The 109755-nt window shown below is 60.9% G+C and carries 117 protein-coding genes, 5 tRNA genes, 1 other RNA gene and 1 riboswitch (2 of these 124 only partly in view); of the genes, 69 read left to right on the top strand and 54 right to left on the bottom strand.

All coding sequences use genetic code 11. The features are described from left to right. On the bottom strand, nt 1–63 hold the start of the coding sequence (locus ACQ4WQ_RS23935; protein WP_436500517.1) for a tetratricopeptide repeat protein. Its footprint begins 594 nt before the window's first position; only the first 63 of its 657 coding nucleotides appear in the window; it begins with the start codon at nt 61–63; its stop codon lies beyond the left edge, outside the window. A gap of 72 nt (nt 64–135) precedes the next feature. Between ACQ4WQ_RS23935 and ACQ4WQ_RS23930 the strand changes: the two genes are divergently transcribed. Then, nucleotides 136–876, top strand: a complete 741-nt coding sequence (locus ACQ4WQ_RS23930; protein WP_436500515.1) for an XAC2610-related protein — start codon at nt 136–138, stop codon at nt 874–876. Between the two features lie 33 nt (nt 877–909). Continuing rightward, nucleotides 910–1380 (top strand): GNAT family N-acetyltransferase, encoded by a 471-nt coding sequence (locus tag ACQ4WQ_RS23925; RefSeq protein WP_436500513.1) that lies wholly within the window; start codon nt 910–912, stop codon nt 1378–1380. Here ACQ4WQ_RS23925 and ACQ4WQ_RS23920 read toward each other — a convergent pair. Beyond that, the gene (locus ACQ4WQ_RS23920) at nt 1377–1985 is read right to left on the bottom strand and encodes a TetR/AcrR family transcriptional regulator (RefSeq protein WP_436500511.1); all 609 of its coding nucleotides are present in this window, start codon (nt 1983–1985) and stop codon (nt 1377–1379) included. The two genes, ACQ4WQ_RS23925 and ACQ4WQ_RS23920, sit on opposite strands and share 4 nt — an antisense overlap. Nucleotides 1986–2240: 255 nt before the next feature. On the opposite strand from ACQ4WQ_RS23920, the gene ACQ4WQ_RS23915 reads away from it, so the two are divergent. Further along, nucleotides 2241–3386, top strand: coding sequence for an MFS transporter (locus ACQ4WQ_RS23915; RefSeq protein ID WP_436500761.1), 1146 nt, complete (start codon nt 2241–2243; stop codon nt 3384–3386). A 7-nt stretch (nt 3387–3393) separates the two neighbouring features. Here ACQ4WQ_RS23915 and ACQ4WQ_RS23910 read toward each other — a convergent pair whose 3' ends face one another. The 3 genes from ACQ4WQ_RS23910 to ACQ4WQ_RS23900 all read right to left on the bottom strand — a co-directional run bounded on the left by ACQ4WQ_RS23910 (nt 3394) and on the right by ACQ4WQ_RS23900 (nt 4710). Continuing rightward, nucleotides 3394–3888: a prolyl-tRNA synthetase associated domain-containing protein gene (locus ACQ4WQ_RS23910; protein WP_436500509.1), complete on the bottom strand. Its 495-nt coding sequence runs from the start codon at nt 3886–3888 to the stop codon at nt 3394–3396. A gap of 59 nt (nt 3889–3947) precedes the next feature. Continuing rightward, entirely contained in the window at nt 3948–4145 is a 198-nt protein-coding gene (locus tag ACQ4WQ_RS23905; RefSeq protein WP_230517605.1) for a DUF3079 domain-containing protein, read from the bottom strand. A 100-nt stretch (nt 4146–4245) separates the two neighbouring features. Next, on the bottom strand, nt 4246–4710 hold the full coding sequence (locus tag ACQ4WQ_RS23900) for an immunity protein RhsI2 family protein (RefSeq protein ID WP_436500507.1): 465 nt from the start codon (nt 4708–4710) through the stop codon (nt 4246–4248). A gap of 270 nt (nt 4711–4980) precedes the next feature. Here ACQ4WQ_RS23900 and ACQ4WQ_RS23895 point away from each other — a divergent pair, with 270 nt between their 5' ends. After that, nucleotides 4981–5727 (top strand): hypothetical protein, encoded by a 747-nt coding sequence (locus ACQ4WQ_RS23895; protein WP_436500505.1) that lies wholly within the window; start codon nt 4981–4983, stop codon nt 5725–5727. 78 nt (nt 5728–5805) lie between these two features. Next, on the top strand, nt 5806–6189 hold the full coding sequence (locus ACQ4WQ_RS23890; protein WP_436500503.1) for a hypothetical protein: 384 nt from the start codon (nt 5806–5808) through the stop codon (nt 6187–6189). Between the two features lie 222 nt (nt 6190–6411). Here the strand turns inward: ACQ4WQ_RS23890 and ACQ4WQ_RS23885 are convergent, their stop codons facing one another. Further along, a complete protein-coding gene (locus ACQ4WQ_RS23885; RefSeq protein ID WP_070313008.1) occupies nt 6412–6684 on the bottom strand; it encodes a DUF4242 domain-containing protein in 273 nt (90 codons plus the stop codon). 350 nt (nt 6685–7034) lie between these two features. Between ACQ4WQ_RS23885 and ACQ4WQ_RS23880 the strand changes: the two genes are divergently transcribed. Beyond that, complete coding sequence (locus ACQ4WQ_RS23880) at nt 7035–7784, top strand: type 2 periplasmic-binding domain-containing protein (protein WP_436500501.1); 750 nt, start codon at nt 7035–7037, stop codon at nt 7782–7784. A gap of 780 nt (nt 7785–8564) precedes the next feature. Here ACQ4WQ_RS23880 and ACQ4WQ_RS23875 read toward each other — a convergent pair. Beyond that, entirely contained in the window at nt 8565–8831 is a 267-nt protein-coding gene (locus ACQ4WQ_RS23875; RefSeq protein ID WP_436500499.1) for a hypothetical protein, read from the bottom strand. Between the two features lie 291 nt (nt 8832–9122). Between ACQ4WQ_RS23875 and ACQ4WQ_RS23870 the strand changes: the two genes are divergently transcribed. Continuing rightward, entirely contained in the window at nt 9123–9395 is a 273-nt protein-coding gene (locus ACQ4WQ_RS23870) for a hypothetical protein (RefSeq protein WP_436500497.1), read from the top strand. 104 nt (nt 9396–9499) lie between these two features. Here the strand turns inward: ACQ4WQ_RS23870 and ACQ4WQ_RS23865 are convergent, their stop codons facing one another. The 4 genes from ACQ4WQ_RS23865 to ACQ4WQ_RS23850 form a co-directional block, all read right to left on the bottom strand. Beyond that, nucleotides 9500–11098: a sensor domain-containing diguanylate cyclase gene (locus ACQ4WQ_RS23865; protein ID WP_436500495.1), complete on the bottom strand. Its 1599-nt coding sequence runs from the start codon at nt 11096–11098 to the stop codon at nt 9500–9502. 515 nt (nt 11099–11613) lie between these two features. Further along, the gene (locus ACQ4WQ_RS23860; protein ID WP_436500493.1) at nt 11614–11829 is read right to left on the bottom strand and encodes a hypothetical protein; all 216 of its coding nucleotides are present in this window, start codon (nt 11827–11829) and stop codon (nt 11614–11616) included. Continuing rightward, a complete protein-coding gene (locus ACQ4WQ_RS23855; RefSeq protein WP_436500491.1) occupies nt 11826–12890 on the bottom strand; it encodes a phage portal protein in 1065 nt (354 codons plus the stop codon). Before ACQ4WQ_RS23855 ends, ACQ4WQ_RS23860 begins: the two co-directional genes overlap by 4 nt. Next, nucleotides 12887–14698 (bottom strand): terminase ATPase subunit family protein, encoded by a 1812-nt coding sequence (locus ACQ4WQ_RS23850; protein ID WP_436500489.1) that lies wholly within the window; start codon nt 14696–14698, stop codon nt 12887–12889. The genes ACQ4WQ_RS23855 and ACQ4WQ_RS23850 overlap by 4 nt, the downstream gene beginning before the upstream one ends. 136 nt (nt 14699–14834) lie before the next feature. Between ACQ4WQ_RS23850 and ACQ4WQ_RS23845 the strand changes: the two genes are divergently transcribed. From ACQ4WQ_RS23845 to ACQ4WQ_RS23730, 24 genes are all read left to right on the top strand, one after another. Beyond that, a complete protein-coding gene (locus ACQ4WQ_RS23845) occupies nt 14835–15623 on the top strand; it encodes a GPO family capsid scaffolding protein (RefSeq protein WP_436500487.1) in 789 nt (262 codons plus the stop codon). A 47-nt stretch (nt 15624–15670) separates the two neighbouring features. Further along, nucleotides 15671–16690 carry a phage major capsid protein, P2 family gene (locus ACQ4WQ_RS23840; RefSeq protein WP_436500485.1) on the top strand — a complete coding sequence of 340 codons (1020 nt, stop codon included), beginning with the start codon at nt 15671–15673 and terminating at the stop codon, nt 16688–16690. Further along, a complete protein-coding gene (gpM, locus tag ACQ4WQ_RS23835) occupies nt 16690–17406 on the top strand; it encodes a phage terminase small subunit (protein ID WP_436500483.1) in 717 nt (238 codons plus the stop codon). The genes ACQ4WQ_RS23840 and gpM overlap by 1 nt, the downstream gene beginning before the upstream one ends. 95 nt (nt 17407–17501) lie before the next feature. Beyond that, nucleotides 17502–18005 carry a head completion/stabilization protein gene (locus ACQ4WQ_RS23830; protein WP_436500481.1) on the top strand — a complete coding sequence of 168 codons (504 nt, stop codon included), beginning with the start codon at nt 17502–17504 and terminating at the stop codon, nt 18003–18005. Further along, complete coding sequence (locus ACQ4WQ_RS23825; RefSeq protein ID WP_436500479.1) at nt 18005–18220, top strand: tail protein X; 216 nt, start codon at nt 18005–18007, stop codon at nt 18218–18220. The genes ACQ4WQ_RS23830 and ACQ4WQ_RS23825 overlap by 1 nt, the downstream gene beginning before the upstream one ends. A 64-nt stretch (nt 18221–18284) precedes the next feature. Continuing rightward, nucleotides 18285–18656, top strand: a complete 372-nt coding sequence (locus ACQ4WQ_RS23820) for a hypothetical protein (RefSeq protein WP_436500477.1) — start codon at nt 18285–18287, stop codon at nt 18654–18656. Further along, nucleotides 18656–19216: a glycoside hydrolase family 108 protein gene (locus tag ACQ4WQ_RS23815; RefSeq protein WP_436500475.1), complete on the top strand. Its 561-nt coding sequence runs from the start codon at nt 18656–18658 to the stop codon at nt 19214–19216. Before ACQ4WQ_RS23820 ends, ACQ4WQ_RS23815 begins: the two co-directional genes overlap by 1 nt. Continuing rightward, complete coding sequence (locus tag ACQ4WQ_RS23810) at nt 19213–19725, top strand: lysis system i-spanin subunit Rz (RefSeq protein ID WP_436500473.1); 513 nt, start codon at nt 19213–19215, stop codon at nt 19723–19725. Before ACQ4WQ_RS23815 ends, ACQ4WQ_RS23810 begins: the two co-directional genes overlap by 4 nt. After that, nucleotides 19709–20197, top strand: a complete 489-nt coding sequence (locus ACQ4WQ_RS23805) for a phage tail protein (RefSeq protein ID WP_436500471.1) — start codon at nt 19709–19711, stop codon at nt 20195–20197. Before ACQ4WQ_RS23810 ends, ACQ4WQ_RS23805 begins: the two co-directional genes overlap by 17 nt. Further along, complete coding sequence (locus tag ACQ4WQ_RS23800) at nt 20194–20658, top strand: phage virion morphogenesis protein (RefSeq protein ID WP_436500469.1); 465 nt, start codon at nt 20194–20196, stop codon at nt 20656–20658. Before ACQ4WQ_RS23805 ends, ACQ4WQ_RS23800 begins: the two co-directional genes overlap by 4 nt. Before the next feature lie 184 nt (nt 20659–20842). Continuing rightward, on the top strand, nt 20843–24952 hold the full coding sequence (locus ACQ4WQ_RS23795; RefSeq protein WP_436500467.1) for an RHS repeat-associated core domain-containing protein: 4110 nt from the start codon (nt 20843–20845) through the stop codon (nt 24950–24952). Further along, a complete protein-coding gene (locus tag ACQ4WQ_RS23790) occupies nt 24930–25286 on the top strand; it encodes a DUF1493 family protein (protein ID WP_436500465.1) in 357 nt (118 codons plus the stop codon). Before ACQ4WQ_RS23795 ends, ACQ4WQ_RS23790 begins: the two co-directional genes overlap by 23 nt. A gap of 170 nt (nt 25287–25456) precedes the next feature. Further along, nucleotides 25457–26125, top strand: a complete 669-nt coding sequence (locus ACQ4WQ_RS23785; protein WP_436500463.1) for a phage baseplate assembly protein V — start codon at nt 25457–25459, stop codon at nt 26123–26125. Between the two features lie 8 nt (nt 26126–26133). Continuing rightward, nucleotides 26134–26469: a GPW/gp25 family protein gene (locus ACQ4WQ_RS23780; protein ID WP_338107365.1), complete on the top strand. Its 336-nt coding sequence runs from the start codon at nt 26134–26136 to the stop codon at nt 26467–26469. Continuing rightward, a complete protein-coding gene (locus ACQ4WQ_RS23775) occupies nt 26466–27368 on the top strand; it encodes a baseplate J/gp47 family protein (RefSeq protein ID WP_436500461.1) in 903 nt (300 codons plus the stop codon). The genes ACQ4WQ_RS23780 and ACQ4WQ_RS23775 overlap by 4 nt, the downstream gene beginning before the upstream one ends. Next, the gene (locus tag ACQ4WQ_RS23770; protein WP_436500459.1) at nt 27361–28080 is read left to right on the top strand and encodes a phage tail protein I; all 720 of its coding nucleotides are present in this window, start codon (nt 27361–27363) and stop codon (nt 28078–28080) included. Before ACQ4WQ_RS23775 ends, ACQ4WQ_RS23770 begins: the two co-directional genes overlap by 8 nt. Before the next feature lie 47 nt (nt 28081–28127). Next, a complete protein-coding gene (locus tag ACQ4WQ_RS23765; protein ID WP_436500457.1) occupies nt 28128–30383 on the top strand; it encodes a phage tail-collar fiber domain-containing protein in 2256 nt (751 codons plus the stop codon). A gap of 22 nt (nt 30384–30405) precedes the next feature. Continuing rightward, on the top strand, nt 30406–31581 hold the full coding sequence (locus ACQ4WQ_RS23760; RefSeq protein WP_436500455.1) for a phage tail sheath protein: 1176 nt from the start codon (nt 30406–30408) through the stop codon (nt 31579–31581). A 53-nt stretch (nt 31582–31634) separates the two neighbouring features. Next, nucleotides 31635–32144: a phage major tail tube protein gene (locus ACQ4WQ_RS23755; RefSeq protein ID WP_070289540.1), complete on the top strand. Its 510-nt coding sequence runs from the start codon at nt 31635–31637 to the stop codon at nt 32142–32144. A gap of 39 nt (nt 32145–32183) precedes the next feature. Continuing rightward, nucleotides 32184–32492 carry a phage tail assembly protein gene (locus ACQ4WQ_RS23750; protein WP_436500453.1) on the top strand — a complete coding sequence of 103 codons (309 nt, stop codon included), beginning with the start codon at nt 32184–32186 and terminating at the stop codon, nt 32490–32492. An 8-nt stretch (nt 32493–32500) separates the two neighbouring features. Further along, the gene (locus tag ACQ4WQ_RS23745) at nt 32501–32614 is read left to right on the top strand and encodes a GpE family phage tail protein (RefSeq protein WP_071650284.1); all 114 of its coding nucleotides are present in this window, start codon (nt 32501–32503) and stop codon (nt 32612–32614) included. Nucleotides 32615–32629: 15 nt separating this feature from the next. After that, the gene (locus tag ACQ4WQ_RS23740) at nt 32630–35269 is read left to right on the top strand and encodes a phage tail tape measure protein (RefSeq protein WP_436500451.1); all 2640 of its coding nucleotides are present in this window, start codon (nt 32630–32632) and stop codon (nt 35267–35269) included. Nucleotides 35270–35284: 15 nt separating this feature from the next. Then, nucleotides 35285–35893, top strand: a complete 609-nt coding sequence (locus tag ACQ4WQ_RS23735) for a phage tail protein (protein ID WP_289952040.1) — start codon at nt 35285–35287, stop codon at nt 35891–35893. After that, nucleotides 35890–37167 (top strand): phage late control D family protein, encoded by a 1278-nt coding sequence (locus tag ACQ4WQ_RS23730; protein ID WP_436500449.1) that lies wholly within the window; start codon nt 35890–35892, stop codon nt 37165–37167. The genes ACQ4WQ_RS23735 and ACQ4WQ_RS23730 overlap by 4 nt, the downstream gene beginning before the upstream one ends. Nucleotides 37168–37197: 30 nt before the next feature. Here the strand turns inward: ACQ4WQ_RS23730 and ACQ4WQ_RS28425 are convergent, their stop codons facing one another. The 4 genes from ACQ4WQ_RS28425 to ACQ4WQ_RS23710 are packed head-to-tail and all read right to left on the bottom strand — an operon-like array spanning nt 37198 to nt 39517. Continuing rightward, nucleotides 37198–37506: a YdcA family protein gene (locus ACQ4WQ_RS28425; RefSeq protein WP_495542710.1), complete on the bottom strand. Its 309-nt coding sequence runs from the start codon at nt 37504–37506 to the stop codon at nt 37198–37200. Between the two features lie 9 nt (nt 37507–37515). Further along, nucleotides 37516–38202: a hypothetical protein gene (locus ACQ4WQ_RS23720; RefSeq protein ID WP_436500445.1), complete on the bottom strand. Its 687-nt coding sequence runs from the start codon at nt 38200–38202 to the stop codon at nt 37516–37518. 34 nt (nt 38203–38236) lie between these two features. Next, on the bottom strand, nt 38237–39052 hold the full coding sequence (locus ACQ4WQ_RS23715) for a hypothetical protein (protein WP_436500443.1): 816 nt from the start codon (nt 39050–39052) through the stop codon (nt 38237–38239). Between the two features lie 3 nt (nt 39053–39055). Next, the gene (locus ACQ4WQ_RS23710; protein ID WP_436500441.1) at nt 39056–39517 is read right to left on the bottom strand and encodes a helix-turn-helix domain-containing protein; all 462 of its coding nucleotides are present in this window, start codon (nt 39515–39517) and stop codon (nt 39056–39058) included. Between the two features lie 82 nt (nt 39518–39599). On the opposite strand from ACQ4WQ_RS23710, the gene ACQ4WQ_RS23705 reads away from it, so the two are divergent. From ACQ4WQ_RS23705 to ACQ4WQ_RS23650, 12 genes are all read left to right on the top strand, one after another. Continuing rightward, nucleotides 39600–39803, top strand: coding sequence for a ribbon-helix-helix protein, CopG family (locus ACQ4WQ_RS23705; RefSeq protein WP_436500439.1), 204 nt, complete (start codon nt 39600–39602; stop codon nt 39801–39803). Nucleotides 39804–39813: 10 nt separating this feature from the next. Then, complete coding sequence (locus ACQ4WQ_RS23700) at nt 39814–40017, top strand: hypothetical protein (RefSeq protein WP_035820909.1); 204 nt, start codon at nt 39814–39816, stop codon at nt 40015–40017. Between the two features lie 37 nt (nt 40018–40054). After that, complete coding sequence (locus ACQ4WQ_RS23695; protein ID WP_035820911.1) at nt 40055–40243, top strand: hypothetical protein; 189 nt, start codon at nt 40055–40057, stop codon at nt 40241–40243. Further along, nucleotides 40240–40503, top strand: coding sequence for an Ogr/Delta-like zinc finger protein (locus ACQ4WQ_RS23690; protein WP_071079002.1), 264 nt, complete (start codon nt 40240–40242; stop codon nt 40501–40503). The genes ACQ4WQ_RS23695 and ACQ4WQ_RS23690 overlap by 4 nt, the downstream gene beginning before the upstream one ends. Before the next feature lie 120 nt (nt 40504–40623). After that, nucleotides 40624–41025 (top strand): hypothetical protein, encoded by a 402-nt coding sequence (locus ACQ4WQ_RS23685; protein ID WP_436500436.1) that lies wholly within the window; start codon nt 40624–40626, stop codon nt 41023–41025. A gap of 101 nt (nt 41026–41126) precedes the next feature. Further along, nucleotides 41127–41480 carry a hypothetical protein gene (locus ACQ4WQ_RS23680; protein ID WP_034745810.1) on the top strand — a complete coding sequence of 118 codons (354 nt, stop codon included), beginning with the start codon at nt 41127–41129 and terminating at the stop codon, nt 41478–41480. Beyond that, complete coding sequence (locus ACQ4WQ_RS23675; protein WP_436500434.1) at nt 41470–43380, top strand: replication endonuclease; 1911 nt, start codon at nt 41470–41472, stop codon at nt 43378–43380. The genes ACQ4WQ_RS23680 and ACQ4WQ_RS23675 overlap by 11 nt, the downstream gene beginning before the upstream one ends. Beyond that, on the top strand, nt 43377–43529 hold the full coding sequence (locus ACQ4WQ_RS23670; protein WP_162995787.1) for a hypothetical protein: 153 nt from the start codon (nt 43377–43379) through the stop codon (nt 43527–43529). Before ACQ4WQ_RS23675 ends, ACQ4WQ_RS23670 begins: the two co-directional genes overlap by 4 nt. Then, nucleotides 43523–43762 carry a hypothetical protein gene (locus ACQ4WQ_RS23665; protein ID WP_436500432.1) on the top strand — a complete coding sequence of 80 codons (240 nt, stop codon included), beginning with the start codon at nt 43523–43525 and terminating at the stop codon, nt 43760–43762. Before ACQ4WQ_RS23670 ends, ACQ4WQ_RS23665 begins: the two co-directional genes overlap by 7 nt. Beyond that, a complete protein-coding gene (locus ACQ4WQ_RS23660) occupies nt 43759–43956 on the top strand; it encodes a hypothetical protein (protein WP_436500430.1) in 198 nt (65 codons plus the stop codon). Before ACQ4WQ_RS23665 ends, ACQ4WQ_RS23660 begins: the two co-directional genes overlap by 4 nt. Continuing rightward, a complete protein-coding gene (locus ACQ4WQ_RS23655; protein ID WP_436500428.1) occupies nt 43949–44200 on the top strand; it encodes a DUF4224 domain-containing protein in 252 nt (83 codons plus the stop codon). Before ACQ4WQ_RS23660 ends, ACQ4WQ_RS23655 begins: the two co-directional genes overlap by 8 nt. A 52-nt stretch (nt 44201–44252) precedes the next feature. Then, entirely contained in the window at nt 44253–45272 is a 1020-nt protein-coding gene (locus tag ACQ4WQ_RS23650) for a tyrosine-type recombinase/integrase (protein ID WP_436500426.1), read from the top strand. 9 nt (nt 45273–45281) lie between these two features. Here the strand turns inward: ACQ4WQ_RS23650 and ACQ4WQ_RS23645 are convergent, their stop codons facing one another. From ACQ4WQ_RS23645 to ACQ4WQ_RS23615, 7 genes are all read right to left on the bottom strand, one after another. Beyond that, nucleotides 45282–45656 carry an ASCH domain-containing protein gene (locus tag ACQ4WQ_RS23645; protein ID WP_436500424.1) on the bottom strand — a complete coding sequence of 125 codons (375 nt, stop codon included), beginning with the start codon at nt 45654–45656 and terminating at the stop codon, nt 45282–45284. Beyond that, nucleotides 45634–46683, bottom strand: a complete 1050-nt coding sequence (locus ACQ4WQ_RS23640; protein WP_436500422.1) for an N-acetyltransferase — start codon at nt 46681–46683, stop codon at nt 45634–45636. The genes ACQ4WQ_RS23645 and ACQ4WQ_RS23640 overlap by 23 nt, the downstream gene beginning before the upstream one ends. Before the next feature lie 282 nt (nt 46684–46965). Continuing rightward, nucleotides 46966–47055 (bottom strand) — tRNA-Ser (locus ACQ4WQ_RS23635). 94 nt (nt 47056–47149) lie between these two features. Next, nucleotides 47150–49204, bottom strand: coding sequence for a putative bifunctional diguanylate cyclase/phosphodiesterase (locus ACQ4WQ_RS23630; RefSeq protein WP_326457764.1), 2055 nt, complete (start codon nt 49202–49204; stop codon nt 47150–47152). 1 nt (nt 49205) lies between these two features. Continuing rightward, a complete protein-coding gene (locus tag ACQ4WQ_RS23625) occupies nt 49206–50330 on the bottom strand; it encodes an EAL and HDOD domain-containing protein (RefSeq protein ID WP_436500420.1) in 1125 nt (374 codons plus the stop codon). A 266-nt stretch (nt 50331–50596) separates the two neighbouring features. After that, a complete protein-coding gene (locus ACQ4WQ_RS23620) occupies nt 50597–51226 on the bottom strand; it encodes a response regulator transcription factor (protein ID WP_436500418.1) in 630 nt (209 codons plus the stop codon). Nucleotides 51227–51237: 11 nt separating this feature from the next. Then, nucleotides 51238–52608, bottom strand: a complete 1371-nt coding sequence (locus ACQ4WQ_RS23615; protein WP_436500416.1) for a cache domain-containing protein — start codon at nt 52606–52608, stop codon at nt 51238–51240. Between the two features lie 245 nt (nt 52609–52853). Between ACQ4WQ_RS23615 and ACQ4WQ_RS23610 the strand changes: the two genes are divergently transcribed. From ACQ4WQ_RS23610 to ACQ4WQ_RS23595, 4 genes are all read left to right on the top strand, one after another. Beyond that, nucleotides 52854–54914 carry a carbon starvation CstA family protein gene (locus ACQ4WQ_RS23610; RefSeq protein ID WP_326457768.1) on the top strand — a complete coding sequence of 687 codons (2061 nt, stop codon included), beginning with the start codon at nt 52854–52856 and terminating at the stop codon, nt 54912–54914. Continuing rightward, nucleotides 54914–55114, top strand: a complete 201-nt coding sequence (locus ACQ4WQ_RS23605) for a YbdD/YjiX family protein (RefSeq protein ID WP_010396213.1) — start codon at nt 54914–54916, stop codon at nt 55112–55114. Before ACQ4WQ_RS23610 ends, ACQ4WQ_RS23605 begins: the two co-directional genes overlap by 1 nt. Nucleotides 55115–55418: 304 nt before the next feature. Continuing rightward, entirely contained in the window at nt 55419–58280 is a 2862-nt protein-coding gene (locus tag ACQ4WQ_RS23600) for a hybrid sensor histidine kinase/response regulator (protein ID WP_436500413.1), read from the top strand. A 1-nt stretch (nt 58281) separates the two neighbouring features. Continuing rightward, entirely contained in the window at nt 58282–60441 is a 2160-nt protein-coding gene (locus ACQ4WQ_RS23595) for a putative bifunctional diguanylate cyclase/phosphodiesterase (protein ID WP_436500411.1), read from the top strand. Here the strand turns inward: ACQ4WQ_RS23595 and ACQ4WQ_RS23590 are convergent. From ACQ4WQ_RS23590 to ubiD, 7 genes are all read right to left on the bottom strand, one after another. Next, nucleotides 60410–61558 carry an esterase-like activity of phytase family protein gene (locus ACQ4WQ_RS23590; protein ID WP_436500409.1) on the bottom strand — a complete coding sequence of 383 codons (1149 nt, stop codon included), beginning with the start codon at nt 61556–61558 and terminating at the stop codon, nt 60410–60412. The two genes, ACQ4WQ_RS23595 and ACQ4WQ_RS23590, sit on opposite strands and share 32 nt — an antisense overlap. 80 nt (nt 61559–61638) lie before the next feature. Next, nucleotides 61639–62856, bottom strand: coding sequence for a CaiB/BaiF CoA transferase family protein (locus ACQ4WQ_RS23585; protein WP_436500407.1), 1218 nt, complete (start codon nt 62854–62856; stop codon nt 61639–61641). A gap of 3 nt (nt 62857–62859) precedes the next feature. After that, nucleotides 62860–63450, bottom strand: a complete 591-nt coding sequence (recR, locus tag ACQ4WQ_RS23580; protein ID WP_086138528.1) for a recombination mediator RecR — start codon at nt 63448–63450, stop codon at nt 62860–62862. Nucleotides 63451–63497: 47 nt separating this feature from the next. After that, entirely contained in the window at nt 63498–63824 is a 327-nt protein-coding gene (locus ACQ4WQ_RS23575; protein WP_034759121.1) for a YbaB/EbfC family nucleoid-associated protein, read from the bottom strand. 40 nt (nt 63825–63864) lie between these two features. Beyond that, on the bottom strand, nt 63865–66180 hold the full coding sequence (gene dnaX / locus ACQ4WQ_RS23570) for a DNA polymerase III subunit gamma/tau (protein WP_436500404.1): 2316 nt from the start codon (nt 66178–66180) through the stop codon (nt 63865–63867). Between the two features lie 238 nt (nt 66181–66418). Then, an RNA gene (ffs, locus tag ACQ4WQ_RS23565) (signal recognition particle sRNA small type) lies at nt 66419–66517 on the bottom strand. 185 nt (nt 66518–66702) lie between these two features. Next, nucleotides 66703–68187, bottom strand: a complete 1485-nt coding sequence (gene ubiD / locus ACQ4WQ_RS23560; protein WP_071650179.1) for a 4-hydroxy-3-polyprenylbenzoate decarboxylase — start codon at nt 68185–68187, stop codon at nt 66703–66705. A gap of 478 nt (nt 68188–68665) precedes the next feature. Here ubiD and ACQ4WQ_RS23555 point away from each other — a divergent pair, with 478 nt between their 5' ends. Next, the gene (locus ACQ4WQ_RS23555; RefSeq protein WP_414654742.1) at nt 68666–69583 is read left to right on the top strand and encodes a transglycosylase SLT domain-containing protein; all 918 of its coding nucleotides are present in this window, start codon (nt 68666–68668) and stop codon (nt 69581–69583) included. Between the two features lie 121 nt (nt 69584–69704). Here the strand turns inward: ACQ4WQ_RS23555 and nusB are convergent, their stop codons facing one another. The 3 genes from nusB to ribBA all read right to left on the bottom strand — a co-directional run bounded on the left by nusB (nt 69705) and on the right by ribBA (nt 72146). Next, on the bottom strand, nt 69705–70175 hold the full coding sequence (gene nusB, locus ACQ4WQ_RS23550) for a transcription antitermination factor NusB (protein ID WP_070219581.1): 471 nt from the start codon (nt 70173–70175) through the stop codon (nt 69705–69707). Nucleotides 70176–70366: 191 nt separating this feature from the next. Further along, nucleotides 70367–70849 (bottom strand): 6,7-dimethyl-8-ribityllumazine synthase, encoded by a 483-nt coding sequence (gene ribH / locus ACQ4WQ_RS23545; RefSeq protein ID WP_099664961.1) that lies wholly within the window; start codon nt 70847–70849, stop codon nt 70367–70369. Nucleotides 70850–71027: 178 nt separating this feature from the next. Beyond that, nucleotides 71028–72146, bottom strand: coding sequence for a bifunctional 3,4-dihydroxy-2-butanone-4-phosphate synthase/GTP cyclohydrolase II (gene ribBA / locus ACQ4WQ_RS23540; protein WP_070311568.1), 1119 nt, complete (start codon nt 72144–72146; stop codon nt 71028–71030). A gap of 296 nt (nt 72147–72442) precedes the next feature. Here ribBA and ACQ4WQ_RS23535 point away from each other — a divergent pair, with 296 nt between their 5' ends. Further along, nucleotides 72443–72868 (top strand): OsmC family protein, encoded by a 426-nt coding sequence (locus ACQ4WQ_RS23535; protein WP_326457775.1) that lies wholly within the window; start codon nt 72443–72445, stop codon nt 72866–72868. Here the strand turns inward: ACQ4WQ_RS23535 and ACQ4WQ_RS23530 are convergent. The 11 genes from ACQ4WQ_RS23530 to glyA all read right to left on the bottom strand — a co-directional run bounded on the left by ACQ4WQ_RS23530 (nt 72865) and on the right by glyA (nt 85519). Continuing rightward, nucleotides 72865–74238, bottom strand: a complete 1374-nt coding sequence (locus tag ACQ4WQ_RS23530; RefSeq protein ID WP_436500401.1) for a hypothetical protein — start codon at nt 74236–74238, stop codon at nt 72865–72867. The genes ACQ4WQ_RS23535 and ACQ4WQ_RS23530 overlap by 4 nt on opposite strands. Nucleotides 74239–74334: 96 nt before the next feature. After that, complete coding sequence (locus tag ACQ4WQ_RS23525) at nt 74335–74970, bottom strand: riboflavin synthase (RefSeq protein ID WP_230522560.1); 636 nt, start codon at nt 74968–74970, stop codon at nt 74335–74337. A gap of 30 nt (nt 74971–75000) precedes the next feature. Beyond that, entirely contained in the window at nt 75001–76074 is a 1074-nt protein-coding gene (gene ribD, locus ACQ4WQ_RS23520; RefSeq protein ID WP_436500758.1) for a bifunctional diaminohydroxyphosphoribosylaminopyrimidine deaminase/5-amino-6-(5-phosphoribosylamino)uracil reductase RibD, read from the bottom strand. A 62-nt stretch (nt 76075–76136) separates the two neighbouring features. Further along, a complete protein-coding gene (locus ACQ4WQ_RS23515; RefSeq protein WP_436500399.1) occupies nt 76137–76718 on the bottom strand; it encodes a GspH/FimT family pseudopilin in 582 nt (193 codons plus the stop codon). Nucleotides 76719–76721: 3 nt separating this feature from the next. Then, nucleotides 76722–77222 carry a type IV pilin protein gene (locus tag ACQ4WQ_RS23510; protein ID WP_436500397.1) on the bottom strand — a complete coding sequence of 167 codons (501 nt, stop codon included), beginning with the start codon at nt 77220–77222 and terminating at the stop codon, nt 76722–76724. A 90-nt stretch (nt 77223–77312) separates the two neighbouring features. After that, nucleotides 77313–81212: a pilus assembly protein gene (locus tag ACQ4WQ_RS23505; protein WP_436500395.1), complete on the bottom strand. Its 3900-nt coding sequence runs from the start codon at nt 81210–81212 to the stop codon at nt 77313–77315. After that, on the bottom strand, nt 81209–81871 hold the full coding sequence (locus tag ACQ4WQ_RS23500; RefSeq protein ID WP_436500393.1) for a pilus assembly PilX family protein: 663 nt from the start codon (nt 81869–81871) through the stop codon (nt 81209–81211). The genes ACQ4WQ_RS23505 and ACQ4WQ_RS23500 overlap by 4 nt, the downstream gene beginning before the upstream one ends. A gap of 12 nt (nt 81872–81883) precedes the next feature. After that, nucleotides 81884–82861: a PilW family protein gene (locus tag ACQ4WQ_RS23495; protein ID WP_436500391.1), complete on the bottom strand. Its 978-nt coding sequence runs from the start codon at nt 82859–82861 to the stop codon at nt 81884–81886. Continuing rightward, nucleotides 82858–83445 carry a type IV pilus modification protein PilV gene (gene pilV / locus ACQ4WQ_RS23490; protein WP_436500389.1) on the bottom strand — a complete coding sequence of 196 codons (588 nt, stop codon included), beginning with the start codon at nt 83443–83445 and terminating at the stop codon, nt 82858–82860. The genes ACQ4WQ_RS23495 and pilV overlap by 4 nt, the downstream gene beginning before the upstream one ends. Nucleotides 83446–83666: 221 nt before the next feature. After that, nucleotides 83667–84128, bottom strand: a complete 462-nt coding sequence (nrdR, locus tag ACQ4WQ_RS23485; protein WP_034759169.1) for a transcriptional regulator NrdR — start codon at nt 84126–84128, stop codon at nt 83667–83669. Between the two features lie 143 nt (nt 84129–84271). Continuing rightward, nucleotides 84272–85519, bottom strand: coding sequence for a serine hydroxymethyltransferase (gene glyA, locus ACQ4WQ_RS23480; RefSeq protein ID WP_436500387.1), 1248 nt, complete (start codon nt 85517–85519; stop codon nt 84272–84274). Between the two features lie 111 nt (nt 85520–85630). Further along, nucleotides 85631–85755: riboswitch (ZMP/ZTP riboswitch) on the bottom strand. Between the two features lie 292 nt (nt 85756–86047). On the opposite strand from glyA, the gene ybgC reads away from it, so the two are divergent. The 11 genes from ybgC (at nt 86048) to ACQ4WQ_RS23425 (ending at nt 94176) form a co-directional block, all read left to right on the top strand. After that, the gene (gene ybgC / locus ACQ4WQ_RS23475) at nt 86048–86449 is read left to right on the top strand and encodes a tol-pal system-associated acyl-CoA thioesterase (protein WP_326457785.1); all 402 of its coding nucleotides are present in this window, start codon (nt 86048–86050) and stop codon (nt 86447–86449) included. Nucleotides 86450–86495: 46 nt separating this feature from the next. Beyond that, nucleotides 86496–87185 (top strand): protein TolQ, encoded by a 690-nt coding sequence (gene tolQ / locus ACQ4WQ_RS23470; protein WP_046682323.1) that lies wholly within the window; start codon nt 86496–86498, stop codon nt 87183–87185. A 15-nt stretch (nt 87186–87200) separates the two neighbouring features. After that, the gene (locus tag ACQ4WQ_RS23465) at nt 87201–87641 is read left to right on the top strand and encodes an ExbD/TolR family protein (RefSeq protein WP_226936199.1); all 441 of its coding nucleotides are present in this window, start codon (nt 87201–87203) and stop codon (nt 87639–87641) included. Between the two features lie 48 nt (nt 87642–87689). Then, entirely contained in the window at nt 87690–88709 is a 1020-nt protein-coding gene (tolA, locus tag ACQ4WQ_RS23460) for a cell envelope integrity protein TolA (protein WP_326457786.1), read from the top strand. Next, complete coding sequence (gene tolB, locus ACQ4WQ_RS23455; protein ID WP_436500756.1) at nt 88709–89983, top strand: Tol-Pal system beta propeller repeat protein TolB; 1275 nt, start codon at nt 88709–88711, stop codon at nt 89981–89983. Before tolA ends, tolB begins: the two co-directional genes overlap by 1 nt. 43 nt (nt 89984–90026) lie before the next feature. After that, nucleotides 90027–90548 (top strand): peptidoglycan-associated lipoprotein Pal, encoded by a 522-nt coding sequence (pal, locus tag ACQ4WQ_RS23450; protein WP_230542412.1) that lies wholly within the window; start codon nt 90027–90029, stop codon nt 90546–90548. Nucleotides 90549–90683: 135 nt separating this feature from the next. Then, on the top strand, nt 90684–91442 hold the full coding sequence (gene ybgF, locus ACQ4WQ_RS23445; protein ID WP_326457788.1) for a tol-pal system protein YbgF: 759 nt from the start codon (nt 90684–90686) through the stop codon (nt 91440–91442). 67 nt (nt 91443–91509) lie between these two features. Further along, a tRNA-Lys gene (locus ACQ4WQ_RS23440) sits at nt 91510–91585 on the top strand. Nucleotides 91586–91674: 89 nt separating this feature from the next. After that, nucleotides 91675–91750: transfer RNA gene (locus ACQ4WQ_RS23435), tRNA-Lys, on the top strand. Between the two features lie 625 nt (nt 91751–92375). After that, nucleotides 92376–93476 (top strand): GmrSD restriction endonuclease domain-containing protein, encoded by a 1101-nt coding sequence (locus ACQ4WQ_RS23430; RefSeq protein WP_436500384.1) that lies wholly within the window; start codon nt 92376–92378, stop codon nt 93474–93476. Between the two features lies 1 nt (nt 93477). Further along, nucleotides 93478–94176, top strand: a complete 699-nt coding sequence (locus ACQ4WQ_RS23425; protein ID WP_436500382.1) for an MAE_28990/MAE_18760 family HEPN-like nuclease — start codon at nt 93478–93480, stop codon at nt 94174–94176. Between the two features lie 253 nt (nt 94177–94429). Here ACQ4WQ_RS23425 and ACQ4WQ_RS23420 read toward each other — a convergent pair whose 3' ends face one another. The 3 genes from ACQ4WQ_RS23420 to ACQ4WQ_RS23410 all read right to left on the bottom strand — a co-directional run bounded on the left by ACQ4WQ_RS23420 (nt 94430) and on the right by ACQ4WQ_RS23410 (nt 97481). Beyond that, complete coding sequence (locus ACQ4WQ_RS23420) at nt 94430–95557, bottom strand: acyltransferase family protein (RefSeq protein WP_436500380.1); 1128 nt, start codon at nt 95555–95557, stop codon at nt 94430–94432. Nucleotides 95558–95686: 129 nt separating this feature from the next. Next, complete coding sequence (locus ACQ4WQ_RS23415) at nt 95687–97075, bottom strand: hypothetical protein (RefSeq protein WP_436500378.1); 1389 nt, start codon at nt 97073–97075, stop codon at nt 95687–95689. A gap of 88 nt (nt 97076–97163) precedes the next feature. Continuing rightward, on the bottom strand, nt 97164–97481 hold the full coding sequence (locus ACQ4WQ_RS23410) for an ArsR/SmtB family transcription factor (protein WP_436500376.1): 318 nt from the start codon (nt 97479–97481) through the stop codon (nt 97164–97166). Nucleotides 97482–97587: 106 nt separating this feature from the next. Between ACQ4WQ_RS23410 and ACQ4WQ_RS23405 the strand changes: the two genes are divergently transcribed. Further along, a complete protein-coding gene (locus tag ACQ4WQ_RS23405; RefSeq protein ID WP_436500374.1) occupies nt 97588–98676 on the top strand; it encodes an NADH:flavin oxidoreductase/NADH oxidase in 1089 nt (362 codons plus the stop codon). Here ACQ4WQ_RS23405 and ACQ4WQ_RS23400 read toward each other — a convergent pair. Both ACQ4WQ_RS23400 and ACQ4WQ_RS23395 read right to left on the bottom strand, forming a co-directional pair. Next, entirely contained in the window at nt 98670–100163 is a 1494-nt protein-coding gene (locus ACQ4WQ_RS23400; RefSeq protein ID WP_436500372.1) for an MDR family MFS transporter, read from the bottom strand. The two genes, ACQ4WQ_RS23405 and ACQ4WQ_RS23400, sit on opposite strands and share 7 nt — an antisense overlap. Further along, nucleotides 100160–100618, bottom strand: a complete 459-nt coding sequence (locus tag ACQ4WQ_RS23395) for a MarR family winged helix-turn-helix transcriptional regulator (protein ID WP_436500370.1) — start codon at nt 100616–100618, stop codon at nt 100160–100162. Before ACQ4WQ_RS23395 ends, ACQ4WQ_RS23400 begins: the two co-directional genes overlap by 4 nt. A 131-nt stretch (nt 100619–100749) precedes the next feature. Here ACQ4WQ_RS23395 and ACQ4WQ_RS23390 point away from each other — a divergent pair. Together ACQ4WQ_RS23390 and ACQ4WQ_RS23385 are read left to right on the top strand one after the other, a co-directional pair. Beyond that, a tRNA-Lys gene (locus ACQ4WQ_RS23390) sits at nt 100750–100825 on the top strand. Nucleotides 100826–100897: 72 nt separating this feature from the next. After that, nucleotides 100898–100973 (top strand) — tRNA-Lys (locus tag ACQ4WQ_RS23385). Nucleotides 100974–101073: 100 nt separating this feature from the next. Here ACQ4WQ_RS23385 and ACQ4WQ_RS23380 read toward each other — a convergent pair. Both ACQ4WQ_RS23380 and ACQ4WQ_RS23375 read right to left on the bottom strand, forming a co-directional pair. Then, on the bottom strand, nt 101074–101757 hold the full coding sequence (locus ACQ4WQ_RS23380) for a PEP-CTERM sorting domain-containing protein (protein ID WP_436500368.1): 684 nt from the start codon (nt 101755–101757) through the stop codon (nt 101074–101076). Nucleotides 101758–102157: 400 nt separating this feature from the next. Beyond that, nucleotides 102158–102928 carry a helix-turn-helix domain-containing protein gene (locus ACQ4WQ_RS23375; protein WP_436500366.1) on the bottom strand — a complete coding sequence of 257 codons (771 nt, stop codon included), beginning with the start codon at nt 102926–102928 and terminating at the stop codon, nt 102158–102160. A 66-nt stretch (nt 102929–102994) separates the two neighbouring features. Between ACQ4WQ_RS23375 and ACQ4WQ_RS23370 the strand changes: the two genes are divergently transcribed. Together ACQ4WQ_RS23370 and ACQ4WQ_RS23365 are read left to right on the top strand one after the other, a co-directional pair. Further along, nucleotides 102995–103252 (top strand): hypothetical protein, encoded by a 258-nt coding sequence (locus tag ACQ4WQ_RS23370; RefSeq protein WP_436500364.1) that lies wholly within the window; start codon nt 102995–102997, stop codon nt 103250–103252. 68 nt (nt 103253–103320) lie between these two features. After that, entirely contained in the window at nt 103321–103929 is a 609-nt protein-coding gene (locus ACQ4WQ_RS23365) for an IMPACT family protein (protein WP_436500362.1), read from the top strand. Here ACQ4WQ_RS23365 and ACQ4WQ_RS23360 read toward each other — a convergent pair whose 3' ends face one another. From ACQ4WQ_RS23360 to ACQ4WQ_RS23345, 4 genes are read right to left on the bottom strand one after another with little or no spacing between them, the layout of a single operon-like run. Continuing rightward, nucleotides 103930–104217 carry a hypothetical protein gene (locus ACQ4WQ_RS23360; protein ID WP_436500360.1) on the bottom strand — a complete coding sequence of 96 codons (288 nt, stop codon included), beginning with the start codon at nt 104215–104217 and terminating at the stop codon, nt 103930–103932. It abuts the gene before it with no gap. Further along, the gene (locus ACQ4WQ_RS23355) at nt 104189–104794 is read right to left on the bottom strand and encodes a hypothetical protein (protein ID WP_436500358.1); all 606 of its coding nucleotides are present in this window, start codon (nt 104792–104794) and stop codon (nt 104189–104191) included. Before ACQ4WQ_RS23355 ends, ACQ4WQ_RS23360 begins: the two co-directional genes overlap by 29 nt. Nucleotides 104795–104827: 33 nt before the next feature. Beyond that, on the bottom strand, nt 104828–105217 hold the full coding sequence (locus tag ACQ4WQ_RS23350; RefSeq protein ID WP_436500356.1) for a hypothetical protein: 390 nt from the start codon (nt 105215–105217) through the stop codon (nt 104828–104830). Between the two features lie 13 nt (nt 105218–105230). Continuing rightward, complete coding sequence (locus ACQ4WQ_RS23345; protein ID WP_326458497.1) at nt 105231–105608, bottom strand: nuclear transport factor 2 family protein; 378 nt, start codon at nt 105606–105608, stop codon at nt 105231–105233. Nucleotides 105609–105865: 257 nt separating this feature from the next. Here ACQ4WQ_RS23345 and ACQ4WQ_RS23340 point away from each other — a divergent pair, with 257 nt between their 5' ends. The 4 genes from ACQ4WQ_RS23340 to ACQ4WQ_RS23325 all read left to right on the top strand — a co-directional run. Continuing rightward, the gene (locus ACQ4WQ_RS23340) at nt 105866–107266 is read left to right on the top strand and encodes an L-cystine transporter (RefSeq protein ID WP_099409972.1); all 1401 of its coding nucleotides are present in this window, start codon (nt 105866–105868) and stop codon (nt 107264–107266) included. A gap of 212 nt (nt 107267–107478) precedes the next feature. Beyond that, complete coding sequence (locus ACQ4WQ_RS23335) at nt 107479–108243, top strand: histidine phosphatase family protein (protein WP_436500353.1); 765 nt, start codon at nt 107479–107481, stop codon at nt 108241–108243. 16 nt (nt 108244–108259) lie between these two features. After that, nucleotides 108260–109138 (top strand): NAD(P)H-hydrate dehydratase, encoded by an 879-nt coding sequence (locus ACQ4WQ_RS23330; RefSeq protein WP_436500351.1) that lies wholly within the window; start codon nt 108260–108262, stop codon nt 109136–109138. Nucleotides 109139–109269: 131 nt separating this feature from the next. After that, nucleotides 109270–109755: the 5' end (the start) of a TonB-dependent receptor plug domain-containing protein gene (locus tag ACQ4WQ_RS23325; protein ID WP_436500349.1), read on the top strand. 2019 nt of this gene lie beyond the right edge of the window; 486 of the gene's 2505 nt are visible here — the first part of the coding sequence; its start codon is at nt 109270–109272; its stop codon lies beyond the right edge, outside the window.

The raw sequence follows: 109755 nt of genomic DNA, 5'->3' as shown, positions 1-109755 counted from the left end.
GTAATTGCCGTCGTTATAAGCGAGGATGCCCGCTTCATTCAAAGTTTCAGGCGAAGATGTCATCAGAATTCCTTATGCGGGGATTTTCTGGCATTTTACACAGCACTGTTCCGCACAGAATGCACGATAGAAACCGTGTGGCGCATTACCCAAATCCTGCGTTATGATCATTCTCCGCCTGATGCAATCGGGGTATTGTGCCCCAAGAATAACGCCATGAAACTGATTGCTTTGCTTTTATCCCTGCTTTCCACCTCCGCTTATGGCGGCACCTTGCATCTGGACAAAGCCACGACAGGCAAAGTGCGGCAAGCCGCCGATATCCGCTATGTCAATCACGATGAAAAACAGACCTACCGGCTAAAAATCGGCAAGCAGTGGATGGCTGGCAGTTGCAGCACCAGCGGCACGGGCAATTTGCACGCGCTGCTGCTGGACATGAATTTCGATGGCCATGCCGACCTGTGGGTGACCGGCTATACGGATAGCCAGGGACGCATCCGCTGTTCCGATGTGTGGCTGTGGGATACGCAAGCAAAACAATACAGTTTCAACAAAGCCTTATCGGCCATTCCGAATCTCGATATCGACATCGCCGGGCAAAGAATCGAAGGCGGCATCGCCAATTGCGGCTGCGCGGCGCAATGCTTTTATGAAGACAGCTATAAGTGGCAGGCCGACAAGTTAATCACCGTCGCCCGGCGCGCACAGGATTGCGAGCGCTACCGGGAATACCGCCTCAATGACAAAAACGCTCTGGTCATCGTCAAGGATGAAATCATCGATAGCGGCAATCCCGGCCAGCAAGCCATCGAACATACCAAAGTCGTTGACTGGCAGAGCCATGCGCAAACCATGCGCAAATCCTGGGAGTAAATCCTTCACTACCATCTAACAATTCACGCACACATGACGACACATCCCGCATCGATTACTTTCCATGCCGCCAGGGCGGAAGATACCCCGGCCTTTATCGCCTTGCGCGGCAAGACGCGGCAAAACGCCATTTCCAAGGAACGCCTGGCGGAAGTGGGCATCACGGCCGACACCTGGGCCGAGATGATGCGCTCGGGCAGCCTGCCCGGCCAGGTCTGCCATCACGACGGCCAGCTGGTCGGCTACTGCTTTGGCGAGCGCGACACGGGCGAAATCATCGTCCTGGCGCTGCTGCCGGAATTCGAAGGCCTGGGCATCGGCAAGACCTTGCTGGAAGGGATCATGGGGCAGCTGCGCGCACAGGGCCACCAGCGGCTGTTCCTCGGCTGCTCCAGCGACCCCGCCTCGCGCTCCTACGGCTTCTACCGCTACCTGGGCTGGACCGCGACGGGCGAGACGGACAAGTATGGCGACGACGTGCTGGAGTTTCGCTGGACGGCCTAGGCTGCAACGCGATTGGCATCCCACACGCGCAGGATCTGCGTAATGGCAGCGTCAAAAACGGCGTAGCTAACGCCATCGCGGGCCTGGATGGCCACGCCCGATAAAAAACTGTCGAACACGGCCGCCAGCGCCGCAGCATCCGTATCAGCCGGCAATTCGCCGCTGTCCCTGCCCCGCTCGACGCAATGCACGAAGCCGGCGCGCGTGCGCGCGCGCGAAGCCGTCAACGGGGCTGCCACGGCCGCGTGTTCGGCCGTCGGCGCACTCATGCAGCCGAGCGCCACCATGCAGCCTGGCGGGTGGCCCGGCTCGGACTGCATGCGGGCCGACTGGCGCAAGGCCAGCTCGATGGCTTCGCGCGGCGCCAGGCCGTCATCCCATAAACACTCCGTCACGCGCGCATACGTGTCCAGATAGCATTGCGCCGCTTCGCGGAACAGCGCTTCCTTCGAACCGAATGCCGCATAAAAGCTGGGCGCGGAAATGCCGCCGCCCAGGCTCGCCTTGAGCTGGTTCAAGGACGTCGATTCATACCCTTGCTGCCAGAATAAAAACATGGCCTGCTCGACGGCTGCCTGCCGGTCGAACGTACGCGGCCGTCCCATTTGCGCCATCCATCACTCCTTCTCGTCTACTTATTTGCTACTTACATACTACTCGATACAGAAGTCATTGACAACGCGGCGCGCCATCGCCTATATTTATACCGATCGATACATATGTTCCGCCACGACGGTCAGGGCACTCCTGCGCCTGATCTCTTTACAAGGATGTTTGCCGTGAATCACGCCACACTCACCACCGGAGCCAGCCCCGCGCTGGCCGACCGCCTTCCCGTTTCGGGTTTACTGGCCCTGGCCATGACCGGTTTTATCTGCATCGTCACGGAAACCTTGCCCGCCGGCTTGCTGCCGCAGATCAGCGCGGGGCTCGGCATCAGCGCCGCGCTGGCCGGACAAATGGTCACGGCCTACGCGCTCGGTTCCCTGCTGGCGGCCATACCGCTGACCATCGCCACGCGCGGCTGGCGCCGCCGCAACGTGCTGCTGCTGACCATCATCGGCTTTCTCGTCTTCAATACCGTCACGGCCCTGTCGTCGCACTACTGGCTGACCCTGGCAGCCCGCTTTTTTGCCGGCATGGCGGCCGGGCTGGCGTGGAGCTTGCTGGCCGGTTATGCGCGGCGCATGGTGGCGCCCCACCAGCAAGGCCGCGCCCTGGCGCTGGCCATGGTGGGCGCGCCCGTGGCCCTGTCCCTGGGTGTGCCGCTGGGCACCTTGCTCGGTTCATTGGTCGGCTGGCGCGCCGCCTTCTGGATCATTTCCGCCCTGACACTCATCCTGATCGCCTGGGTGCTGGCCAAGGTGCCGGACTACCCGGGCCAGCGTGCGCATGAGCGCATGCCGCTGCGCCGCGTCTTCACCACGCCGGGCGTGCGTCCCGTGCTGGCCGTCGTCATCGCCTGGATGCTGGCGCACAATATTCTCTACACCTACATCGCCCCGTTCGTGGCGCCGGCGGGATTGACGGCGCGCATCGACCTGGTGCTGCTCGTCTTCGGCGCCGCGGCCATGGCCGGCATCTGGATCACGGGCAAGCTGGTCGAGCGCCACTTGCGCACCACCGTGCTGGCCAGCCTGGCGACCTTTGCCGCCACAGCCCTGGTGCTGGGCGTCGCATCGCACTTGCCTGCCGTCATTTATGTCGGCATGGCCGTCTGGGGCCTGAGCTTTGGCGGCGCGGCAACGCTGTTGCAGACGGCACTGGCCGACACGGCCGGCAGCGGCGCCGACGTGGCCTTGTCGATGAACGTGGTGGCGTGGAATGGCGCGATTGCGGCCGCGGGCGTGGTGGGCGGCGCCCTGCTGGAAACCTGGGGCGCAGACGCGTTCCCGTGGGCCATGGTGGCTTTGCTCATGCTGGCATTCGTGGTCGCCTGGTCGGCCCGCGCGCACGGTTTCCGGCCGGGACGGCGCAGCGGCGGCGCGCCCGTGGCCGGGCATTGAGATTGTCTTATGGCGTTGCCGGCACCGCCACGATGCGGGGCACGTGTCCCGTATGCGCGAGGAAACGGACCAGGGTGGCATGCGACAGCGCCACCGTGGCCGTATTGCGCAGCGGATGCGCTTGTATATGGCCAGCATCCCACACGGCCTGATCCAGCACCAGCTCCACCGCCTGCGCGTCGTCATGGATCAGCGCAAACAGGCTGACGGCCCCGGGCGTGATGCCCAGGTGCTGCAGCAGGCGCTCGGGCGAAGCCATGCTCAGCTTACTGGCCGGCAATAACCGCCCCAACGCCGCCAGGTCGATGCGCTTGTCGAAAGGCACGATGACGAGAAAATGCCGCCGCCCTTTTTCATCGCGCACGAACAGGTTTTTCACCATCAGGCCGGGCATGGCCGGCACGTGCATCAGCGCTTCATCGATGGTGTGCACGGCCGGGTGTTCAAGCAGTTGGTAATCGCCGGCGCTGCTAGCCAGCCAGCGGGACAGGGTTTCTTGCATGGGTATTTCCTCAGCGCGAGTGCGATAGGAAATTGTAGCGGATCGGGGCGCTGTCACCGCTAAGGTTTTTTCTCCGCCTCTTCTTTATCCGCCGCCGCCAGCCCCCAGTCATTCCAGCCTTCGCCAAACAGCTCGACCGGATGCTGCGTGCGCTCGGAACCGTTTCCGCAGCGCATGGCGTCCGGCGGACAATACTTGTCGCAGCCCCAGCAGATGCGTTCGGGGTTCTTGGGGTTCAAAGGGAAGGGCTTGGCCATGGCGTGGGGATACAGTCGGTTGAGGTCTCTTTGACGACTCTAGACCTGGCGCGGGGGACGGTCAAACGAATTTCGGCGAGGAATTTGTCCGGAATCAATTCTATGCAGATGGCTGGTGTGGCGGCAAGACGCAGTACACTTCCAGCACGGTCCGCGCCACATTGACACCGCCATCAGCGGCTGGCTGTGCCTTGAGTTCGTCCAGCGCATACACCATCGTCACCATGGCGCCGGGCACGAACAGCTTGATGTCGTGCTTGCGGTGCGTGTAGATGCTCTCGTCGACTGTCGAGCCATCGGCCAGGCGCAAAGTGAAACTGTTGACTTGATCGCCGCGCCGGCTATCCTGGCCCGCGAAATACGTGCGTTCGATGCAGCCCGTCAACGTTTGCGTCTGGAGACGGCCAGCTTTGATGCTTTCCCACCACTCGTCGGAGGCGAACAGGCCGTGGCTGCCTTTCAGGCCCATGTACGGCTTACTGGGGTCGAGGGTAAGGGCCTGGGTCTTGGCCGCGCGAGCCGGGTCTTGTGCCAGGGCTTCGGCGAGGGTGTAGACAGGTTTCATGATGGCACAGGATTTTTTGAAAGCAGTCAGCATAGCTTATACGTTGAAAATGGCAGGATTGCAGACACTCTCCTGGGGTGCCTGGCGAAAGGCGGCTGGCGTCGGGAAGGTTGTCGATGCACACGAATCTGCTGGCGGTGCGCTCCTTGCGGCTACATCGCCGGCATGCCCGTTCAGTGATTAAACCACCTCCAATCTGTTAAAATAGTTCAAATTTTAATGCCTCATGAATAACCTGTATTTTTCAGACACAAGGAATGTGTTTAGCAAATGAAAGCCATTATATTCTGCACCAGCTTTATAAAAGATGCACCATCATGGGAAAGCCGGTATCAACGGTGGCTCGATTACTATGAAAACATTCCAATCGATGCAGTAAAGAAGATAATGATTGACGATGGGTCGCCTTTTCTTCCTCCTGCCGAAATCATCAATACGGTTTCCCATAGCGCTGCGCTGGCTGAAAATGGCGATAAAAACCTTATCATTCGCTTCAACAACAATCTGGGACGACAAAGCGGGGCTGACTACCCGGGCTGGTGGCGCAGTTTTCTTCACTCGGTTAATGTGGCCAATGAATTAGGCGTGGATAAAATCATCCATATCGAATCGGACGCCTATATCATGACGCCGCGCCTGGTAAAATTCATCAATGAAATCGAATCAGGCTGGAACGTCCTGTGGTCCCCGCGCTATCGCATGCCAGAAACGGCCATTCAAGTTATCTGCAGAGATCAATTTGCGATTTTTGAGAAATTCAAGGATAACCACCCGGATTATTCTTTCCCGGATATTGCGGAAAAGTTGCTTCCTTTTACAACTGTACATAAACAGTTCAAGGGCGACCGTTACAGCGATTTCACGAAAAACAGATGGATATTTCGTTCGAAAAAATTCAACAAAATCCCCATTTTTAAACATGTTTTTTTCTGGGAAACAATCCCGCCCGATGCGGACTTCGTTACGCAAGGCATTCAGCGTCAACAATTCGTGTTCAGGCGCGATGAAGTGGCTTGATCTTGTGATGGCGGGGGATATCAAACAGACTTGGCAAGGAGTGTAAATATGCGGCTACCGTTACGATGGAATCAACGCATGTGCGCCGCCCTTGCCGGCTCTTTTTTTCTTGCCGCTGGTATCGCTTCGGCACTCGCTGCCACGCTTGACGAAGATAGAACACGCGGTGACATACATGGCTTGTTTGAGATCAGGGAGGCCGCAGTCAAGTTCATGGCAGCGGAAAATGCCAAACACGGAGCACGGTGGCAGGTATTGGAGCCGAACCGGAAGATTCTGGTGGCAAAATGCGCGGTACCTTTGCATGTGACATGGGTGCCGAAGAGCCATGGCCTGTCTGGCCCGAATGTTGCTGTGAGTTGCGCCAGGACCGTAAAGCACGCGCCACAACATAAATGGGACGTGTTTGTGCCGGTCGATAAGAGTCCACAACGCGCGGCAGCCATTCCGGCAAACTCCTGAGAGTCGCAAAAAGACTGCATTGTAGTAAGGTCCCAGGTAGCGCAGACTGTAGGCGAGCCTGGGCAGACGCGTCAGAATCTCGATACGCTGATGATGCGGACTGATGGCGACTTCCACCCCATGTCGCTCGGTCAACCTCTTCCGACACGCGCAAAAATCAAGCCCGCCCCTACCCGAGTCAAGCTCCGCCAGGGACGAGGCGCAAGTACATTGGCGGCGGCACTACTCCGCCGTAGTCGGGTCAATGACCGAGATGACTTCCGACACGCGGTTTGCCGGGAAGCCACCTTGCTGGGCATGTTCGCGAACTTGTGCTTCATTTTCAGCGATGTAAACACAATAGATTTTATCGCCAGTAACATAGCTTTGCAGCCATTGAATTTGTGGCCCCATCTTGTTTAAGACACTGCAGGACTTCTGCGAAATAGCTTGAAGTTCTTGCTCAGACAACTTCCCAGCCCCGGGAATATCACGCTCAATAACGTACTTTGGCATAGCGGTCTCCTTATGAGGTTTCCGGGCGAGCACGACACTCGCCGGCTACGTGCGTCACACATGCAGTGACATGTATTCGTTATATACCATGCTGGTGGGTTGGTGTTGTTGGAATTGCCATGAAATGTACCGGAGTCTGGTCTGCTATTCAGACACGGGCTGATGTGTGGCATGCTGTGAGAGTTGGTTCGGCGAAAAGCTGAAAAGTCTTTATATACCTACACCAATGCGATTTGGCCATGTAAATCAAATGTAGGCTGAAATAGCGCGCAGCCGCATACTCTCGCGCACGCTAGCCGCATGGCCACGCGCATGGCATCATGCGCGCAGAACATTCACTATGGTGACACATGGAGCAATTTCATTTCCTGGTAGGCGAATTCAAAAAGAATAGCCCATTTATTCCTGCCGCCGCCAGCGCGCAACTGTTTGCTTGGTTTGAGCAGGTGGGCGAGCGCGTCGATCGCTACGGCAGCAAGACCGGCAAGGTCGTCAAGTTTTCGCAGAAAAACTACGAGAAAACCCTGTTCGCACCTGATGCCGACAGCATCAGCCTGTATTCGCCTCGGGTCGTACCACCCGACGATATAGACGAGTGGGCGAACTGCGACGTTCTCGCCCTGTATTCAAATAGCTCTTCGCTGATGCTGGCTATCAACGCCAGCAAACTGTCGCTGGCACAGCTGTTTCAATGCGCAGAGGGCATATCTGGCTTGCTCGATCATTGCGATTATGTGTACGGCTACAGCGAAACGCTGGGCTATGGTACGGGTTACGCAGGCGGCTATCGGATAATCGATGAAGCCCATCCGTTTGTACCGGCCAGTTCCGATCCTGGGAATAACTGGGGCGCCATCAAGCGCAACGGGCTGCAGTATGAGCATATACGCGACGTGTATCCCATCAATATTTTCAGCCAGTCCAGGCTCGACGCGCTACCGCCGGACCGTCAACAGGCATTGCGCAAGGCGATGCAGGCATATGGCAGCAGTAATACGCAAGACGGCAGGACGCACTGGATTTTAAGTGGCGAGGAACAGGCGACGGCCCGTAGCGACCTGCAAGCACACGCCATGCTAGGTTCCTTGATCGACCGTTAACCTCATGAGCACGCATCCTCGCGTACGCAACCGATAAGGGCCGCAACCTGTTGCCGCTTGCATTCCGAACCGGTAGCCCGAGACTGGTCCAAAGTGGACTTCGTATGCGGCGGGTTCGATTCCCGCCGTCTCCATCACCGAATTGTTTAGGGCGCGAGGGTCAGGTCCGCCATTCGGACACGAACTGATGCGTTGGCCGTCGTTACAGGCTGGCTCAGTCGAAAAGCTGATTAGAACCACGAACGCGCGCCCACGGCGCGCGGGGGCTGCCGCTCAGCGGCAGCGGTTGGAGGATTCGGGGCGGGCTGGGCCGGTAGGCCCAGCCCTTCGAATCTCACACGCAGAGCGCGAAGGCGCCCTGCTCGCTTCCGCCAGGCAATAAAAAACCGCCCGAAGGCGGTTTCTTTATTTCCTGGCGGAAGCGGTGTAATGCAAATGACTAACTTTTCTGCGGCTTTCCACAAGCCAAATAAGAACCGTACCTACTACGCTACCTACGAACGAACATCGGTACAAAAAATCTTTGCGCACTTACGCCCCACGCTCAATACCTCTAAGCAGGAACACGTACGGTCGCTGTACTTTTTTGGGTGGGAGTACCTGGCAAGGTGAGGGGGGGCGGTTCCAGCCGTCTCCACCACTGAATTGTTTAGAATTAAGTAGTTAGCAAGTAGAAGGCTGTCATTATTTGGGTTGCTTCTAGGCTGTTTTAGTCTAGAAATTATAATAAAATGGCATTTTTTTGTATGCGTGCCACTCACACCATGAGCTTGGACTCGGTTAAAACTCAGCCGATACTTGCTGTTTCGCCTCTTCTAAGCTAAGGGATTTGGTGCGCCCTAGGACACCATCTTCAAAATAAATCCGAAGTTCATCACCTTCCATCATAGCCCAGGCATCGACCACAAGAATGTTGTAAGGGGATGTTAAATTCATAACATTCACCTTGTATTTGATTCCACACTGCAATTTCGGAGACAAGAGAACACTCAGTGTCAGGGCGGTCTTTGAAAGCTTGTAGCCTGCCAATTTTGGAGATAGTTCCATAAATTTCCTTTTTACTCATCAGCATGATTGCTGCATGATTACTTATATCACTGATACGATTTATAGCCAGCATTTTTACCATTTCTCTCACATGCTTGGCGACTTGACCAAGAAATCCTGCGAGCTACAAACTGACGCAGCCATGTACCGAGTGCGATCGGAGGGGTATTTATCGTCGTGCGTGCAACCACTTGAGACCACATTTTATTGATGTAAATCAACCCTACGTCTATCGCCAACCAAGATCAATTTATAAAATGGATTCTCAGTCTGAAGGAAGGAGTCCGTGCTATGCATCTCAACAATAAGCATCAACTCAATGGATATACTTTCATCATCTCCACTGCCCTCTTGGTGGATGGGCGCCATCGGGGACTGATTTGGATTTCGCAGCGAGGCGACAACGGAGTTGTCCTCGAACCAGCATTGTGTATCGAGACGCCTGGGGCACTCAAATCAATCAACGCGATAAGGGTCGAGGCTCTAGCCTATGCTCAGGAGCTGATACAGAGCGGCGCGCTTGAAACATTCCTGGATGCACAGATAGAAGACACTGCCAAATAGCATTCCTACTGAGCAACTGAATTCAGATGCAAGGATTGCTGTCGTTTATCATGATCCGCGAGCGCTTCCGCGCTCCTGTCAAAGTTGGAAAACAAAGTTATCAACTAAAGGACGAGAGTGATTCTCTCGTCGCGATCCCTCCGGCGAGAAGGCGCACAACGAACCTGATTTCTCCCCGATTCCTTCGCTTGATACAATGCTTTGTCGGCGGCCTCGACCAACTCAATAGGCTGGTTTTCCAAATGAATCGGAGAAAAAGCCTCTACGCCGACACTTACCGTCACAACCCCAAGCGGATTTCCAGTATGTGCAATTCCCAGCGATTGAACAGCGCCACGAATGTTCTCGGCAACTGCCAATGTGCCGGCGAGGTCAGTTCCTGGCAGTAAAACGACCATCTCCTCACCGCCATAGCGGGCCGCAAGATCTCCTGGCCTGCGCATCGAATAGGCCACAACCTTGCCAATTTCTCTCAGGCATTCGTCGCCGGCCACGTGGCCATAAATATCGTTGTATTGTTTGAAGAAATCGACATCGATCATGATTAACCCTAGCGCGCTTTCCCCACGTTTCGCACGATTAAACTCCCCCATTAACGATTCGTCAAAATGGCGCCGATTCGCAAGACCGGTCAGTCCGTCCTGGCAGGCAAGCCTGGACAACGTTTCATTAATCAGCTCTAGCTCAATGCCGGCCAGCATTAGTTTTTTTTCAGTTTTTGATCGCAGATTTATTTGTCTCACCATGCGATAGCCAAGATAAGCGATGAGCAGTACCAACATCCCGCCAACTACAAACTGAAGGTAAACATCTCTGCGCCAATTCCCCAATACTTCATCTTGTGACAGTGCAGCAGAGACGGCCAAAGGATATTCCACCACCCTTCTGTAACTATTAATGCGTGTAACACCATCCAATTTCGACTTTATGGATGCCGTACCTACTGGCCCCTTTGAAAGGTAATCCTTAAATAATGGAAACTGGGATATATCTTTACCGAGCATTTTTTCATCAAATGGCCTTCTCAATAACAGTATTCCTTCTCCAGTTGCGATAAAAATCGCCCCTCGCTCCCCAATAGAAAATTTATCATAAAATACTTTGAAATATTTCATATCAATTGTGGCAAGGGCAACACCACCAAAACTACCATCGGGCATATTAATGCGACGCGATACAGTAATAATCCAATCACCCGTCGACTTGCTGCGTACAGGGGGGCCTATGTGAGGACCACGTTCTGCATTTTTTTGATGATACTTAAAATACTCCCGATCAGCGTTGTTCAAATTCGCCAGCAACACTTCCTGAGAATTGACCAGCCAGCTACCATCTTTGGCATAAACGAATATCCCATGCAACTGAGGTAGCTCCTTCACACGCATGGCCAGCAGGGTATGAATACGGGGCAGCTCAAGATCAGAGACTCCATCCTTTTCTATACGCTCTACCAATCCAACCAATGCGGTATCAGCTTCTTTGATCGTGTCATAGGCATGCTGGGCGACCGACTGCGCCAGATTAGCACTTTCCCGGGCGGTCTCGTTTAGCTGTACGTCTCTTGCACGCCATGCCATCCATAGCTGAGTTGCAAGAAGTGACATACAAACCACGATAACAAATGTGATCGCCATCGGCGCCAAGGAAAAGCGCTTGAAGCCTGAGCTCATCAGACGTGCCGGTAAGCTATTTGAATCGGCCATGGAATAACTCCCATTTACATGTGGAAAAGATTGTGCGCCAAATAGCGCTCCAAATACTCACACATCGTAACAAGTAAGATGTAAAAAAGTTAAAAACAACACTACCACGTCACAATCTCGAATGGATGTCGAACGGCCCACATTTCTGTAAAAATTGGGTTACAGGGCAATCCGGCCACAAACGGGGGAACATTCCGCGCACAAACTCAAATTGGCGAAAAATTGCGTCAAAATGCGTCAAATTGCATGCCCCCTCTTTGCCCCGGCGCGCCAGTCCTCATGCGCCTTCGGCCATGGCGCAAATTTGAGTCAAAAGACCCCTATATAGTGGGCAGGTGTGGAGGGGGGACAACTGCGCGCGCCGGGCCGAAATGGGCTTTTTTCTTGCCTTTGGCGCCACATCAATCGTCGGGACGTGAAAAAGCCGCCTCGTGGGCGGCTTGTGCGGTGGCTGGGGCGCGCTGGCGCGGCGAGACTGTCGCGGCCCTGCCCTTCCGGCTATCGCGGCGTGCCGGTCATCCTGCGCGGCCGGCACGGGCCTTGGCCGCCTGCTCTTTCTCGTAATCGTCGCGGCAGTCCACATCGCAGAACAGCAGCGCGGGCGCCAGCGCCTCGTCACAGTAGTGGCAGCAGCCGTGCGCCATCAGACCCGGCCGGCGCCGCACGGCGGCCAGGCCGCGCGCCACCTCGGCGAAGATGATCTTGTCAGTGTTGTCTACGTGGTCGCTCATGCCGCGCCCTCCCCGCCCGTGGCCAGGTCATACGGGGCGAAGCGCACCACTTCCACGCCGGCCCACTCGTTGATCGCTTCGAACTGCGCCTGCAGCGGCACCAGCTCGTTGCGCGCGAAGACGCGCGCGGCCGGTTCCACGGCGCCGAAGCCGCCGGCATTGTTCGGCAGGATGCCCATGAGCTGCGGCGGCACGCGGTGCGCGGCCAGTTGGTCGTCGCGCGTGACGCTCTTGATGTTGAAAAACTCGTCCTTGGCGGCCACGTCCGACACGGGCAGAATCTGGATGCCATCCTTCTTGCCGTTGGGCGCGTACATGAACAGGTTGCGGAAGTTGCCCGGCCCCTTGCTGTCGCGCATGGCCTGGCGCAGGTTGTCCACGTCCTGGGTGTTGGCGGCGGCGTCGGTCATGTAGAACACGAAGCCGGCGTGCGAACCGTTCTTGTAGTACTTGCGGCGGAACAAGGTGGCCGCCTCGTTGAGCCAGGCCGATTGCAGCGCGCTCAGGTACTGCGGCACGCCGTACAGCTCTTGGTTCACGTCCGGTTCCATCAGGTGGAACACGCGGCCCTTGTCGAATTCATGCACAGCCTGGTAGCCGTTGACGAAGAAATATGTGTCCAGGTCAACGCCGCGCCGCATGTACTTGGCCAGGGCGTGCTGGTATGCCAGCGCCTTGCCGCTGCGGCTGGGCCGGTCTTCCAGGTAGGCATTGCCGAACGTCAGAAAGTCCAGTGCCATACGCTTGAAAGCGTCGCGCGACAGGTATTTGCTGGGAATCAGGGTGGACGCCAGCACGTTGGCCTTGAAGTGGATGGCGCTGCTGTGGTGTACGCCAGCGTTAAACGACTTGGCCAGGCCGGCCAGGTTGACGGGCGGCTCGTACCAGTGGCCGTTCTTCCAGCATTCGAAGCAGTCGAGTATATCGGCGTGCTCGAGCACGGGCGTGGGGTCGCCGAAGGAAAACGCCTCGATGCCGGCGGCGGCCGGCGCCGTGGCCGCTGTTGATGGGGCGCCTTGGGCCTGCCGGCCGCGCGCGCGCAAGTGTCGTGCTTTGCTCAAGAATAAATCTCCATGAAAGAGTGGTGGTTGTCGGTGGTGCCTTCGAATGGCTCATGGTCGAGGGCGTGCATACAGGCCCATGCCAGATCGGCGTGGCCGGTTTCGTCGCTGCGGCCGGCGACATAGGTCACGTGCCGCCCGCTGGGGGTGAGGGTCTTGTGGATGGCCATGAACGATTGCGCGATGTCCGTCCAGCCAGCGTCAAACTCCAGCCGCCCCTTGCTGATGATGTTTTTGGCCTTCAAGACCATGCGGGTTTTGACTTCGGGCGAGTAGTTCAGCGGCGTGACGGCCGGGAAGAAGCCGCGCACGATGGGCAGCACGCCGATGCCCATGCCCGTGGTATCGATGCCGATGTATTCGACGTTGTAGCGCTGGGTCATCTGGCGGATGGCGTCGGCGTGATCTTCGAAACTCTGCCCGCGCCACTGGTGGCGCTCCAGAATGCGGAACTTGCCGCCGGCCGTCATGGGCGGCGCCAGCACGACGCAGCCGGCGCTGTCGCCGTTCAACGCCGGGTCGTAGCCAATCCACACGGGCCGGTTGCCGAATGGGCGCAGGCCCAGCAAGGGTTTGTAGTCGTCCCACTCCACCCAGGAATCGACCATGCAGCGCTGCAGCTCGGCCAGCGGGAAGACCGAGGCCGAGTCGTCGATGAAGTTGCACATCAGCAGGTTGTCGAACTGGTCGGGGCTGTATTCGAAGTTGCGCAGCTCGTCAATGTCGAACAAGTTGCAGCCGCCGCGCTCGGCGTCGAGGATGGTGACGATCTGGCGCCAGATTTTGTCCTCGCCCGTGAAACCCGACGAGAGGCGGCCATGGCTCACATCGATATTCACCTGGTCGGCCTTGGCGCGGCGCTTGTTGAACAGCTCGCCCGTCCAGAATGGATAGGCCTGGTGCGTGGTCGACGATGGCGTGGAAAAGTAGGTCTTGCGCCACTTCTTGTGGATGGCCATGCCCGAGGCCACCTTGTTGAGTTCCTGGAAATTCTGTGTCCAGAAAAATTCGTCAAAGTAGAAATTGCCGTGGTAGCCCTGCGCCGTGCGCGCATTGGTGCCCAGGAAATACAGGTGGGCGCCGTTCGGCAGCACGATGGGGTCACCCGTCAGCTCGATGCCGGCCGCTTCGCGGGCGAATTGCACGATGTATTGCTTGAAGACGTGCGCCTGGCTTTTTGAGGCGGACAGGAAAATCTGATTGCGGCCTGTTTCCATCGCATCGGCCAGCGCCTCGCGCGCGAAGTACCAGGTGGCGCCGATCTGGCGGCTTTTGAGGATGGCGCGCGTGCGCTGGTCGCCGTTGCGATACCAGACTTTTTGATAGTCGAAGAGCGAATCCTGGAAGGCGTCGAGCAGCTGGATTTTCTGTTCTTCGCTGAAATCGTTGCGGGTCGGCTTCTTCTTCGGCCCGGCATTGCGGTTCGCCAGCTTGGGGTTGAGGTCCACCTCGTTGCCGCCCGGCTGCTCATAGCGACGCACGCGCGCCATCTGCACGATGGTGCGCGCCAGCAGGTCAATTTCCTTGTAATCGCTGCCGCTCTTGACCTCTTTTTCGATCAGCTTGACCAGGCGCAGCTCGGCCGACGCCTCGACGTGCTCGATGGCCTGGGCCTTGTCCCACTCGTCGCGCTCTTTCCAGCTATTGATCGTGCTGCGCTTGATCCCTAAGTGCCGGGCGATGGACGAAATGCGCCAACCCTTCCAGTACAGGGCGCGCGCGGCGCGGCGTGGCTCGGACTCGGGCACGGCCAGTTCGCCGATGATTCCATCGACGGTTTGTTCGCTTGTTTTCTCGATTGTCAGCATGCCGCCAGCGTAGGCCGCGCGCGCGCGGAGCGGGGGAAGGCAAAAGTCGCTATGGCCCATAGCAACCCGCACCGCATTGAATCGCGGCGCCAAGACGTTGACCATGGCGTTATCCGATCAACCGAGAACGCCCACCATGTCCAAATCGAAATTTTTCCGCGTCGCCACCGAAGGCGCCACCACGGACGGCCGCAATATCGACCGCGCCACCATCGAGCAGATCGCCGCCACCTACAACCCGAAAACCTACGGCGCGCGCATCTGGCTGGAACACATTCGCGGCATCCTGCCCGACAGCCAATTTAAAGCCTACGGCGACGTGATCGCGGTGAAAGCCGAGGAAGTCGACACCGACAGCGGCAAGAAACTGGCCCTGTTCGCGCAGATCGAACCCACGCCGGAACTGGTGGCCATCAACAAGGCGAAACAGAAGCTGTACACCAGCCTGGAAATTCAGCCCGACTTTGCCGACTCGTCGCAGCCCTATCTGGTCGGCCTGGGCGTCACGGACAGCCCGGCCAGCCTGGGCACCGAAGCGCTGCAATTTTCCGCCAGCCGCAAGCTGCAAAGCACCAACCTGTTTACTTCTGCCGTCGAGGTGACGCTGGAATTTGACGAGCCCCAGGGCACCAAGCTGGCCGACGCCGTGAAAAACCTGCTGTCGCGCTTCTCCAATAAATCCGGCACCGACGCGGCGCAGTTCGCCGACATCAGCGAGGCCGTGCAGGCGCTGGCCAGTCACGTCGTCACCGCCAACGACAACTACACGGGCGCCACGGCCCGCCTGGAGAAAACCGAAACGGCCTTGAAGGCGACGCAGGAAGAGCTGGCCGCCTTCAAGGCGCAGATGGACGAAGCGCCCGGCAACGGCCCGCGCCGCCCGGCCGCCACCGGCAACGACGGCGCCGTGCAGACCGAGTTTTAAGCGCGCGCCATCCACCAACACCCCATTCAACAACGGAGCACTGATTCATGAAAAAGCAAACGCGCCAAGTCTTTGGCCAATATGAAACCCGCCTGGGCCAGTTGAACGACACGGACAACGTGGCCAAGACGTTCAGCGTCACGCCCAGCGTGCAGCAGAAGCTGGAAACGAAGATGCAGGAATCGAGCGAGTTTCTGTCGAAGGTGAACATCATCGGCGTGACCGAGCAGGAAGGCGAAAAGCTGGGCCTGGGCGTGTCCGGTCCGATTGCCGGCCGCACCAACACCAAGGACAAGGAACGCAAGACGCGCGACCTGTCCACCCTGGACGGCACCAAATACCGCTGCGAGCAAACCAACTTCGACACGCATTTGAACTATGCCAAGCTGGACGCCTGGGCCAAGTTCCCCGACTTCCAGTCGCGCGTGGCCAATGCCATCCTGACGCGCCAGGCGCTGGACCGCATCGTCATCGGCTTCAATGGCGTCAAGGCCATGGCCGACACCGATCTGGACGCCAATCCGCTGCTGCAGGACGTCAATAAAGGCTGGCTGCAGCACCTGCGCGAACTGGCGCCCGAGCGCGTGCTGGGCCTGGTGGCCAACGGCATGCCGGGCAAGGTCATCATCGGCGACGTGGACGGCGCCGACTATGCCAACCTGGACGCGGCCGTCACGGATGCCGTCAACCTGCTGGACCCCTGGTATCAGGAAGACACCAACCTGGTGGCCATCGTCGGGCGCAAGCTGTTGAACGACAAGTATTTCCCGCTGGTCAACGCAAAGCAGGCGCCCACGGAAACCCTGGCGGCCGACATCATCATCAGCCAGAAACGCATCGGCGGCTTGCCGGCGGCGCGCGTGCCCTACTTCCCTGACAACGCGATCCTCATCACGCGTTTCGACAACCTGTCGATCTATTTTCAGGAAGGCGCGCGCCGCCGCCGCGTCGAGGACGTGCCGAAGCGCGACCGCATCGAAAACTACGAGTCGTCGAATGACGCCTACGTGATTGAAGACCTGGGCCTGGCCGCGCTGGTGGAAAACATCGAGCTGAAAGACAAGTGATGGCGAACCAATCCCCCGCCCTGCGCCACCGCGCGCGCATGCTGGCCGAGCGCACGGCCGGCGCCGCTGCGCCGCAGGGCGTCACCACCGGCACAGCCTACGACCTGATGCTCTACAAGCTGTCCGATGACCGGCGCCGCCTGAAATCCATCCAGTCGGTCGAACGCAAGATCGAGGTCAAGGCCACCTTGCTGCCCGACTATGCGCAATGGATCGACGGCGTGCTGGCCGGCGGCAAGGGTGCGCAGGATGACGTCTTCGCCACCCTGCTGGTGTGGCACATCGACACGGGCGAGTATGCGCGCGCCCTGGTCATGGCCGAATACGCGCTGGCGCACAAATTCACCCTGCCCGAGACCTACAGCCGCGACATCGCCACCCTGATGCTGGACGAGTTTGCCGAAGGCTACTTGCACGGCAAGCTGGCCGCCGATCCGCAGCACGCGGCGCAGGTGCTGGGCGCCGTCGAAGTACTGACGGCCGCCAGCGACGCGCCAGACCAGGCGCGCGCCAAGCTGCATAAGGCCATCGGTCTGGCCATGATCGCCGTGCTCGATCAGGCCGACGATACCGACATCGCCCCGGCGCTGGTCGCGCAAGCGGAAACGGCCATGGCCCAGCTAAAGCGCGCCCGCGCCCTGTCGGAGTCGTGCGGCGTCAAGAAAGATATGGAACGGCTGGAGCGGCGCATCAAGCGCGCGGCAGGTTCCACGTAAAGAGCATCCCCCGCAGCACGGCGGCACGGGGGGATTCTGGCCACACCTTTGGCCTGATGAACCCCGTCCACCGCCCCATTTTGAAAGCGCCCCGTATGTCCTTCATGGCCCTGCCCCCGTCCATCCCGCCCGGCACCGTCCCGGCGTCGCCGGCACCTGCCGCCGGCATCATCGAGAACGACGGCTGGTTTCCCGATATTGCCCTCTCCGATATGCGCGACGCCATGCGCCTGGACGGCACCGTCACCGACGCGCGCCTGGTGCAAGCCGTGGTCGATTCCATCCTGCAGGTCAACCGCGAGCTGGCCGACTGGCAGGGCCAGCAGGTCGCCGCCGGTATTGCCACCCTGGTGGACGTGCCGGCCGCGCGCATCAACCGTGAATCGCGCTTGCTGGCGCAGTACCGGCGCGCCGTCTACAGCACGGCCAAAGCCGACCTGATCGAGCGTTACCGCGATTACGACAGCACGGCCACGTCTGTCAGCGACAAGAAAAGCATGGAATGGCTGGACGAAGCACCCGGCGCGCAGCGGCGCAACGCGCAATGGGCCATCGCCGATATCGTCGGCCGCACGCACCTGACCGTGGAACTGATCTGATGCAGGTGCGCACGCAGCAGCACGACACAGTAGACGCTCTGGTGTGGCGCTACCTGGGCGACGGTGCGGGATACGTCGAGCAAACCCTGGAAATCAATCCCGCGCTGGCGCGCCACGGCGCCGTGCTGCCTGCCGGCCTGACCGTCACCCTGCCCGAGCCGGCGCCCAGCACGGGCCAGGTGGTCGCAGCCGATCTTGTGCAGCTATGGGATTAACCCTGGCATTTACCCTTTATTCATCATGAAAAATCTATCTACCCTCTCACCGGAGAATCAAGCAATGTCCGCAGAATCGTTTGGTGGTTTCGCCACCCTGGTCAAACTGTACGGCTTCAAGGCGGCGCTGGGCATGGTCGGCGCGGCCATGCTGTACGTCGTGCTGCCGCCCTTGAATGCCGACGGCACCTTCAACAAGGGCGAATTCGTCGCCCGCCTGGCCTGCGCCGGCGTGTTCTCGTGCCTGCTGGGCGGCACCGCGTATCAGCTGCTGTGCGCCCAGCTCCCGGCCATCGGCGCCATGGTCAACGCCTCCGCCATCGATCTGATCGTGGGCGCGCCAGGCTGGTGGGTATCGCGCGCCGTGGCCCTGTGGTTCCAGCGCCGCAGCGACAAGGACATCGCCGAGCTGGTCAAAGACGCGAAGGAACATTAATGGCCGCCACCGACAATCCATTGATCGCGCGCGTCATCGACGCCATCCTGCGCGCCGAAGGCGGCTACGTGAACGACCCTCTTGATGCGGGCGGCGAAACCAATTACGGCATCACCGTGGCCGTGGCGCGCGCCAACGGCTACGCGGGGCCGATGCGCGAGCTGCCTGTATCGGTGGCGCGCGCCATCTACACGGCGCGCTACATCACGGAACCGAAGTTCGACCAAGTGCTGGCCCTGCATGCCGGCGTCGGCGCCGAAGTGATCGACACGGGCGTGAACATGGGGCCGCACCGCGCGGCCGAATTCCTGCAGCGCTGGCTGAACGGTTTTAACGACACGGGCGCCCGCTATCCCGCCCTGTTCGTCGACGGCCGCCTGGGCACGCAGTCGCTGGGCGCTCTTGCATCCTTCCTGAAATGGCGTGGCCAGGACGGCGCCGCCGTGCTGCTGCGCGCCCTGAATGGCCTGCAGGCGGCGCGCTACCTGGAAATCACCGAGGCCAACACGACCCAGCGCCGTTTCCTGTTCGGCTGGATCAAGGAACGGGTGGCCATGTGACGGCGACCACCTGGCGCCCGCTGGCCGCGTGCCTGCTGTGCGGCGCCATCGCGGGCTGGACGACGCAGGGCTGGCGCAAGGACGCCAGCATCGCCGAACTACAGCGGGCGGCCGCCACCAGCAAAAGCACCACCGCCACCGAACTGGCCCGGGCCACCGCCCGCGTGCTGACGCTGGAACGCGCCGCCAGCACCGCCCTGGCGCAGCGCGCCGACCACCTCAACCAGGAGCAAACCCATGCGAAAACTGAACGCGACCGTTTCAATGCTGACGTGCGCAGCGGCACTGTGCGCCTGTCAATCCCCGTCGCCAGCGGCCACTGCGCCGCAACTGCAGATTCCCCCGCTGCCGCAAGCGATCGGCACCAAGCGCACGCCGAACTTGACGCAGCGACTGCGGCAGCTCTTGACGCCATTGCCGGCGATGGCGACGACGCCACCCGCCAGCTGAATGCCTGCATCGACGCCTACAACCTAATACAAGACACCTACCATGTACAAGCCGAATAGCCTGCGCCAGCACCTGGCCGCCGCCATCCCCGACCTGCAGCGCGATCCCGACCGCCTGCTGGTCTTCGCCGACGAGGGCAACGTGGTGGCCACCGCCACCGCATCGCTCTCCTTCGAATACCACTTCAAGCTCAACCTGATCGTCACCGATTACGCGGGCGACGCCGACGCCATCATGGTGGCCCTGATCGCCTGGCTCAAAGTCCACCAGCTCGACCTGATGGCCAACGAAGAAACCCGCAAGCACGGCATCGCCTTCGAGGTGGATTTCAACAACCATGAAACGGTCGACATTTCCATCAAGCTGGACCTGACCGAGCGCGTGGCCGTCAAGACCGGCGAAGCGGGCCGCCTGGACATCAAGCACCTGGCCGAGATACAGCACATGCCGGCCTATGCGGACGAGTTCTGGAAGCTGTATGCCGGCGAGAAACTGCTGGCCGAGTGGCGCACGCCCGAGGCGACAGCATGAGCGGCGACCTGCACGCGCTGGAAGCCTGGGCCGGCGCCCTGTTGGCCAAGCTGCAGCCGGCCCAGCGCCGCGCCATCAATCACAAGGTGGCCATCGACCTGCGCCGCAGCCAGGCGCAGCGCATCAAGGCACAGCAGGGGCCGGACGGCACAGCCTACCCGGCCCGCAGGCGGCGCAAGGAATTGAAGGGGAAGAATGGGCGGATCAAGCGTCAGAAGGCGGCGATGTTCGCCAAAATCCGTACCGCAAAACACATGAAGGTGAAGGCGACCGGCGACCAGATCGAAGTCGGGTTCTTTGGCTGGGTGGCGCGCGTGGCGCATGTGCATCAGTTTGGCCGGCAAGAGCGCGTTACAAAGAAAGGGCATTTCTACACGTATCCCAAACGTCAGCTGTTGGGGTTCAGCGAGTCGGACAAATCACTCATTCGTGAAGCTTTCCTTCGCTATGCGCAGTTTTAGGTAACCTTTTTTACCCACGATGTATCGAAGGTCAAGTTGCTGTTCCCCGGCATGTTCTGTGGGCATGACATCGACAAAATATTTACGTTCGCGTCAAATTAAAATAAATAAAAATCAATCCTTATTGACAATCTTTCCCAAAGAAAAGATACTCGTTGAACAATAATTGTATGGGAAAAATTGAATGAAATCACGACAATTTCTGTTTTTGCTGTTGTCTTTAGTCGCACTGACTAGTCATGCTGAAGATGAAGATGAAGATATGCCAAGAGTCTATATCAGAGACGAGCTGCCAAGGCATGATAATAATTTTGGCAATGACTTCTCTTCTGGTTACCCTTCTGGCCCTAGAGACGACTCAATGCCCGCCAGCATTGTGCATGTGAGTGCGCCGCGTCTGAAAAAGATGCGCACGTTTTCTGACAACGATACAGAGATAGATTGCATATCGACAAAAAATCCCGTGGTGATAACGACAGGGGAAAAATTCAAACGTGAAAATGATTTCATGTCCAGCGGCGCCGATGGACTCGGTCTCACGCGGCTTTATCGCAGCAAGAATGCCGTTGGGACACTATTTGGCAAGCATTGGATGTCAAATATAGACTTCCCAAGTTTGGCGTTGAGCGGACGTTTCTATACAAAAAATAATGGATACCTTTACCGCAATGCTACGTTGACCCTTTCGGAAGGGAGCACTTATTCTTATGTGCTTAATTACTACAATGATGAAGACGGAGTAATGATTGGAAGTTATTCAAATACAAAGAATGGATTCGGCAGTATTAGCTATGAATCCTATACTGGCTATTTCACAGTGTCGCTTGACGACAAAATTTATACCTATAACATCGATGGACAGATCCTATCGGTTAAAGACAAAATCAGTGGCAGCTATTTTACATTTAACCCTTGGGATCCAAATGGGTTAAAAATCACCAACAAAGGGGGACAGTGGATACAACTGACGAAAGGTAGCAACGGACTTGTTACCAAGGTGCGCGACCCTGCCGGCAATGAGTGGCGGTATGAATACAATGCCGGCGGCATGCTGAGCAAAGTCACCTCCCCCGGAACATCGCCGGATATTCGCGAATATCACTACGAAAATACCACTGCGGCGAACGCAGGCACATTGTTGACTGGTATATCAATCAATGGGAAACGTTACAGCAGATATCAATACTACAACAATGGCCAAGTCCAGCAAAGCGCATTGGAAGGCGGGGAAGAGGTTGACAATTTCCAGTACGGCCTCAATGAAACGACAATCACGGATGCCCGCGGTCAATCCACAACGTATGGATATCAAGAGGTTCAGGGGCATCGAAAAATAAGCTCGATTTCTCGCGCGGGCACTTCGACTTGTGGGGCCGCCACTGCCCAAACCAACTACGATACGAATGGATATGTTGATTACACGATAGACTGGAATAATAATAAGACAGATTACAATTATGACAATGAAGGTCGATTGTTACAGGTCATAAAAGCGGCACAAACGCAGGATGAATCCACCGTAACGTATGCATGGACCGGGAACCGTGTCACGAAGGCAGATTTGATCGACGCGAGTGGCATTACCTATGCCCGTTCCGAATATCAGTACGATTACTTTGATCATTTGACGGAAGAAAAGCATACTGACCTGCTAACTGGCATACAGAGACAACGTAATTATGCCTATGATTATGGAGCGAACACCAATATCATTAAAAAAACGATTACTGAACAACTAGCTGGCAGTACGGCGATCACCGTTGTCAATTACGATGTCAGTGAAAACATCACGTCGATTACCAATCCTCTCAACCAGACGCAAAGCTGGTCAGGCTACAGTGGCTTGGGATTGCCTGCCACTTATGTCGATCTTAATGGTGTCGCCACCAGCTACACTTACGATGCACGCGGCAGTCTGCTGTCAACGACCACGAACGGCCGCACCACCACTTACACTTACAACCATGATCGCCAGATCAGCACGATCAGCAGTCCGGACGGCAGCGTGGTGCGCTATCAATACAATCAAGCGGGACGCTTGAAGCAGGTGGGGGATGCGCTCAATGAATTCGCAAACTTGACCGTCGACGTTCCCGCCAACAGTGTGCACAGCAGCTCTCCCAGGCACTATGCCGACATCAATAGCACAGTGCCAGTCGCAGTGGGCACGACGGAATTTAGCAGTACCACCGCCCTTGATTCATTGGGCCGCCCATACACGCAGTTGGGCAACAATGGCCAACGGGTCGAAAAACGCTACGACAACAATGGCAACCTGACCAGCAGCACCGATGCGTTGGGCCGTGCTACTTCTTACCAATATGATGCGGTTAATCGTTTAACCAGCAGCACAACGCCCGATGGTGCCGTAACTTTCATGGAATATGATGCGCAGGGCAACTTGGCATCGGTGACCGATCCAAGGCCGCTACAAACGCGATATACCTATAACGGTTTTGGGCAGGTCACCTCGATTGTCAGCCCGGATACGGGCACCACGACGTTTGCTTACGACAGTGCAGGTCGTCTCAGTTCCGAAACCAAAGCGGATGCGAAGACCATTTTTTATCAATGGGATAGCCTGGGTCGCAAGCGGGCACGTATCAGTGGTGGCATCACTGAAACCTTTAACTATGATGAGGGCCAATATGGCAAGGGGCGGCTGACCAGTTTTACGGATGGAACAGGGGAGACGAAGTATGCCTACAATGCCAGTGGCAACCTGCTTAGCCAATCTAACAATATCTGGGGTAATTTGTTTACAACGAGTTGGTCCTACGATGCGGCAGGCCGCTTGACGAGCATGACGTATCCTCGCGGTCTTGTGCTCAATTATAAATACGACGGCATTGGCCGTGTTACTAGCGTAACGAGCAATCTTGGGGCACCATGGAATACGCTGGCCGATACCTTTCTTTACCAGCCGGCAGGTGGGGCACTGTACGCTTGGCGCTTCGGAAACAATGTCCCGCGCTCCATAAGGTTCGACGACGATGGACAGGTCAGCAATGTATCTGGCGGTGCTCAAAATATAGCCTACGTGTACAACAGCACAAACCAGATGAGCGCCATGTACGACTATGCAAACCCGGCAATGACGCAGTCAGTCAGCTACGATGTAGTGGATCGGGTGGCGGCGGTATCGCGCTCCAATGACGTGCAGGCATTTTGGTGGGATACTGCCGGCAACCGAACTGGACATGATCGCTATGGCACCGGATATAGTTTGCTGACGGATTCAGCTAGCAACCGCCTGTCGTCCTGGAGCGGCAATGGCCAGTGGCGCAACTTTGCCTACGATGCGGTCGGCAATCTAACAAGCGAATCACGCCATGACGGCACACGCTCGTATACCTACGATGCCATGAACCGCATGGCGTCAGTGAGCTCCAATGGCACGGCAGTCGGCGCCTACTATTACAATGCACTGAATCAGCGCATGTATAAAAACACTCAGTCAGGCGGCGTACTCAGCGTCCATGGTCCCGATGGCCAATTACTGCTCGAAGAAGGCATGCTAAATACCAGCTATATTTGGCTGGGTAGCGAATTGCTGGGAGTCTTGCGCGGCGGCTGGTTCTACGCCAGCCATAACGACAAGCTGGGCCGGCCAGAAGTGCTGACCAACAGTTCCGGGGGCGTCGCCTGGCGCGCTGCCAACGCGGCATTCGACCGTACCGTCATTGTCGACAATATCGGTGGCATGCACGTCGGTTTCCCGGGACAGTATTACGATACCGAATCTGGTTTGTGGTACAACTGGCATCGCTACTATGATGCGTCACTGGGACGGTATTTACAGAGCGATCCTATTGGACTTAAAGGCGGTATCAATACGTATGCGTACGTTGAAGGAAACCCACTAAGTAATACGGATTCTCTCGGACTCATTTCAAACTATGGAATCCCTAACATTTACAACACAAATCGCTATGCTCCAGTGAGTTCTGACCCATGCAGTTGTGCTGCAAAGGCGCTTGGCCTTGAAAGCGCAGTGGGTATGGGCTTAGGAGTCGGAGGACAGCCAATGACTTCTAAGAGGTTTAATACAGAGGGTGCATCGTCGGGTACATCACCAATTTCAAAGGGTTTGTCGAAAGCACTTCCCCAGAAGTTGCCTATGGCTGTACATGCGCCAACAACGGCGAACCCATTGGCGACGTCAAATGTACTTGGGCGGGTTCTCGGACGTTGGGCGCCACTTGCCGGTTGGGGGCTGCTAGCCAATGATGTTTCTCAATATGCGACTTGTATTATGGAGTGTATCAATAATGAAAACTGTCCCGCCAAATAATACAGCCATCGTAAATGCCGTTAGAGAATTTATTGCCTCTACGCTTTCTACGTCAGTGGAAAAAGTCACGCTAGAGAAAAGTCTTTTTCATGACTTGGGAGTAGATGGGGATGACGCACTCGATTTAATTAATGGCTTTTCTGTCAAATTTAATGTCAGTCTAAAAGGTTTTGACTTTCAAAAATATTTTGGCAACGAAGCTGCAAGCGGTCCTGTTGCATTTTTCGTTGAGCTGTTCAAAAAAGAGAGTTCTGGAAAACTACTGCGACTCGAAGTTGCTGATTTGGTGAGGGCGGCCTCAAATGGTAGCTTTTTAGATGACGCATCAAGTTGATGAGCCTAGAGCCACAGCCACCGACCGTATCGTATCGTATCGTATCGTATCGTATCGTATCGTATAAGTATCACATACTGACTGATCGTATCGATTCCATACCCTATTCTTGAGCACTAAGTCGCTTATCAACCCGCCCCCGCGTGCATCCGCACGCGGACTTCGGCAACATGCACTGCATGAACGCCGACCTGTCCGACCTCCTCCGCTTGCTGCAAAACCTGATCCGCCTGGGCACCATCGCCGAGGTCAAAGGGGCCAAGGCGCGCGTGCGGCTAGGGCCGACACTCACCACCGAATGGCTGAAATGGGCCACACGGCGCGCCGGCAGCACACGCACCTGGTCGGCGCCGACTGTCGGCGAACAGGTGATTGTCTTTTCCCCTGGCGGCGACTTGACGCGCGGCGTCATCCTGCCTGCGCTGTACTCGCAGGAATTTGACGCGCCAGAAACCAGCGACAGCATCCACACCACGCACTACCCGGACGGCGCCGTGGTGCAGTACGACCACGCGGCCCACGCCCTGACGGCCCTACTCCCCGGCGGCACGGCCACCATCACCGCCGACAAGGTCACATCGAACGCCCCCAGCACCATCTGCACGGGCGACCTGACCGTCATGGGCAATCTGCTTGTCGAGCAATCGGCGACCGTGAACGGTGCCACCGCCCTGAACGGCGGCGTGAATGTCACGGCCGGCGCCGCTGGCGGCGTGGCCATGGCCGTGCAAGGGACAGTCAAGGCCAGCGACGACGTGCTGGCCGGCGCCATCAGTCTGGCGAAGCATCCGCACGGCGGCGTCAAGGCCGGCGGCGACCAGTCGGGCGGGCCGCTGTGATGCTGGGCATGCACGCCGCCACCGGCCGCCCGCTGTCCGGGCTGGCGCATATCCGCCAGTCCGTCAGCGATATCCTGACCACGCCCATCGGCTCGCGCCTGATGCGCCGCCGCTATGGCTCGGAAGTGCCCGAGCTGATCGACCAGCCCTTGAACAGCGCCACAGTGCTGCGCATCTACGCCGCCACCGCCTACGCCATCCGCGTGTGGGAACCGCGCCTCAACCTGACCGGCCTGCAGTTTGAGCCAGGCGAGGCAGGCGCGGCCTCCCTGATCCTGGACGGCGTGGCCGATGGCCAATCTGTCCAGCTCGCGGTCGGCATCGGCCAGGAGCGCACACGATGAGCACCATCGACCTGTCCCTGTTGCCCGCGCCCAGCATCGTGGAGGTGCTGAGCTTTGAGGCCATCTATGCCGAGCGCAAGGCGGCGCTCGTCGCGCACTTCCCGGCCAACCAGCAGGAGGCCATTGCCCGTGCGCTGGAGATCGAGTCAGAGCCGATGGCAAAGATTCTGCAGGAAAACGCTTACCGCGAACTGGTGTGGCGCCAGCGCGTCAACGATGGCGCGCGCGCCCTGATGCTGGCCTTTGCCATCGGCACCGATCTGGACCAGCTGGCCGCCAACGTCAATTTGACCCGCCTGGTGAAAGTGCAGCAGCTCGACGCGGACACCACCGTCACCACCGTGGAAACCGACGCTCTGCTGCGCGAGCGCATCCAGTTGGCCTTTGAGGGCTTGTCGGTGGCCGGCCCGCGCAATGCCTATGTGAAGCACGCCAGGGATGCCGACGCGCGCGTGGCCGATATCAGCGCCATTTCCCCGGAACCATGCGAGGTTGTCGTGACGGTGCTGTCCGCCATCGGCGACGGCACCGCCAGCGACGACCTGCTGGACGTCGTGCATGCGGCATTGAGCTACGAAAACGTGCGCCCCTTGGGCGACCGCCTGAGCGTGCAGTCGGCCGACATCGTGCATTACGCGATCCGTGCCACGATTTACCTTGACCCACACCCGGAGGCCGAACCGATCCTGCAGTCGGCCGGCGAACGTGCCGCCGCCTATGCCAACGAGCGCCGCCGCCTGGGCCGCGACGTGAACCGTTCGGCCATCATCGCTGCCCTGCATGCCGAAGGCGTCAAGAAAGTGGTGCTGCACGAGCCGGCCGACGATATCACCGTGGCCGAAGTGCAGGCAGCATTCTGCAACGGCATCGACGTCATCAACGGGGGCGCCCGTGGCTGATCTGCTGCCGCCCAACGCCACAAAGCTGGAGCGCAACCTCGCCCGCGCCGGCGCCCTGATCGAGCGCGTGCCCGTGCCGCTGCGCGACTTGGCCAACCCTGCCGCTTGCCCGGTATCGGCCCTGCCCTTCCTGGCCGCCTCGTTTTCGGTCGACCACTGGGAACCCACGTGGTCCGTCAGCACCAAGCGCGCCGTGATCCAGTCGGCGTTTGCCGTGCACAAGCAAAAGGGCACCATCAGCGCCCTGCGCCACGCGCTGGCCCCCATCAGCGCCGGCATCCGCGTGCGCGAATGGTGGCAGACCATCCCGCCCGGCCCGCGCGGCACCTTTCAGCTCGACTTCGATGTGCTCGATAGCGGCGTGACCAGCGGCATGCACCAGGAAATCGAACGGCTGGTGGACGAGGCCAAGCCGGTCACGCGGCACATGACCGGCCTGGCCATCAACCTGGGCGTGCGCGGCGCGGCGCAAGTGGGCGCCGTCGTGCATCAGGGCGACGAGCTGACGATCTACGCGCGCACGCCCATCGAGGTGCGCGCTGCCGGGCTGTGTGGCACCAGCGGCATGGCGCACACCATCGACACCATGACCATACAGGCGCACCAGCCGATTGAGATCCGCGTGCGCGGCGCGGCGCAGGTAGCGGCCGGCATTCACCAGTGCGATGCGCTGACCATTTATCCCGGCCAGGCCAAAGCGGCGCCGGCCTGACCCGCAATACCACCCGCACCCCCCTTTCATTCTTTTTTGAGGTCCGCATGTCACAGGAATCACCGGAATATTTCGCCATACTCACCGCCATCGGCGAGGCCAAGGACGCCGACGCCAAGGCCGGCGGCGTGCCGCTCAAGCTCACGCACATGGTCGTCGGCGATGGCGCCGGCGCCACGCCCAGCCCCGAACTGGCGCAAACGCAGCTGGTGCGCGAGGTCTACCGCGCCCCGCTCAACCAGTTGAGCCTCGACCCGATCAACACCAGCCAGGTGATCGCCGAATGCGTCATCCCGGAAAAAAGCGGCGGCTGGTGGATTCGCGAAGTCGGCTTGCTCGATGCCGATGGCGATCTGGTGGCGGTGGCCAACTGCCCGCCCAGCTACAAGCCGCAGATGCCCGAGGGTTCGGCCCGCACGCAGGTCATCCGCATGGTGCTGATCGTATCGAGCGCCGAAACGGTGCAACTGTCGATTGATCCCGGCATCGTCATGGCCACGCGCCAGTATGCCGAAGACACGGTACTGCAAAAATTCTCGGACCTGGCCGAACCATCGGGCGCCGCCATGACGGGCTACCAGCAGGCAGGCAACGGCGCGCGCGCCCGCAAGAGCGAAGACAAGCTGCGCGAACTGGTCAGCATCACCGACTTCCGGGGCGCCGATCCGACAGGTACGCATTCCTCTGGCCCGGCCGTGGAGCTGGCGTGCGAAATGTCGCCCGTGGCCTATGTCCCAGGTGGAAAATTCCGTGTTGACGACACCTTCCGCATCAATGGCCTGTGGGGGCCAGGGGAATTGTCGGTCAATGGCCACCGCGTGCGCCTGCCTTCCCAGCCGCGCCGTGAAAGCCTGATTTCGGCCGTCACGGCCAAGCTGGCCGGCTCGTCCTGGACCTCCGGCACCATGCTGCTGGTGGCCGACAGCATCGGCGAAGGCTATGGCGCCTCCGGCGTCGAGCATACGTGGTTCGATATGTTGCAAAAAATGCTCAACGTGTACGTGGGCAATGGCAGCGACCCGGAAATCACCAACCTGAGCGACCCGTGGCGCTATGGCCTGACCTATGCCGGCAATTACGCCATCGGCACAGCCGGACCGGTACAGCGCTCGCTCATCCTGCAGGACGGCGCCTCTGTCGCATTCCATGGCGCCTATCAGTACGTGGACGTGCTGTATGAGCAGGCGCCCGGCCATGGCGTCCTGACCATGCGGCGCAACGGCGTGCCGTATCGCACAATCGATACCGCCGGCGCAGTGCAAAACGATGTCTGCACCTTTCCGTCAGACCTGTCGGGCATCGGCCCTGCCACAGACCTGTACACCCTCACGGCGTCCGGCGGCCCGGTGGAACTGACGGGCATCTGGCGTCTGGTGAATACGGATCAACCGGCCGTGTTCGCCTCACGCTGCGCGCTGTCGGCACAATCGACGCAGCTTTTTTCGCAAGACAAGGTGATCGATTCCGTGGTGCGCCACTCGCGCGCGCTGAACGGCAAAACCGGCAAACCCATCATCTTTGTGGCAATCTGCATCAACAACGCCAACGACAGCAAGCCCGACGCCGGCACCATGCCTGAGGTGTACGAGGCCCAGCTGGGAAAAATGCTGGCCCGCTACCTCAACAGCGATGCTTATGTCATCGCCATCGGCGGCATCACCCCGTCGGCGGAGTGGGGAAGCGTGCGCGCCAACTATCCCGCCATCGCCGCCGCGCAAAAGCGCGTCTGCGAGCACTACGGCGTGCCATTGATTGCCATGGACGCCTTCGACTGGGTACGCGACGGCACCGTGCTGGCGGACGGCTTGCATCCAAACGACAAGGGGCAAGTGCTGATGCTCGACCTGGTGCTGGACTTCCTGGCCTCGCCCGCGTTCGATATCGCCGGCCGCACGCAAGGCAACTGCCTGCACCGCTACACGCCGCAGCTGATCTGGTACGGCTCGGGCAAGCCTGCGGCAAATGTCGGCGTGGCCAATGTGCGCTACTACCGCCAGGGCCCCATGTGCCGCGTCATCGGCAACCTGTCCGCGATTACCCCGAGCGACAACGAACCGTCCGGCCCGCTGACCATCAGCCTGCCCCTGCCATCGAATACCACCGTGCGCAGTAGCGGCACCGTGGGCTATGCGCATGGCGTCAGCGTCGTGGGCAAGGCCTGGTCGCTCCAAACCCTTGCCGGCGGCCTGAATGTGGCCGTGCTGCGCACGATCAATCCGGAAACGGGCGGCTATGAGGATGTCAAAAAAATCGACCCTGACGCCATGCTCGACTTCGATATCACCTACATCGTCCAAGACTGACCCATCAAGAAAGGAATTCACTATGGCAACCGACTACCACCATGGCGTGCGCGTCATTGAAATCAACGAGGGTTCGCGCCCGATCCGCACCGTCTCCACGGCCGTGCTGGGCCTGATCGCCACGGCCGACGATGCCGACCCGGCGGCTTTCCCGCTCGACACGCCCGTGCTCGTCACGAACGTGCTGGCCGCCATGGGCAAGGCCGGCAAGACGGGCACCTTGTATCGCAGCCTGGCGGCCATCGCCGCGCAGACCAAACCGCTGACCATCGTGGTGCGCGTGGCCCAGGGCGAGACGGAAGCGGAAACCACCAGCAATGCCGTGGGCGGCGTGTCGCCCGATGGCAAGTACCTGGGCGCCCAGGCGCTGCTGGCCGCGCAAAGCAAGTTGGGCGTGAAACCGCGCATCCTGGGCGCGCCGGGGCTGGACACCCAGGCCGTCACCAATGCCCTGGCCAGCGTGGCACAACGCCTGCGCGCCTTCGTGTATGCGTCGGCCTATGGCTGCGCCACCGTCACGGCGGCCACCGCCTATCGCGGCCAGTTCGGCCAGCGCGAGGTCATGATGATTTGGCCGGATTTTGTGAACTGGAATACCGCCACCGACGAAGAGGCCAGCATTTCCGCCGTGGCCTACGCCATGGGCCTGCGCGCCAAGATTGACGAGGAAACGGGCTGGCACAAGACGCTGTCCAACGTGGTCGTGAATGGCCCGACCGGCATCACCAAGGACGTATTTTTCGACCTGCAAGACCCGGCCACCGATGCCGGCGTGCTCAACGCCAAGGAAGTGACCACCCTGATTAACATGGGCGGCTACCGCTTCTGGGGTTCGCGCACCTGCGAGGCGCCGGGCGGCTTCTTCTATTTCGAGAGCTACACGCGCACGGCCCAGGTGCTGGCCGACACCATCGCCGAAGCGCATTTCACCTTTGTTGATCTGCCCTTGCATCCGTCCCTGGTGCGCGACCTGCTGGAAAGCATCAACGCCAAGTTCCGCGACTTGAAACTGCAGGGCTACATCATCGACGGCCAGGCCTGGTATGACGAGCAATACAACGACAAGACAGGGCTGAAAGACGGCAAGCTGGCCATCGATTACGACTACACGCCCGTGCCGCCGCTGGAAAACCTGAAATTCCAGCAGCGCATTACCGACCGCTACCTGGCCGACTTCGCCTCGCGCATCACTGGCTAAACGATTTGCTACCGCCCGCCTTGCGCGGGCGCCCCTGACCACTGGAGAAAATTATGGGCATGCCCCACAAACTCAAGCAATTCAACGTATTTCAAAACGGCGTGCTGTTCATGGGCATGGTGCCCGAAATCACCTTGCCCAAGCTGAGCCGCAAGATGGAAGAGTACCGCGCCGGCGGCATGAGCGGCCCCGTGTCCGTGGACTTCGGCAACGAGGCGCTGTCGCTGGAGTGGAGCGCTGGCGGGCTGATCGCCGAAGCCCTGAAGCAGTACGGCGCGCATGCGCACGGCGCCGTGATGCTGCGCTTTGCCGGCGCCTATCAGAATGACGAAGACGGCAACGTCGCCGCCGTCGAGGTTGTCGTGCGCGGCCGTTACAAGGAAATCGACATGGGCGGCGCCAAGATGGGCGACGACACCACCCATAAATACACGATGGCCTGCAGCTATTACAAGCTGATGATCGACGGCGCCACCGTCATCGAACTGGACTTCATGAGCGGCATCGAGAACATCGGCGGCGTCGATACCAATGCCGCCATCCGCAAGGCCAGCGGCCTGTAATCCCCTTATTAATCACTACCCACACACAAGGACAACACCATGAACACCGAAAACAACAATCAAGCCGTCATCGAACTGGACGAACCAATCAAACGCGGCGACACCTTCATCAACTCGCTGACCGTACGCAAGCCCAAAGCCGGAGCCTTGCGCGGCATTTCCCTGATCGAGCTGGCCAACCTGCACGTGTCGGCCCTGCAGATCGTGCTGCCACGCATCACCGAGCCGACCTTGACCGCGCACGACATCGCCAACATGGACCCGGCCGACCTGCTGGCCGTGGGCGCCGAGGTTGCCGGTTTTTTGGCGAGCAAAGCCGATCGCCTTTCGGTATCCCCGGCGAAGTAGAAGACGCCATGGCCGACATTGCCGGCGTCTTCCACTGGACGCCGGCAGCGATGGACGGTTTTACGATTGATGAACTGATGGCCTGGCGCGAGCGCGCCAGACAGCGAAGCGGAGCGGAATAGATGGCTGGTCGGGACTTGAAGTTACAGGTAGTGTTTGCAGCGCTGGACAAGATTACCGGCCCGCTGAAGAAAATCATGGGCGGTTCCAGCGACACGGCCAAGGCCTTGAAGGCGACCAGCGACCGCTTGCGTGACCTGAATGCCCAGCAGAAAAACATCAGCAAGTTCCGCGAACTGCATGGCGGCCTGGACGCCACGCGCACCAAGCTGGAAGCAGCCCAGCAAAAGGTGGCCAGCCTGGCCACCAAGATGAAACAGGCGGAGGCGCCCACGCGCGCCATGACGCGCGAATTTAACGCCGCCGTCAAAGCGGCCGGCGCCTTGAAGACGGCCGGCCAGCAGCAGGCCCTGCAACTGCAGGTCATGCGCGAGCGCCTGGCGGGCGCCGGCATCGGCACCAAAGACCTGGCCAACCACGAGCGCACCTTGCGCCGCGAGATCGAGGCCACCAACAAAACCATGACCTTGCAGCAGCAGAAGCTGGCCAACGCGGCCGCCAAGCAGCAGCGCGTCAGCAACGCCACCCAGCACGCGGACAAGCTGCGCAGCAAGGCGGGCAACATTGCCATGGCGGGCGCTGGCGCGACAGCGGCCGGCGCGGTCATGGCCATGCCTATCGCCAAGGGGCTGCACGAGGCCAAGCATTACCAGCTGGAAAAGGCCCGCGTGAATGCGCTGGGCCTGGGGCCGGAAACCAGCCAGCAGGCAATCGCCTTTGCAAAGAACATGAAGACCTACGGCACCAGCCAGAATGAAAACCTGGAACTGGTGCGCGACGCGATGTCGATCTTTGGCGACCTGCACCACGCGGAAATGGTCGCGCCCACCCTGGCCAAGATGAAGTTTGCCAACAAGGCATTCTTCGGCGCCGAGTCGGGCGAAGAGAACGAGCGCATCTTCATGGACTTGCTGAAAGTCATCGAGCAGCGCGGCGGCACGGCCAGTTCGGAGAAATTCCACGACCAGGCCAACATGATGCAAAAGGTCATCACGGCCACGGGTGGACGCGTGGGGCCGACGGAATGGCTGAACTTCATCAAGACGGGCGGCATTGCCGCCAAAATCATGGACGACAAGCAGTTCTATTACCAGATGGAACCGCTTGTGCAGGAAGTCGGCGGCCACCGTGCCGGCACGGCCCTGATGTCCGGCTATTCGAACCTGTATCAGGGGCGCACCACCAAGCGCGCCGTGACCAATCTGGAAAACCTGGGACTGATCGGTGACCACCGTAAAGTGAAGCACGATAAAGTCGGTCAAATCTCTACGCTTGGCCCTGGCGCCCTGCTGGGCAGTGACATTTTCCGGCGCAGCCAATTTGAGTGGCTGGAGCAAGTGCTGTTGCCACAACTGGAAAAGAAAGGCATCACAGATCCCAAGAAAATTGAGGACACCATCGGCAGCCTGTTTTCGACGCGCACGGCCGGCAATCAGTTTCTGGATATGTTCAAGCAACGCATCCAGATGCACAAGAACGCCAAGCTGAACGCAGGCGCGTATGACATCGAGCAGATTTATGACCTGGGCAAGCAGCAGGCCGGCGGCGCCGAACTGGAAGCGACGGCCAGGCTGGCCAACTTGAAACTCACCATGGGCGAAAAAATCCTGCCGCTGTATGCCCAAGGTCTGGAAATGGCCATCAGCGCCATCACGCGCCTGAACGGCTTCATGGAGCGCAACCCCACCGTGGCCAAGGTGATGATCGCCGGCTTTGCCGTGCTGGCCGGCCTGCTGCTGGTGCTCGGCCCGCTGATGCTGGGCATCGCCGCCCTGATCGGCCCGTATGCCATGCTCCACGTCATGTTCGCCAAGATGGGCGTGACGGGCGGCGTGCTCACACCCATCTTGCGCAACCTGGGCGGCGCCTTCATGTGGGCCGGCCGGGCCGTGCTGTGGCTGGGGCGGGCGTTCATGCTCAACCCGATTGGCCTGGCAGTGACGGCCATTGCCGGCGCCGCTTACCTGATCTACAAAAACTGGGAGCCGATCAAGGCCTTTTTCGTGGATATCTGGTCACAGGTCAAAGTCGCCTTTGCTGGTGGCTTGGTTGGCGTGCATAACCTCATCCTCAACTGGTCGCCGCTGGGCGTGTTTTACCAGGCGTTCGCGGGCGTACTGGGCTGGTTCGGCATCGAGCTGCCGGCCAAGTTCACCGACTTCGGCGCCAACATCCTGCGCGGCCTGGTCAATGGCATCACGGGTTCCATGGGCGCCGTCAAGGATGCCATCAGCAATGCCGGTTCCAGCACCATTGCCTGGTTCAAGGAAAAGCTCGGCATCCACAGCCCGAGCCGCGTGTTTGCCCAGCTCGGCGACTACACCATGCAAGGCCTGGCCGTGGGCCTGGACCGCAGCGAGGGCGCGCCGATTGCCAAGGTATCCGGCCTGGCGCAACGCCTGACGCAACTTGGCGCCGGCATCGCCATCGGAGCGGCCACGGCGTTACCCGCCAGCGCCTTTGACACGCGCGCCCCGCTGTCCCAGGGCACGTTTGGCGCCGGCATGACCATCCAGGGCGACAAGATCGAAATCACTTTCAACGTGCAGGCCGGCACCGATCCCCAGGCCATCGCGCGCGCCGTGAGCGCGGCGCTCGATCAACGCGACCGCGAAAAGGCGGCGCGCATCCGCTCGTCCCTGCGCGACCACGATTAAGAAGGAATAACCACCATGATGATGATTTTAGGAATGTTCGTCTTCAGCCTGCCGACCCTGGCGTATCACGAGCTGCAGCGGCAAACGGAATGGAAGCACGCCAGCACGGCCCGCGTGGGCCTGCGCGACGCGCACCAGTATGTGGGGCCAGGCGACGACACCATCACCCTGTCGGGCTGGGTGGCTCCGGAACTGACCGGCTCCCTGTATTCGCTCGATGCGCTGCGCATGATGGCCGACACCGGTAAATCGTGGATTCTGATCCAGGGCACGGGCCGCATTCTCGGCTCGTACCGCATCACCAGCATGACCGAGGGCCGCACCATTCTGGACGGCAGCGGCGGCGCGCGCCGCGTCGAGTTCTCGATTGCGCTCAAGCGCGATGACGACGGCGTGCTGGCCATGGTCGGCCTGGGCGACATCGGCGACCTGAAAAACATGCTCAGCATCGACGGCATGACCAGCAGCATTGCAGGTGCGGCCAGGAATGCCGTGGGCAGCGTGGTCGGCAATGTGGTCGGCGGCATCACGTCGAAATATGGCGGCGTGGTCAGCGAGATGAAAGACAAGATCGGCGGCAGCATCAGCGGCGCCATCGGCAGCGCGGCGGACAAGTTCAAATGAGTACCAACATCCCCGCCTTCAAGGTCAGCATCGAGGACAAGGATTTGACGGCCATCGTCTCGCCCCGGCTCATCAATCTGACCTTGACACTGTGCCGTGGCGACGAGAGCGACCAGCTCGACATTTCGCTGGACGACAGCGACGGCAAGCTGGCCCTGCCGCCGCGCGGCGCGCAGATCGCCCTGGCGCTGGGCTGGCAAGCCACCGGCCTGGTGGACATGGGCAAGTTCACCGTCGACGAGGTGGAGCACAGCGGCGCGCCCGACACCATCACCCTGCGCGCCAGGTCGGCCAACCTGATCGACACGTTTAAACAGCAGCAGGAGCACAGCTTTCACAAGACCACCCTGGGCGCCATCATCGAGGCGATTGCCTTTCGCAACGAGCTGGCGTCGGGCGTCTCGGCACGCCTGCGCGACACGGCCATCGAGCACATCGACCAGACCCACGAAAGCGATGCGGCCTTCCTGCGCCGGCTGGGCCGGAAATACGATGCGGTGGCCACCGTCAAGAATGACACTTTGCTCTTCATCCCCATCAACCAGAGCCGCACCGCCAGCGGCAAGGCGCTGCCCGTCATCCCCATCACGCGTGCCCTGGGCGACGGCCACCGCTACCACAGCGCCGAAAGCGACGCCTACACGGGCGTGCGCGCCTTCTGGCACGACGAGCGCTACGCGCGCCGCCGCAGTGTGGTGGCTGGCGTACCCGGCAACAGCAAGCGCCTGCGCACCACCTTCGCCAATGAAACCGACGCGCGCGCGGCGGCCGTCGCCGAATGGCAGCGCATCCTGCGCGGCCTGGCCACCTTTGAAATGAGCCTTGCCCTGGGCAACCCGGCCGTGTTCCCGCAATCGCCCGTGACGGTGCAAGGCTTCAAGCCCGAGATCGACGCCACCGAATGGCTATCGGTCAAGGTCACGCACAGCCTGGGCGGCAACGGCTTTACCACGCGTGTGGAGTTTGAAACGAAAACGGAAGCGGTCGAGGCCGAGCGCGAGCACGAGAAAGACCCGGACGAAGGCATCACGGGCGTGGTGGCCAAGTGGAAGGACGTGGCGGCGAAGAAGAAAAAGGCGGGGCAGGAGCAAGCAGGCTCAAAAAGCAAGCTCAAAACCCTGGAGCACCTTTACAAGAGCAAGAGCGCTGCCAAGCGAGCGGCAAAAACTGCATGGAACCACATCAAGGAAGTGCGCGACATCATCAGGGAAAACAGCGACGAGCCATGGAAGCCAGAGCAAGACGATGCCAATTCTGGAGATATGGCGGAGTAAGGGAAAGTTCTAGAGATGTGTGAGTGGGTATCAGCGGCGCCGGTAACTCTTGGCACCGCTGTCACTCAAGCAGTATTCCCCTCCACGCGGCCCGGTGCAGTAGTTGCCGCTGCGGCAGGTACAGCCTGAAGCATCGGCCAACGGCGCCTTTGCAGACCTACCCGTGGAAGAGCAGATTTTTTTCGATGCGCTTATTGAGCCATCATTGCAGACGAATGTCGCGCCATCGCAGTTCGAAATACCACCCTTGCTGCCAGAGCACGGCGTATTGCCAGCGACCGCCGAAACGCACACCAAGAAGTATGCAAAAAAAGATAATTTCTTGATTAAGAATCTCATATTTTTTACCTAGCGTCCACGATTCGCATCCAGCCACATTGCCGGCATATCGCCCATTTGTCCCACACATTCCATGGCTCTACCGCGTGAGCGTTCGACGTGGCCGATAGAGTATGCCTTTCCGGCGATGTAGCATTTTTCGTCTTTTCCCACGCTGGAATCATGATCGGCGGGGGCCTGTATTTTGTAGAGCAGCCAGCCACAAGTGACCAGGCAAGCAATCAGCGCACCAAGTTGAAGGTGTGCGGTGCGTTGCAGCCGTGTAAAACTGATCGTTTTTTCGGCGCACGCCATGCAAGGTAATACAGCGTGAGGATGTGAGGCGGCCATCGGTGCAGCTCCGGGTGCTGCAATCGGGTAAATTGGTTCGGCGGGCGGTTTGCTTGCTTGATCGATCCGCTGTTCTAAAATCGCCTTGACCTCTTGGTATTTACTTCGCGGCAATTCCTTGAATCGATTAAGTCCATAGTCGGTGATAAGTCCCCGATAAATCTTCATGTCTTCATCACCGCTTAACATGGCAAGCTCATCAACAAGTAACTTGATGCTTGAGCGTTGATACGGCGTAATCAGATTGACAGGCTTTTCCTTCTCGCCCACATGAAGGGTGACTACGTTGCTCAACCTTGGCGATTCATTCAAATTACCAAAAATAGCCTGGCCTACATCACCAGAAAATTCATTCTTACTTGACATTCAAACTACACCTTTATTCCACCATCTATATTTATTACTTAATTCGCAACAAAGCGGACTCAAAAAGAAGTGCCGCATCAGGTGGCAAACTGCTATTAAGTTGAGCAACGATCTTTCCATCCTTTGATCGAAACAAGTACGGGCCGGCTAAAGAAGTCAGTAAAGTAAAATAGCCGTGTATCGAGTCGCAAAATTTCTTGGAGGAACAAATAAAAATTTGTCCGCCTCCTGATGCATACCCTTCAAGCGAAAACGATATACGCTCGTCGAAACTTTGCGGTAGTACAGCATCAATTTCGCGTGCTATGGACTTGGCTCCGTAAACTCCAGTGCCCGCATTGACCAGCGACGCCATGATTGCGGATGCCCGAGTGATTTTTCCAGCAAAGGGATATTCCTTGGCAGTTCGCGCAATTGGCGTCAAGCTGTCAAAGCTTATCCAATACCCTTTACCACCTTGAACTGGCTCTACATATGCCAATTCCTCCTTGAAATTCATGATATTGATTTTCACTCGCTGCCGATGCGTTGCCCAACGATAGCTATTGGCGGCATCTTGAAAGTTCGCAAGTCCGGCTCTTCGCATTTTTCGCTCAAGCACCAGCATATTCTGCGGGTCGTTTTCGTTTGCCTCGCCAGCCTTGACCATAGAGTCGACAAGCAAGTAAAAGCTGACGTATGAGCACACGCTGAGATCATCACATGCTATTGCCGGCTCATCAGTCGGCGAATAGACAAGTGCTGTTCCACCTTCGCATTTCGATCTGTTGCAAGTGTCAACATCAGCAAGAACGATTGATGCAGGGCTGAGCAGCGCCAAGGCAAAAAAGCATTGAAACCACATTCTCATAAACTACTTCTTTTTGTCTTTCTTTGGCATATTGACTGTATTCGGAGATGTCACATCTCCGTAAATCGTCTGACCAACATCACCGTGGAACACAGGATTAATTGCGTACTTCGACGGCTCGCTCGAAATGCTCCGACTCGGCGGCGCCCCGCTCTGGGTTGAGGCCATTCCGCCAATCATCCCCAATACTCCCGCTTTTCCGCGACTATCCAGGCCACGAAAGCCCGTGAGCAATTCCTTCTCTTCCATGGTCAGAGCAGAAAGCGTCTTTTCGCCTGTCAGTATGTAATTTACATCAACTCCTATTGCTGCCAGTGCCCGCAAGTAAAGAGCATCTGGCGCCCGCTCATTCTGCTCATAGAGCGTCTGGGCACGCCGCTTTAGTCCGCCCACCGCAGCAAAATCATCCTGATTCATGCCTAGCCGTTGGCGTTCTTCTTTTAGTATTTCACCAATTGGTCTCATTTGTGCTCAAATTTACCTTTACAATGCTCCCATTTGGGAGCTATAGTTACGCCATCCTGTAGCGATTACACATCATAACATTATGAAAAACTTGTCAAAAGTCGGACGCATTACAAAAGGCGTCACCTCCCAGCCGCTTGGCGTTCGTCTGGCTCCTGACGAGGTAAAAGAAATTGAGACTCTTGCCGCCGACCAACAACGATCCCGTGCATGGTTCTTGCGCTTCCTGATCCTACGCGGCCTCGCCGACTACAAGCGCGAACCCGCCCCCAAACACACCCACTAAGGACAACGTCATGTACCCCGATGCAAAACGTATCCGCAGCCACCGCGTCATGCTGCGCCTCGATGACTATGAGCACCAGCTCGTTTCCTCGATCGCCAACTACCAAGGCGAAGAGCTTGCGGTGCTGGTGCGCCAGATCGTGATGCGTGAAGCCCTGGCCGTGATCGCCTTGGATGACGCCACTATCGACAGCGTACAGCGTCGCAGCGTTTAAACCGAGTCACTTTTGAGCAACTCTAAAGTTACAGAAAATGCCAGACCATCAAATTAACCTCAATGACGAAGAGCGCGCGGTGCTGGAACTCGTGCGCCAGCGCCAGGGGCTGGCAAGTATCGATCAGGCGGCCGAATGGCTCGTCAAGTCGCGCTTACGCAAGCAGTCTAAAAACATGACAGGTCGTGGTCGCGCCCTGTACCAAGTGGAAAGAAAGCTGAAATGAGAGTCATCGGCCTGCCCTGCCCGCATTGCGAATACACCGTCCGCGCCGTCAAGAGCCGCACGATGTCCGCCATGTTCAAGGAAATTACCTACATGTGCCAGAACCCCGACTGCGGGCACTCCTTCGTGGCAGGCCTGGAAGTGCTGCGCACCCTCTCGCTGTCCGCCATGCCCAAGCCTGATATCCGCATTCCGATGTCCCAGCATGCGCGCACGGCAGCCACCAGCCAGCTGGCCCTGGACCTGACTGCGGGCTGCTGATGACTATCCCGCTCCTCGCGCCGCCGTAGCCCGGCCGCTGTAACTCCCCTCTTTTGCTGTGCCCTGCAGCGCTCCCTTTTGAGCGTGCGGGATTCGTTCAACCTGAAATAAGGAAAACCGATGGAAAACACGCTGCACGCCACCAGTCATGCCGACAAATCCCCGGCGCCGGCCACACCCCGCCCGGCCCTGCAAAAATGCGTCGTGCCTGTGGCGCCGACCTGCTTCCTTCTGGACGTTAGCGCTGGCGCCAACATCGCCGACCTGTGCGCCTATATCCGCGAGATTGCCAGGACTTATCACGCCTACGGCGCAACCAATCTGACCTTCATCATCAGCGATGCGCAACCGTTGCAGGTTTTCGGCTTTTTCTCACCGGCCAACCAGCGCGCACTGGCTGATAGCTTGCCCATAGAGCTGCGCTACCTGTTCGCCAGTGAATCGGGCGTCGTGCAATGCAGCAGCTCATCGCGCACGCTGACTTACTGGGCCAAATATTTTGCCAAGGCAGGGGCACGCTGATGCTGCGCGTGGCCAAAACCTGCGGCATCTGGCTGCTGACGCTCCTGATTGTCATTGCCCCCGGGGTGCTGCGGGCCATCGGCGCCATCAAGGACTGAACCATGCCGGCGTCCCTTATCGACAATCACCTGTCCTTCCAGCCTGCCGCCGAGATTTTGGCAGCGCGCGACAAGGATATGCCGACGCCGCCGGGCGCCGGGCATGCGCTGGCCGCCATCGCCGAAGCCAAGGCCCAGCTGCGCAGCATCAAGCCGCGCAACCTGGCGCCCTTCATGGCCCAGGCGTGGGGATTGTCGCCGCGAGGCGCGCGCCGTTCCGTGTTGATCGCCGCCGGCATGGACGCTGACCGCTGGGAATCGCCCATCCATTCATTTACCGAGGAAGAGCGCATCGAGCTGCGCGCCGCCACCTCCGCCGCTATCCGTGTGTACGAAAGACTGTTGAATGCAATCTAAACAAATCCTGCTGCCTGCCCCACAACGCCACGAAGCCTTCTTGCGTTCCGCGCAATTCGCGCCAGAGCTGGCCAGCATTCCATACAAATGGCGCAACCGCGTCATCACGGCCGCCCTGGCCAAAATGGCCTGGTCGTCGTGGTACAAAATTTACGAGTCCATCGCCACCGGCTTTGTGCGCGAGTTCGCCGAGCAGTACGTGCCGGCCGGCGTCGACCTGTCGCAAAGCGATGCCGACATCGTGGCCACCGCCGAGCGTGCGGCGGCTGGCGTGGTCAAGGCGCTCTGGTCGGCAACGTCGGAAGCGCACGCCCTGCAGATCATGGCGGACGAATGCACCTCTTACGGCATCAAACTACCCGAGTTCGACGAGCAGGCCGACACCATCGCCCGCCTGGTCGACGCCCGCTGGTGGCGCCGCCAACTGCGCAAGCGCGTCAAGCGCGCCTTCGAAGCTGGCAATATCCGCCTGGGGTACGTGAACTATCGCGGCGAACCCTACGCCAGCAACGACGCCGTGCTGTCGCGCCTGGCGCAGAACCGCCGCAACGCGGCAGCACTGGCGGCCACGCTGGTGCAAAACGAGAACGGCCAGCAATTCAGCATTGCCGAGCTGGCCGAGAAAACGACCGCCAACAAAGCCATCCGGCGCGGCGAACTGATGTTGCGCATCAACGGCTTTGAGCAGATCGCCCGCGAGTGCGGCGACCAGGGCATTTTCATCACCTGGACGTGCCCATCGCGCTTTCACGCCATGCAGCACAGCGGCAAGCCTAACGACAAGTTCGACGGCTCCACGCCGCGCGAGGCCAACGCCTACCTGGGCAAGATGACGTCGCTGTGCCGCTCCGCACTGGCGCGCCGTGGCATCGGCCTGTACGGCTTTCGCATCGCCGAGCCGCACCACGACGGATGCCCGCATTGGCATCTGCTGCTGTTCGTGCGCCCAACCGCGAAATACAAGACCGCCCACCTGCAGGACGTGGCCGGCCGCGCCATCCGCATCATGAAGCGCTACGCCTGGCGTGTGGACCGTGGCGAACCGGGCGCCTTCGCGCGCCGCCTGGACGTGAAGCGCATCGACTGGGCCAAGGGCAGCGCCGCCGGCTACATCGCCAAGTACGTGGCCAAGAACATCGACGGCGTGGCCGAGCACAAGACGAAAGAAGGCTATGTCGTTACGGCCGATACCGAAGGCGATGTCGAGCTGACGCCATCGGCGCGCGTCGAGTCCTGGGCCGCGTGCTGGGGCATCCGTCAATTCCAGCAATGGGGCGGCGCGCCCGTGACCGTGTGGCGCGAACTGCGCCGCATCGAGGAAAGCATGCTCAACGAAGCGCCGGCCGCCATGCGCCGCGCATGGGACGCCGTGCAAAAGATCGACGGCGAGAAACGCGCTTGTTGGGCCGAATACCTGCGCGCCCAAGGCGGCGCCCTGGTGCCGCGCAAGGAACTGGTCGTCACGCTGGCCAAGGACGAAAAGACCGTCATCGGCCGCTACGGCGAAACGCTGCGCACCACACCCTACGGCGTGCGCTGCAGCGATCTGATTGGGGTGGTCTTCAAGTCCGTGCGCCATACGTGGACGCCCGTACGGGCCACAGGCGCTCGCGGGGTGGCTGTTGGGGTTGCCGTTCCTCGGACTCGTGTAAATAACTGTACGCACCCCGTCGACGTAATTCCAGCCGCGCCCATTTCTGCGCCCCCATTCGTCTATAGCGACATCGACCAAAACGCGATTTTATGTTCCTGGGCGCACAACCTGGCCTGTCCGTTCCCGCGAATACACGGCGATGAACAAAAAATCGCGCTGATTCATGAAATGGCGGCGATTGGAGCGTGTCCATTCCCACAAGTGATTGCCACTGACACAACATCCAAGAAAGGAAATGGCACATGAGCACCTATGCCGTGATCGTTCGCACACAAACCGAACGCTTTGAATACGCCGCGATTGCCGCTTCCAGCGGCGACGCGATCCAGGCCGCCCTCGACCACTTCGGCGTGTGCGGCGTTACCGCCAAACTGAAAGGAGCACCGCAATGCTGAACACCCTGACCAATTCGCCGCGGCAAATCGCCCTGGGCGACCGCGTGACATTCGATACCGACGAAGGCTACCAGGCCGGCACCGTCAACGACCTGCGCCGCGATGTGGGCAATGGCGAGCTGCATGCTTGGGTGGAGCTGGATCACCAGTGGCCGGGCATGTTCCGTGCGGTGCCGCTGGCGGCCATCGAGGCGGTCAAGAAGGCAACCGCTCCTGTCGGGTGCCAGACATGACAGCGGAACGCTCATTGCCTGCCGTGGCGGCCTTGATCGAGGATGCTAATTACAAAGAATTTTGCAGACTAAGAGACTTCCGCAAGATCGGCGCCGAAGTTCCCCAATATACCGAAGCAGAAGCGTTCGCCTTGGCAACGAGCAAAAGCAAGGCATGCAATCCCGCAATAACGAAAGCGGCATCCAATGAATAACCTTTTTGACAATTCTATCCAGTCCGAAACCCTGACTGCTGAAGAGCTGGAAACCATTTCAGGCTGCTGCCGGAAAGTGGATCAGATCAAATGGCTGCAGCAAAACGGCTGGACCTTCATCAAGAACCGCGCCGGCGCGCCCATCATCGGGCGCCTGTACGCAAGGCTACGCTTGAGCGGAATCAATCCTGCCAGCCTGGTGAACACGCCGGCCTGGGTGCCGGACCTGTCCAAAGTACGTTAATAGAAAGAAAACAATGCGACCTAAGAGCACTGGCTACAAACTTCCACCGCGCATGCTGCGCCGCGTGCGCAAGCTGAAATCGGGCGAAACATGGACCGGCTATTACTACAATGGCCGGGATGACGCCGGGAACAGGAAGGAATTCCCGCTGGGCACGGATCTGGTCGAGGCCAAGCGCCTGTGGGCAGAATACGAATGCAAGCCCGTGCCAACCGACGCCACGCTGATGGAATACGTGTTTGCGCAGTACGTCCGTGACATCCTGCCGGGCAAGGCGCCAAGCACGCAACGCGAGAACTCCAGCTCGTTGAGCCAGCTGCGCCCGGTCTTCGATAGCGCGCCTATCGACGCCATCACGCCGCAGGACATTGCCCGCTACCGCGACGCGCGCAGCGCCAAGGTGCGCGCCAACCGCGAAATCGCGCTGCTGTCGCATGTGTTCAATATGGCAAGGGAATGGGGCTACACGAAGCGCGAGAACCCATGCAGGGGCGTGCGCAAGAACAAAGAGGTACCACGCGACTTCTATGCCGACAAGGCAGTGTGGGATGCGGTGCGGAACGCCGGCTGTGAAGAGCTGCAGGACGCCATGGACCTGAACTACCTGACCGGCCAGCGGCCTGCGGACGTGCTCAAAATGCGCGACGGCGATTTGAAGGATGGGGCGTTGCAGGTGCGTCAGGGCAAGAGCAACAAGCTGCTGCGCATCGTGCTCGAGCACGAAGGCATCAAGTCCGAACTGGCGAAGGTCATCGAGCGCATCCACGCGCGCCCGCACCGGCCGCGCACCACCTTCATCGTCGCGCTGCCGAATGGTTGCCAGGTGAAGAAGTGGCATTTGCGCCTGCGCTTCGATAGCGCCCGGAAAACTGCAGCGGAACTGGCGCTAAAGGCTGGTGACGAGGAGCTGGCCAGCCGCATCAAGGCCTTCCAGTTCCGCGATATCCGGGCGCGCTCCGCCAGCGACATTGCCGACCTGGGCGCCGCCAGCTCCTTGCTGGGACATAGTGAAAAAGTCATCACGGAAAAAGTCTATCGACGCATCGGCCAAGCCGTTCGACCGACACGTTAAAAAACGATCTTAATTCAGATAACAAAAGGACTGCGGTGCAACACCACTGCGAAGAATGGAGCGCAACTCGACAGGAGAACCATACCGTCGAACTGCCTCCACTTTAAAAGCATGCGCCAACTTACGCCCTTCGAAATACTCATTAAAGAATTTTCGAGTGATTCCAGAAAAATTAGAAGTCTTGGCCCAAAGAACTTTTGGAGTTTCAGAAACAAGTTCCGCAATATCAAATTCACCAACAACCTTCCCAACAGGCATCGTAGCATAAATAACTACGGTCTTTATCCCTGGAACTTTTGGCAAAACTTTGCGAAACTCATAATGTTTCTCTCCGCTCAAAATCTTTTCCGCATATTCGGGCTTAATAGACAATAAGACTTTCATCAATTCCTCCATGTGAAACAATACCACTAAATTGCTGCGGAGAAAGATGCACAAAACCCGCATATGCATCCGCATCAAGTCCAAAATCATCAATCATTTGCTGGCGATTTACTCGCCTTGGCAATGCCATATTATAAGTGAATTTCAATATGTGCGGATATTGTTTTCTAGCCCAGAAACTTCTCAATTCAGCCTCAGTAAATACACTATAAGGCCTACAATAATCCAGAAATTCAATCTCATTTGCAAAAGAATAAATATTTCTATTTTCCTCGATCACACAAATCGATGTGGCGACTGATCGATAGTACGCACGTCCAGGCTGATCGGAGGTACGGTATATCAGAATAACATCCCCCCGCCTGACGTGCTCAACTCCTCGCATCTTTGTGAGATATACTTTATGAATACTATTCGTATGCGAAACATCCTGCACAATAGTATCGGATTCATTTTGCAAAATTGAATCTGGGAGTAATCGAGTATGCCACTCAGGCTTTAGGGCCAGCATATAAATATTTTGCCCCCTTGCAACTACCATTGGATATGTTTGCACTAAGTCTTGGTGAAACATCCGTACAGTTTTCACATATACATTTTCAACGCCATTAGGCGTTGTCTTTGATGCCCGGAGTAAAAATCCATATCTCGACAACAAACCGATAAGAGGAGCATGCTTTGCAAAAACAGTTACGTAAATCTCATTAACACCTGAACTTATCGCATGGTCAAAAATTTTCTTAACAAACCGTTCGCCAAGCTTAGTTCCATGCGCATTAATTTTTAATGTTCCGACTTTTAATCGACGTTGTGGCGGCAATGGTGGTACGGTATCCATCACAGCACCATCTTCTATTTTTACATACAAGAAACCATCAATATTACCTAAATCATCCTGAAACACATAAGCACTATCTTCCGATTTTTTTGCAAACCACTGGGAAAACTCCGCATAATCTGCTTTGAGGGAATCAAAAAAAACATCTGCAAGATTGATATATTTAAACTGTTTGAAAAATAGATTCATTTCACGCCTTAAAAAATAAAATACACATGGAATTCCGATTAGTATAATGTATTATTTTTAAGATATGTTAGTTCCAGGAGGAAATTTTTTGCAAAAAAATCATCAAACAACACAAGGTACGTGGTCACTTGATGCATGACCAGCCGGGTCAATACTTCAAGTTGCGGAAATGGCTTCCGCAACTAGTCCCCGGGGCAAAGGCCAATATCAAATCTATGCATCGTGAAATTTTGAGCAGAAAAAAAATAAGCCCTTGAAAATCAAGGGCTTATTTCATTTTTCTGGCGGAAGCGGTGAGATTCGAACTCACGAACAGTGTAACCCGTCGCTAGTTTTCAAGACTAGTGCCTTCAACCACTCGGCCACGCTTCCAGATGGCAGCATTATACATAAAGGTCACTGGCTTACCAATGGCTAGTACTGTCGTGGCCTTACTCCGCCAGCGGCAAGGGCTGGGGCAGATGCCCTACAGGCCCCAGTTTTGCCGCAGCGCCTTCTCGAACTCCACCGCCGGCAAGGGGCGCGAGAACAGGTAGCCTTGTACTTCGTCGCAGCCGGAACTCTTCAGGAAGGCCAGTTGCTCGGCCGTTTCCACGCCTTCCGCGATCACTTTGTGGTGCAGTTGCTGGGCGATGCTGATGATGGTGCTGGCGATGGCGCAGTCGCTGGCGTCGGTCGGGATGCCGGTGGTGAAGGAGCGGTCGATTTTTAACGTGTCGATGGGGAAGCGTTTCAAATAGGACAGACTCGAATAGCCGGTGCCGAAGTCGTCCAGCGACAGGGCCACGCCCAGCGCCGTGATGCGGTCCATGATGCCGATGACCCTCTCGATGTTGTGCATCAGGGTGCTTTCCGTGATTTCCAGTTCCAGCCAGGCCGCTTCCAGGCCGTAGCGGGCCAGGGTCGCCGCCACCCTGGCGGGCAAGGCTGCCGTGAATTCGCGCGCGGAGACGTTGACGGCCAGGCGGATGGGCGGCAGGCCCGCCAGTTTCCATGCCTGTGCCTGGGCGCAGGCCGCTTCCAAGACCCATTCGCCCACTTGCACCACCAGGCCCGTCGATTCGGCCAGGGGGATGAATTCGGCGGGCGGGATCATGCCGTGCTGCGGGTGATGCCAGCGCACCAGCGCTTCGGCGCCGATGATGCGGCCGCTGCCCAGCGCATATTTCGGCTGGTAGTGCAGCAGCAATTGCTGTTCCGACAGGGCCTGGCGCAAGCCCGTTTCCAGGCGCATGCGTGCCTGCATGCCCAGGTTCATGTCCTGGCTGTAGAAGGCCACGCTTTCCGCTTCGCCGCCGCTGTCCTGCTTGGCGCGGTACATGGCGATGTCGGCCAGGCGCAGCAGGGTTTCCGCATCCTGCCCGTCCTGCGGATACACGCTGATGCCGATGCTGGCGCCCACGCGCAAGTCGTGGCCCTCGATCAGGAACGGCTCCACCAGCGAAGCGAGCAGCTTTTGCGACACCATGCTGGCCTCGAAATGCTGGCCGATGTCGAACAGGCCGACGGCGAACTCGTCGCCGCCCAGGCGCGCCACCAGGTCCTGGTCGCGTAATGCCTGGCGGAAACGCAAGGACACTTGCCGCAGCAGTTCGTCGCCGATGCGCCGGCCCAGTGTGTCGTTGATCAGCTTAAAGCGGTTCAGGTCGATGAACAGCACGCAGCCGAGCATCTTGCTGCGCTGCGCCACGCTGAGGGCCTGGTCGACCAGCTTGGCCAGCAGGGTACGGTTGGGCAGGCTGGTCAGCGGATCGTAATACGCCAGGTGGTGCAGCCGCTCTTCGGCCAGCTTGCGTTCCGTGATGTCCGTCAGGTAGGCGATGAGTCCGATGGGCTTGCCGTCCAGGTCTTGCAGCGGCGACAAGGACAAGCTGGCCCAGAAGATCTCGCCCGACTTCTTTCGGCGGCGCACCTCCATCAGGCGCCCGCCCTGCTCCAGGAAGGCGTCGTGAAAACCCGTGTCTTCGTCGTCGTACAGGAACAGGATGTTGCGCCCCACGGCTTCCACCGAGGTGTAGCCGAACAGGCGTTCGGCGCCCTTGTTCCAGCTGGTGATGTAGCCCGTCAAGTCCATCGTCAGCACGGATTCGTGCAACTGGTCGAGGATTTGCGTCTGCTGCGCCAGCAAGGCTTCCACTTGCGCGTAGGCATGGGTCGAGCGCTGCGCCAGCGAATGCACCTGCAGCACGCCAGCCGTCAGCGAAGCCAGGCTGGCCAGGTGGCGGCGGTCGGCGTCGTTGTAGACAGGACGGCCGGCCACGCTGTAATGGCCGAAGCAATGGCCATCAAAACTGATTTCCTGCAGCAAGGCGGGCGTATCGCGGGGAAACGGCGCGGGCGGCGCAGCGGACGTGGCCGCAGCGGCGCTGGCCGCAGGCAGGAACAGGCCATGCGGGCTGGCCATCACGGCGCTGGCGATACGGCCCAGCTCGGCCACCAGCGCGGAGCCGCGCAAACGCACGACGGCGTCGCACAGGGCGGCGCTGTCACCGAGGTAATCCGACAACGGCAGCAGGGTCATGCTAGAGGTTCCGGCTGACCTGGATGGCCCACTGGTAAGCCTGCAGCAGGCTGCGCCAATAGGTTTCTCCATCAATGCCGGCACGGCGCAAGCCTTCGGGCGGCGGCGTGGCGCTTTCGACCAGCGCCAGCAAGGTGCCCAGTTCGCCATTGCGTTCAAGCAAGGCCGTGCTCACTTCGGGCGCCAGGTTCAGGGTCGCGATGATGTCTGCCATCGGCATGCGCAGCAAGACGTCGAGCAGGGAAAACACGCCCGTCATGAAGGCCAGGTCCTGCGCGTCGCGGTCGCCGCCGCGCAGCTGGCACAGCGCTTCCATCTGCGCCGCGCGCACGGCCGCCAGCGGCAGCAGCGCATGGATCTTGCCGTCATCTTGCTGGCGCGCATACAGCAGCAGTTGCAGCCAGCGCTGCAGCTGGCGCCGGCCCAGCAGGGTGATGGCCTGGCTGAAGCTGGCAATCGGCGCCGTGAAACCGAAGGCGGCCGAATTGACCAGTTTTAATAGATGATAGCTGAGCGATGGGTCTTGCTTGAGCGGCACTTCCAGCTCGTGCGCGTCGGCATCGCGGGCCAGCAAGCCCAGCAGCGCCAGCACGCGGCGGCGCGAGGTGGCGTCTTCCGGCTCGCTTTGCTGGCGCGCCTGGTGCAGCGCGTAATCGCCGGCAAACCAGCTCACGCCAAGTTCTTGCAATTGGGCAATGTGCCCCGCGTCGGCGACGTTGTAGGCCAGGTGCGGCCCCGGCAAGGGCAGCAGTTGATGCAGGGCCGGGCGGGCGCCGGCCGCGTCAAAGCTCAGCGCGCGGGCGTCGACCTGCGCCGCCACCACGGGACCGGCCTCGGCGCCATCGAGCAGGATGCGGTAGCCGGCATCGCGCCATTGCCGGCATTTTTTCTGCAGCGCTTTGTCGCCGGCAAGATGGGCCGGCAAACGGAAGATGGTGCGTTGCGGCGCCAGTTGCGCCAGCACGGCCTCGTCCACGCCATGCGGGTCGGCCAGGGGAATGATGCAGTCGAGCGGCGCCAGGAAGGCATACGCATCGGCGGCGGCCAACGCCGCCAGCAGCGGCGCCGTCGAGGCTTGCGGTACATGCAGGGTGACAGCGACCCACTCGTTATGAGCATTGGCCACTGCTTGTAATCCCACCAACGGAAACAGGTTTGATTCAGACGCTGACATCGGTATCTCAGTGTGGGTAGGGCGCCATAGTAAATAAACTGACCTGCATTGGCAACCCTGGCCCGACAGGGATGCCATTTCGACAGCGAGAATCATTCTATCCGAATCTCACCCACGAAACAGTTTAATTTTGGCAATAAATGTTCAAAAAGAACATTCCCCCGCGAGACCCGCCTGTGATGCGGGTTTAATGAAAGCGTGGCGCCGCGCGCGCTTTCTCAGGCGCCGCCGCCATGCGCGTGCTCGACCGCGTATTTGATCAGTTCAGCCTGCCCTTCGATACCGAGTTTGCGCTTGATGTTCAGCCGGTGCGTCTCCACCGTGCGCACGCTCAGGTCCAGCGCGCGGGCGATCTGCTTGTTCGCCTGGCCCGCCGCGATGTGCTGCAGCACCTGCTGCTCGCGCGTGGTGAGAAAGGAATCGTGCACTTGCGGCCGAGACAGTTGCCGCGCCAGCGCCGCGCTGTAATAAATGCCGCCGGACATCACCGTCTCGATGGCAAACACAATATCTTTACCGGGAGCATCTTTGAGCACGTAGCCGCGCGCGCCGGCGGCAATCGCTTGCGACACATATTCGAGCTTGTCGTGCATGGACAGGATCAGCACGGCAATCTGCGGAAATGCCTGCTTGAACTGCGCCGTCGCTTCGATGCCGTTCGTGCCGCGCATATTGATATCCATCAACACGAGGTCCACCTGGTGCGCGCGCGCCTGGGCCAGCGCTTCGTCGGCGCCGCCCGCCTCGGCCACCACGTCGAAATGCGCCACCGCTTCCAGGCGCGCGCGCAAGCCGTCGCGCACGAGGGGGTGGTCGTCCACCAGCAGGATGTTGATTTTCTCGGTCATGGTTGCGTATCTCAGTGTGTGGATGGAAGGGCGAGCCGCGCCAGCACCACGGTGCCGGCCGCAGACGAGGTGATGTGCAGGCTGCCGCCGATGGCTTCCATGCGTTCCGTCATGTTGCGCAGGCCGATGCCGCGCTGCGGGTGCAGGGCGATGCCGTCGAAATCGAAGCCGCCGCCATTGTCGCCGATGCGCAATTCCACGGCCTTGCCCGTCTCACGCAGGCTCACTTCCACGCCGCGGGCATGGGCATGGCGCTCGCAATTGGTCAGCGCTTCCTGGGCGATGCGGAACAGCACGGTATTGACCATGTCGGGCAAGCCCTCGCCCGCCGCCGCGGGGCTGGCCGTGAAACTGGCTTGCGCGCTACTGCTGTCGTTAAATTCGTGCACGAGATGGTCGAGCGCGGCGGCCAGGCCCAGGTCGTCAAGGATGGCCGGGCGCAGGTTGTGCGAAATGCGCCGCACCTCGCCCAGCACCTTGTTCAGCTGCTCGGCGGCCCGCTCGAACGTGGCCGGCGCCTTTTCTTTCTGTTCCGCATTGCCGGCCAGGCGCGCGATGCCCGCCTCGATCTGCAGCTTGATCGACACCAGCCACTGGCTGATGCCGTCATGCAAATCGCGCGACAGCCGTGCCCGCTCTTCCTCCTGCGATTCGACCACCCGCTGCGCCAGCACTTTCAGCTTGGCATCGGCCACGCGCAGTTCGCGCAGGTTCAGCACGAGGCCGCAGGCAGCCACCAGCAGGGAGCCGAGGATGGCGATGGCGGCGATCAGTTCCATGGTCGAGCGGATATTGCGCGACTGCTGGGCATCGACCTTGGCCAGCGCCTGGTCCACGTCATCCATGTAGATGCCGGTCCCCATCATCCAGCCCCATTCCGGCATCAGGATCACATAGCCGAGCTTGGGCGCGGACTTGTTGGTCGACGGCTTGATCCAGTTGTAGCGCTCGAAGCCGCCGCCGCTCTTCGCCCGCTGCATCAGGCGCTGGATGGTCAGGTTGCCCTCGGCGTCGCGCAGCTCCCACAGATTCTGCCCCACCAGCTCGGGTTGGCGCGGATGCATCAGCGACTTGCCCTGCAAATCATAGATGAAGAAATAGCCATCGTCGCCATAGCTGAGGGCGGACAGGATGCGCTTGGCCTCCTCTTGCGTGGGGGCATCCTTGCGGCCCGAGCCATACAACGAGGCGATAGAATGGCTGGCCAGGGTCACGTAATGCTTGAGTTCGGCTTCCTTGCTGGCCAGATACGCCTGCTGGATGGTGGCGCGCTGCTGCTCGGCCAGGGTAATCGCCTGGTGCCGCACGGCAAACGCGATGGCGCACAGGGCGAGGATGAGCGGCGTGATGGCCAGGAAGATGACTTTCTGTCTGAGTTTCATGGCCTTGCGCGCTCCGGCGGCGTCGATGCTGGTGGGAATGGGTGATTTTACGTCGCGGCGCGGTGATCGGTCTGCGTAGTAATACTGAGCGTTACTGCGTAGTGCTGCGCTTGCCACGATTATACGATTCCTGAATACTCGCCATAAGCTGAAGATACACTAATTCACACCCAAACTGGCGACGACCAGGCTCGGCAGCACACATCATCGCACGGCACAGCGCCCGTCACATCTCTGGAGGAAGCATGAACCGCATTTTCAAACAGCTCGGCTGGGCAGCGCTTGCGCTGGCAGGCGCCGGGTCCCTGGGCGTTGTCGCCCTGCAACGTGGCGAACCGATCAGCGCGATCTGGATCGTCATCGCCGCCGTTTGCGTCTACCTGATCGCCTACCGTTTCTACAGCCTGTTCATCGCCGACAAGGTGCTGGGCCTCGATGCCCGCCGCATGACGCCCGCCTTCAAGCACAACGATGGCCTGGACCACGTGCCGACCAACAAATATGTGCTGTTCGGCCACCATTTCGCGGCGATCGCCGGCGCCGGCCCCCTGGTCGGCCCCGTGCTGGCCGCGCAGATGGGCTATCTGCCCGGCATGCTGTGGATTTTGGCGGGCGTCGTGTTCGCGGGCGCCGTGCAGGATTTCATCGTGCTGTTCATTTCCATGCGCCGCGACGGCCGCTCCTTGGGCGACCTGATCAAGGCTGAACTGGGCGAAATTCCCGGCATGATCGCCTTGCTCGGCTGCTTCATGATCATGGTCATCATCCTGGCAGTGCTGGCATTGATCGTCGTCAAGGCGCTGACGGGCTCGCCTTGGGGCAGCTTCACCGTGATGGCGACGATTCCCATCGCCCTGTTCATGGGCGTGTATTCGCGCTTCATCCGCGTCGGCCGCATCGGCGAGATTTCCGTCATCGGCTTTGTGCTGCTGATGCTGGCCATCATCGGCGGCCAGTACGTGCAGGAATCCGCCGTGCTGGGCCCGATGTTCACGTTCACGGGTACGGAACTGACGTGGATGCTGATCGGCTACGGTTTCATCGCTTCCGTCCTGCCCGTGTGGCTGCTGCTGGCGCCGCGCGACTACCTGTCTACTTTTCTTAAAATCGGCACGATTCTCGGCCTGGCCATCGGCATCATCGTCGTCGCGCCGTACCTGAAAATGCCGGCCATGACCAAGTTCATCGACGGCTCCGGCCCCGTCTGGTCCGGCAACCTGTTCCCCTTCCTGTTCATCACGATCGCCTGCGGCGCCGTCTCCGGCTTCCACGCGCTGATTTCCTCGGGCACCACGCCGAAGATGATCGAAAACGAAAGCCATGCCCGTTTCATCGGCTATGGCGCCATGCTGATGGAATCGTTCGTGGCCATCATGGCCCTGGTGGCCGCCTCGACCATCGAGCCGGGCATCTATTTCGCCATGAACAGCCCGGCCGCCCTGATCGGCACCACGGCCGAGTCCGCCGCCCAGGCGATCTCGCAGTGGGGCTTCTATGTCACGCCGGAAATGCTGACGCAGACGGCCAAGGACGTTGGCGAGCACAGCATCATCTCGCGCGCGGGCGGCGCACCGACCCTGGCCGTGGGCATGGCACAGATCCTGTCCGGCGCCATCGGCGGCAAGGCCATGATGGCTTTCTGGTACCACTTCGCCATCCTGTTCGAAGCGCTGTTCATCCTGACGGCCGTCGATGCGGGCACGCGTGCGGGCCGCTTCATGCTGCAAGACTTGCTGGGCAGCTTCGTGCCAGCGCTGAAACAGACGGAAAACGTCATCGCCAACCTGCTGGCCACGGGCCTGTGCGTGGCGGCCTGGGGCTACTTCCTGTACCAGGGCGTGGTCGATCCATTGGGCGGCATCAATACCCTGTGGCCGTTGTTCGGCATCGCCAACCAGATGCTGGCGGCCATCGCACTGATCCTCGGCACCTGCGTGCTGTTCAAGATGAAACGGGGCCAGTATGCGTGGGTGACGATCTTGCCGACGATCTGGCTGCTGCTGTGCACCTTGACGGCGGGCTGGCAAAAGATTTTCGATGCCAATCCGCGCGTCGGTTTCCTCGCGCATGCGAAGAAATACTCGGCGGCCCTCGATGAAGGCACCCTGCTGGCACCGGCCAAGTCGGTGGCGCAGATGCAGCAGATCATCTTCAACGATTACCTGGACGCCGGCCTGGCCGCTTTCTTCGTGGTGGTCGTCGTCAGCGTGCTGTTCTTCGGCATCCGCACCATCATGAAGGCGCGCGCCGACAGCCGTCCGAGCACCAAGGAAACGCCGTTCCAGGCCATGCCCACGGTGCAATGATGATCGACGAAATCATCAAGGCTGGACGGTATCTGGGGCAAAGCATGCGGCTCATGTGCGGCTTGCCCGAGTACGACACCTATGTGGCCCACCGGGAAGTGACCCATCCCGGCGAGCCGATGATGACGTATGAAGAGTTCTTCCGCGAACGGCAGGAAGCCCGCTACGGCGGGGCGGGAAAACGCGGCGGCTGCTGTTAAGACACCGGACCAAACCTACTGCGCGTCGGTATAGGCGGCTTGCGATGCTCACCGTACTAGAGTACGGTTGCGCTTCTCGGCCGCCTCTCCCTTCCGCTCGCTACGGTTTTGTCCGGCGTCTTGAACTAAAATAAATACGGTGGTGGTTCTTTGGAACTGCCCTCCGTTGTTTCCTCTCGTATAAGTTCCCCTCCCCTTTCTTCCATTAGACCCACATCAATATCGGGGTGTGTCTTCGCGTCTATATTTTTCCAATAGGAAATTAAAAATCAGTCAATAGACCGACGGGAGAAGCGCCGCCACCATGTTCAATTTCCAACGCTCCAGCATCAGCCAGAAGCTGACCATGATTTCGGTGCTGTCGTCGGGCTGCGCGCTGCTGCTGGTGTTCGTGGCGTTTGCGCTGACGTCCGTGCTCAGCCACAAGAACGATGAAGGCAAGCAATTGCTGTCGCTGGCGGGCGTGATCGGCGCGGCCGGCGCGGCGCCATTGCTGGCGGGCAAGCCGGGGCAGGCGCAGGCGGAACAGGTGCTGGCGGCGCTGGCGGCGCGCGACGAGATCGCCCAGGCGGCCCTGTTCGACCGGGGCGGCCGGCTGTTCGCCCTGTACCGCGCGCCGCAGCACGCGGACGGCCGGGCGGCGCCGGAAGACCTGGACCCGGCCCTGCTGGCCGACATGGCCGCAGAGTCCGTCACGCAAGGCTCGGGCACGACCCTGGCACCCGCCATGCGCTTGTACCGGCCCGTCTACCGGCCAGGCGAGCCGCAACAGCTGATCGGCGCCGTGCTGATCGAGGCGGACCTGAACCACATGTGGCGCGACATCGGCCGCCACGTGGGCGCCATCGGCGGCGCCACCGTGCTGTCCTTCCTGATCGCCGTGTTCCTCGCGCGGCGCTTCAAGAGCGTGATCGCCGAACCGATCACCAAGCTCATTGATACAGCGCAAAAAGTGTCGAGCAGCCAGACCTACAGCCACCGCATCGCGCACCAGCGCAGCGACGAGCTGGGCGTGCTGATCGACAGTTTCAATGACATGCTGGCGCAGATCGACAGCCGCGACAGCACGCTGGCAAATTACCGCGACCAGCTCGAGCGCCAGGTGGGCGTGCGCACGGCCCAGCTGGAAAAGGCCAAGGATGCGGCCGAGGCGGCCAGCCAGGCGAAGAGCGCGTTTCTCGCCACCATGAGCCATGAAATCCGCACACCGATGAATGGCGTGCTGGGCATGACGGAATTGCTGCTGGCCAGCCCGTTGACGCCGCAGCAGCGCCACTACACGAGCATGGTGCAGCGCTCGGGGCAAAACTTGCTAGTGATCATCAACGACATCCTCGATTTTTCCAAGATCGAGGCGGGCAAGCTGAGCGTGGAATACATCCGCTTCAATTTCCGCGAATTGCTCGACGACATAGAACACGTGTTCGCGCCGCAGGCGGAAGCAAAGAATATCAGCCTGGAATTCGATATCGCCTACGACATCCCCATCGCCATTTGCGGCGACCCGAACCGTTTGCGCCAGATCATCGTCAATCTGCTGGGCAATGCCATCAAGTTCACGGAAACGGGCAAGGTCACCGTGAAGGTGGCCGTATGCAGCGAAGATGCGCCCAGCGTGGGCTTGCGCTTCGAGGTGCACGACACGGGCATCGGCGTATCGAACGAGGCGCAGAGCCGCATCTTCGAATCGTTCTCGCAGGCGGACGGCTCGACCACGCGCAAGCACGGCGGCACGGGCCTGGGATTGACGATCTCGAAACAGCTGGTGGAGCTGATGGGCGGCACTATCGGCGTTAATAATGCTTTAACGCAAGGATCGATCTTCTGGTTCGAAGTAAATTTCGATAAGCGGAGAGTCGACAGCGACGACCCGTCCTTCAACCTGAAAACCACGCGAGGGTTACGCGCCTTGATCGTCGACCACACACCCGCCACGCGCGCCGTGCTGGAGCGGCAACTGGCCAGCTGGCACATCGTCAGCGACAGCGCCGGCACGGCCGGCGACTGCCTGGCCAAGCTGCGCGCGGCCGCGCAGGCGGGCACGCCGTATGGCGTGGCGCTGCTCGACATGGAATTGCCGCGCACCAGCGGCCTGGCCCTGGCCGCCACCATCAAGAGCGACCCGCTGCTGGCCGACCTCAAATTACTGCTGCTGAGCACGGAACAGGCGGCGGCCGACCCCGTGCAGCGGCGCGAGGCTGGCGTGGCCTTCCAGCTGATCAAGCCGGCCCGCGAATGCGATTTGTTCGACTGCATCGTCACGCCGCCGCGCGCCAGCGAGGGCATGCGCATCCATCCGCCGCATGCGGCGCGGCAGGTGGGCCGGCGCCAGCGCCGCCGCGTGCTGCTGGCCGAAGACAATCCCGTCAACGTGGAAGTGGCGCTGGCCATGCTCGACAGCCTGGGCCTGGACGTGGTCTGCGCGCGCAACGGCGAACAGGCCCTGCAGGCGGCGCAGGCCGAGGATTTCGATCTGATCCTGATGGATTGCCAGATGCCCGTGATGGACGGCTTTGCCGCCACGGCGGAAATCCGCCGCCACGAACAGCAGTGCGGCCACGCGCGCGTGCTGCCCATCGTCGCCATCACGGCCAATGCGCTGCAGGGCGACCGCGAAGCGTGCCTGGCGGCCGGCATGGACGATTACCTGAGTAAACCGTTCACGCAGCAAGACCTGGGCCACACGATCGCGCGCTGGATCACCCTGCCGCGCGCGGCCACCGTGCACCACAGCGAAGCGCCGCAGGCGCAAGCGCCCGTGGAGGCGCCGCCCGAAGCGCCGCCGCCGGCGCCTGCCTCCCCGGCATCCGGGCAGCCGCTGAACCGGCAGGCGCTGGAAAACATCCGCGCCCTGTCCGGCACGGATGGCGATGCGCTGCTTGAACGCGTCATCCTCGCGTTTACCGGCGAGACGCCGCGCCAGTTGATCGCCATGCGCGAAGCCATCGCGAAAACGGATGCGGAAACCCTGCGCAAGGTGGCGCACAGCCTCAAGTCGGGCAGCGCCAACGTGGGCGCCGATGGCCTGGCGCAGCTGTGCAAGGAGATGGAAAAACTGGGCCGCGCCGGCAGCACCGAGGGCGCGGCTCCCCTGCTGCAGCAGATGCAGCAAGCCTTCCTGGCCGTACGCGAATCGCTGAACGCCATCCTCGTGAAGGAACACTGACATGACAGCGCCCCTCTCCCCTCCCCGCGGCCTGGTGCTGGTGGCCGACGACGATCCCGTGATGCGCTTGCTGATGCGGCAGATGCTCACGCAAGTGGGCCTGGACGTGATCGAGGCCGAAGATGGCGTGCAGGCCCTGGCCAGCTACAAGCACAGCGGGCCGGACCTGGTCATGCTCGACGTCGACATGCCGGCCATGGACGGCTTTGCCGTGTGCCGCGAAATCCGCCACCAGGAAGTGGGCGGCACCGTGCCCATCATCATGGTCACGGGCGGCGACGAGCTGGAAGCCGTCACGCGCGCCTACGAAGTGGGCGCCACCGATTTCATTTCCAAGCCCATCAACTGGCCCATCCTCGGACACCGCGTGCTGTACGTGCTGCGCGCCAGCGACGCCATCGCCCGCCTGCGCATCGCCGACGCGCACAACCGCGCCGTGCTGGCTGCCATCCCCGACACCTTCTTTCGTCTCAACCGCGACGGCTTTTATCTCGACTACGAACAGGGCCACGACGCCAGCGCGGGCTTTTCCCTCAGCGACTGCGTGGGCAGCCATATCCGCGACGTGCTGCCTCCCGAAATCGCCGCGCGCCTGCTCGACAAGGCGCACGCCGTGCTGGCCACGCAGCATATCGGCTCGGTCGACTACACGCTCACGCACGAAGACAGCACGCGCCATTTCGAGGCGCGCCTGGTGGCGACGGGGGCCGATGAAGTGCTGGGCCTGGTGCGCGACATCAGCGAGCGCAAGCGCACGGAAGAGCAGATCCGCCGCCTCGCCTATTGCGACAGCCTGACGGGCATCCCCAACCGCCAGGCCTTCCTGGAAACACTGGAACGGGAACTGGTACGCTCGAAGGAGCACGACAAGAAATTCGCCGTGCTGTTCATGGACCTCGACGCCTTCAAGCGCATCAACGACACCCTGGGCCACGACGTGGGCGACCACTTGCTCAAGGTGGTGTCCGAACGCCTGCGCGAAACCATCCGCCCCAGCGACCTGGTGCTGCGCGCCGAGCACGAGTTCGAGGCGTCGTCCGGCGGCAGCAACCTGGCGCGCCTGGGCGGCGACGAATTCACGATATTGATTCCCGACCTGGAGCGGGTGGAAGACGCGCTGAACGTGGCGCACCGGGTCAAGGAAGCCATGCGCCGGCCCTTCATGATCGAGGGGCACGAGATTTTCGTCACGGCCAGCATCGGCATCTCGCTGTATCCGGAAGATGGCGAGGATTGCAACTCGCTGTTGAAATATGCGGACACGGCCATGTACCACGCGAAGAACTGCGGCAAGAACAACGCCAAGCTCTACAGTTCATCGCTGACGATGGAAATCATGAGCCACGTCAAGATGGAAGTGGGCTTGCGCAAGGCATTGCAGAACAACGAACTGTACTTGCTGTACCAGCCGCAGATCGACGTGCCCAGCACGCAGATCGTCGGCGTCGAAGCGCTGGTGCGCTGGCGCCACCCCGAACGGGGCGTCATCTCGCCCACGGAATTCATCCCGCTGGCCGAAGAGACGGGACTGATCGTGCCCATCGGCGAATGGGTGCTACGCACGGCGTGCAACCAGGCCAAGGCGTGGCAAAGCGATGGCGGACGGGCCATCCGCATGGCCGTCAACCTGTCGGCCAAGCAATTCAAGGATGAAAACCTGATGCAGATCGTGCTCTCTGCCCTGGCCGACACGGGCCTCGATGCGCGCCTGCTGGAACTGGAATTGACGGAAGGGACATTGATGGACGATGCGCGCGCCACCATGGTGACGCTGGAGCAATTGCGCGGCATCGGCGTGTACCTGTCGATCGACGACTTCGGCACGGGATATTCGTCGATGAATTATCTGAAACGCTTCGAGGTGCGGGCCCTGAAAATCGACAAGAGTTTTATCGCCGGCTTGCCGCAGGACACGGAAAACGCGGCCATCACGCGCGCCATCATCGCCATGGCGCACGGTTTGAAAATGGTGGTGGTGGCCGAGGGCGTGGAGACGGACGAGCAACTGCTGATGCTGGAAGAATACGGCTGCGACATGGCCCAGGGATACTTTTTAGGCCACCCGTCGCCGCACGACACGATCACGGCCATGCTGGCCAGGCAGGCGGGCCAGCTGGCCAGCCTGGAAACTAGAGCACTTCGAAGGCAAGGATTTGCGTGACTTGCTGCGGATTGAAATTATCGTCGGAAATCATCACCAGGCTGCGGCGGCCATTTTCCAGGCGCGGGCCCCAGCTGATGCCTTCGATATTGTCGACCCGGGGCAGGCCGATCTTTTCCAGGTCCAGCAGCAATCGCTTGCGCGCCGGCACATAAGTCGCACCCGCCAGGGCGGGGATAGCCTGGATATCGGTGGCGCCATCCGTCTCCATTTCGTAGATACGCACGTGATTCGTGTAAAGGCCGTCGGCGTTGGCCACGCCGGCCCGCTCCACCACCAGCACCTGATGGTCGTTGACGGCGAGGATTTCCGATACGCCATTGTCCGCTTCGCGCCCCGGCGCAGGCCGCGACGCCACCGGCTCGATCGGATACGCATACTGGCCCAGCACCTTGCCGGCGCGGTCCAGGCGCGTGATGCGCACGACGGAGCCGTTGTCGGGCGTGGCCAGCGGGCCGTCCTGGTACAGGGCCGCTTCCATGCCCAGCCACAAGCTCTTGCCATCGCTGGCAAACGACAGCGCCTCAAAGCTCATGTTGTTGCGCGAGCCGACCTCGTTCTTCGAGACGTTGAACATGGCGGGCGTGGGCAAGGTGGCCAGGTAATGGCCGCCGCTATCGGCGTGGCGCACGAACGGGTGCAGGCCCACCTTGCGGTTGCCTTCGCTGCCGTACCACAGGCTGCCATCGTGCGGATCGACGCGGATGGTTTCGATGTCGGGCACCTGGTCGCCCTGCTCCAGTTTGGCATGCGCCAGGTTCGGATAGCGGCTGCCATCGGGCTGCGTGAAGAAATGCACGCTTTTCAAGGTCACGCCAGAGAATTTCTCACTGTCGTAATCGAGCGCGGCACGGTAGAAGCGGGCCGGATTGATTTCCGAGCGGTCATCGCTTTCCATCACCCAGCTGTTGTTGGCCGCATCGTAGTCGATGCCGGACAAGCCGCCCACCGTGGTGCCCTCGAACGCGTATTTCAAGGCGATACGCTGTTCGCCGATCAGGCGCAGGCCGCCCACGCCAGGCGCATCGGCGTAATGCGAGGCGGGCGGGATATTACAGGCGGAGACAAGGATGGCGGCGGACGCCAGGGCAAGCGCGGTACGGAAAAATCGATGCATGACAGGTATCAGTGAGTTGCGTAGGTCGGATTAGCGTAGCGTAATCCGACAACATTGTTGGCCCGGTCGGTAGCGTCGGATTACACCACCCCGCCGGCCTTGAGCCGCGCAATGGCGGTCGCGTCAAACCCCAGCGACGCCAGCACCTCGTCGTTGTGCTGGCCCAGGGTGGGCCCCAGCCATTGCGTCTTGCCCGGCGTGGCGGACAGTTTCGGGCTGATGGCGGGCAATTTGACGGGCGTGCCGTCGGCGAAATGGTGCTGTTCGAACATATTCCGGGCGAGAAATTGCGGATCGCTCATCATGTCGCGCACCGAGTAAATCTTCCCGGCCGGCACATCGGCCGCCTTCAGCACGGCCAGCGCGCTGTCTATCGTGTGCGTGGCGCACCAGGCGCCGATGGCGTCGTCGATTTCCTGCGTGCGCGCCACCCTGCCGTCGTTGCGCGCCAGCTGCGGGTCGCCCGCCATGTCGATGCGGCCCATGGCCAGCATCAATCGCTTGAAGATGGCGTCGCCATTGCCCGCGATGACGATGTTTTCGCCGTCGCCCGTCGTGTAGGTATTCGAGGGCACGATGCCGGGCAGGGAGCCGCCCGTGCGCTCGCGCACCACGCCCGCCTGGTCGTACTCGGGCACCAGCGACTCCATCAGGTTGAACACGGATTCGTACAGGGCCACGTCGACCATCTGCCCTTCCCCGTGCTCGCGCCCGCCCGTCACGTCGCGGTGGCGCAGCGCCATCATGGCGCCGATCACGCCATGCAGGGCCGCCACGGAGTCGCCTATCGACACGCCGACACGCACGGGCGGGCGGTCGGCAAAGCCGGACACATAGCGCAGGCCGCCCATCGATTCGCCGATGGCGCCGAAACCGGGCAAATCCTTCATCGGACCCGTCTGGCCAAAGCCGGACAGGCGCACCATGATCAGGGACGGCTTTTCCTTTTTCAGCTGTTCATAGCCGAGGTCCCACTTTTCCAGCACGCCGGGGCGGTAATTCTCGATGATGATGTCCGCTTCCAGGGCCAGCTGGCGCGCGATCGCCCGGCCCTCGGGCGACTTCAGGTTCAGGGTGACGCTTTTCTTGTTGCGCGCCTGCACCGACCACCACAGCGAGGTGCCGTCTTTCAGCACGCGCCAGGTACGGATGGGGTCGCCGCCATCGGGCGACTCGATCTTGATCACGTCGGCGCCGAATTCGGCCAGCATGCGGGCGCAGAACGGCCCCGCGATCAGGGTGCCCAGTTCCAGGACTTTGATGCCCGCCAGGGGACCTGCCGACGTTTTTTCTTGCATGATTTAGGTTGCCCTGCGGTCGAGCATCGCGCGGGCAATCGTGCCCGCGTCGACGTATTCCAGTTCGCCGCCCACGGGCACGCCGCGGGCCAGGCGGCTCACGCGCAAGCCCCGCGCCTTCAGCATTTCGCTGATGTAGTGGGCCGTCGCTTCGCCTTCATTCGTGAAATTGGTGGCCAGCACCACTTCACCGACCACACCATCGTTGGCGCGGCTCAATAATTTTTCGAGGTGGATGTCTTTCGGGCCGATGCCGTCCAGCGGCGACAGCCGCCCCATGAGCACGAAATACAGGCCCTTGTAGGTGAGCGTCTGCTCGATCATCAGCTGGTCGGCGGGCGTTTCCACCACGCACAGCAAGCGCTTGTCGCGCTCTTCGTCGAGACAGGTCTCGCACACTTCATGTTCGGTAAAGGTATTGCACAGGCCGCAGTGATGCACGGCATCGACGGCCTGGAACAGGGCGCGCGACAGCATGGCCGCGCCTTCCCTATCGTGCTGCAACAAATGAAACGCCATCCGCTGCGCCGACTTGGGGCCGACGCCGGGCAGGCGCCGCAGCGCCTCGGTCAAAAATTCAAGCGACTTGGACATGGATCAACCCTGCCCCGTGCCACAGATCGAGCGCATGCGGTGTTGCATCAGAATGGCATTTTGAAGCCGGCTGGCAAGTTCATGCCACCGGTCAAACCTGCCATTTTTTCCGCGGACGTCGCTTCCGCCTTGCGCACGGCGTCGTTGAAGGCGGCGGCCACCAGGTCTTCCAGCATGTCCTTGTCGTCGGCCAGCAGCGATGGGTCGATGGACACGCGCTTGACGTCGTTCTTGCACGTCATGACGATCTTGACCAGGCCGGCGCCGGACTGGCCTTCCACTTCCACCAGCGCCAGTTGTTCCTGGGCCTTTTTCATGTTGTCTTGCATTGCTTGCGCCTGCTTCATCAGGCCAGCCAGTTGATTTTTCATCATGAGAATGCTCCGTTAATTCAGTTTGTAAGTGTGTTAATCATCAATGCAGGGTCGGCGCGGCGGAGCCGGCCGGTGCGGGGGTAATCGTTCCCGGCACGACAAAAGCGTCAAATGCACGCTTCATCTCGAGCACGAAGGGATCGCTGGCGATGGTTTCTTCCGCGGCAAGCTGGCACGCCTCGCGGTGGGCCTGCGCTTCCGCGCTGGCCGTGTACCAGACGGCGCCCAGTTCCGTGTCGACATTGACCTTGCGGCCGAAGCGCTCGGTCAGCGCGGCCGCCAGTTTTTCCACGTTGGCCGGGCTGCGCCACGTGTCGATCGGCACGCGCAGGCGGAACGTGGTGCTGTGGCCATCGTGCAGGCATTCGATCAGCTCGGCTTGCACGGCCAGTTGTTGGGCCACGCCGCGCAAAGGCAGCACGGCGGCCACGGCCGGCCAGTTGCCGTCCCAGTCCAGGCCCGGCACAGGCGTGATCACATACGGCCCGCTGGGCGCGGCTTGCTTGGCGGCACGCTGCGGCATGACGACGGCGGGCTGCTCGCTGCTCTGCGCGGCGGGCGCGGACACGGCGGCCGAGGCGCTGTCGTCGGAAAATTCGGTGACCCACGGCGGCAAGTCGTCATCTGCTTGCTGCTGCGGCGGCGGAGCGGCGGGACGCGCCTGCTGCACGGGCGCGACTGCGGGCGCCTCCATCACGGCCACGGGCGGCGCATCGTCCCACGGCGCCGGCGCTTGCGCGGCCGCCGGTGGCGGCGGTGCAACCTGCACGGGCGCTGCAGGAGCGGGCGCCACTACGGCAGCGGCCGGTGCCGGAGCGGCCGGCTTGGGCGCCGACGTTGGCGCCGACGGCGCGCTGCCCGGACGGCCTTTCGAGGCGGCGCGGGCCGCTTCCAGCGCCGCATTGATGGCGGCGCGGGCCGAACTGATCGGCGCGCCCGAGGCTGCCGGGGCAGCCGCAGCTGGAGGGGCGACGGGCAGCGGTGCCACTGGTGCGGGTGCCGGGGCTGCTGCAGGCGCGGGTGCCGGTGCGGGCGCGGCCGCGCGCGGCGGCGGCGCTTCGCTGCGCGCCATGCTGGCGGCGGCAGCGGCGACAACGGCAGGCGGTGTCACGGCGGCATGGCTGGCCACGCTGTTCGTGGCGGCGCGGGCGGCCGGTGCGGATGCGCCAGCGGCGGCGCGCGCGGCGGCCACGGCGGCGGGACGATTGCCTGGAGCCGACGCAGGTGCGGCAGCCGGCACGCCTTCGGCGCCGCCTATGCCGGGCCGAAAGGCCAGCATGCGCAGCAAGGTCATGGTGAAGCCCGCGTATTCGTCGGGCGCCAGGCCCAGTTCATTGCGGCCATGCACGGCGATCTGGTAAAACAGCTGCACTTCTTCCGCGTCGAAGGAACCGGCCAGACGCACGATGTCCGCGTATTCGGGCAAGTCCTGCGGCAAGGCGGCGGGCACGGTTTGCGCCAGCGCAATGCGGTGCAGCAAGGTGCCCAGGTCCTGCAGCGCGCCGTTATACGACAGGCTGCGCGAGGCCATCTCGTCGGCCACGGCCAGCAAGTCGGCACCATCCTGCTGCGCCAGCGCGTCGAGCAGGCGCACCAGGTACGATTGGTCGAGCGCGCCCAGCATGCCTTGCACGGCATCGAGCGTCACTTCGCCGGCCGCATACGCGATGGCCTGGTCCGTCAGCGACAGCGCATCGCGCATGGAACCGTGGGCGCCCTGGGCCAGCAGGCGCAAGGCCGGCTGTTCGAAGGCGATGCCCTCCTGCCCCAGGATATTGTCCAGGTGGCTGATGATGTGGCCGGGCGGCATCTGCTTGAGGTTGAACTGCAGGCAGCGCGACAGCACGGTCACGGGTATCTTTTGCGGGTCAGTCGTGGCCAGGATGAACTTGACGTGCTCGGGCGGCTCTTCCAGCGTCTTCAGCATGGAATTGAACGCGTGATTGGTCAGCATGTGCACCTCATCGATCATATAGACCTTGAAGCGCGCATTGCTGGGCGCGTAGACCGCCTGTTCCAGCAGCTGCGCCATTTCATCGACGCCGCGGTTCGATGCCGCATCCATCTCTATATAGTCGACAAAGCGTCCCGCGTCGATCGCCGTGCACGCTTCGCACACGCCGCACGGCTGGGCCGTGATGCCGCCCGTGCCGTCGGGGCCGATGCAATTGAGCGATTTGGCCAGGATGCGCGACAGGGTCGTCTTGCCGACGCCGCGCGTACCCGTGAACAGGTAGGCGTGATGCAATCGGCCGCTGTGCAAGGCATGCGTGAGCGCGCGCACGACGTGCTCCTGGCCGACGAGCGTCTCGAAATTCTTGGGGCGGTATTTACGGGCGAGGACTTGATAGGACATGCTGAGATTTTACCATGCGATTTTGCGGGTGATCCTGCGCGGCGGGCGCAAGCCTCATGGCCGGGCCAGGCAAACCTGGCAAACGCGGCAAAGCAGCAATTGTATAACATGGCCAGGTGGAAATATGGAAAACACGGCAAGCCCGGCAATGCTGAGGCGTCGCAGGAAAATGACGCCGCAAAAGCAAAAAAGCTGCCCATGGCAGCTTGATTGTCGATCCTGATAAAACATTCCCGAAGGAGGCGAGCCTGATCTGCGGCACTCATGGTTAATAGCCGTGGCTGCTTCGTTCCCGACCTGACCAGGTTAGCCATGCCACGATGCGCAGGGGCCCGCCGGGGACAATTATAACCGACCTGCGCAAGATTGGGAAATTGCCGTGTCAATGCTGTGTGCGTCGGCGTAGGTCGGCTTAGGCCGCAGGCCGTAAGCCGACACTTCCGAGTACGCAGATCGTGAACATGCAAGCAACGTCGGGTTACGCGCAAGCGCTAACCCGACCTACCCCGACCCACCCAATACCTACAAACCCAGCTCTTGCCAGATCCCATCCACCTTGGCCTTCACTTCCGGCGTCATGGCGATCGTCGTGCCCCACTCGCGCGTCGTTTCGCCCGGCCATTTATTCGTCGCATCGATGCCCATCTTGCTGCCCAGGCCGCTGACGGGCGAGGCGAAGTCCAGGTAATCGATGGGCGTGTTGTCGACCAGGGTGGTGTCGCGAATCGGGTCGACCCGCGTGGTGATGGCCCAGATGACCTCTTTCCAGTCGCGGATATTCACGTCTTCGTCGACCACCACGATGAACTTGGTATACATGAACTGGCGCAGGAAACTCCACACGCCAAACATCACGCGCTTGGCGTGGCCCGCGTACTGTTTCTTGATCTGCACCACGGCCATGCGGTAGCTGCAGCCTTCGGGCGGCAGATAGAAGTCCGTGATTTCGCTGAACTGCTTTTGCAGCAGCGGCACGAACACTTCGTTCAGGGCCAGGCCCAGCACGGCCGGTTCGTCCGGCGGTTTGCCTGTATACGTGGAGTGGTAGATCGGGTCGCGGCGCATCGTGATGCGGTCGATCGTGAACACGGGGAAACTGTCCTGCTCATTATAGTAGCCCGTGTGGTCGCCATACGGCCCTTCCAGCGCGTGCTCGTAGCCGCTCGGATGGTTTTCGTCCGGGTAGATATGACCTTCGAGCACGATTTCGGCCGAGGCGGGCACACGCAGCTCGCTGCCGATGGCTTTCACCAGTTCCGTGCGGCTGCCGCGCAGCAAGCCGGCGAACTGGTATTCGGACAGGCTGTCCGGCACCGGCGTGACGGCCCCTAATATAGTAGCGGGATCGGCGCCGAGCGCGACGGCGATCGGATACGGCTTGCCCTTGCTCTGGATCGCATGCTCGCGGAAGTCCAGCGCCCCGCCCCGGTGCGCCAGCCAGCGCATGATGACCTTGTTACGTCCCAGCACTTGCTGGCGGTAGATGCCCAGATTTTGCCGCTTCTTGTTCGGCCCCTTGGTGATCACCAGGCCCCACGTGATCAGGGGGGCGACGTCGCCGGGCCAGCAATGCTGGATCGGCAGGCGCGCCAGGTCGACGTCATTGCCTTCCCAGACGATTTCCTGGCATTTGGCGCCGCGCAATTCCTTCGGCGACATGTCCCACACGGATTTCACCAGGGAACCCAGGCCCAGCAGATCCTTGAAATCCTTCGGCGGCTCCGGTTCCTTCAGGCGCGCCAGCACATGGCCGATCTTGCGCAATTCGCTGACGTCTTCCGCGCCCATGCCCAGCGCCACGCGGCGCGTGGTGCCGAACAGATTACCCAGCACCGGCATGTCGTATCCCGTCGGATTGTTGAACAGCAAGGCCGGCCCGCCCGCGCGCAAGGTACGGTCGCACACTTCCGTCATCTCCAAAATCGGTGAAATGGGGGTCGAAATGGGCTTAAGTTCACCCATTTGTTGCAGTTGAGAAATAAAATCTCGCAAATCTGAATATTTCATGTGTTTTTAATTTTTTTTGACGTCGGACGCCGTTGCTGAAGGATCTATGCCAAGTAATTGATTTTATTGGCTTTTGGCACAATGCAAGTCAAAAAGTAAGACATAAAAGTAATAAAGAAACGATTCGTTAGTATTGACTTGATATAAAACGGCTTCTACAATTCGCCCAACTTGAAAGAGCACGCCGGCCCAGAGCTTGATTTTAGCGTTTCTCTTTCATTCACGGAGTCGGGGCTCCACATGACATTTTAAGGAGTGTTTTCAAAAGGCGTCTGCCTTACCCCCGGTAAAAGTTGTATTGCGACTGATCCAATACCAGCATGGGACCGATCAGCTCAAGCAAGCAATGACGGCGTTTCTCGCACGCATCCATACGCGGCGGAAACGATGATATTTCTGATGCACGGCATTGGCAGTACCCACAACACCGCGACACCGCGGAGGGACTGCCTGTTGACGCGACATTTCGGGGAACTCTATGACTCATCGTAGCACTGAAGCAGCATTGCCTGCTTCAACCGTGGCTGGCCAGCCAGCGTTGGCGCGTTTGCGCGCCCGCGCACAAGCCATTTCGGCACGTGGTGTTTTGACCACCGCGCAACACACACTGACAGTCTTCGGCATTTCCGCCCTGGCACTGATCGCCCTGCTGATGTTCCGCCCCGACCTGGGCAAGCAACTGACGCACAGCCTGTTCCCGCTGCCGATGACAGAAGCGCAAGCCGTCGAAGCGCCGGCCCTGTCGGCACTGATGGAAGCGCCTGCATCCGTGCAAACGGCCGCCGCCAGCGAAGCACCTTTGACCAAGGAAGAAAAAGCCTTGCTGGGCACGCAAAAGCAGCAGCAATGGGTTACCAACTGGCTTTCCAAACGCTACCGCGTGGCCAACGATGCGACCAATATGCTCGTCTCGACGGCCTACCTGACAGCCCGTGAAATCAAGCTGGACCCGCTGCTGATCCTGGCCGTGATGGCCATCGAATCGGGCTTGAACCCGTTCGCGGAAAGCCCCGTCGGCGCGCAAGGCCTGATGCAAGTCATGTCGAAAGTGCACCATGAGCGCTTCCAGGAAATGGGCGGCGTGCAGGCAGCCCTGAATCCCGTCGCCAACATCCGCGTCGGCTCCCTGATCCTGAAAGACTACGTCACGCGTGGCGGTTCCGTCGAAGCGGGCTTGAAAACCTATGTGGGCGCCGCCAACTTCGCCACCGACTCGGGCTACGGCTCGCGCGTGCTGGCCGAATACCGCCGCCTGAAGCAAGTGTCGGCCGGCCAGCGCGTGCCGACCAGCACGCCAGTGATGGCATCGAACACGCCAGCGCCAGCCAAGGCGCCTGCGCCGGAAAGCGGCATCACCATCAAAGTGCTGCCGCACAACGAGATCGCCGGCCTGTGACCCTTTAAAAGCCCTCACAGGGGCATCCGAAAAGCAGCACCCAGCAAAAAAGCCACCGCACGCAAGTGCCGGTGGCTTTTTTATTGCCCTGCGGCATCAGCCGCAGGAACTACTCACTATATTACTTGCGCTTGTTGGCGTTGACTTCTTCCTCGCGGAATTTCACTGCCAGCTTGTCCAGCACGCCGTTCACATACTTGTGGCCGTCGATGCCGCCAAACGACTTGGCCAGCTCGACCGCTTCGTTGATGACGACGCGGTACGGGATTTCCATGTTGTTCTTCAGCTCGAATGCGCCGATCAGCAGGATGCCGTGTTCGATGGGCGACAGTTCCGCGATATTGCGGTCGATCAAGGGCGCCATGCTGTCGCGCAGCGCCAGCGAATCCTTGATGGCGCCGTACAGCAGCACCGTGAAATGATCGCCATCGGCCTTGTCGAAGCCGTGGGCCGCGCGAATATTGTTCACGACGGTGGTCGCGTCTTCATTGTTCAGCAGCCACTGGTACAAGCCCTGCAGCGCGAACTCGCGCGCGCGGTGACGCGGCGTGCGGTTTTTGCTGGGATTGGCGAGCAAATTTTTCTCAGTCATGATTGTTACCTGTTCTTAAATACGTGTTCACTACAAATTCCGGCGAGACAGCACGGCGCGCTTTTCAACGCGCCGCAGCCAACCGCGTATCAGAACGTTCGAGAAAATGCTCAGAGCAAGGCGCGGGCCCGAATGTACGGCGAGGGCTTGCAACGCAGCTATGGGCGTTTTATCGGACGTTCACTACACGGCTAGTCCTCCTCGGATTCCTGCAACTCTTCCAGCGCTTGCGCCAGATTAGCCATTTCCACTGCCACGCGTGCCGCTTCGGCTCCCTTGACCAGCATGCGCACTTCCGCCTGCTCGTCGTTTTCCGTAGTCAACACTGCGTTGGCGATGGGGATGCCGTAATCGAGACCGACGCGCGTGATGCCCGCGCCCGATTCGTTCGATACCAGCTCGAAGTGGTAGGTTTCACCGCGAATCACGGCGCCCAATGCGATCAGGGCGTCGAATTGCTCGGTTTCTGCCATTTTTTGCAGAATCAGCGGGATTTCCAGGGCGCCCGGCACGGTCACGTGCAGGATATCTTCATCGGCCACGCCCAGCTTGCTCAACTCTTCCAGGCATGCCGACAGCAAGCCACCGCCGACGATTTCATTGAATCGTGCCTGGACGATACCGACGCGCAAACCTTCGCCGGCAAAATTGGTTTCGTATGCTCCTACGGTCATCATATGCCTCTTTAATCTGGTGGTTCAGGGCGGCATGCACATGCCGCCATCGTTTACTCTTACATCGACGCCTGACAAAATCGTAGCGAGCGGCAGCGAGTTGTGGCCAAGAAGCGCAACTGTACGAATAGTACAGTGAGCATCGCAGGCCGCAAATCGCGACGCGCAGTAGATTTGGTTAGGCGTCCTGGCCTGGATGGCACTGAAAACCCGTGACTTCCAGGTCGAAACCGACCATCGACGGCATCTTGCGGGGGCTAGCCAGCAATTGCATCTTGCTCACGCCCAGGTCGCGCAGGATTTGCGCGCCGATGCCATAGCTGCGCAAGTCCATGCTGGCGGCGCGGCCTTTCGGCTTGGCTTGCGGCGTATCGAGCGCGGCGAACTGGGCAAACAGCTCGCTCGACGTCTCGCCGCAGTTCAGCAAAACCATCACGCCCCGCTCGGATTGCTTGATGGCGGCCATCGAGGCGGCCACCGTCCACGAGTGGGTGGTCGCTTCGCTTTCCAGCACGTCCAGCAGGGAAACGGGCTGGTGCACGCGCACCAGCGCTTCCAGGCCGGGTGCCAGGTCGCCATGCACGAGGGCCAGGTGGGCCGACGCGCTGGGCTTGTCGCGGAAAGCGATCAGGCGGAATTCGCCATGCGCCGTGTGCAGGGTACGCTCGGCAACGCGTTCAACCAGGGACTCCGTCTGGCTGCGGTAATGGATCAGGTCGGCAATCGTGCCGATCTTCAGGCCATGCTGCTCGGCAAACACCAGCAAGTCCGGCAGGCGCGCCATGGTGCCGTCGTCCTTCATGATTTCGCAAATCACGGAGGCGGGCGTCAGGCCGGCCATGGCCGTCAAGTCGCAACCGGCTTCCGTATGGCCTGCGCGCATCAGCACGCCGCCTTTTTGCGCTTTCAGCGGGAAGATATGGCCAGGCTGGACGATATCGCTGGGCTGCGTGCCCTTGGCAACAGCTACCTGGATGGTCTTGGCGCGGTCGGCGGCGGAAATGCCCGTCGTCACGCCTTCGGCCGCTTCGATCGACACGGTAAAGTTGGTGCCGTAGGCGGTGCCGTTGCGCGACGTCATCATCGACAGGTTCAGCTCGTCGCAACGCTCTTCCGTCAGGGTCAGGCAAACCAGGCCACGCGCATGCGTGATCATGAAATTGATGGCTTCAGGCGTCACGAAATCGGCGGCAAGCACCAGATCGCCCTCATTTTCCCGGTCTTCTTCATCGACCAGTATCACCATGCGGCCGGCGCGCAATTCGGCGACGATCTCTTCGGTGCTGGATATAGACATCATGGATCCTCTTAGTGAGACTAAAAACTGAAACATCGCGTGCGAATATTCCGCGAATTTCCGGGAATTTTCTTATAACCCGCTATTTTAAAGGATTTAGCGCTTGCAGACCTGAAATAAGACAGCTTTGCGGCATGGGCGCCGCAGCTGGCCCCACAAAGCGCCGACTCCCCGAGCCTGCGCACGGCGGCGGCAAGGCGCGCGCCGCCAGCCTTGCAAAGAGCATAAGATCAGCCAGTCACCGCCACGGCGCTTGACACTCCACTCTCAGCGACACCCTACACAGGAGCGGCAACATGAAAACCAATGGATCGGCCATCTGGTCAGGCGGCATCAAGGACGGCAAGGGCGCCATCAGCACGCGCAGCGGCGCCTTGCAGGAATATCCCTACGGCTTTGCCAGCCGCTTCGAAGGCAAGCCCGGCACGAATCCCGAGGAACTGATCGGCGCCGCCCACGCGGGCTGCTTCACCATGGCCCTGTCGCTGATCCTCGGCGAAGCGGGCCTGACGGCGGAAAAGATGGAAACGACGGCCGAAGTCACCCTGGACAAGGTCGACGACGGTTTTGCCATCACGGCCGTCCACCTGATCCTGAAAGCGAAGATACCGGGTGCCGACCAGGCGAAATTCGCGGAATTGACGGGCAAGGCCAAGGCTGGCTGCCCCGTGTCGAAGCTGCTTAAAGCCAACATCACCCTGGACGCCTCCCTGCTGCCCTAGATTTTCGTCACGGGCTTGACCGGTTCCACAGGGGCCACCGGCGCCACCAGCGGCAGGCGCGAGTCGCTGGCCGGCAATGGCCGGTTCATCAAGCCGGGATTCAGGGCCGCATTGTTCAGGTTATACGCGGCAATGGCCGCCGCCACGGACGGGTCTTGCGACGAGGGCGGCGGCACGGCACGGCCCGCCGCTTGCGCGGCCAGCTCTTGCGCCTGCGCATTTTGCTGGGCCAGCTGGGCTTGCGCCGTCGCCAGGCCCGCATCGGCTTGCCCCTGCGCGGCGCGCGCCAGCGACTGCGCCCGCTCGCTCGCCGCCTGGGCCGCCATTTGCGCGTCGCTGGCGGCCAGCTGCGCCCGCGCCGCATCGTCCGCCGCCGCTTGCGCCTGCTCCTGCAAGCCCTGCTGCTGCACTTGCCCCTGGCGCAACTCGTCCACCCGTGCGGTTTCCTGCTGCTGCGCCTGCTGATCGGCATTCATGCGGTCGCTGTCGAAGCGTTGGGCATCAACGCGCTGGCTGTCCGTGCGCTGCACCTGCGGCAAGTCCGCGGTATTGTCGGCTTGTTGCGCCGACGTCTGGGGCCGCAGCTCCTGCAAGTCCAGGTTCAGCTCTTCCGCTTCCAGCTGCTGTTGCAGTTCCAGTTGTCGCTGTGCAATCGCGGCCGTTTGCGGCGGCGCCTCGTCGATGGCCTGCGGCTGCGCGGCCTGCAGCGCTGCGCCCGTCAAATCCGCTTCGACATTGGTCGCCAGCGGCGCGCCCTGCCGCTGGGCCAGCACGGCGCCCACCTGCGCCAGCACGTCCGTTCCCTGCTGCAAGGCATCCAAGGTGGCATTGCTGTCGGCCGCATACGCGGCCTGTAAAGTTGCGGGGTTGACATCTTCATTGCGCAAATCGATGCCGATGCGGGCCAGGCCCGCCTGCGTGAGCAGGCTGCCGTCCTGCGCCAGTGCGGCGGCCGCATCCGTCGTGCCGTCGCCCGACAACAAATCGTAGCGCTGCGCCAGGCTGCCCGGCGTGTCGCCCGCCGTCGCCAGCTGGCTGGCATCGATGCCGCTCGTTTGCAGCTGGGCGAACGATTCCGTCAGTTGCCGCGCCAGCGCCAGCAAGTCGTCATTGACATTCACGGAGGTATTGGCCGCCATGGCCTCTTCCGTGGCGCCCTGCAAGGCCAGCAATTGCCGGCGCGACAAGGCCACGCCGGACAGGAACTGGCCCAGCGGAGAGATGTCGACCTGGGTCGATGACAAAACGGCAAGGGCCGCCGCCGCGCTCGAAGGCGGCACTGGCAGCGCGGGCGCCAGCGGCGCCGTCTGATCAACACGGGACGTGGCCGGGATGGTGTTGGGCACGGTTGCGCGCGAAATCGGGTCCATGGCTAGCCTCCACTGCGGAAAGCTTCATAGTATGCGCGTCTGCAAGAAAAGCAACACACGCTTGGCAAGGCGAGAATGTGTTGCGGTGTTCTTGTATCAGGCGGCAGCCTTGTCCAGTGACAGCATGCGCTCGACATAGCGGGCGATCAGGTCGATCTCCAGGTTGACCTTGCCATCGACCGTCAAGTGTTTCAGGGTGGTCATGGCGATGGTGTGGGGAATCAAATTGATCGAGAAGCGACAGCCGTTGACGGCGCCCGCGCCCAGGTCTTCCACGCGGTTGACGGTCAGCGATACGCCATTGACGACGACGGAACCCTTGAAAGCGAGGTATTTCGCCAGTTCGTGCGGCGCTTCGATCACCAGTTCCCACGATTCGCCTACGGCTTCGAACTTGCGCACGATGCCCAGGCCGTCGACGTGGCCGGACACCAGATGGCCGCCCAGGCGCTCGGCCAGGGTCAGGGCTTTTTCCAGGTTCACTTCCGTCGTCGTATCGAGGCCCACGGTGCAATTGAGGCTTTCGCGCGAGACATCGACGGCAAAACCCGTGTCCGACTTTTCCACCACCGTCATGCAGGCGCCATTGATGGCGATGGAATCGCCGAGGGCCACGTCGGCCAGCGGCAAGCCGCCCGCGTGGATGTTCAGGCGCACGCCTGCGTCGAGGCCGCCTTCGAGTGCTTGCACGGTTTCAATCTTGCCAATGGCGGCAACAATTCCTGTGAACATGGAGCTAACCTTATAAAAATGATGAAAGTATTAATTGCGCTGGGCGAATCTTGCAAGGATACGCAAATCTTCGCCCACTTGCTGGACTTGGTGAAATTGCAAGGTCCGCTGCTGCTTGATATCCGTCAATGCCGGCAAGGCAAACATGCCTTGCGCGTCGCCCAGCAAGGTGGGCGCCAGGTAGACCAGCAACTCGTCGACGCAGCCTTCGCGGATCAGCGAACCGTTCAGCCTGGAGCCGGCCTCGACGTGGACTTCATTGATTTGCCGGCGTCCCAGCTCCAGCATCAGCGCGGCCAGGTCGACCTTGCCTGCCGCATTCGGCAACATGATGACTTCCGCGCCCAGGGCGCGCAGCTGCGCTTCCTTTTCCGGATTAGCCACGGCCGCCACGATCCACGTGCCGCCGCCCTGCAAGATGCGCGCGTCGAGCCTGATGTCGAGCCGGCTGTCGACGACGATGCGGCGCGGCTGGCGCGGCGTCTCGACGGCGCGCACGTTCAGTTGCGGGTCGTCCGCCTTGACCGTGCCGATGCCCGTCAGGATGGCGCAGGCGCGCGCGCGCCACGCGTGACCATCGGCGCGCGCCTGCGGCCCCGTGATCCACTGGCTCTGGCCATTGTGCAAGGCCGTCATGCCATCCAGGCTGGCCGCCGTTTTCATGCGCACCCACGGCTTGCCGCGCTGCATGCGCGAAAAGAAGCCGATATTCATTTCATACGCCTCGTCGGCCAGCACGCCCGTGGTGACGGCGATGCCGGCCGCTTCCAGCTTGGCCAGCCCCTGCCCCGCCACCAGCGGGTTCGGATCCGTCATGGCGGCCACGACGCGCCCCAAGCCCGCACGCACGAGCGCATCGGAGCAAGGCGGCGTACGGCCATGGTGGTTGCACGGTTCCAGGGTGACATAGGCCGTGGCGCCGCGCACGTCGTTGCCGCGCGCCGCCGCATTGGCCAGCGCCTGCACCTCGGCATGATCCTGCCCGGCCGCCTGCGTCACGCCGGCACCGATCACCTGACCATCCCGGACGATCACGCAGCCGATGCGGGGATTGGGCGAGGTCGTGTATAAACCGCGCGCCGCCCATTCCAGCGCCAGGCGCATGCCATCGATATCGTTGAGTATTTCCACGGGCTTCTTTGAGAGTGAGTAATAGATAAGTCGGGTTACGAACTGTCGGCCACGCCGCTACAATTGACCGCTTGCTGCTGCGGGTCGCACACGCGCACCCTGCCCAGCATATTGATTTTAATATGGCGCACCTGCTTTCCCAAAGCCAGGGACAAGGTCCCCCAGCGCGCCGCCAGGCTATTGGTCGCGCTGCAACTGCGTCCTGCGCCATTGTAGGCGATATAAAACGGTGCCGTGGCCGAGGAAAACGCGAACTGGGTCGCAATGCCCGCCGGCAGCGGCCCCTGGCGGAACAGCAATTCGTCGCCATCGTCGAACGCCAGGTTGGCATTGCTGTCAATAAACACCAGCCAGCCCGTGCGCCAATCCGTGCCGCCGGGCCCGGACGGCATCAACAGCACGCGCTGTCCGCGCGCCATCGCCTGCGCCCGCGTCAATTCGATGGCCGAGAACAAGTCCGTGGCCGCCGCGCGCACTTGCTGGCGCGCCAGCAGAAGCTGCAAGCTGGGCAGGGCCGCGGCCGCCAACAGAGATGTAATCGCCAGCACGGCCAGCACTTCGAGCAGGGTATGCCCGCAGGTGCGCCTGCTCCACATTGGACGCTTGCGCGTGGCCATGGCCTAGAGCCAGCAATGGCTGGCGGGGCCGCTGCTGCCGCGCTGGCCCGCGCTGCTCAAGGACAGCACGCCGCAATCGGCATCCTGGAACTGCGCATCGACCTTTGACGTGCCCGGCGTAGCGCGCAACAGCACGCATTGCCCAATCGACAGGCCGGGACAGGCCAGCGCCTCGATTTCATACGCACTGCCGGCCGCGCCCCCTTCGCCGGACCACCATGGAAACGCTTGCGCCTGCGGCGCCGGCGAGGCCGAGGAAAAGGTCAGATAGCGGTTGTTTTGCGAGTAATAGCGCTCCTGCTGCTGCATCAGCCGCAGCAGGGCCGCCTGCCCCTGCACCCGCTTGGCGCGCACGACATGGCCGTGATAAGCGGGCACGACCAGCGCCAGCAGCAGGCTCATGATCGCCAGCGCGGCCAGCAGTTCGATCAGACTGAAGCCCGGGATGGCGGCAGAAACGCCACCGTTTGCAGCGGGCCAGTTCCGACTTGCCAGCATTTCCATCTGACCTCCCCTCTTCCCAAAAACCGCCGGCCGATGGGCGGCGCCGGTCTGCACGCCGGTCACTTGCGACACGCCAGCCATGCCCCTCTCTTATTTCTTCTTGGCCGCCTCGTGCAATTCGCGCCAGTTCGCCACTTCGCGCCAGCTGAGACGTCGCGCGGGCAGCGGCGCGCTGACGACCTTGAGCCCCGCCCCGCTCGCCGCGCCGGGCAAGCCCGGTTGCAGCACGGCCAGCTCCTTGCGGCCCTCGGCCCGCCCTGTCGCCGTCGCGGCGCCCACCGTGCGGTTCAGTTCCAGCGCCAGCGGCGGCGCGCGCGCCAGGCCATCGAACAAGCGTCCCGTCTGCTCGCCCGCCTGCACCACACCGGCGCCATCGGCAGCAAAGCCGCTCAGCACATCGAGCACGTACAGGCGCGTGGACGGCTTGGCGCAAGGGTCGCGTCCGGGCCGGACGGTGTTGAACAGCACCCTTCCGGCGGCCAGCACGGGACTATTGATGCTGCGCTCGCCCGTCTGCGCGGTATTGAGGAAATCGAGATACCAGCCGCGCATGGCGTCGCTGCCCGTGTAGCGCAGCTCTGCGCCGTCGATGCGCACGCCGCCCGCAACTTCGCCCAGGCTGCGCTGTTCCAGGTCGGCACGGCTGCGCGTGGGAGATGTTTGCCGCACATCGTCGTGCACGGCATAAAACGACTGCGACAGAAAGGCGGAAGGCCATGTATCGGCCGCCTCGACCAGCTTGCCCGTGCCGAACAGCAGCAGATAGCCGCCACCAGGCGCGTAGGCCACGTTCAGTTGCTGCGTCACAGGCTGGCGCCGGCCCTGCGCGTCGCGCGCAACAAAGACGAGCTTGCGCCCCTGGCCCTCCTTCCACGGCGGCCCGCCGGCCATGTCGAGGCGCCAGATATTGCCCTGCAAATCGCCTGCATACATATACGCCAGCGCGCCGTCGCCGCCCGGCACCACGGCGGGCGGACCCAGCGCCTGGGGCATGGCATCCGCACCCGCATCAGCGTCATGGCCGCCATCGCCGCCGCTGGACACGGGCACCTTGAGGCGGAAGTAATTACTTCCCAACATCCAAGGCGTGCCGGGTGCCTTGTCCAGCGCCAGCAGGAAGATGGCGGCGGCCGATGCGGGTGCCGTCGTGTCCTTGCCGTCGTCTACATGATTGTTGTAGCCGCTGGCGACGATGGCAAAATCGCGGTAAGCAGGCGCCCCCTCCTTGCCGCCCATGTTGATGCGGGCAAAGGCGGGCGGCGCACGCACATTGCCCATGAGCCTGTCGTCGCGGTCGGTGAATTCCCACAACGCCCCTTCCTGCGCGAAGCGCGCCGGGTCCGTGATGTCGAGCGCAAACACGCCTTGCGCCCCGCCGCCCATGCCCGACACCAGCACCGTCTTCCAGTGTCCCGATGCCAGCACTTCCGCCGTGGCCGCCGCGCCATCGAGCAGCGGGCCGGGGCTGTAGTGAGTGCTCGCAGCGGCTGGCACCGCGTGCAACAGCGCCTGGGGCAGATAGGCAAACAATTCGCCTCCCGTACGCGCATCGAATGCGTGCAGCAGGCCATCGTTGGCGCCCAGGTACAGCATTTTCCGGCGCTGCAGCAGCGCCTGGCGGTGCACGCCATAACCGGTCCCAGGCATGCCCAGCCCCGGCGCGCCCACGTACAGCAAGTTGCCATGCGGCGCCGCGCCCAGGCTGCCGGACCTGCGCCGCAGGAAGCCGCCTGGCTGGCCCGCCTCGTGCGTGTGCTGGCCCAGCAGGTACGCCAGGCGCGCCTCGCCTCTTCCATCGCCGGCATCGAATGCGCTGCGCTGTTCCGCGTCCAGCCGCGCCCAGGCCAGCGGCATCAGGGCGCCCTTGGCGTCGAGCGTGTAGACGGGACGCAAAGCCGCTGGCGTTCCATCTGGCGCGGGCTGCTCCTGTCCGCCCACACGCCACCATGGCTTGCCGGGAAGCAGTGCGCCATCGGCGCCCACGGCAAACCCGCTGCGCGACAAGGTCATGGACCCATCGGCCAGGCGCAGCTGCGTCTGGAACCAGTATGCATCCTCCGTGCCGCTGGCCAGCGCCATCAGGGCAGGCCCCGTCAGCGTCGCCGGCAAGCTGCCCTTGTCGGCGGCCGCAAAGGCCGCGCGCAGTCCCGCGATCAGGGCGGCCGGATCGCTGCCGGGCAGGTAATGGGCGGGCCAGCGGCCATCGATGCTCCACTCCTCCAGCGCGCCGCCCGTCGCGCTCTTGTAGGGATTCGCGTCGCCGTTTGTGTCGAGAAAGCCTCCATATTTAGCCGTAAGCAACAAGGGTGTCGCGGCAGGCACGCCGGCAGGGTCGCCCTGGCGCAAGTCGCCCGCGTAGTGGTCGATGTGGTTCATACCGTCGTTCTTGCCGCCCGGACGTAGCGCCTGCACATGCGACCAGTAGGCCAGGCCCGCCGCATGGTAGCTGGCGCCGCCCGCCCCGTCGGCCAGCAGTTCCAGCGCCGCCAGTTCGGGCCGTGGCGCGGGATTGCCAGGCGTGCCGCCGCTTTCCAGGCTGCCTACCGCATGCGTCCAGGCCATCGCATCGAACAGCGGCGGCGCAAAACCGTCCGGCGCGCGGGCGCGATCTCCGGGCGAGGCGGGAGCAACAGGAACATTGCCGGGCACGTAACGATCGCCCGCCATGCCCGCATCGCCGAGGCTGACGACGATGTGACGCTGGCAACTGGCTGTTTGCGGGTCGCTCCACGCAGTCACGACCGGCAAGCCCTCGTCGGTGGCAGGCGGCGCCGTGACGGGAGGCACTGCGGCGCTCGCTTGCCGTCCCTGCAGGTAGCGCAGCGATTCGTACAGCAATTCAGCCAGCGGCGCGGCGCTGGCGTACGCGCCGGGATGCGCGGCATTGCTGCGGCCCAGGCCATTGATGTAAGCGGTCACCCCGCCGCCAGGGCCCGCAGCTTGGCCCGCAGCTTGATACACAGTTTGATACGCATACACGCCAGTGGCAGGATTCCACTCGGCGCCGGGATTGTCTTGCGGCATAAAGTCGGGCACCGTCCAGCGCTGCCTGCCCACGTGGGCCAGCGGCGCGCGCAGCACGCCGCCATACACGGGGCCGGCACCGGCGGGCATGCCGTTCAACAGACCAAACACGCCCACGCGCACCCGGCCGCCATGGCGCTGCACGGCGCCCACCGGCTTGTAGTTCTTGCCATATGCGAGGCACAAGTCGTCGCGCAGCGGCCCCTCATCGGCGTCGCAGACGCGCACGCGCGCAAGAAACACGCCGTGCGTGGCAGCAAAGCCAGGCGCGTCGCAACTGCCGCCCTGGGGCAAGCTGGCGTCGCCGAACAGCAGCCGATTACGGCAGGAAACAATGGCCAGTTGCGCCAGCGCAAACGGCGTCGCCGCCGCCACGCCGGCCTGCAAAACCTTGCGCGGGAAAAAGACGGGGTGGGCATAGAAGTCGATGGGGTTGCCGGCATCGGGCAGCCAGGCGCGCTGCAGCACCGTCTTGCGCACCTCGTCGATGACGCGGTCGCCGCCCGTCAGGGCATAGCGGACGATGTCGAGCATGCTGGCGCTGGCCCAGTTCAGAAAGTTGCCGCTGAAACTGTCGCCGCCGCAGCCGTGGAGCGCATCGGCCGGCTTCAGCACGGAGAAGTAAGCGGTCGCTACGCGCAAGTCAGGCAGCATGACGCCGTCCTTGCTGCGGTACGGATAGCTGTAGCACATGCGCGCATGGAAATAGCCGGCATACTCGCGCTGCGGCGCATACTCGCCGCCATGCGCGGCGGCCGCCGCCGCATGCGTGAAGGATAGATTGAGCAGCAGATTCGGCGGCACCCTGGCGCCGTGCAAACCCGCGTCGGCACGCGCCAGCACCACCGGGGGAACGGCAGCCGCAAGGGCGCCCCCGCAAACCTGGCTAGCCAGACAGGCCAGCAGCAGCCAGGCCCAGCCGGCGCGCCGCAAGGCGGACGACAAAGCGGATGAGCAAGCCTTCATGGCCCCACTCCAGCCGCCTGCTTGCGATAATAACTTTGCAGCACGACTTGCGTGCTTTCCTGCGCGCCAAAACCGATGGCCGTGATGCGGTACACATAGCTTTCCGTGGCCATGCCGCCGGCCATTGCCGCCGCCTGCGCGCCGGGTGGATGAAACGGCAGCAATTCGATCAGGTAGCGGGGCCGGCGTGACGGCAGGAAACCCTGCCCAGTCTGCATGACGGCGCCCGTAAACTGGCCATACGGCACCGCGCGGCTGCTACTTCCTCCCTCGGCGCCATCGAGGTCCATGCTCAGCCAGAGGGCCGGCGCCTCCGGAGGCGCGGGCAGGCACAAGCCCAGTGCGCCTCCCTCGCCGCAGCCGTCCGCGAACCCGGCCGCGCTGCCTGGCGCGAAGAGGCTGCTACGCCCCGGTGCGCCGGGCAAGCCTTCGATATCGTTCTGCGCATCCACCAATGCTTCCTCCGCCGCCTGAAACGCGATCTGCCGGTCGCGCTCGCCACGCGCCGCCTTTTCACCCTGCAAGGCCATCTGCGCCGCCGATATACCCAGCAGCAAGATGATTACCAGCAGGCACAGCACATACACGAGGCTGGCGCCACCGCGGCGCGCACGAGGTGAGCAACGAGTCACACAACAGCGGACGCCCGCGCCAGCCATCGTGCCACCCTCCTATGCCGGCCCGTTGCGCAGCATGATGCTCGTCTGCAGCAGTTGCCGCAGCCGGGAGCGCGTCGCGGCGGGCAAGGACGCGCGCGCGATGCGCACACCCGTGTCGCCGGCGCCGTGCGCCTCGGCATACGCCTTGCCGAACAGATCGAACTGCGCCGGCCCCAGTTCCGCCATCTTGTCCGCCTGGCCCGCCTCGCCATGCAGCAGCAGCGCCACGCGCACGCTGGCCACGCGCTTCCAGTGCGTGCGCCGCTGCAAATCGCGCTGGCGCGCGGCCGCATCCGCGCCCGCCAGCACCAGCGCCGCATCGTAGGCGTCGAGCGCGCTGGCATTGACATACTGGTTCGCCACGCCATCGGGCGGCGTATCGGTGTCGAGGCCATACAGCACCTGGAAACCGTCGACGCCACGGATGATGGCGTCCGCGCCCCAGCCGTTCGCGCCACGGTATTTGCAGCGCAGTTCGCCTTCGCCATCGGCGCCCTGCGCCACATAGAAGATGCTCCAGCCCCGCTGCGCCTCCGTTTGCGCGGCGCCCACGCCAAAGCCGGCGCAATTGAGCACGGACCCGTCGCCGCCCTCTTCCTTGCCGGCGCCGTAATAGCGCAGGGCCAGCACATCGCTGCCATGCAGGGCGCCGGGCAAGGCGCCGCTGATGCCTTCACTGTTCTTGCCCAGGCTGCGCGCGTCGAGCCCGGCGATATTCGCGCTGTCGTCATCGGCATGGGCGACGGGCGCGGCGCTGCTATCCCAGTTCACGTACGCCGTCTGGCGCACGGCGCGGGCGATGGTGTCGAGCGCATAGCGGCCATTGTCGTCCAGGCGCGCGCTGGCGGACTGGTCGCCATAGCTGCCGCTGGCCGCCAGCAGCACGCTACTCGCGGCCAGCATCAGCAGCGCGCCCAGCGACAGGGCCACCAGCAACTCGACCAGGCTCAGGCCGCGCTGCCGGCGCCGGTGGACATGCACGCCGTTCATGCGCCGCCTCCGCCCAGCTGGAATGCCAGCCTGGGCAGCGACTCGCCTGCCGCGTTATCGCCGGTCGAGCCATCGGGCAGGCGTGCGCGCCAGCCCAGCTTGATGACGATGGGCGCGCCCTTGCCGCCGCTGCACGCCCAGTGCAAGCCTTGCGCGGTGGCATCCCACACGGAAGTGTCGCGGCAGATATGCAGGCGCGCGCCGGGCAAGGCCCCATGCAGTTGCTGTTTCCATTCGGCGATGTCGAATTGCGCCAGTTCGGCCGCACCGCAGGCGGCAGCGCCGAAGCAGTCGGGCGCGCCGCCGCCAGCGTCGGCATCGTCCGCCGCGTAGGCCACGTTCAGGTAGGGATTGCCCGCATCGGGTCCATGCATGAGCACGCTGTTCGCGCGCATGCGTTCGGCCATGCCGGCCGCCAGTTGCGCGCCCGCCGACAACAACGCCGATTCATGGCGCGCGCGCAGGGAATGCAGTTGCAAGATGCTGGCGCCGAGCAGGCCCAGCGCCAACAGCAGCAGCGACACCAGCACCTCGACGAGGCTGCTGCCACCCGCCAGAAACTTGTCGCGACCGCCATTGCGCATGCGCTACTCCCTTCCGCCGACAGAGTCGCGAGAACAGGCGGCCCAGCTACAAGATAGGCGCGCGCAAAAAACGGGGTCTGCGCTAGCGCAAACAGCGCAGCGATAAGATGAGAAGAACGGCGTAGGTATTGATCAGGCCGCTTGCCAGGCGAACGCTGGCGTGGTGAACACGGGGCGCAAAACGGGGCACATGAGCGGCCCCGTCGCCGATACAGTGAGCGTCAGGGCTTGCGCGCCTGCCCCACTTCGGCAATCGCATCCTGGAACTCGGCCAGGTCTTCGAAATTCTTGTAGACGGAAGCGAAGCGGATATAGGCGATCTTGTCGAGGCGCTTGAGTTCCTGCATGACGAGTTCGCCGATATAGCCGGAATCGACTTCGCGCAAGCCGCTGGTCAGCAGTTTTTCCTGGATGGACGCGATGGCCGTGTCCACGGAGGCGGCCGCGACGGGACGCTTGCGCAAGGCCAGCATCAAACTGCCGCGCAACTTATCCGCAGCGAACTCCGTCCGGCTGCCATTCTTTTTGACGACGGCCGGCATGATAAGTTCAATGCGTTCATACGTGGTGAAACGCTTGTCGCATTTGCCGCAGCGGCGCCGCCGCCGAATGGCATCCCCTTCCTCCGATACGCGCGTATCGAGAACCTGGGTGTCGCCGTGCTGGCAAAATGGACATTTCATGGGCTGGCTACAACTTTATAGTAATAATTACGGGAAATCGCCGCCCTTGTACAAAGGGCGCCCGAATCACTCCGGGCGCCCTTGGGCACGAAGGAATGTGTCATACAGAATCTTACTCCGTATGACACATTCTGGACAAATAATTATGAGGCGTACACAGGGTGCGCGTCGGCCAGCACCTTCACGGCCGCTTTCACGCGCTCGATGGTGGCGGCGTCATGCGGATTGTCCAGCACGTCGGCGATCAGGTTGCCCACTTCTTCCGCTTGCGCTTCCTTGAAACCGCGCGTCGTCATCGCCGGGCTGCCCAGGCGGATGCCCGAGGTGACGAACGGTTTTTGCGGGTCGTTCGGGATGCCGTTCTTGTTGCAGGTGATGTGCGCGGAACCGAGGATGGCTTCGGCTTCCTTGCCCGTCAGGTTCTTGGCGCGCAGGTCGACCAGCATGACGTGCGATTCGGTACCGCCGGAAACAATGCGCAGGCCGCGCTTGATCAGGGTTTTCGCCAGCACGTCGGCGTTCTTGATCACTTGCTTCTGGTATTCGACGAATTCAGGGCTCAGCGCTTCCTTGAAGGCGACGGCCTTGCCGGCGATCACGTGCATCAGCGGGCCGCCCTGGATGCCAGGGAAGATGGCCGAGTTGATGGCTTTTTCGTGTTCGGCCTTCATCAGGATGATGCCGCCGCGCGGGCCGCGCAGCGATTTGTGCGTGGTCGAGGTGACGAAGTCGGCGAACGGCACCGGGTTCGGGTACAGGCCGGCGGCGATCAGGCCCGCGTAGTGGGCCATGTCGACCATGAAGTAGGCGCCCACTTCCTTGGCGATCTTGCTGAAGCGTTCGAAGTCGATCTTTTTCGAGAAGGCCGATGCGCCGGCGATGATCAGTTTCGGCTTGCGTTCGCGGGCCAGGCGTTCCATCGCCTCGTAGTCGATGTCTTCTTCCGCCGTCAAGCCATACGACACGACGTCAAACCATTTGCCGGACATGTTCAGCGGCATGCCGTGGGTCAGGTGACCGCCTTCGGCCAGCGACATGCCCATGATCAGGTCGCCTGGTTTCAACATGGCGAAGAACACGCCCTGGTTCGCCTGCGAGCCGGAATTCGGCTGCACGTTCGCGCATTCGGCGCCGAACAGTTTCTTGACGCGGTCGATGGCCAGTTGCTCGGCCACGTCGACGTATTCGCAGCCGCCGTAGTAGCGCTTGCCTGGATAGCCTTCGGCGTACTTGTTCGTCAGCTGCGAGCCTTGCGCTTCCATTACGGCTGGCGACGTGTAGTTCTCCGACGCGATCAGTTCGATGTGATCGTGCTGGCGCGTGTTTTCTTTTTGAATGACGGCGAACAATTCAGGATCGACGTTGGCGAGGGTGTGATCTTTTGCAAACATGTAAAAACTCCAAGTATGAGGGTGCTTGTACTGGCAGGTTGGATCGAATGAGGGGAGCCGGCGTTAAGTGAATAACAACATTGGACAGGCAGCCTCTTCGTGCTTTTCCATAGTGGCTACCCAGGCGAACGGCTGATGAAAAATCTCACGTTTCCCGGTGGGTGCCCACCTTTCGCCGGTTTGCCGATCGCCATTCATGGAGATCGCCCGACTTTTCGCCAGTCACGTGAGACGTAATGGAAGTCAAATTGTAAGTTAAGTGCCCAAATTGAGCAAGGAATGCAACCGTGCAGCTATAATCGCCGCGCGCCACCGCAGCCCGGGCACGGCCGCGGCGCTTAAGCTGGACTTAAACCTGACTGCGGCTTGTAAGCGTATGTTACGAGGCTTGCCATTGCCCGCCCCGGATTTACAATGCTGCGGTGCAACTTATATGCTGCTTTTGCATGGCTTTCCAGCAAGCGCCCACAGTCACAAGAAGAAAAATCGCGTAAAATGTTGCTCAATCTCACTACTGGCGCAATAAACATGCCTTCAGTCTTTACCTGGAACGTACGTGTCTACTATGAAGACACCGACGCCGGCGGCATCGTCTATTACGCTAACTACCTGAAATTCTTCGAACGCGCGCGCACGGAATGGTTGCGCGCCATCGACGTGGGCCAGCAGCAATTGCTGGAACAGCACGACGCAATGTTCGTTGTCAAAAGCGTCAACGCCGACTATCATGCGCCAGCCAGGCTCGATGACACGGTAAGATTAACCCTAAGCATAGAGAAAATGGGGCGCGCCTCCATCGTTTTCCTGCAACAAGCCTGGTGCGGCGACCGCCTGCTCAACACGGCCCGCGTCAAGATCGGCTGCGTCGACTCGGCACTGCGCCCGCGCGCCGTGCCCGATGCCGTCGCGGCCCGCATGCGCGCCGCCTGAGCCCTACCGCCACCCCCGGATAATTCACCCAACAGACTGCCAGCCAATGAACGTTACACAAGATCTTTCTTTCCTCGCGCTCATCACCAATGCCCATTTGATCGTGCAACTGATCATGGCCCTGCTGCTGCTGATTTCCCTGACCAGCTGGACCTACATTTTCCGCAAGATGTTTGCCGTGCGCCAGGCGCGCAAGCAGACCATCGAATTCGAACGCAGCTTCTGGGCCGGCGGCAACCTGCATGCGCTGCACCAGAACGCCAGCGGCAACCGCGACCAGAGCGGCGCGCTGGCCCGCATCTTCGACGCCGGCATGGGCGAATTCATCAAGGGCAAGGCTTCCTACGGTTCGCGCGAAGCGCTGGACGTGGGCGCCGTGCTCGACGGCGCACGCCGCGCCATGCGCGCCGCCTTCCAGCGTGAAATGGACGTGCTCGAATCGCACCTGGCCTTCCTCGCCTCCGTCGGCTCCGTCTCGCCCTACATCGGCCTGCTCGGCACCGTGTGGGGCATCATGAACGCCTTCCGCGGCCTGGCCAACGTGCAGCAAGCGACCCTGGCCGCCGTCGCGCCCGGTATTGCCGAAGCGCTGATCGCCACCGCCATCGGCCTGTTCGCCGCGATTCCCGCCGTCGTCGCCTACAACCGTTTTTCGCATGACATCGACCGCCTGGCGATCCGCTTCGAGAGCTTCGTCGAGGAATTCTCCAACATCTTGCAGCGCCAGTCGCGCTAAGAGGGAGCAGCGTCCATGGGTTCCTCCTTCAATAGCGGCGGCATGCGCGGCGGCCGCGGCCGCAAGTTCAAGTCCGAGATCAACGTCGTGCCGTACATCGACGTGATGCTGGTGCTGCTGATCATTTTCATGGTGATGCCGTCGTCGAACAATCCCAGCGTGGTGAACTTGCCCAACGCGGAAAGGTCGGCGAAACCGCCCGATGACTATATCCAGATCGTGCTCAAACCAAATGGTTCGCTGTCGATCGGCGTGATCGGCAAGGAACAGCTGGCGCCGGAAACGGAACCGAACCGCGACGCCCTGCTGCGCAAGCTGCGCGGCCTGCACGAAAGCAATCCCGACTATCCCGTGATGATCGCGGGCGACAAGGAAAGCAAGTACGACGATGTGATCCAGCTCATTTCGGAAGCGAAAAAGATGGGCATTACCCGTGTTGGCCTGGCCACCAAGTAAGCGCAGCACCCTGTTTCCAGACTTGACCGTTTTTAGATAGACTAGACTTTGCAGACCAAACAAATCGACCATGTACTCGGCAAGCCCTACAGCGTGCCGCGCGAACGCAGCCGCTGGCCCTCGCTGGGCCTGGCGCTGGCGATGCACCTTGGCCTGCTGTTTTTCCTGTGGGTGGGCGTACACTGGCAAAATACGGAACCTGTCGCCGTCGAAGCGGAAGTGTGGGACCTGAAAGTACAGACGGCCGCACCGCCGCCCGAAGTGGCGACGCAACCGGAGCCGACACCGGCGCCGCCGCCGGAACCGCAAGTGGAACAGCCTGCCCCGCCGCCACCGCCGCCCGTGGCCGCGCCGGAGCCGAAGGTCGACCTGCGCGAGGCGGAGATCGCCCTCGAGCGCAAGAAGGCCAAGCTGAAGGAAGAAAAAGAGAAAGCGGCAGCGGAAGAACGCCGCAAGCAGGAACAGAAGGAACGCGAGGAAGAAAAGCGCGAACTGGAAAAACAGAAGCAGAAAGAAAAAGACAAGGCTGAAAAGCGCGAGAAGGAAAAAGCCGACAAGCTCGAGAAAGCCAAGCTGGAAAAAGAGAAAGAAAAAGCGGCGGAAGAAAAAGCCGAGAAAGAACTGTCCGAGAAAAAAGCGGCGGCGGAAAAAGCTGCCAAGGCGAAAAAAGCGGCGGAAGAGAAAAAAGCCGCCGACAAGGCGCGCGCCGCGGAAATGAGCCGCATCACGGGTGCGGCGGGCGCCGGTACGACGGGCACGGCCGCGAAAGCGACCGCGCCACGCAAGGACAGCGGCTATGTCGCTGCCCTGACGAGCAAGATCAAGAGCAATATCGCGTACAGCGGTAGCACGGACGTGCCGGGCAACCCGCGCGCCGTGTTCAAGATCGAGCAACTGCCAACTGGGGAAATTATTTCGGTCCGAAAGATAAAAAGTAGCGGCCTGCCGGCGTATGACAGCTCGGTGGAAAACGCCATTAATAAATCGTCGCCACTGCCGAAGAAAAAAGACGGCACCGTGGAACGCGAGATTGAACTCATATTCGAGATGAAGGATTTGCCTAAATGATGACCATGAAAAAAATGAGCTATGTCGTGCTCTGCGCCAGCCTGATGCTGGGCGCGGCCGGCGCCCAGGCGCAATTGCGCGTGGAGATTACGGGGATCGGCAGCAACCAGATCCCGGTGGCCGTCGCCAGCTTCGTCAATGAATCGGCGGCGCCGCAATCGCTGTCGGGCATTATCAAGGCCGACCTGGCGCGCAGCGGCGTGTTCAAGCTGATCGACGCCGATGCGCCCGTGTCGGAAACGGCGCCCGTCAGCTACGAGCAGTGGAAATCGCGCGGCGCCGACGCGCTGGCGGCCGGCACCGTGCAAAGCATGGCCGATGGCCGCCTGGACGTGCGCTACAAGCTGTTCGACACCATCAAGGGCGCGCAGATTTCCAGCATGAACAATGCGGCCGCGCCCCAGTTCAACCGCTTGCTGGCGCACAAGATCGCCGACGACATCTATGAAAAGCTGACGGGCGTCAAAGGCGCATTCGCCACGCGCATCGCCTACGTCACGCAATCGGGCCGCGAATACCGCCTGGAAGTGGCCGACGCCGATGGCGAAGGCATCCAGGTCGCCCTGCGCTCGAACGAACCGATCATTTCCCCAGCCTGGTCGCCGGACGGCACCAAGGTGGCGTATGTGTCGTTTGAAAAGAAAAAGCCCATCGTCTACGTGCAAAACCTGGTGACGCGCCAGCGCACCATCGTGTCGAACGAAAAAGGCAGCAATTCAGCGCCGAGCTGGAGCCCGGACGGCTCGCGCCTGGCCGTGGCCCTGTCGCGCGACGGCCATACCCAGGTCTACACCGTCAATGCCGACGGCAGCGGCTTGCGCCGCGTCAGCAACAGCAGCGGCATCGATACGGAACCCCAATTCTCGGCCGATGGCCAAAGCATTTACTTCACCAGCGATCGCAGCGGCGGACCACAAATCTACCGCATGTCGGTCAGCGGCGGCGAAGCCAAGCGCGTGACGTTTGGCGGCTCCTACAACATCAGCCCGCGGATTTCGTCCGACGGGAAGACACTCGCTTATATTTCCCGTCGCGACGGCAATTTCCAGCTCTACGCGCTCGACCTGGCTAGTGGCCAGGAACTGCGCCTGTCGGACACCGCCAACGACGAATCACCGAGCTTTTCGCCCAACGGGAAATATATCATGTACGCGACCGAATCCGGACGACGCAAGTCGCTGGCAGTGGTATCGGTGGATGGCCGCGTCAAACAGCGTTTGACTACGCAAGCTGGCAATATCAAGGAGCCCACCTGGGGTCCTTTTATGAAGTAAGTGCTGTACAGTTTCACCTTTAACCATGACCCGGAGAATAAAAATGAGTAACTTTAAAAGTTTGGCATTCATCGCCGCTACCGCAGCTCTGCTGTCCGCCTGCAGCACCCCAGTCAAAGTAGCAGAAACCCCAGTGGTTGAGCGCGCTCCTGAAAAAGTCGTCGCTCCAGTTGACACCCGTCAAGTTCAGCCAGTCACGACCGCATCGGTCGATCCACTGGACGATCCAAAAGGCGTGCTGGCCAACCGCAGCATCTACTTCGACTTCGACAAATACGTCGTGCGCGAAGCGGACACGCCAGTCGTGCAAAACCACGCTGCCTACCTGGTAAAAACCCCATCGCGCAAGATCCTGATCCAAGGCAACACCGATGAACGCGGTGGCGCCGAGTACAACCTGGCCCTGGGTCAGAAACGTGCTGAAGCCGTGCGCAAGTCGATGGCCGCCCTGGGCGTGCCGGAAGGCCAGATGGAAGCCGTGTCGCTGGGCAAAGAAAAGCCTAAAGCACAAGGCAGCAACGAAGCAGCATGGGCTGAAAACCGCCGCGCTGACATCGTTTATTGATGTTGACGGGTGAGCGCGGCAGCATTGGCGCTTACCTAACTGGCCAGTCATAGGCATAATAATGGGGCGCAGCGCGGTGATTCACCGCCCGGCGCCCCGTTTGCATGTTTTGCGTAACCTTAGAAAGCCCGACCCATGATGACATTCTCGAAAGCCGGCGTCGCCGCCGCCTTGATGGCCGCGTTTGCCTACCTGCCCCTGCACGCCAACGCCGCCCTGTTCGACGACGACGAAGCGCGCAAGGCCATCCTCGAGCTGCGCGCCAAGGTCGACGCGATGGCGCGCGACCTGAACGGCCGCATCGACGCCAAGGCGGACAAGACCAGCACCTTGAGCCTGCTCAACCAGCACGACCAGACCATGCAAGAGATCGCCCGCCTGCGCGGCCAGATCGAAGTACTGGGCAACGACCTGGCGACCACACAAAAGCGCCAGAAGGATTTCTACACCGACATCGACGCGCGCCTGCGCAAGCTCGAGCCGCGCCAGGTCACCATCGACGGCCAGGAAGCGGCCGTGGGCGTGTCCGAGCAAAGCGCGTACGAATCCGCGTTCGGCCTGTTCAAGTCGGGCGACTACAAGGGCGCCGTCACGGCACTGGACGCCTTCGTGAAACGCTATCCGGAATCGGCCTACGCGGCCAACGCGCAATACTGGCTGGGCAACGCCTATTACGCCCAGCGCGACTGCAAGAGCGCCATCACGGCCCAGCAGGCCGTGCTGAAGAATTACCCGGACAGCCCGAAAGCAGCTGACGCCATGCTCAACATCGCCAGCTGCTACACGGAGCTGAAAGACAAGCCGAACGCGACCAAGACCCTGAACGCACTGATCTCGCGCTACCCGGACTCCAGCGCGGCGCAAGCGGCCAAGGAACGGGCCGGCAAAAAGTAAAAGCGGGGAAAAAGTTGCCCGTTAGGTTTGACAGAATCCCGGGCACCCCCTATAATCTTTCTTCTTCGGGTCGTTAGCTCAGCTGGTAGAGCAGCGGACTTTTAATCCGTTGGTCGCAGGTTCGAATCCCGCACGGCCTACCACGAATACGCAGTACTGATCTGCTTGCGAGTTGTTATAGCAAGCATTTTTTTACGGCACAGTGTTACCGAAGTTGTTGTAAAAAGTTTTTGGGTCGTTAGCTCAGCTGGTAGAGCAGCGGACTTTTAATCCGTTGGTCGCAGGTTCGAATCCCGCACGGCCTACCAAATACTTAAGAAAGCCCACGAATTTCGGTTCGTGGGCTTTTTTTTGCCCCTCCTCTCGAAGAATCCTAGCCCCCCCCTTCCAAGCTTACCCTCATCCATACGCTCATAGTTCGATCAACAAAGGCCGACAACTTTTACCCTTCCTACACATAACTGCGCAGTGCAGAACAGTACGGCACTCCGGATTAGCCAAGTAAAAAAATAGATACTTGCCCTCCCGACAAAAATCTTCTGAAACAGCCCCAAAATCAACATTTTTATTTGCAAAATAAAAACTAAACTATTGGCATCTTACAAGGATATAATCGCACGTATGACTTTGGAGGAGTTACAACGACATACAGAGAAAGAAAGTATCAGACAGAACGATTTTCCCATGCAACAATGTATCTGAACTAGATCACCAATAAGCACAAAACTGTAGTACTGTGCATTTTGGTCATGGTGTCATTCAGATCGAAGACATCGCCGGTCGCAGCATGCACTATAAGCAACCTAGGCCAACAGACGATTAACCGTCACAAAATAGTACTTCTTAACATCAGATTTTTCTAATCTGATCGGCGAACTCATACGACAGTGAACAGCGAAACCATTGTGACATTTACATGAATGCGGAGGTTTAGTGAGCGATCAAAATTTTCTGTTTGACGATGATCCGGAAAATGACGAAGTAGTAGATCCCGACGAAATACCTATTCGGGATCGTAGAGTCTATACGCAACCGTACGATCTTGTAGTCGAATCTCTCGTCGAGCAAATTTCGTCGGGAACGATTTTTTTGCGACCATTGTCCGAGAGGCCCGATTTCCAGCGTCGCTACGTTTGGTCGCAAAAACTAGCGTCTCGCCTTATTGAATCGATCCTGCTGAATGTACCGATTCCACCATGCTATCTCTCACAAAATTCAGAATTCGAACTAGACGTAATTGACGGGCAGCAGCGACTCTTCTCAATATTTCGTTTTCTAAACAATCAATTTCCATTGTCCAGCCTTGAGGTACTTAAGGAGTTAAATGAATTACGATTCCATGAAATACCTCAGAAGCTGCAGCGTCAACTCAAGACCCACACCTTACGCTGCGTGCTGATAACAAACGAATCGCATCCGGAGATAAAATTTGATGTCTTTGAGCGATTGAATTCCAATACTGTCCCATTGAATCCCCAGGAACTTAGAAACTGTATATACCGGGGAGAGTTAAACTCGCTTCTCCGAACGGTGGTTGATTACAAGCCATGGCTTTCTATATTAGGGAAAATAAAAGCCGATGTGCGAATGCGAGACGAGGAACTAGCATTGCGCTTTTTCGCTTTTCTTATACATGGAATTGACTCTTACCGGACGCCTCAGAAGCATTGGCTAAATGAGGCCGCGAAAGCCGGTCAGAAATATTCTGCAGAACAAATCTCAGCGCTTACCCAAAAGTGGGAGCACGCTATCGACATTGCCCTTTTGTGGTTCGAGCCAAAAGAATGCTTCAGACGTGACCCAAATTCAAAAACACGGGTCATCAACCGAGCCCTTTTCGACCTCGTCATGCTTCAGGCAACGAAAATTACCGTTGCTGAGGCGACAGCAAAGCGTAATATCTTCCGTCAAAATTTTACGACACTACTCAACGATATGGAGTTCAAAGATCTCATTAGTAGAGCCGTAGATCACACGAAAAGAACGAAACGCCGATTCGAAATGTGGGACGCTGCAATGAAAGACATTTTCTAATATGGCGCGCTATACGACGGCGTATTCGTCTTTCGTTTCCCGACTCGATGAAGTTGAGATGCTAATCCGCCTTGCGCGAGAAAAAGAGAAGCGATCCCCGGTCACGCTTAGGAAAGAAATCAATTCATTGTGCCGAGCTGCCGTCGTACTGCTTTCGAGTCATCTAGAAGGGTATGTGAAAGACTTGGGCGAGTTAGCCCTTGAGTCACTCCATTCAAAGCAAGTCCCAAGGACTAGCCTCTCTTCGAAGCTTTTTTACCATATCTCGAAAGGCTTTTTTGGCGATATACAAGACACCTCCGACCCAGAGAAGATGGCCGACCGGCTTTTCGTATTTATCGGCGATGATCTACATTTTTGGTCACGTAATGGCCCATTTCCACAGCAAGTTCCAGTTGATCGCTTTAACAAAGGCTTTTCCAATCCTGCGTTCTCTAAGATTTGTGCTTATATCGGTCGCTTCGGATATTCCGATTATAAGGTTGAGCTGGCACGAAGGCTCGGCGCAAAAAATTTACCGATCACCAACATGATTGATCATCTTGTAGGAACTCGCAACAAAATCGCCCACGGAGACCCAATGGCGACAGAACCACCAGCAGACGTATCGACAATGGTTACAACCATTCGAGCGTATGTCGAAACCACCGACGCTCTTTTCGCGACATGGTGGAAGAAGAATTTTTGTTCAATACGGTAGTACACCTTCCATCAAAACGCCACTGGCCGTGCAACCGCTGTGTATGCTGTACGCGAATCCCTAGACCCGCCTAGCGGTCACCAGAAGCCCCTTTCCGATTTCATCAAAAAGCTACTCAAACATCTACTCCTCAGGCCACGCAAATCACTCCAGGCAGATCCGCGTTATCACATTAGCCGTCTGCCGCTGGCGACTCTTCGGAAAGGGCCCATACGACCATATATTCGCACGCACAAACAAGCTTGCCCCCCCACTACCAGGTCGACACCGCCCGTATGCCAACTTGCCCCATCCACACCCTCACCACCCGCCCCAGCGGCACCTCCACCCAGCGGTGAAACGCGGCGCCGGCCGCCAGGCTGCCGCCCCAGGCCATCAGCATGCCCAGCGCCTGCCAGGCAGGTTCCAACGGGACATAGGCAGTGAACAAGGCATTGACCAGCAGGCTGACGGGGAAGTGGACGAGGAAGACGGCGTACGAGATGCGGCCCATAGCGTTGACGGCACCCCAGGCGCGGCCTGCGGACGGGGTGCGGGCGCGGCCGAACAGGCACAGCGCACAGGCGACGACCAGGGCCAGGGCGATGCGGCTGCGGTAATCGATGGCCAGGGCCAGCAGGACGGGCACGGCGGCCATGGTCATGAGCAGGGCCATGGCCGCGGGCTTGCGCCTGGGGTCGCTGGCCCACCAGGCCATGAGCCCCAGGCCATAGCTGCCGAAGAAATACGGCGCCCAATTGTCCCAGCCAGAGTCGAGATTGAAATACAGCAGGGAAAAGGTGATGCCCACGGTGACGGCCAGCGGCATCAGCCAGGACCCGCGCCGCTGGCCCGCCAGGCGGCCGCCCAGCCACAGCAGCGATACCGTCAGCATATACAGCTGGAAATCGATGGCCACGTACCAGGCGCCGGCCGACAGCGACTCGTAGCCCAGCACGCCGTGCAGCAGCAAGGCATGGGCGCTCAGCTGGCCCAGGGTGACGGCGGCCGACATGGAGTCGTGCATCATCCAGATACCGGCCACAGGGGTGATCACGGCAGCAAGCAGAGTGGCGGCCAGGAAAGGCGGCGCCAGCTTGGCATAGCGGCGCCAGACGGCCTGCAGCGGGGTGGCGATGCCGGGACGGCCGGCAGGAGAGAGGGATTTGGCGACCAGGAAGCCGCCGATGACGAGGAACACTTGCACGGCGATGCGCGCGCTGCCGCCCAGCCAGTCCAGCAACTCGGGCCACAGGGGCTGCACGTAGTCGGACATGGGCCCGTAAAACGCCAGATGGTGCAACACGATCAACTGCGCCGCGCCCGCCTTCAAACCATTGATCCAGCCAAACTGCGGACGATTTGCCAGGTCCGCCTGTGATACCACTGCTGCTGCCGTCATTCCCATCCCTTGCCGTGCCAGGTCTCGTCGCCAGCCCATCGCGCAACAGGCGCGCGGCCGAGGATTTACCGAAAGGCCGACATCATAGCCGAGCCTGGCACTTCGGTGACGCGCGGCAGATGAGCGATATCAGTCCTTGCGTGAAAAATCGGCACGCAACAGGGTCTGGACGATGCTGCCGCCCTGCCCGTTCGCGCGCACCGCGACCGCCATCGACGGCATGACGAACAGCACGCCATCCTGCTCCTCCCAGGCATCGAGCAACTGCTCCAGCTCGCGCCCCTGCGATTCCGGCCGCTTGAGCTGCTGCGCCAGCTGCGCCGCGCACTTGCCGTCATTGCCCGTGCGGCGCGGACACGCGTCGACGCGCACGAACGGCGTCTTGCTCTCGCGCAAGCGCGCGGACAATTGCGCCGCCACCGCCGCCGGCGCGCCTTCCAGATACAGGTGGTAAGACGGCACACGGCAGCAGCCCCTGGACAACAACAGCAAACCGACCCCGGCGCCAAAGGCGCTTACAGGGGCCGACGGCACGTAGGCAAACGGCGGCGCGTCGCCATCGCCCGGCAAAGTCCGGCGCAGCTCGGCGGCGTCCGGCCTGCGCCAGCCCGGCAGACAGGCGGCATTGGCGGCGGCAAAACAGCGACGGTAGCCGGTTTGATCGCTGATAAACAATTCCTCGACTGCATTGCGCGCGCCGGCAGGCTCCGGCGCAATGCCGTCCGGGCGCACCTCCCAGCTGCCCGCGCCGTCCCTGTGCCATGTCAGCGCCGTGCGCGACCAGGCCCACAGCCGCTCGTAGGGGTTGAATTGGTAGCGGGGTGCGTCCGCCAGGTAGATTCTCGGCAAGGGAATGGGATCGCGCCGCTTGCCGTCCGCATCGACCACCAGCACCACGGACGGCGCATATTCGCTGTCGACATAGGCAAACGATGCCCCGTCGGGAGAGATGGCCGCCAGAACATAGGCTTGCAGGCGGTCGTCGCCTTCAGGCGGGCTGGGCAGCACGGTGGTTTTCAGCGGCAAGCCACGCAACAGGAAACCGGGACGCTGATCGACGGGGAAATAGCGCACGCCCGGAGACAGGGGGAAACCATGCATGTACGTCTCGTTACCACGGTAGCCGTCTTTCGACGCCGCAATCTTCTCGACCACGGCCTTGCCCGCCTGCTCGTGGACCAGCGCCAGCATGCCGTCGTCTTCCTGCCGCTTGACGAAATACACGGGCTGGGCGAAATCGGTCCAGCGTTCGATGCCATCGGTGGTCTTGACGACGATTTTGTCGTTATGTATCAGCCGCATGGAGTGGTTCTCGGTGGACATCAGGGAGCCGCCGCCCTGGCGGTACTCGACCGACAAGGCGGCAAACCGCCCGTAGGTATCGGCCTTGGTCACCTTTTCGCCGCGCCGCAGCACGACGGCATATTCGCCCGTGGCCGGTTCCGTGTAAGGCCAGCAGCCAGTCAGCAGTACGAAAGCGGTGGCGCACCACCAGCGATACCGTGCGAAAATTTTCATGCGTCGTCAGCCCTTCAGGTCAGGACTGCCCGCCCATGCTGCAAATTCGGCAATCTTGCAGGCATTCTACGGCAGATTCAGGACTGGCTCAGGGCTGATTCGTTTGCGGCTGCTGCGCGAGGATGGCGCCCAGCAAGCCGGGGAAACGGCTCTCGATATCGGCGCGGCGCAAGGTGTTCATGTGCGTCGTGCCCGCGTTTTCCGTGTAGACGAGGCCCGCTTCGCGCAAGACCTTGAAATGGTGGGAGACGGTCGACTTCGGCCGTCCACCGTCGAGGTCGCCGCAGGCGGCCGCGTCCACGCGGGCCAGGTGGCGCACGATGTCGAGGCGTATGGAATCGCTCAAGGCGTAGAGCACGCGCTCGAGCACGAATTCGCTGGCGGGAGGATGTTTGTGTGGGCGCATGAGCACAATCATACAGCATGCGCTATACTAATTCCATTCTTCGAATATTTACGAACTACCGAATCAGCATCTCCCTACTTTCCTACCAACAAACACAAAGGCCACCATGTCCGCCCTCTTCCAGCCCTACTCCCTCAAAAATGTCACCCTGCGCAACCGCATCGCCGTGCCGCCCATGTGCCAGTACATGGCCGTCGATGGCCAGGCCAACGACTGGCATCTGTCGCATTACGCGGGCATGGCCCGTGGCGGCGCCGGGCTGGTGATCGTCGAAGCGACGGCCGTGGCACCGGAAGGCCGCATCACGCCCGGCTGCACGGGTATCTGGAACGATGATCTGGCACAAGCCTTCGTGCCCGTCGTGAAAGCCATCAAGGCGGCCGGCTCCGTGCCCGGCATCCAGATCGCCCACGCGGGCCGCAAGGCCAGCGCCAACCGCCCATGGGAAGGCGACGACCACATCGCTGAAGGCGACGCGCGCGGCTGGCAAACCATCGCCCCGTCCGCCATCGCCTTTGGCGGCGGCCTGCCGAAAGTGCCGCGCGCCATGGACCTCGACGATATCGCCAGCGTGAAACAGAACTTCGTCGACGCGGCAGTGCGCGCCCGCGAAGTGGGCTTCGAATGGCTGGAACTGCACTTCGCCCACGGCTACCTGGCGCAAAGCTTCTTTTCCGCCCACTCGAACCAGCGCGACGACATCTATGGCGGCAGCGTGGAAAACCGCAGCCGCTTCCTGCTGGAAACATTGAAAGCCGTGCGTGAAGTGTGGCCCGAGCACCTGCCGCTGACGATCCGCTTCGGCGTGCTGGAATTCGACGGCCGCGACGAGCAAACCCTGCTCGAATCGATAGCCCTCGTGCGCCAGTTCAAGGATGCGGGCATGGACATGATCAGCGTCAGCATGGGCTTTACGATTCCCGACGTGTCGATTCCGTGGGGCCCGGCCTTCATGGGCCCGATCGCCGAGCGCGTGCGCCGCGAAGCGGGCGTGCCCGTCTCGTCCGCCTGGGGCTTCGGCACGCCGGCCATCGCCGAGCGCGTCGTCAAGGAAGAGCAGCTGGACGTGGTGATGGTCGGCAAGGCACACCTGGCCAATCCGCACTGGGCATACTTTGCCGCCAAGGAACTCGGCGTGGAGCGCGCCTCGTGGACCTTGCCGGCGCCGTACGCGCACTGGCTCGAGCGCTACTGATCATCTTTGGCCTTCGCCGCTGCCGGATGCCCCTCCAGGGGCAGTTCCGGCAGGAACAGCAAGGCGACCAGTCCCAATAGCAACAGCACGGCGCCGGCGCCAAACACGCTGGCGATCGCATGGCGGTAGACGTCCACCGTCTGCGCCGCCGCATGCGCGCCCAGCGCCGACACGGCTTCCACGCCATGCTGGTGCAGCTGGTGCGCGAGGATGGCGCCGGACGCCGTCACGCCCAGCAAGCCGCCCAGCGAACGGAAAAAGGCCAGCATGGCCGTGCCCACGCCGCGGCGCGCCAGCGGCAAGGCATTTTGCACGGCGATCGTCATGTTCGGCATCACCAGTCCCAGTCCCGCGCCGAGGAAGAAGATGGCCGGCTCGATGATCCAGTAACCGCGCGATGTTTCCATGGCCCAGGCCAGCACGGCAAACGCCAGCAGCGCCACGGCCAGTCCCGCCACCTGCACCATCTTGTACTTGCCCGAGCGCGACAGCACCCGGCCGTTGAACATCGACGACGCCACCAGCCCCACCATCATGGCCACCGTCATCACGCCCGATTCGGCGGGACTCGTACCCATCACCAGCTGGAAGAACAGGGGGAAGAAGACGCTGGCGCCCATCAGGCCCATGAAGGTCATGGCCATCACCAGGCTGGCGATATTGAAGGTACGGTTTTCGAACAGGTCGGGCGGCAGCACGGGTTCATCCACGCGTCCCACGTGAAAGGCCAGCCAGATACCCAGCAGCAAGGCGACGCCGCCGCACACCTTGACGGCGAGCGAGTTCCACGGCCACTCGGTGCCGCCCAGCGCCAGCACCAGCAGGGCCGCCGTGATGGCACCCGTCAGCAAGGCCGAGCCCAGATAGTCGATCTTGTGCGCATGCGTGCGCACGGGCTTGCGCATGGCGCGCGCGATAATGACAAAGGCTGCCGCGCCGATGGGCAGGTTGACCAGGAAAATCCAGTGCCACGACAAGGCATCCGTGATGACGCCGCCCAGCACGGGACCCAGCACACTGGTGACGGCAAACACGATGGGCACCATGCCTTGCCGCTTGCCCCGCTCGGCCGGCGGCACGATGTCGCCGATGATGATTTGCGCCAGCGGCATGAAGCCGCCCGCACCGAGGCCCTGGATGGCGCGGAAAATAATGAGCTCCGTCATGTTCTGCGCCAGCCCGCACAGCACGGAACCGAGCAAGAAGGTCAGCAAGGCCGTGAAGATCATGGGACGGCGGCCGTACTGGTCGGCCAGCTTGCCGTACAAGGGCATGGTGGCCGTCGAAGCCAGCACGTAGGCCGTGACCACCCACGACAGATGCGCCATGCCGCCCAAGTCGTCGACGATACGCGGCAAGGCCGTGGCAACGATGCTTTGATCCAGCGCACCGAGGCCCAGCACGGCCATCAGGCCCAGGTAGATGGCGCGCACTTCGCGCTCGGTGACGGGTTTTACAGCATCGGCGATTTGATCGTGGCGGCTCATGCTTGGCCGATCTCGAGCAGCGGCTGCATGGCGGCTTCCAGCGCATCGACCTGCTGCGGCGACAAGCGGGCGATGCGCCGCGCCAGCGCATCGCGGCGCCGCGCGCGCAGGGCCTCGAGCATGGTCAAGCCTTGCGCGGACACCTGCAGGCCCGAACGCCGGCGGTCCTGCGGATCGGGCGCGCTGCGCTCGACGAGCCCCGCCTCTTCGAGCGACTTGACCTGCGCGCTGACGGTGGGCCCGCGCACGTTCTGCAGGCGCGCCAGCGCGGCCACGCCGATGCCGGGCTGCTCGTGGATCAAGGCCAGCAGCATGTATTGCATCATCGATACGTTGCCCTCCAGCTCGCCCCCTTCGCGCTGCATCGAGCGCAACAGGCGCTTGAACGCCACGCGCAAGTCATCGGACAGCGCCAGCGCGCGTTCGGGGATGGGAAGGTCTTCGGTAGTGGGCATGGGATCACATAAATAGGTAGACTATCTACCCATATTAGACCGTGCATGAGGGCCACGCAAGGCTTTTTTTCCGTCCTTGCCACGTCCAGCCCTTCCCAAAACCGCCGTTGGCCGTCATAATAGCCGCCCTTGGGTCGTTAGCTCAGCTGGTAGAGCAGCGGACTTTTAATCCGTTGGTCGCAGGTTCGAATCCCGCACGGCCTACCAAGATTCAGCCGTCAGCATGGCAAGCATGTCGATACGGCACAGCGTTACCGTAGTTCAGTAGTCAAAGTTTTTGGGTCGTTAGCTCAGCTGGTAGAGCAGCGGACTTTTAATCCGTTGGTCGCAGGTTCGAATCCCGCACGGCCTACCAAATACTTCAGAAAAGCCCACGAACCCGGTTCGTGGGCTTTTCTGTTTCCGCCGCACCTGCGCTAGCACACGACAGTCCTACATACCCCCTCCCTGGCATCTCAAGCCATATCAGATTTGGCGCCGCGGCGCCTTCTTGCCTGCAACCCAATCGCAACAATTCCGACAAGCAACATTCCATAGGTACTTGGCTCAGGAACAGGCGATACCAACGATCCATTCAAGACAATCTCACCAATGGCATATAGGGGCAGACCATTACCTATATTTTTAAAATCACTAATCGTTATTACATCCGTGGCAATTCCCTCCAGAGCCGTTCCGGCAAAACTGAATCCATTATTGCACAGGTTACTGCTGCATTTTGGTCCCCAGTTAGTCGCATTCAAGTATTGCGACTGATCGCCAAAGCTGATCTTTGCCCCCGACAAATTTCCAGCAGAGACATTTCCTGCGTGCAACATACTATAAAAATTCATCTCATGAATAATACTCTGACCCGACAAGTGCAAAGTAATTATCGGATTATCAGGGGAATAGATGAACTGGGTACTCTCAACGCCACTCGGAACTATTCCATCATTCAACGATCCTTTACCGCCACTGTAATCATAAATCAAATCCAATGTGGGATGAACTCGCGTTAGCGTTCCATCGTAATTATTATTCCAGTTCCCTGCATCCTTTACACGCCCATTTTTTATATCATATGTGACAATTGTTTGAGCATTGACAGAAGCGCATGTCAATCCCAGAAAAATCGCAGCAACTCTCAAAAAATTCATATTTCACACTTCCTTATATTTACATTAATAAATATATGCTAACTGAAATAAAACACACTATCAATTATGATTTCAACACTACCAATTTTTAAAAATACAACCTCCATTAATAGCTTCCACACACTCACTATCCTATCGCCGCAGGAAAATACTTCACTGAGCTCAATTAAATACGATAATTTTCCAAAAAATATGAATTAAACAAATAAAAACCAAACCTGGATTGAGACTTACCCTCTCTCAAACGATCAAAAAACAAGCCGTCAAGCGCAAACATCAGAACAGCACAAAATCAGGAAGGACGATGGATAGAGTCAAGTCCGGCATTCGCACACAACTTCAGCCTTGGCCGTCCCTATCTGCAGCAAGTTGCGCTTTACCAACTACCGGTATTGTTCGATTAGCTGCCATCCCCATACCTCCCCGGCGTAACTCCCATCACCCGCTTGAACATGGCGATGAAGGCGCTGACGTTGTCGTAGCCCAGGTCCAGCGCAATGGTCGTGACGGGCTGGCCGGCGGCCAGCAGTTCCAGGGCGCGCAGGATGCGGGCGCGCTGGCGCCAGGCGGAGGGCGTAAAGCCCGTCTCGATCGTGAATCGGCGCGCCAGGGTGCGCGGCGACACGCCGGCCCAGGCGGCCAGTGCTTCCACGCCACGCTCGTCGGCCAGGTCGTCGAGCACGGCGCGCGCCACGCGCAACAGGCGCGGGTCCGTGGGTAGCGGCAAACCGAACGGTTCGTGCGGCGCGGCGGCGATCTCGTCGAGGATCACGCCAGCCACCCGGGCCTGCCGCGCGTCCAGTGCACCCTCGTCCCAGCTGCTGGCGCGGCCCACCGCTTCGCGCAGCAAGCCCGAGACGCGCATCACGCAGGGCGCGGCGGGCAAGCCGCCGCAACTGGCCTCGTCCACATACACGCTCCAGCCCGCAAACGGGCCATGCGAACGCAGCGCATGGACGTGATGGGGCGGCACCCACACGCAGTGGCTGGCCGGCACCACCCACTGGCCGCTGTCGGCAGCCACGGAAAGCAAGCCCCGCATGGCGCCGAACAGCTGGCCGCTCGCATGGCAATGCGGCGGCGTTACCCGTTCCTGCACTTGGGAAATGCGCAAGGCGCGCAGCAATCGCTGCAGCCGCAAGATTGACGGATTTAACGTATCGAATGACATAAACAACGCAGGCAAGACAATCCGCTCATCATACAGTGGAGTCTTTCCAACCTTCAGGAGTTCACCATGCGTGCAGAAGACGTATTAGCGGATCAACAAAACCAGGGGCAGTTCAATGGCATCACCGTGCGCAAGGGAACGGTGGGCGCTTTTCTCGCCAATGCCCGGCTGTGGCTGGACGACGCCAGCAGCACCGACGCAAAGGCCGTCGCCGGGCGCGACATCCTCGACGCCCTGCCTGCCCTGCACGCGCTGGGACTGTTCGACATTCTGCAGGTGCGCGACGCGGCGCTGCGCGAACTGGTGTCCGTCGCAACGGAGTAAGCGGCCAACGGCTCGTCCCCGGCGCGCATTTCCTCTATCATGCTGCTTTGCCCGCCTTCTCACCCGCCATGCCGTTTACCATTGCCGCCCCAGTCCACAGCGAACTGATCATCAAGAAAAGCCGTTTCATCGGTTGCGTGCAGCCGATGACGGACCGCGCAAGCGCGCAGCAGGTGGTCAACGATTTAAAAGCGCAGCATCCGGGCGCCTGCCACGTGTGCTGGGCGCTGCTGGCGGGCGGGCAGTCGGCGGCCGTCGACGATGGCGAACCGAGCGGCACAGCCGGGCGGCCCATGCTCGACGTGCTGCGCCACCAAGACCTCGAAGGCGTGCTGGCCACCGTCGTGCGCTACTTCGGCGGGATCAAGCTGGGCGCGGGCGGCCTCGTGCGCGCCTACACGGACAGCGTGGCGCAAGCATTGTTGCAGGCGGAAAAGACGGCCATCGTGCGCCAACGGTCCCTGCGCTGCACGGTGCCGTATGCGATGGAAGGCATGCTGCGCCGCGAGCTCGACGGTGCCGGCGCCACCCTGCTGAACGTGGCGCACGGCGAAGACGTGCTGTTCGACTTCAGCCTGCCTGAAACGGCGGCCACCGCCCTGCTCGCCCACCTGCATGAGGCGGGCAATGGACGGATACAGTGGCTGGACGCGCAGGATGGCGACGGCCAGTCATAGTCAACCGGTGCAGTCTGGCGGACATGATGGACGGCGATAAGTGCCCCATAGAAAACCTATCTGCTTTTGCAGGAATAGCTGATCCATCACCACGGCGAAATCGCCTTCATTCCCGGGCATATAATTTCCGCAGTCCGGACAGATGCCCGCAGCGGCATGCCCGCCCGTCCACGCTTCATTGGCGTCCACCACATCTGCCCCAGAATAATACAGATGCCACCTGTATTTTTCCATGGCCTTGCCTTGAAAATCGCCATCGTCATGGATAGCGCTGCTCCTGATATCCATTCGCAAACACATGGAGAATATTGTCCATCTCTCCGTCCACATAGCCGAACAAAATCTGATATCCGGTAGGGTTTTCCTGGCCATGCTCTCTCTGCCGGACCATGATGGAATGGAGGCGATCATCCTCATACCGGTAATCGTAGCTCCCTTCGCCAAATTTTCCGAAATTGATGTCCTGTGCGATGCGTGCCCCGTCAAGGAAACTGAGCATGACATTCCTCAAGCTCCCTCCCGCATTGAAGTGCACACTTTTCAGTTCGCCGCGCTCATGAAAATAGAAGCTCCTGTTGATGACAGCAGCAGACCCGCCATAGCTTTCCACCAGGATGACCCTGCCTTCCCCATCGAAATAATAGACATGGGTATCTTTCAGCGCCGCGGGCAGCGACTTCAGCTCTTTTCCCGGCTTGAAGCCGGCCCTTTGGACTTCGAATGGCCGGACGTTACATAACGGCCCTTTGCTGATCAGCGTTCGCGCCACGCGCAGTTTGACGGCATCTGAATACGTCGCCATGAAAAAGTCGGATTTCGACGCTATCGCGTGGAATTGCTCGCCCAGTTTTTGGATTTCACTCATGCTATATCGCTCCCGCTACGGCCCTTTCAGCAATCAAGCCTTGCGCGGGCGCTTGATCTGCAACAAGATGAAATGCGTCCACGCCAGCGCCGGCAGTACCAACAACAGCAGCATCAGTCCGGCCGGCATGTCCGGCACGAAACGTACGAAGCAGGCGAGAAAGCCGGCGATGGCCAGCCAGAAGCGCCAGTTGAAGGCATAGGCCTTGCGCGCCACCGTCGCCAGCGCGATGCGCCAGAATTCCAGCAAGGCCCACAGGCCGCCCGTCAGCAGCAGCGCGGCCAGGGCATGGTCTCCGGGGGCGTCGGCCCAGGTGCGCACCAGGTTGTACAGCAGCAGGGGATAGCCGGCCGTGATGGCCAGGGTGGCCGGGCCGGCGGCGATGACAGCTTCAAACAGCTGCCCTTTGGAACGATGATCCACTAAATGATGCTCCTCAAGCCACGACGCCGGAATGGGCGGCGATCACTTGCAGCGCGCCGGCCGCATCCTGCGCCCAGACGCGCGTAAAACGGAAGTCGCCATGCGTTTCCACGTCGTGATAGCTGCCCGTCAGCTGCATGCGCACGGAGACCACGGCCACGTGGCCGTTGATGCGCACATGGCGCTCGGAGGCGCGCAGATCGGTGATGGTCAGCAGGCGCTGCTCGTGCGCGGCGAGGTCAGCATGCTTGCTCAGCAAATGCCCCAGGTGATTCGTAAACAGCAAATCGTCGGCCAGCAAATCGTTCAGCACGGCCACGTCGGAGGCCATCATGGCCAGGCGCAAGCGCTCTTCCGCGTCGAGCACTTGTACTTCCGTTAAAGCATTCATCTTTTTCCTTATTAAAATCACGCGCGCATATTAGCAAACGGGAAAACCATGCTGGCACGAAATAGCCAATTTCACAATCATCCTGAAGGCTTATGCCTGTGGAGCATATTCATATAGCGTAATATTCGCAGCGGCATGGCGCAGAACGCCCCCATAGTACTGTACAGTGCTTGCCCTTTCGCCCCAGGCTGGGGCAGCAATGACTTGTAGTAAAGTGCTCTCTGCAGTCTCGAATAAAACCAAGATAAGGCCCCTACATGGCAATTAACATCATTCTGAACCTGCTCGTTGCGCTGATCGTCTTCGCCTTCATGTTCCACCAGCAACGCAAACACGCCACATTCACCGTGCGCGTCTTCACGGGCCTGGGCCTGGGCGTGCTGCTGGGCGCGGCCGTGCAGTGGCTGTACGGTGCCGGCTCGCCCGTCATCGCCGGCACCAATGAATACATCGACATCGTCGGCAGCGGCTACGTCAAACTGCTGCAGATGATCATCATGCCGCTGATCATGGTGTCCATCATTTCCGCCATTTTAAAGCTCAAGGATGCGAGTTCCCTGGGCAAGATCAGCGCGCTGACCATCGGCACCCTGCTCATTACCACCACGATCGCCGCCGCGCTGGGCATTTTGATGGCCAAGCTGTTCGGCCTGACGGCCGTGGGCCTGACGTCGAGCGCCGCCGAAGTGGCGCGCGGCGTGCAACTGCAAGGCTCGCTGGAAACGGCGAAGGCCCTGTCCTTGCCGAAGCTGCTGGTCAGCTTCGTGCCGACCAACCCCTTCCTCGACATGACGGGCGCGCGCAAGACGTCGACCATCGCCGTGGTGGTGTTCTCGATCTTCATCGGCATCTCGGCCACGGGCATCGCGGCCAAGAAGCCGGAAATCTTCGCGTCCTTCGAGCACTTCATGAAAGTGGCGCACGCCATCGTCATGCGCATGGTCACGCTGGTGCTGCGCCTGACGCCGTACGGCGTGTTCGCGCTGATGTTTGAAGTGGTGGCGTCGTCGAGCTACACGGACATCTTAAAGCTGATCAACTTCGTTGTCGCCTCGTACAGCGCGCTGATATTGATGTTCCTCGTGCACCTGGCCATCATCGCCGGCGTGGGCTTGAACCCGCTGCGCTTCGTGAAAAAAGTCTTCCCCGTGCTGGCCTTCGCCTTCACCTCGCGCACCAGCGCCGGCTCGATCCCGATGAGCGTGCAGACGCAAACCCAGCGCCTGGGCACGCCGGAAGGCATCGCCAACTTCGCCGCCTCGTTCGGCTCGACCATCGGCCAGAACGGCTGCGCCGGCATCTATCCCGCCATGCTGGCCGTCATGATCGCCCCCACCGTCGGCGTCGATCCATTTACGCTCAGCTTCCTGCTGCCGCTGCTGGCCATCATCACCATCGGTTCCGTCGGCGTGGCCGGCGTGGGCGGCGGCGCCACGTTTGCCGCCCTGATCGTGCTGTCGGCGATGGACTTGCCCGTCGCGCTGGCCGGTTTGCTGATCTCCGTCGAACCGCTGATCGACATGGGCCGCACGGCCCTGAACGTGAGCGGTTCGATCACGGCCGGCACCGTCACCAGCCGGGTCATGGGCGAAACCGACCTGGCCGTCTACAACAGCGACGATGCGCCGGACCTGGATGAAGCGGAACACGCCGCCTAGAACGCATAACCAAACCTACTGCGCGTCGTGATTTACGGTCTGCGATGCTCACTGTACCTTCGTACAGTTGCGCTTCTCGACCGTAACTCCCTTCCGCTCGCTACGGTTTTGTTAGGCGTTCTTAAGCGCGCCCGGCCACACCACAGGCGCGCCGCGCCTTGCCGCTTTCGTCTATATTGGATCCCAATCAATACGGAGGAAGGCGCAAGGCGATGGAACAGAAATGGCCGCAGCAAATCTGGATCGTGCGTCACGGCCAAAGTGCCGGCAACGTGGCGCGCGATGCCGCCGAAGCGGAAAAACAGCTGTTGATCGCCATCGCCGAGCGCGATGTCGATGTCCCCCTCTCCGAGCTTGGCGCGCGCCAGGCGCAAGCCCTCGGCGACTGGTTCGCCACCCTCCCCCCTGAGCAACAACCGACCGTCGTGCTGTATTCGCCCTACGTGCGGGCCCAGCAGACGGCGCACGCCGTGCTGGCGCGCATCGATGCGGACAGCTTGAGCGCCGCGGTGGCCGACGAGCGCCTGCGCGAAAAGGAATTCGGCATCCTCGACCGCCTGACCGTGCACGGCATCGCCAGCAAATATCCGGAATTGCACGAACAGCGCCAGCACGTCGGTAAATTTTATTTTCGCCCGCCGGGCGGCGAAAGCTGGTGCGACGTGATCCTGCGCCTGCGCAGCGTTCTCGACACCATCACCCGCGAATACCGGGGCGAACGGGTGCTGATCGTCGGTCACCAGGTCATCGTCAACTGCTTCCGCTACCTGCTGGAACGCTGCGACGAGCACGCCATCCTGGCCATCGACAAGGCGGCCGACGTACCCAACTGCGGCGTCACCTCGTACGCCTTCAACCCCGCCCTGGGCAAACACGGCAAGCTGCAGCTGGACCTGTGCAACTTCGTCGCGCCGCTGGAAGCGGCCGGCACACCCGTCACGGCACAGCCCGACATGCCGGCGGCGCCCAAGTCCTAGTTTTTCGGAGCCATGCATGGACACCACCGACATCACGCCCTCCCTGCTGCGCTCCTGGCCCCTGCCCATGCCCCAGCCCGATGGCGACAAGGAAGTGCGCGGCCATCTGCTGATCGTCGCCGGCTCCGAGGAAATGCCGGGCGCCATTGTGCTGGCGGCCACGGCCGCCCTGCGCGCGGGCGCCGGCAAGCTGACCCTGGCGACGGGCGCGTCGGTGGCGGCGCAAGTGGCCGTCGCCATGCCCGAGGCGCGGGTCATCGGCCTCGATGAAACGGTGCAGGGCGGCTTCCGCCACGAGGCGCGGCACCAGCTGGCGCCGCTGGCCGGCAAGGTGGACGCGGTGCTCGTCGGGCCAGGCATGTGCGACACGGCCGCCAGTTGCGAGCTGATGCGCCATCTGCTGCCCCTGTTTGCCGGCAGCCGCTTGATCCTCGACGCCTGCGCCATGCAGGTCGTGCGCCAGCCGGCGCACTTCCGTTTTACGCAGCCCGTACTGCTGACACCGCACGCGGGCGAGCTGGCCCAGCTGATGGGCCTGTCGAAGGATGCCGTGCTGGCCGACCCGCATGCCTGCGCCGTGGACGCGGCGCGGCGCTGGCACGCCATCGTCGCCCTGAAAGGCGCACTAACCGTCATCGCCATGCCCGATGGCAGCAGCTGGACGCATGCGGGCGGCAATATCGGCCTGGCCATTTCCGGTTCCGGCGATACCCTGGCGGGCATCATCACGGGCCTGGCCGCGCGCGGCGCACCGTTGGAGCAGGCGTGCGCCTGGGGCATCGCCCTGCATGCGCTGGCGGGCGAACAGCTGGCCCTGCGCTTCGGCATCCTTGGCTACCTGGCGCGCGAAATCCCGGCCGAGATTCCCGCCCTGCTGCGTAATCTGGCGCCCTGAGCTGGCGCCCTGAGCGGTGCAGCTTGAAAACAACAGCATAAGCATATCCAGAAAGAATCGTTAGCCTGGGCAACGGTCTCCCTTAAGCTCATTCAACTGTTTCCAGATGACTAAGTGTAAAGGACACCGCCTTGCATCCGCGCCATTCATACGCCTCCCCATCCATTCCCGCCACGCCGCTGCGCGCCATCGTGCTGGCCTGCGCCATGCTGGGCGCCGCGCCCGCCTGGGCCCAGGCTGACGACACCGTCACCGGCGCCGCCACGCCAGCGAGCGCCAGCATCGACCAGGTCACCGTCGTCGGTTCGCGCGCGCGCAACCGCACCGTGTTCGACAGCAGCGTGCCCATCGACCGCTTCGGCGCGCGCGAAGTGAGCAATGCGCTGTCGACGGGCGACGTGGGCGCGGCCCTGCAAAACCTGTCGCCCTCGATCAACTTCCCCCGCATCGAATCGAGCGGCGCGTCGGATTCCGTGCGCGGCATCCAGTTGCGGGGACTGGCGCCCGACCAGGTGCTGGTGCTGATCAACGGCAAACGCCGCCACACGAGCGCCGTGCTCGACACGGAAAGCAGCTTTGCCGGCACCGTGCCGGTCGACATCAACGCCATTCCGCCG

This window comes from Janthinobacterium goodfellowi, from assembly GCF_051380695.1.
Classification (GTDB): domain Bacteria; phylum Pseudomonadota; class Gammaproteobacteria; order Burkholderiales; family Burkholderiaceae_D; genus Janthinobacterium.
Note: the sequence above shows the minus strand (reverse complement) of the source record. Positions and strands in the feature narration are given on the sequence as shown.

Excerpts from the sequence above, each read along its gene's own strand:
- ACQ4WQ_RS23760 (WP_436500455.1), top strand. The coding sequence starts at position 30,406 with ATGGCAACCGACTACCACCATGGCGTGCGCGTCATTGAAATCAACGAG.
- ACQ4WQ_RS23780 (WP_338107365.1), top strand. The coding sequence starts at position 26,134 with ATGCACGCCGCCACCGGCCGCCCGCTGTCCGGGCTGGCGCATATCCGC.
- ACQ4WQ_RS23425 (WP_436500382.1), top strand. The coding sequence starts at position 93,478 with ATGGCGCGCTATACGACGGCGTATTCGTCTTTCGTTTCCCGACTCGAT.
- ACQ4WQ_RS23395 (WP_436500370.1), bottom strand. The coding sequence starts at position 100,618 with ATGCCCACTACCGAAGACCTTCCCATCCCCGAACGCGCGCTGGCGCTG.
- ACQ4WQ_RS23735 (WP_289952040.1), top strand. The coding sequence starts at position 35,285 with ATGATGATGATTTTAGGAATGTTCGTCTTCAGCCTGCCGACCCTGGCG.
- ACQ4WQ_RS23595 (WP_436500411.1), top strand. The coding sequence starts at position 58,282 with ATGACAGCGCCCCTCTCCCCTCCCCGCGGCCTGGTGCTGGTGGCCGAC.
- ACQ4WQ_RS23420 (WP_436500380.1), bottom strand. The coding sequence starts at position 95,557 with ATGACGGCAGCAGCAGTGGTATCACAGGCGGACCTGGCAAATCGTCCG.
- ACQ4WQ_RS23535 (WP_326457775.1), top strand. The coding sequence starts at position 72,443 with ATGAAAACCAATGGATCGGCCATCTGGTCAGGCGGCATCAAGGACGGC.
- ACQ4WQ_RS23795 (WP_436500467.1), top strand. The coding sequence starts at position 20,843 with ATGAAATCACGACAATTTCTGTTTTTGCTGTTGTCTTTAGTCGCACTG.
- ACQ4WQ_RS23845 (WP_436500487.1), top strand. The coding sequence starts at position 14,835 with ATGTCCAAATCGAAATTTTTCCGCGTCGCCACCGAAGGCGCCACCACG.
- ACQ4WQ_RS23750 (WP_436500453.1), top strand. The coding sequence starts at position 32,184 with ATGAACACCGAAAACAACAATCAAGCCGTCATCGAACTGGACGAACCA.
- recR (WP_086138528.1), bottom strand. The coding sequence starts at position 63,450 with ATGTCCAAGTCGCTTGAATTTTTGACCGAGGCGCTGCGGCGCCTGCCC.
- ACQ4WQ_RS23410 (WP_436500376.1), bottom strand. The coding sequence starts at position 97,481 with ATGCGCCCACACAAACATCCTCCCGCCAGCGAATTCGTGCTCGAGCGC.
- ACQ4WQ_RS23515 (WP_436500399.1), bottom strand. The coding sequence starts at position 76,718 with ATGGCCACGCGCAAGCGTCCAATGTGGAGCAGGCGCACCTGCGGGCAT.
- ACQ4WQ_RS23335 (WP_436500353.1), top strand. The coding sequence starts at position 107,479 with ATGGAACAGAAATGGCCGCAGCAAATCTGGATCGTGCGTCACGGCCAA.
- ACQ4WQ_RS23365 (WP_436500362.1), top strand. The coding sequence starts at position 103,321 with ATGCCGTTTACCATTGCCGCCCCAGTCCACAGCGAACTGATCATCAAG.
- ACQ4WQ_RS23825 (WP_436500479.1), top strand. The coding sequence starts at position 18,005 with ATGCAGGTGCGCACGCAGCAGCACGACACAGTAGACGCTCTGGTGTGG.
- ACQ4WQ_RS23915 (WP_436500761.1), top strand. The coding sequence starts at position 2,241 with ATGACCGGTTTTATCTGCATCGTCACGGAAACCTTGCCCGCCGGCTTG.
- glyA (WP_436500387.1), bottom strand. The coding sequence starts at position 85,519 with ATGTTTGCAAAAGATCACACCCTCGCCAACGTCGATCCTGAATTGTTC.
- ACQ4WQ_RS23645 (WP_436500424.1), bottom strand. The coding sequence starts at position 45,656 with ATGAAAGTCTTATTGTCTATTAAGCCCGAATATGCGGAAAAGATTTTG.
- ACQ4WQ_RS23600 (WP_436500413.1), top strand. The coding sequence starts at position 55,419 with ATGTTCAATTTCCAACGCTCCAGCATCAGCCAGAAGCTGACCATGATT.
- ACQ4WQ_RS23715 (WP_436500443.1), bottom strand. The coding sequence starts at position 39,052 with ATGAGAATGTGGTTTCAATGCTTTTTTGCCTTGGCGCTGCTCAGCCCT.
- ACQ4WQ_RS23590 (WP_436500409.1), bottom strand. The coding sequence starts at position 61,558 with ATGCATCGATTTTTCCGTACCGCGCTTGCCCTGGCGTCCGCCGCCATC.
- ACQ4WQ_RS23895 (WP_436500505.1), top strand. The coding sequence starts at position 4,981 with ATGAAAGCCATTATATTCTGCACCAGCTTTATAAAAGATGCACCATCA.
- ACQ4WQ_RS28425 (WP_495542710.1), bottom strand. The coding sequence starts at position 37,506 with ATGAGATTCTTAATCAAGAAATTATCTTTTTTTGCATACTTCTTGGTG.
- ACQ4WQ_RS23650 (WP_436500426.1), top strand. The coding sequence starts at position 44,253 with ATGCTGCGCCGCGTGCGCAAGCTGAAATCGGGCGAAACATGGACCGGC.
- ACQ4WQ_RS23775 (WP_436500461.1), top strand. The coding sequence starts at position 26,466 with ATGAGCACCATCGACCTGTCCCTGTTGCCCGCGCCCAGCATCGTGGAG.
- ACQ4WQ_RS23830 (WP_436500481.1), top strand. The coding sequence starts at position 17,502 with ATGTCCTTCATGGCCCTGCCCCCGTCCATCCCGCCCGGCACCGTCCCG.
- ACQ4WQ_RS23745 (WP_071650284.1), top strand. The coding sequence starts at position 32,501 with ATGGCCGACATTGCCGGCGTCTTCCACTGGACGCCGGCAGCGATGGAC.
- ACQ4WQ_RS23885 (WP_070313008.1), bottom strand. The coding sequence starts at position 6,684 with ATGCCAAAGTACGTTATTGAGCGTGATATTCCCGGGGCTGGGAAGTTG.
- nrdR (WP_034759169.1), bottom strand. The coding sequence starts at position 84,128 with ATGAAATGTCCATTTTGCCAGCACGGCGACACCCAGGTTCTCGATACG.
- ACQ4WQ_RS23785 (WP_436500463.1), top strand. The coding sequence starts at position 25,457 with ATGCACTGCATGAACGCCGACCTGTCCGACCTCCTCCGCTTGCTGCAA.
- ACQ4WQ_RS23680 (WP_034745810.1), top strand. The coding sequence starts at position 41,127 with ATGCCGGCGTCCCTTATCGACAATCACCTGTCCTTCCAGCCTGCCGCC.
- ACQ4WQ_RS23870 (WP_436500497.1), top strand. The coding sequence starts at position 9,123 with ATGCATCTCAACAATAAGCATCAACTCAATGGATATACTTTCATCATC.
- ACQ4WQ_RS23695 (WP_035820911.1), top strand. The coding sequence starts at position 40,055 with ATGCCAGACCATCAAATTAACCTCAATGACGAAGAGCGCGCGGTGCTG.
- ACQ4WQ_RS23375 (WP_436500366.1), bottom strand. The coding sequence starts at position 102,928 with ATGTCATTCGATACGTTAAATCCGTCAATCTTGCGGCTGCAGCGATTG.
- ACQ4WQ_RS23620 (WP_436500418.1), bottom strand. The coding sequence starts at position 51,226 with ATGACCGAGAAAATCAACATCCTGCTGGTGGACGACCACCCCCTCGTG.
- ribD (WP_436500758.1), bottom strand. The coding sequence starts at position 76,074 with ATGCGCCTGGCGCTGGAATGGGCGGCGCGCGGTTTATACACGACCTCG.
- ACQ4WQ_RS23655 (WP_436500428.1), top strand. The coding sequence starts at position 43,949 with ATGAATAACCTTTTTGACAATTCTATCCAGTCCGAAACCCTGACTGCT.
- ACQ4WQ_RS23610 (WP_326457768.1), top strand. The coding sequence starts at position 52,854 with ATGAACCGCATTTTCAAACAGCTCGGCTGGGCAGCGCTTGCGCTGGCA.
- ACQ4WQ_RS23605 (WP_010396213.1), top strand. The coding sequence starts at position 54,914 with ATGATCGACGAAATCATCAAGGCTGGACGGTATCTGGGGCAAAGCATG.
- ACQ4WQ_RS23530 (WP_436500401.1), bottom strand. The coding sequence starts at position 74,238 with ATGGACCCGATTTCGCGCGCAACCGTGCCCAACACCATCCCGGCCACG.
- ACQ4WQ_RS23575 (WP_034759121.1), bottom strand. The coding sequence starts at position 63,824 with ATGATGAAAAATCAACTGGCTGGCCTGATGAAGCAGGCGCAAGCAATG.
- ACQ4WQ_RS23820 (WP_436500477.1), top strand. The coding sequence starts at position 18,285 with ATGTCCGCAGAATCGTTTGGTGGTTTCGCCACCCTGGTCAAACTGTAC.
- ACQ4WQ_RS23465 (WP_226936199.1), top strand. The coding sequence starts at position 87,201 with ATGGGTTCCTCCTTCAATAGCGGCGGCATGCGCGGCGGCCGCGGCCGC.
- ACQ4WQ_RS23705 (WP_436500439.1), top strand. The coding sequence starts at position 39,600 with ATGAAAAACTTGTCAAAAGTCGGACGCATTACAAAAGGCGTCACCTCC.
- ACQ4WQ_RS23690 (WP_071079002.1), top strand. The coding sequence starts at position 40,240 with ATGAGAGTCATCGGCCTGCCCTGCCCGCATTGCGAATACACCGTCCGC.
- ACQ4WQ_RS23730 (WP_436500449.1), top strand. The coding sequence starts at position 35,890 with ATGAGTACCAACATCCCCGCCTTCAAGGTCAGCATCGAGGACAAGGAT.
- ACQ4WQ_RS23800 (WP_436500469.1), top strand. The coding sequence starts at position 20,194 with ATGAGCGGCGACCTGCACGCGCTGGAAGCCTGGGCCGGCGCCCTGTTG.
- ACQ4WQ_RS23360 (WP_436500360.1), bottom strand. The coding sequence starts at position 104,217 with ATGGATATCAGGAGCAGCGCTATCCATGACGATGGCGATTTTCAAGGC.
- ybgF (WP_326457788.1), top strand. The coding sequence starts at position 90,684 with ATGATGACATTCTCGAAAGCCGGCGTCGCCGCCGCCTTGATGGCCGCG.
- ACQ4WQ_RS23920 (WP_436500511.1), bottom strand. The coding sequence starts at position 1,985 with ATGGGACGGCCGCGTACGTTCGACCGGCAGGCAGCCGTCGAGCAGGCC.
- ACQ4WQ_RS23840 (WP_436500485.1), top strand. The coding sequence starts at position 15,671 with ATGAAAAAGCAAACGCGCCAAGTCTTTGGCCAATATGAAACCCGCCTG.
- ACQ4WQ_RS23815 (WP_436500475.1), top strand. The coding sequence starts at position 18,656 with ATGGCCGCCACCGACAATCCATTGATCGCGCGCGTCATCGACGCCATC.
- ACQ4WQ_RS23665 (WP_436500432.1), top strand. The coding sequence starts at position 43,523 with ATGCTGAACACCCTGACCAATTCGCCGCGGCAAATCGCCCTGGGCGAC.
- pal (WP_230542412.1), top strand. The coding sequence starts at position 90,027 with ATGAGTAACTTTAAAAGTTTGGCATTCATCGCCGCTACCGCAGCTCTG.
- ACQ4WQ_RS23355 (WP_436500358.1), bottom strand. The coding sequence starts at position 104,794 with ATGAGTGAAATCCAAAAACTGGGCGAGCAATTCCACGCGATAGCGTCG.
- ACQ4WQ_RS23555 (WP_414654742.1), top strand. The coding sequence starts at position 68,666 with ATGACTCATCGTAGCACTGAAGCAGCATTGCCTGCTTCAACCGTGGCT.
- tolB (WP_436500756.1), top strand. The coding sequence starts at position 88,709 with ATGACCATGAAAAAAATGAGCTATGTCGTGCTCTGCGCCAGCCTGATG.
- ACQ4WQ_RS23615 (WP_436500416.1), bottom strand. The coding sequence starts at position 52,608 with ATGAAACTCAGACAGAAAGTCATCTTCCTGGCCATCACGCCGCTCATC.
- ACQ4WQ_RS23340 (WP_099409972.1), top strand. The coding sequence starts at position 105,866 with ATGGCAATTAACATCATTCTGAACCTGCTCGTTGCGCTGATCGTCTTC.
- ACQ4WQ_RS23630 (WP_326457764.1), bottom strand. The coding sequence starts at position 49,204 with ATGACCCTGCTGCCGTTGTCGGATTACCTCGGTGACAGCGCCGCCCTG.
- ACQ4WQ_RS23500 (WP_436500393.1), bottom strand. The coding sequence starts at position 81,871 with ATGGCTGGCGCGGGCGTCCGCTGTTGTGTGACTCGTTGCTCACCTCGT.
- ACQ4WQ_RS23710 (WP_436500441.1), bottom strand. The coding sequence starts at position 39,517 with ATGAGACCAATTGGTGAAATACTAAAAGAAGAACGCCAACGGCTAGGC.
- ACQ4WQ_RS23495 (WP_436500391.1), bottom strand. The coding sequence starts at position 82,861 with ATGAACGGCGTGCATGTCCACCGGCGCCGGCAGCGCGGCCTGAGCCTG.
- ribH (WP_099664961.1), bottom strand. The coding sequence starts at position 70,849 with ATGACCGTAGGAGCATACGAAACCAATTTTGCCGGCGAAGGTTTGCGC.
- ACQ4WQ_RS23505 (WP_436500395.1), bottom strand. The coding sequence starts at position 81,212 with ATGAAGGCTTGCTCATCCGCTTTGTCGTCCGCCTTGCGGCGCGCCGGC.
- ACQ4WQ_RS23700 (WP_035820909.1), top strand. The coding sequence starts at position 39,814 with ATGTACCCCGATGCAAAACGTATCCGCAGCCACCGCGTCATGCTGCGC.
- ACQ4WQ_RS23720 (WP_436500445.1), bottom strand. The coding sequence starts at position 38,202 with ATGTCAAGTAAGAATGAATTTTCTGGTGATGTAGGCCAGGCTATTTTT.
- ribBA (WP_070311568.1), bottom strand. The coding sequence starts at position 72,146 with ATGTCTATATCCAGCACCGAAGAGATCGTCGCCGAATTGCGCGCCGGC.
- ACQ4WQ_RS23910 (WP_436500509.1), bottom strand. The coding sequence starts at position 3,888 with ATGCAAGAAACCCTGTCCCGCTGGCTGGCTAGCAGCGCCGGCGATTAC.
- ACQ4WQ_RS23405 (WP_436500374.1), top strand. The coding sequence starts at position 97,588 with ATGTCCGCCCTCTTCCAGCCCTACTCCCTCAAAAATGTCACCCTGCGC.
- ACQ4WQ_RS23925 (WP_436500513.1), top strand. The coding sequence starts at position 910 with ATGACGACACATCCCGCATCGATTACTTTCCATGCCGCCAGGGCGGAA.
- ACQ4WQ_RS23330 (WP_436500351.1), top strand. The coding sequence starts at position 108,260 with ATGGACACCACCGACATCACGCCCTCCCTGCTGCGCTCCTGGCCCCTG.
- ACQ4WQ_RS23685 (WP_436500436.1), top strand. The coding sequence starts at position 40,624 with ATGGAAAACACGCTGCACGCCACCAGTCATGCCGACAAATCCCCGGCG.
- ACQ4WQ_RS23905 (WP_230517605.1), bottom strand. The coding sequence starts at position 4,145 with ATGGCCAAGCCCTTCCCTTTGAACCCCAAGAACCCCGAACGCATCTGC.
- ACQ4WQ_RS23860 (WP_436500493.1), bottom strand. The coding sequence starts at position 11,829 with ATGAGCGACCACGTAGACAACACTGACAAGATCATCTTCGCCGAGGTG.
- ACQ4WQ_RS23675 (WP_436500434.1), top strand. The coding sequence starts at position 41,470 with ATGCAATCTAAACAAATCCTGCTGCCTGCCCCACAACGCCACGAAGCC.
- ACQ4WQ_RS23755 (WP_070289540.1), top strand. The coding sequence starts at position 31,635 with ATGGGCATGCCCCACAAACTCAAGCAATTCAACGTATTTCAAAACGGC.
- gpM (WP_436500483.1), top strand. The coding sequence starts at position 16,690 with ATGGCGAACCAATCCCCCGCCCTGCGCCACCGCGCGCGCATGCTGGCC.
- ACQ4WQ_RS23660 (WP_436500430.1), top strand. The coding sequence starts at position 43,759 with ATGACAGCGGAACGCTCATTGCCTGCCGTGGCGGCCTTGATCGAGGAT.
- ACQ4WQ_RS23900 (WP_436500507.1), bottom strand. The coding sequence starts at position 4,710 with ATGAAACCTGTCTACACCCTCGCCGAAGCCCTGGCACAAGACCCGGCT.
- ACQ4WQ_RS23585 (WP_436500407.1), bottom strand. The coding sequence starts at position 62,856 with ATGCAAGAAAAAACGTCGGCAGGTCCCCTGGCGGGCATCAAAGTCCTG.
- ACQ4WQ_RS23890 (WP_436500503.1), top strand. The coding sequence starts at position 5,806 with ATGTGCGCCGCCCTTGCCGGCTCTTTTTTTCTTGCCGCTGGTATCGCT.
- ACQ4WQ_RS23765 (WP_436500457.1), top strand. The coding sequence starts at position 28,128 with ATGTCACAGGAATCACCGGAATATTTCGCCATACTCACCGCCATCGGC.
- ACQ4WQ_RS23415 (WP_436500378.1), bottom strand. The coding sequence starts at position 97,075 with ATGAAAATTTTCGCACGGTATCGCTGGTGGTGCGCCACCGCTTTCGTA.
- ACQ4WQ_RS23370 (WP_436500364.1), top strand. The coding sequence starts at position 102,995 with ATGCGTGCAGAAGACGTATTAGCGGATCAACAAAACCAGGGGCAGTTC.
- ubiD (WP_071650179.1), bottom strand. The coding sequence starts at position 68,187 with ATGAAATATTCAGATTTGCGAGATTTTATTTCTCAACTGCAACAAATG.
- ACQ4WQ_RS23880 (WP_436500501.1), top strand. The coding sequence starts at position 7,035 with ATGGAGCAATTTCATTTCCTGGTAGGCGAATTCAAAAAGAATAGCCCA.
- tolQ (WP_046682323.1), top strand. The coding sequence starts at position 86,496 with ATGAACGTTACACAAGATCTTTCTTTCCTCGCGCTCATCACCAATGCC.
- ACQ4WQ_RS23790 (WP_436500465.1), top strand. The coding sequence starts at position 24,930 with ATGAAAACTGTCCCGCCAAATAATACAGCCATCGTAAATGCCGTTAGA.
- ACQ4WQ_RS23670 (WP_162995787.1), top strand. The coding sequence starts at position 43,377 with ATGAGCACCTATGCCGTGATCGTTCGCACACAAACCGAACGCTTTGAA.
- ACQ4WQ_RS23400 (WP_436500372.1), bottom strand. The coding sequence starts at position 100,163 with ATGAGCCGCCACGATCAAATCGCCGATGCTGTAAAACCCGTCACCGAG.
- ACQ4WQ_RS23875 (WP_436500499.1), bottom strand. The coding sequence starts at position 8,831 with ATGGAACTATCTCCAAAATTGGCAGGCTACAAGCTTTCAAAGACCGCC.
- ACQ4WQ_RS23380 (WP_436500368.1), bottom strand. The coding sequence starts at position 101,757 with ATGAATTTTTTGAGAGTTGCTGCGATTTTTCTGGGATTGACATGCGCT.
- ACQ4WQ_RS23525 (WP_230522560.1), bottom strand. The coding sequence starts at position 74,970 with ATGTTCACAGGAATTGTTGCCGCCATTGGCAAGATTGAAACCGTGCAA.
- ACQ4WQ_RS23850 (WP_436500489.1), bottom strand. The coding sequence starts at position 14,698 with ATGCTGACAATCGAGAAAACAAGCGAACAAACCGTCGATGGAATCATC.
- ACQ4WQ_RS23640 (WP_436500422.1), bottom strand. The coding sequence starts at position 46,683 with ATGAATCTATTTTTCAAACAGTTTAAATATATCAATCTTGCAGATGTT.
- nusB (WP_070219581.1), bottom strand. The coding sequence starts at position 70,175 with ATGACTGAGAAAAATTTGCTCGCCAATCCCAGCAAAAACCGCACGCCG.
- ACQ4WQ_RS23805 (WP_436500471.1), top strand. The coding sequence starts at position 19,709 with ATGTACAAGCCGAATAGCCTGCGCCAGCACCTGGCCGCCGCCATCCCC.
- ACQ4WQ_RS23510 (WP_436500397.1), bottom strand. The coding sequence starts at position 77,222 with ATGGAAATGCTGGCAAGTCGGAACTGGCCCGCTGCAAACGGTGGCGTT.
- pilV (WP_436500389.1), bottom strand. The coding sequence starts at position 83,445 with ATGCGCAATGGCGGTCGCGACAAGTTTCTGGCGGGTGGCAGCAGCCTC.
- ybgC (WP_326457785.1), top strand. The coding sequence starts at position 86,048 with ATGCCTTCAGTCTTTACCTGGAACGTACGTGTCTACTATGAAGACACC.
- ACQ4WQ_RS23345 (WP_326458497.1), bottom strand. The coding sequence starts at position 105,608 with ATGAATGCTTTAACGGAAGTACAAGTGCTCGACGCGGAAGAGCGCTTG.
- ACQ4WQ_RS23865 (WP_436500495.1), bottom strand. The coding sequence starts at position 11,098 with ATGGCCGATTCAAATAGCTTACCGGCACGTCTGATGAGCTCAGGCTTC.
- dnaX (WP_436500404.1), bottom strand. The coding sequence starts at position 66,180 with ATGTCCTATCAAGTCCTCGCCCGTAAATACCGCCCCAAGAATTTCGAG.